This window comes from Motiliproteus sp. MSK22-1 (genome assembly GCF_001968815.1).
Classification (GTDB): Bacteria; Pseudomonadota; Gammaproteobacteria; order Pseudomonadales; family Balneatricaceae; genus Motiliproteus.
This window is the reverse complement of sequence record NZ_MIEQ01000020.1, coordinates 1-115,343: the sequence shown is the minus strand read 5'-3', so window position 1 is coordinate 115,343 and position 115,343 is coordinate 1. Positions and strand designations below refer to the sequence as shown.

The following is a 115,343-nucleotide window of genomic DNA, read 5'->3' as shown; positions in this document are numbered from 1 at the left end:
CTCGGTGCCAACGTTCTCTTTGATGTGTTGAATCTTCGACCAACGTGCACGCTCGGGGACGAAGTAGTCGTATTGTTTTTTGCTCTCCAGCAGCATCGCTATAGCTTTGGGGTCCCGCCCTTCGGCTTCCAGCCGTTTGTGCTTGGTTTTCCGATCAGCCTCAAACTGGTCAGACATGCGCTTGAGGAATAGCATGCCGAAGATATATTCCTTGTACTCGGAAGCGTCCATCTTGCCGCGCAGAATATCGCAGGCTTGGAAGAGTAGAGATTCGAGTTTGTTGAGCGTGAGTTTATGGTCTGACATTCGGTCTGGGCTGCCTAATCATTGGTATCGATATCGGTGTTAGTTTTTTCTTTATCAATTTATGCGCTTAGCAAACTATCAAAAATCGCTGTAGGCGCTAAGCGAACAGGAGTACAAGCTCGACAGGGTGTTTTGTATATGACTCAATTTCTCGGCATTGCCTGAAATACAAGAAAGCTCATATTGAGCACTACGGTTTGCTTGTCGGCTTGCACCATCTGACTTGTTGGTAAAATGATGAAGCTCTCCCTTTCACATACGCTTTTTCCATGGTATCTGGCTGAATCGCTTAACGGGCAGGTATACACTGTTGGGCCGAAACTCTCAAACTGCCAGATCAAGTTCGGCCCATTCTTAGTGATACTGGGCAAATTTACTTCTGTTTATTGTCGATATCTCGATATTGAGTAGAATGGTTAAAAAAATCAATGGAATATGAGAAATGGCTTTGAATCTAGCCAAAACAGTGCGGGACTACCTGCAAAGCAACCAAAACCAGAAGTTTACTGCGCGGGAAATAGCGATTTGGATTTATCAAACTTATCCAGACGAGTGTCAGGATAAGCAACGTCGTAGCGATGCTTTGCAGTCAAAAGATGATCTGATTCAACAGATTGTTCGTGAGATAGCCTCACAACGCCCAAGGCTCCAGCGTAAGCACCCACAGATAAGAACCACGGAGGGGCGACCCAGAAAGTATTACTTCACTGAACAGTCCGAAAGTGAAGAGGTTAATGCTGCTGAAGTTGAGGTATCTGATAGCAAAGCTAGCTCTGAATCAAAGCCTAAAGAGCATGATCTGTACCCGTTGCTTTCAGAATATCTCTGGACAGAGTTTTCACTGTATTCCAAGCGAATTGACGAGAAACGGTCGTCAAATAAGCGAGGCCCCAACGGTAACAAATGGTTGTACCCTGATGTCGTCGCAATGGAAGATCTGAGTTCTGAATGGCATCAGGAGGTTAAAGATTGTGTTGGCCAATATGCCGACAAGCGAACAAAGTTGTGGTCTTTTGAGGTTAAGTTATTAATTAACCGTTCTAATATTCGAGAATGTTTCTTCCAGGCTGTGTCGAATTCTTCATGGGCCAATTATGGTTATCTGGTTGCCTCTGAAATTGAAGGCACTGATACCCTTAAAGAGCTTCGTATGTTGTTTTCCGCCCATGGAATCGGCTTGATTCAACTGGATATTGATAACCCGGCTGACAGCCAAATACTGGTACCGGCGAAAGAGCGATTAGAGATTGACTGGGATACTGCGAATCGCTTAACCGTGGAGAACAAAGACTTTTTGGACTTTGTAAAACTCGTCAGGCAGTTTTATCAGACCGGTGATCCTAGAGCATCCGCTTGGGATCTTGTTGCACCATAGCTGATTAAGATGCTGTCTAGATTCCCATAGAATCAGGAAAATCTGGAATTAGTTAGAATCTCTGATAGAGGGTATGAATTGAGTATAGAGTTACGGGGGTCAACTCTTTTGAAAAACTGCAGCTCCGAATAGTAAGGAGTTAGAGCACTCTGTTTGGAAATCAATGAAAAAGGGAATTTATCGATGGCTGACATCAAAGAGCAAAAGCTACTTTACCATCTTACTGATATTGAGAACCTTCCATCAATTCTGGAGCAAGGACTGCTGTCAAGAAGCAAAGTCAGCGGTTTTGTGGATGTTGCTGATGCGGATATCATCGAATCCAGGAAAAATCTGGCATTAGATCATTACGTACCGTTTCATTTCTTTGGAGGGAGTCCCTTTGATGGGCGAGTCCAGATAGACAATAAAGATAAACGTTTTGCTCTCATTACGGTGAGAAGAACTGTGGCTGAGGCTAATGGTTGGAAGATTATCCCTAGGCATCCTCTGGCTAATGAAACGGCTTCGCGCTTGTACTCTTCGGAATATTTTCTTCGTGTATTAGACATGTAAAAACCTCGTTAAAGTAGATTATCTACTCTTAACTAGGTGTCCGACAAATCGGGGTAAAACCAAGGATAGAGAGAATGTGTTAGAACTCCTTAAGGGCGTAGCGCTTCGTAAGCATGTAAATATCAACGAGAGCTTCTTTGTGAATAAATGAACCACTATCCCAGTTTAAATCCACAAAAGGCCTTAATTTGGCGCATCATACACCGGGATAACTTACCTTGGATTCTGAATAACGGTTTGCACTGTGGAAATAGTGAAACTAGGTCATCCAGCTGGATAAATATCGGAAATGAAGAGCTGATTGATAAACGCTCAAAGCATCCCGTTCCTTTGGTACCAGGTGGGAACTTAAATGACTACATACCGTTCTATTTCACCCCTTTTTCGGTGATGATGAAGAATATCCATAGCGGTCGAGGAGGTGTTCGTCAGTGCAGAAATGAAGAGATTCTTATTCTTGTATCAAGCCTATACCACGTTCAAGATCAGGGCTTACCATTCCTTTTTACAGATAGTCACGCTTATTACGCTTGGTCTAACTATTATAAGAGTTTGGCCGATCTAGGTAAGATCGATTGGCCGCTTTTGCAGAGGCGGGACTTCAAGCGAGATGCAGACGACCCGGCTAAGTTTGAGCGTTATCAGGCAGAGGCCCTTATCCATCAATTTTGTCCAATCTCCGGACTTTTGGGTATGGTCTGCTATACAGAAAGCGTAAAATCAGACATAGAAAAGCAACTTGCTCAACGACAGCTGGCGCTTAAGGTTCATGTGCGTCAGGGATGGTATTTTTAATGATTATATACACTCAAGGTAACCTTCTTGAAGCACAAGCGGATGCGCTAGTGAATACTGTCAACACCGTCGGTGTTATGGGGAAGGGCATCGCATTAATGTTCAAAGAGCGCTTTGCCAAAAACATGAGCGAGTATGCGAAAGCCTGTAAAGCTAAAGAAGTCAGAACGGGCGAGATGTATATCACCGAGACAGGCGAGCTCATGGGGCCTAGGTGGATTGTTAACTTTCCAACAAAACAGCACTGGCGCTCACCTTCGAAGATGGAATGGATCGTTGAGGGCCTTCAAGATTTACGTCATTTTATCCTAGAAAACAAAGTCAGCTCTGTTGCTATCCCCCCTCTTGGAGCGGGGAACGGTGGCCTTCCATGGGATGCAGTCCGTCAAGAGATCGAAAACTCTCTATCGGACCTAGATGATGTAAAAATTCTGATCTACGAACCTACGAGCAAGTACCAAAATGTGGCTAAAAAGCAGGGAGTAAAAACGTTAACTCCTGCTCGCGCTCTGATCGCTGAGCTAATACGTCGGTATTGGGTTTTGGGCATGGAATGCAGTCTCTTGGAAATTCAAAAACTAGCCTGGTTCTTAGATAGGACCATTAATAAGGAGGCTATAAATAACCCTCTTGATCTGAGGTTTGAAGCTCATAAGTATGGACCGTACTCAGATAGATTGAGACACTTGCTGGAGGGCCTTGATGGCAGCTATCTGCATTGCGATAAGCGTATTGCAGATGCAGATCCACTTGAGGTGATTTGGTTTGATGACAGCAAGAAGGAATACTTGCAAACCTATCTTAAAAATAAGGAAGCTAAACCGTACGCTGAAGTCCTTGAGCATACAGCCAAGGTTATCGATGGATTTGAATCACCTTTTGGAATGGAGCTGTTATCAACTGTAGACTGGCTCATTCAAGAAGATGGGTGTGAACCTACGTTGGAGGGGATCAAATCAGGATTGCATAGATGGAAAGGTGGAGAAAGGTCAGCCAACCGAAAGACAGAGCTCTTTGATGAACAGTCGATAGAGATTGCTCTTAAACGCTTACAACCTGCTTAAAGAAATGGCCCAAAAGCACTGAAAAAACAAATGAGTTTTTGTTTTAGTAACACTGGTGGTAACAATAGCTAGTGTCATAATATCTATTCTGTATAAATAACAGGTGGTTGTGCTTTATGTAGTGGTCCCGCCAGCCTTCCGAAACCATTCTCCTACAACGATCAAATACCTCCAGAACAAAATAATCCCAACTTGACCCTCCTTACCCTACAGGTCTATCCTAAACCTGTGTTGGCAAAATCCAACGCCGGAATTGGCGTTCCGTTTTCCAGAGGTGCCCTTAAGACGCATCACAGCGTCTTTTTTATGGGCTCGGCTCGTGTACGACTACGTTTTTTGGCGGGTCGGATGGAGCAGCCTCCGGGCTGGCCGGGTTCCTTTGGACCGGTGACGCCAACTCTGTTCGATCCGCCTCCCCTTAAGATTGGCGTCTTTGGGAGGCGGTTTAATTACCATTCCAAAGGGTTTCACTATGACCGCTCAACATACACTTAAGCCAGCACTCGCATCCCCCCAAGACCCCGAAGAAACCATCAGCCTGGACCTCTACCACGCCCGAAGCATCATTATGGCTTTAGCCGGAAATAGACAGCTAGATGATATGGCTCAAGAAGATATTGCCGGTTGTCTGGATCTGGTCAGAATCAAACTTGAAGAGGCCAATCAACGACTGGAGTTAACGATGGCTAGTCGGATGGGGGTGAAAGATGGCTAGTGCTTTACTTGCTTAGTTTGGTAAGCGAGCTGAGTCTAGAGATTTTTTGTTCCGCGGCTTGTCATTCTGTTGTTACCTGATCCCTATTAAGGCATCGGGCCTGTTCGCATTGCTCAAGAACTAATGTACATAAGTTAGCGTGGTTTGACCTGTTCGCCGAAAGTTAGTTTTGCCGTGTATTAAAGAGATCGAAGTCTGCCTGGTGTTGGGTTATGACTATCAGTGTACATTTGTATTTATGTACATTAATAATGTACATTGTATTTTTGTGTACGTATGGCTGTGAGAATACAGTGGTAAATACCGAAGTTGCTGACTTGATATGAAGAACAGAAATGAAAGTAACTGAGATTGAAAATGCGCTTTTAGCGCAGGCGTTAGAGATCTTCCAGAGAGAAACAGGGTTGCCTCTGAAAGTTATACAGGAACAGGCCGACATTAATGGTTTACACGTAGATGCAATTCTGGAGGCTCCCCAGTTCGGTGGACGGCTGGCTGTTGAGATAAAAAAATGGGCACCGCAAGCCAACTTGGGAGTTTTGGTTAGTCAAGTTAAAAAACTTCCTATCGAAGGGTTGCTGGTTGCGGATTATGTTAATCCAAAAATGGCGGAAAAACTGAAGGACATGGACGTTCAATTTATTGATACGGCCGGAAACGCCTATATTAACCGACCCCCCGTCTATATCCTGATAACAGGGAATAAACTGAAACCGCTTACAAAAAGTCGAGGTTCAAATCGTGCTTTTGATGCAACGGGGCTCAAAGTCGTTTATGGCTTTTTGTGTAATGCCCAGTTAGTCAACGCATCATATAGGGAGATTGCAGAGCAAACGGGTGTAGCTTTAGGTACGGTGGGCTGGGTTGTGAACGGTCTTAAAGCAGCAGGTTTCATAATAGATCGTGTAGGAAAAAAGAATAGACGCATAGTCAGTCGGAGGAAATTACTCGACCGTTGGGTCGAAGCCTATCCAGAAAAACTAAAGCCTAAGCAGTTAATGGGTGTATTTGTTGCCGAAGATCCCTATTGGTGGAAAGGTATTAAAATCGAAGAATGTGGCGCCTATTGGGGAGGAGAAATTGCTGCCTCTCAATACACAGACTACTTGAAGCCTCAAACTGCTACGGTTTACTTACCAGAACGAGCAGGTAATAAGCTGCTTATGATTGCGAAGTTACGAAAAGCTGTAGACTGGACTGATAACGATCCTGGAATCGTAAGCGTATACAGACCGTTTTGGCCCGAAAGATTAAACGATTTTGCTAATGGAATGCCAACCGCCAGTAATGGCGTAGTGAGTCCGATATTGACCTACGCTGAGTTGATGGCCACGGGTGATAGCAGAAACATAGAGACAGCAGGGATGATATATGAACAGCACATTGCTCAACATCTCGGGGAAGATTGATTCTAGTACTATCGCCATTTACGACACTGTCAGTACTATTGCGAATCAATTAGCTATCCCATTTGTAGTAGTGGGCGCATCAGCAAGGGATTTAGTGCTGCACTACGGGTATGGTGCTAGTATTCAGCGAGCTACAGTGGATGTTGATTTTGGTATTCAGGTGCCAGATTGGCAGGCATTCATGCTACTTAAGGAGAAGTTAGTTGATAAAGGATATAAGGAAACCCGAGCACAGCAGCGTCTGATATCACCAGAGAATATGCCTATAGATATCCTACCTTTTGGCCAACTTGAAGACGAAGAGGCTAACATACAGTGGCCACCGGATGGTCACTCCACCATGAATGTTTTGGGTTTTCAAGAAGCTTTCAGTAGTGCAAGAGTTATACGCATCCAAGATGATCCAGAACTCGATATCCCGGTGGCAACGCCAGAAGGAATGGTCATATTAAAGCTGATTGCATGGATGGATCGCCCATCTGATAAGCGAGATAAGGATGCAAAAGATCTGATTTATCTTTTCAATACTTATGAAAAAGTCCCTGAGATTAATAAAGGGCTTTACGAAGATCAGGAGTTAATGGAACAGTATGAGTGGGATATAGACCTTGCGGGAGCCCATCTATTGGGTATTAATGCAAAGAATATCGCCACAGATCAAACTTATAAGGCAATTTATGAGTTATTTATGGATCAACATGAAAGCTTAACAAGGGGGCTGCTAAAAGAGGAAATGTGCGTCCATATCGATAGTGAGTATGAGCGTAATGAAGAATTACTAAACGCATTTGTCGATGGTTTTACCCAATATAAGCCTTCTCAGTAGCAGAAAAATTCAAAATTGGGGACGAAAGTGAAGGATAGCTAGTGTTTTACTTGCTCCAGTTTGTCAGTGGTCCTGGTACGGGTGACAAGCTGGAGGATTTGGGGTGCCTAATTAAAACACCCAGCTTGCTGCTCTTTTGTCTCTGCCTGCTTGAGACAGTTAACAATCTCAACCGATTGCCTGGCGGTTTTGCCATCAATTTTTTCAAGGCTAAAGTCCGATTCAGTTCCATACCATCCCAATGAGCGACCAAATTTTTTTGAATCCTCGTCGCTTAGGGTGGCACTGATTTTATCGATATTCTTAAAACTACTGTCAGGATCATATTGAATCGTCGGACCTCCTGGCGGCAGAGTATTTTCGAGAGGGGCATAAGATGGGCGCTGTTTTAATTCACAACCGACTATGAGAATCGATAAGCAGGTTAAGGTCACTCGTTTTCTCATAGCCTTACCTTAGGCGACAGGCCAAAACCAAATATTATCTTTATATCAAAAAATCTATCAACGAATGGACGATCAAGGTGTAATCCAGCACACACAACCTTCCAACTAAGTCCCACAAAAGGTTCGATAGTACCGATCACCGTCCTCAGGGAGATCCTGATAGTTAAGGGTTTCGGTCAATGTCTTGTAAGGGGATCGCAGTACTTTCAAGAGCTCATCTGCGGCTTCGGTGCGGCCCGTTTCTTCACAGGCCAATAGTACGGCTTCGATATGGTGATTTCTGGGAATAACCACGGGGTTGTTGCTGGCCATTTGCTTTTCTGCACAATCGGAGCCTTCTTCGCAATTATCGATACAGGCTCTCCAGCTTTCATACCAGGACCCCAGCTCCGTCTTCATTTCCTCGGCCAGGATGTTGTCATGGAGAGACTGGGTCAGGCGGGCAAAGGTGTGGGTATAATCGAGCTGTTTATCTTTCATTTTTGCTAAAAGGTCGACGATGAGTTCGTGGCTGTTGGGTACTGAACCGATTAGGCCTAGTTTCTTTGCGAACATGTCAAAATAGGCGGTTTCAAATCGAACGTTGTATTCCTGTAGGAGCGATTGGGCAAGATCGACGGCTGTTTTTTCGTCATTGTCGATAAGCGACACCAGGCACTCTGCCAGGCGGGTAATATTCCATAGAGCGATGCTGGGTTGGTTGCCAAAGGCATAGCGCCCGTGTTCGTCGATAGAACTGTAGACGGTACCGGGATGGTAAGTGCCCATCATTGCGCAGGGACCATAGTCGATTGTGTCGCCACAAATCAGCGTATTATCGGTATTCATGACGCCGTGGATAAATCCCACACGCATCCATTCCACAATCAGCGTAATTTGCCGTGCCATAACGGCCTCAAGAAAGCGCAGAACCTTGTCTTCTGCATCGACGCCGATTTCGGGAAAATGCCGATTAATCGTGTAATCCAGTAGTTTCGTTAGGGACTCTTGCTGCCCCCGGATGGCAAAATACTGGAATGTTCCCACACGGATATGGCTGGCAGCCACACGCGTCACAATGGCGCCAGGCCTGCTTCTATCCCGATACACCGATTCGCCGGTGGCTACAACGGCTAAGCAACGGGACGTTGGCACACCCAGCGCGTGCATCGCTTCGCTCATCAGAAATTCACGGATCGCCGGTCCCAGTGCGCAGCGACCATCTCCTTGTCTGGAGTAACGCGTTGGTCCTGATCCCTTGAGCTGAATATCAAAGCGCTTACCGTCATTGTCTAGCACTTCACCCAAAAGGTGGGCGCGACCATCCCCCAGCTGCGGATTCATATGGCCAAACTGGTGGCCTGAATAGGCCAAGGCAATGGGGTCACAGCCTTCGGGCAGTTCGTTGCCGGAAAAATATGATGCAATCAAATCAGAATGATCTTGCAAAGCCTCATTCAGACCAAGGCTCTCGGCCAGCTCCCTGTTAAACATTAGGAGTTCAGGCTTGGCTACGGGCGTCGGTCGCACACGTTGATAAAATTCATCACCGAGTTGGGCATAGGTATTAGAGAAATTGAGCATAACAGAGAGCACTTGTATCGATTAAACCAAGCACAATAGTAGACTATTCTGCTTGGCAGTAAAGCATGCGACTAGTGGAAAGTTCCTACCACCGCCGGTGTACTGGGTAACAGGCGGTTTAAGTTCTTAATTAAAGTATTTAGCATGCTGCTTTTTTGTCCCCGCTTGCTTGAGATAATTAACAATTTCAATCGATTGCCTGGCGGTTCTGCCATTAAGCTTATCAAGACTAAAATCCGACTCAGTTCCTTTGCTTTCGGGCTGATTATTACCAGTTGGTATTTTTCGGTTCAGGTTTTTAAGTAGACTGGCTCACAGGTGGTCATCTGGTATCTTTCTCCTTCGGTTGGCGACTGTCTTTCCCCCTCCTTCATTCGCTATAATTGGCCCTCTATTTCTACTGTTATTGCTATTTCTATTATTACCACCATCAGGAGTTCAACTGTGACCCAATTTCGCCCGTGTATCGATCTTCATCAAGGGCAAGTCAAGCAAATCGTTGGTGGTAGCCTCAATGATGAAGGAGCTGATACTAATTTTGTCAGCACCTATGATGCCGCTTATTATGCGGATCTTTACCGCCAGCATGATCTCAGGGGGGGGCATGTGATTGCTTTGGGGCCTGGCAACAAGGAGCAGGTGTTGAAAGCACTGGGATCTTGGCCTGATGGGCTGCAGTTTGGTGGCGGAGTTAACGCGGAGAATGCCGCTGAGTTTCTTAATGCGGGGGCGTCTCATCTGATTGTGACCTCTTATTTGTTTGAAAATAATGAGTTTTCCTGGCAGCGCCTGGAAGTTATCAAGGCAGAGGTTGGTATCGATAAGCTAGTGCTGGATCTGAGCTGCCGCCGTACGGAGAAGGGCTGGAACATTGCCACTAATCGTTGGCAGACTATCACTAACACTGTTATTGATGCCGATACGATTAATGAATTGAGTCAACACTGTGCTGAGTTTCTGATTCATGCGGCTGATGTAGAAGGGTTGCAGGGCGGTATTGATGAGGAACTGGTTGAGCTGTTGGGTAAAATCTGTCCAATACCAGTGACCTATGCTGGAGGTGCACGGACTCTTGATGATCTGAAACTGGTTGAGAAGCTCTCAGCAGGCAAGGTTGATCTCACCATCGGCAGTGCGCTGGATATCTTTGGTGGCCAAGGCGTTACGCTGGAAGACTGTATCGAGTGGAATCGACGGAGTTAAGCGCGATACTTGTCTAGCCTTGAGTTAAGAATACAAGCGGGGGGGCAGAGCAAAAGCCAACGCTCGCGTATTGGTTTTCTCTGCCCCATGAGTCCACTGATCACAAGAGCAATGGTTTTCCATATGGCTCAGGATTTTCCCTGTTTCTTTTGCTCTTCAGATATGGCTTTATTCACACCATCGGTATGTTCATGATGGTGAAGTGAGCCGCAGCATTTTGTCCATACCAACGCTTGCGGCTGTTCTGTCGTTAAGCTGAGAGAGCTACCCAGAACCTCGCGTCTTTCAAACTGATCAGAAATAAATTCTTTCCATTTAGGCACAGGCTCAATTGCAATCATCTTATTGGCGATATCACGATAGGTTGCGTTCCTGTCGGGTCCATTGAGCAATGCCAAAATTACCAGTGAAGTCATATGCTTTCCAACACGCAGCAGGGTTTCCGCCTGGTCGTACAAGGCAGGTTTATGGTAGTCCTCGAAGATGTCGGCCAGTATGTCATAAACGGCACCGGTGAAGACTCTTGAGATATCGTGGACCTGGTTGGAGACCTGGCTAAGTTTCAGATTATTGTCGGCGTTGCGTAATCCCGTTGATCGACCTAAGGCTTCTCCAAATTGTTCTGCGACATACGGGAAGAAGCTCTTGGCGTGAAGGTCTCCCTTGGATTCTGCGATTATGGCTTCGCACTGATCTAACTGAGAAAGCATGGTGAAGATGGTGGTTAAATCCCCAAAGGATTCGTGAAGGCCTCCTGTTTGGAGGTGCCAACTGTTCCAGTATCCGGGTTTCAGTGAGTCCAATACAGCATGACCTACTTCGTGGGATACAATATCGAAGGATTGGCAGGTATAAACAAGGTTTGCTCGTTCATTACCGCCAGGGTGAAAGTAATAAAACCGAAGAGATTTTTGCCCTCTGCTGTAATAGGCGTTGGCTTCAATACCAGCCCGTGGATAAACACTGATCGGTTCCGGTCCCCACTGCCAATCGAAATTCTGAGTGACGTTATTTCGATTCAATGCGCGTCGATACATGGTTAGTACTTTACGTACCACAGTGAATGTATGTACGGCGTCAAATTCAATGGGGTTCTGTACCGGGTCAAAGAGAAAGTCGTTATTTGAGTTTCCCTGCACTAATGGCATTCCCTTGATCACTATATCTTTGTCTTGGGGACCGCTGTTGATTTCGGTATTGATGTAAGCGGTGCGCACACCAATGCTTTCTACGCTGGGGTCCTGTTTCCATATCTTTACTTTACTGCCATTCATGGCGTATCTCCTTTTGTTGTGGTGCTTGTGACTTAGTTACAGGCAGCTGAACTATCCTTAAAACAAAAAAGATGGTTATCGTCTGCCAATACTGAAAGTCCAGTACTCAGTTCCTTTAATGTTCCATTTACTGGTCAAAATACAGGCAAAGGATATTCCCGGATAAAAAAACCTGCCAAGAAGCAGTAAGTTAAAAAAGACGGGGGGCTGGCGGAGATCTCTCGATAAATAAACCGTAAAATAAGCTGACACTAACCCACGGATTGTTCTCTGATTGTTTAGCCGTGATAGCGTTCACTTTTGTCCCGATCGGGTTGGCTCTAGACATGCTAAGTACCGTACGATTGCTGGATCTGCCAATTCATTATTCAGCTGCAGCTTAAATTGACGCTGTTAATGACTTTTACTGGGCAGTTTTTGGTTATTGTCATAACACTCCCCAGCGTTGGTCAGCTACACTTTAGCCATATCAGCTCGTCAAATTATTAGGATTTTATCCGGGTGGGAACGATGGAATTAGAGTTCAGTTTCAGAACTAGGAGCAGTGGAGCAGCCCGATCACCGGGTGATGTGGTTAAAGTTTTGTTAATGGGGGATTTTAGTGGACAGAGGTTGGCTGGGACTTCGGTTGCTGAAACCTTAGCTACTGAAACTTCAGAGTCCGATCTAAACCCCGTATTACTCAAAGTGGATGTGGATAACTTTGACCAACGGATGGCCCGTATTGCCCCAAGCCTGCAATTGCAGATAGAGGATTCGGGCGGCAGTATAGTGATTGACTTTGAAGAGTTGGATGATTTTCATCCGGATAACTTATATCGGCGCTTGGATGTGTTTCAGGGGTTACGGCGATTGCGTAAGCGTTTGATGGATCCGCAGACTTTTGCTGAGGCTGCTGCTGAGCTGAGGAAGGATTTGCCGGCGTTTGGAGGAGGAGCTGTACAATCGATCGGTGACAGCTCCCTAAAGCAAGGTGCAACGGATGCTGAAGCAGAAGGGGATATGGTTGAGCGATTACTGGGTAAGCCTTCTGATGGCACGGTAACCTCGTCGCTTGGCGCCTCTGAGGTTAAGCAACAAGATTTTGATACGTTTATCCGTCACCTGGTTTCTCCTCACCTGAGTGCAGGTGTTGATGATCGGCAACAAAGTTATGTGTCTTCCGTCGATGACAGTATTAGCAGTCTGATGCGGAGAATATTGCGAGATCCTGCTTTTCAGGCACTGGAATCTTCCTGGCGTTCACTTTATCGGGTGATCAGTCAACTGGAAACGGGTGAAGAGTTGGTTCTCTACATGTTGGATCTGCCCAAATCAGGATTGCAGCAGGTACTCAGTGCTTCCAGCGGGGAGCTTGAGGATTCTTGTCTGTACAAGTTATTGATGGCTGAAGACGCTGTTTTGGGTGATGCTCCCTGGTCTTTGCTAGCTGGCGACTACAGTTTTGCTGCCACTGAAGTGGATGTCAGCCTGCTAACAGCGATGGGGGCGATTGCATCCTGTGCAGGGGGGCCATTTATGGCGTCAGCCGATCTTGCTTTGATTGGTTGTGAGTCCGCAGCTCAGGCGGCCAGTCCTGAGAGCTGGCAAGTTCAGGATCAGGACTGCGCAAAGCGTTGGAGTGAATTTAGACAGGAACCCTGGGCGGCGTGGGTTGGACTGGCTTTACCGCGTATTCTTATACGACTGCCTTATGGTCGAGACAGTGATGAGATTGACTCCTTTGAGTTTGAAGAAGTGCCTGTTCCTGATAAGGATATGAATGCTTATCTCTGGGGAAGCCCTGCCTATGCCATTACTCAGTTATTAGCCCATTCCCATCAAAGCCGTGGCTGGTCTTTACCCCGAGGGGATCAGTTGCTGGTTGATGATTTGCCTGCTTATACCTACACCGGGGATGATGGTGCCGAGTTGCTGCCCTGTACTGAAGTTAGTTTTAGTGAGCGAGCGACTGCTAAGGTTCAGGCAGCAGGGCTGATGCCATTATTAAGCTTTAGGGGTCGCAATGCGGCTCGTGTGTTTTCGGTGCACTCGTTAGCAGATTCTGACTCTGCTTTAGCTGGCCCCTGGCAGTAGCGGTTGATGTGCGTTTTATCGGGCTTGCTTGGGCTTTTGTCGCAGTGAGCCTTTATTAAAAAAAACAGATGTCTAACGGCAAGCATGACCGTTGTTATTTGAGTGTTTGGCTATTTTAAAGTGTATTCTCTGATCCCGTTTCTACCGGTCTGTTTCACATCGTACATAGCCTGATCTGCCTGATTTAACAGCAGCTCCAATAATCTAGAGGGGGTGGAGTACTGTTCTTTTTCCGCATCACTTTGGAACCGACTGTATGAGATCAGTCCAAAGCTGGCTGTTATTTGTACGCTTTTACCGTCCGGTGATTGAACGACAATATTCTGGATAACCTTCTGTAGCCGACTAACCAGCATCAACGCATCAGATGCAGGTGTCTCATGAAGTAGCACGACAAACTCTTCGCCACCGTAACGGCAGATTAAGTCTCCCTCTCGGCATTCTTTTTTAGCCACCTTAGCCAGGGCGCGAAGAATCTCATCACCCGTGGCATGGCCGTGGGTGTCATTTATTTCTTTGAAAAAATCGATATCGAATAGCATGAGTGACAGAGGGTGATAGTAGCGAATGGCATTAGCGACAGCGCCATTGGCCTGTTCCATAAATGCACGGCGGTTCAGCAGACCGGTAAGAAAATCCTCTCGGGCTAGCTGTTGGAGAAGGGCCTGGCTTTCCGTCAGCTCCTGGGTACGTTCTGCGACCTGTAATTCAAGGCTTGAGGTCAAAGCTCTAAGGGTTATCTGCTGTTCCCAGTCCTTATTAAAGTAAACCGCTAACATGGCTAAAGTGAAAAAGATCAGTCCCCATTGTCCTGTCCGGCCGATCCAATCAATAAGCGCGTGGGACGAGAGCATATCCAGTAGCAGGGATACGAATAAGGCGAGAATGCCAAAGATGACCAATCCATCCTGAATTCCAAAGCTTCTATATCTGGATGCGCTGCTTATCAGCAGGGCCAGAACCAGAGCGATAAACAGAGCGTCGAAATAGGGATAGGCATTGACAAAATTGAAGTCGGTAAATGCCGACAGCAATGCTACACCAGCAGCAAAGGCCGTGGCTATCCAAAAAACAGCATTAAAAACAGCTGGTTGTTTGCGTTGAAACCACTCTCGAAGAATCAGGGCCAGAAAGGCAGGTATCAAAAAATAGCTGAAGACCGCCAGATAACGCCATACTAAAGGATCGTTATAGACGACCTGACTTAACTCGTTTTCGGAAAACATCATCAGTGCTAAATCAAAAGACAATAACCCGGTGGATAAGGCAACATGGCTGTCTTTTTTTATAAGCCCAAGGCTGGTACTGAGTAGACCCGCGATAAAGATGATCAATATAAACACAGCCCCGGTAATGCCTCTGGAATAGACTCTATCAAGTAAATCTGCTTTATTACCGATAAGGACCTCGCCAGAAAGGCCGATAAATGGATAGTCTGAGTAGATGCGAAAATAAAGGCTGGTGGGTGAGGTTGTTATGTTGACGGGGATCAGATGCCATGGCCAGCCCTCGAAGTGGCTGTTTCCATCCTGGTCTATCTCTCCAAAATGATAACTGAGTTGACCACTCTCAAATACCTGGGTAGTCAGGTCAATACTGGAGACAAAAATATAGGGATCGCGCCATTGCCCTTTGTCGACCTTAATACGCAGCCAGAGGATGTTTTCGTTTGTGCGGCCAGGAATATCTGTAGGAGAGGTGAGGTCTTCCCATTCGGCTTCTTCGAACTTCCATCCATCTGAATATTCCAGATCTCCCCAGTGAAGCGACCAGCCATCCGTGATTTCCCGGACGCCACTTTGCACTCTCTCTGACGATTGCGCCGATTCAGCCTGCTCCGTGAAAACGAGCCCCGATACTGTACTGACAACGAAAAATAATAGTATCGCATGGAAGAGGGATAAGTAGGGGGTTGTAGAGATGTGGCATGCAGTAGAAATGTTGGGGGGCGCAGGGATGACTTTACAAGAAGGTATTGTACTCATGCAGATACAACTCTTGGTTGTCGAAAAGTATTAGATTAGCGTTACTGTCATTATTAATTTTTTAGTCATTGTTCAAAAATACTCTCAATAATGGGCTAAATCTACGCTTTGGCTAGTATTATTTTGCCCAGAGACTGTATCCATTCTAGTCGAAATAATCACTTCAATGACTTGCTTGGGGAGTAATTATAAGCGCGAGTGACTGCACTTTCGGTCGTAGAGGGAAGCGCACAGCGGGAAGAGGAAGAAGGAAATAGTGGACAGGGCGCTACGTACTCAGATTAGAATCCGTAGCGCTTTACTTTAGATGGGCTAGCTGACTTTCTTGAGAAAGCAGGTCAGCAGAACAATGCGTACACCGTTAACGCGACCTTCAATATGCTCTGGGTTGGAGGTCAAAGATATACCCTTAACAGTCGTCCCGCGTTTGGCAGTAAAGCCCGCACCCTTAACCACCAGATCTTTTATTAATGTGACCGTATCTCCTGCTGCTAATCTGGCACCGTTACTGTCCAGGGTCGGTGTATCGGAGTCTTCGTCATTGTCGGCAATATTTTCTGCTTCGGCCCAGGCCAGAACCTCAGGTTCCAGATAGAATATATCCAACTGGTCTTGAGCCCAGGATTCGGTGGACAGGCGCTTCAGTAAGCGCCAGGCCATAACCTGAACAGCAGGTTCCTGACTCCACATGCTATCGGTCAGGCAACGCCAGTGATTAGTGTTCATGGTGGCGGGGTTTTCAATTTGTCCGCGGCATGTCTCGCAAACCATTACTGACTTATCTGCACTCTCATCCGCCACTGGAGGCACGGCATAAGCCGTCAGGTTGGCGTCAGAGGAGCAGAGCTCGCATTTTGAGTCGCAGCGCTCCAGTAGCGTTTGTTCAATAGTCATCAGTAATGGACCTAAAATCAGTGATGGCAGATGCTGCCGTGGTATTAAATTAGCCGCAGTATTGTACGTGTTTTTGTTGCTGAAAACGACGGGTGTTTCCCCTGTGAGGAAACAGATTAGTGGCTGTTAAAGCAAGGTGGCTTTCTCCTCTTGTGCTAGTTACTTTTTAATAACGTTTTAAGTCTTTTCTGCGTGTGACAATTAATGTCAAGGGTTATGTATTCAAATATCAGGCTATGTTTTCAAATCTTAATAGCATTAATCAAAAATGGTGTGATGGTCATTAGTTGATATATCTTATTGAAGTTGGAGTGTATTAATATTTATTTTATTTTACGGGTTTGGTTATATATATTTAATACTATTGATGCATAGTATAAGGATACGAATAACTGAGGCTCAGAGAACTTGTTTATCGGTTCCCTTGATTCGTTCGTTGCTGAGGTTGTTCGACTGAAAATTCAACGCTGTTCTTATCCCTGTATTAACAGTTTCGATGCGCTGATAAAGCAAAGGAACTTACTGGCTGTTCTTCAGGATTGTAGGCGCTTCAACCGCAGGACGTTGTTGTCGAAGCGCTATTATTTTTTTTGCTAGGAATTGTTCTACCGATAGGTATTACCGATTTTCTTGAACCTAGGCAGAAATATTCCGTTGAAGGGAGTTCCTTAATGAAAGTAAATATGCCGGTAACGGGTCGTGAAGTCAGTCTCCGGGATGATCAAACTATTATTTCTATGACGGACCTGAAGGGATCTATTACCTACGTCAACAGGGACTTTATTGATATCAGTGGTTTTGATGAGACCGAATTACTTGGTGTGAATCACAATATTGTCCGTCATCCGGATATGCCCCCTCTGGCATTTAAAGATCTTTGGGACACTGCCAAGGAAGGTAAGCCGTGGCGGGGTATTGTTAAAAATCGCTGTAAAAATGGTGATCATTACTGGGTTGAGGCTTTTGTTACCCCGGTTGTCAAAAATGGCGAGACTGTTGGCTATCAGTCTGTACGCAGCAAACCCTCTCAGCAACAGATCGACAGTGCAGAAAAACTCTACCAGAAAGTAAATGCTGAACAATTGCAGACTTTGCCTGTACAAAGAGATTTCCGTTTGCGGGTAAGTACTCAGTTTATACTGCTTCAAACAGTCTGGTTGATTTTATTGGGGTTGATGTTCTGGGGCCATCAAATTGATGGCAGCTTGCTGATCTATGGGGCCTCAGCCGCTACGGTCTGTTTATACCTGCTGGGATTTGTATGGATTGGCAGCCAGGTTATTAAACCGATGAGGGAAATGGCTGCGGCGACCAAGGCTATAGCTAATGGGGATTTGAACACCCGGATTGTGGTTGATAAACCCGGTGCTATGGGGGAGACCCAACTGGGGCTGGATATGATTCGTGCCCGGCTAAGGGCAACTATCGGTCGAATACAGGAAGCGTCGTCGGAAATGGTTGCTGCAACTGACCGGTTGGCAGCTATGAGCGCCAATACTGACGCCAGCATGCAAAAGCAGATGACTGAAACAGAGCTGATCGCTACGGCTATGCAAGAGATGACTGCGACAGTGCAGGAGGTTGCCTGCAGTACCTCTAGTGCAGCTCAAGCTGCTAATCAGGCCTTCAGCGATTCTCAGGAAGGACATGGTATTGTCGAAAGAAATACCCAGAGTATCTCTGGTCTTTCACATAAAATCAGTGATGTTGAAACTGCAATCCAGGCTCTAAACAGCGATTGTACAGATATTGGCACTATCCTTGAGGTTATACGAGGGGTGGCCGAGCAAACAAATCTGCTGGCCTTGAATGCTGCAATTGAGGCCGCTCGTGCGGGTGAACAGGGGCGAGGATTTGCCGTTGTTGCTGATGAAGTTCGTGCACTGGCTTTGCGGGTGCAATCCTCAACCGATGAAATACAAGCCATGATCGAGAAGTTGCAAAAGGGGGCTGATGTTGCTGTGCAGGCTATGGAAAGCAGTCGGGAAAATGCAGAACTATCGGTTCAGGAGGCGCTGGAGGCTGCTTCAGCCCTTGGGCGGATACAGAACTCGGTTGTTGCCATTCAGGATCTGAGTACTCAAATAGCCACTGCCGCTGAACAACAATCATCAGTGTCAGAAGAAATGAGCCGAAACATTGTCGGAATAAGTGACCAGTCAGCGAATACTGCTACAGCCACAAAGGAGGCTGCTGCTGCATGCAAGCACCTTGTAACCACGGCCAGTAGCCTGAATACGCTGACGCGAGACTATGACACCTAAGGAACCTGACTGTCCCGGAGACCACAGAGAACTTATTCACAGGTCTGCTAGTGAAATAGCAGTTATTGGAGCTGATATCTGAGCGAAGTTGTTTAGGGGAATTACCGACAACAGAAGCAGCATATTGGGCTGTGGATTCCCAGTGTATTTGTTTCAGCTTATTTTTTACCTATGTGGTAAAATACCGGCCGTTTTAAATCCGGGCATTATGCTCAGCCCTTCGGCACAGCTACTTACAACGACTCAAATACCTCAATGACCGAAAACGTAAAGCAGGAATCAATCGCCCCTAAACCTAAACGCCGTTCTCGTGCTGCTAATGAAGAACGTATTCTGGCTGCTGCCGAGGATGTGTTTGCTCAGCATGGCTATCAGGGAGCGGCCATCGATGCGATTGCCGAGCGCAGCGGCTTATCCAAGCAGAATATGCTCTATTACTTCCCTTCAAAGGAGGTGCTGTATAAGCGGGTTTTGCAGAACATCTTAGATCTTTGGCTCGATAAAATGGCATTGCTGGAGCAGGAGGGAGATGATCCGAAGGCGATGCTGAGTAACTATATCCGCGGAAAGATTGAGCTTTCCAGAATTCATCCGAACGGATCAAAGGTCTTTGCCAATGAGATTATCAATGGTGCTACTCGGCTGAAGGAATATTTACAATCTCATTTGTTGCCGCAGCTAGAAGCTGATGTTCAGCTGATCAGACAGTGGATTGCTGAGGGTAAGATGGATCCGATTGATCCCTACCATCTGTTCTTTGTGATCTGGTCATCTACTCAGACTTATGCTGACTTTTCGACCCAGATAGAACTGGCATTGGATAAGCCTAAACTGGAAAAACAGGACTATGATGATGCCAGTGATTTTTTGATTCAGCTGGTGCTCAAGGGAACCGGGGTTATCTGATCTTGTGATCAGTTCTGGGTAAAAAAACCTGATAAAAAGGGTCGAAAAAGACTATTTTTGACCGATTATGTTAATGAAAAGGAGCTGAGCCTAAGGTCAGCTCCTTTTTTTATATTTGCCTCAAGATTTCTTTCCCCATGTTGCTCTGTTATCAAAATATGATCTATCAAATAGTAATTTTGATTTATTATATTTTTATTTTGATTGATTAATAGTTTTTTATATTTAATCAAAAATACATATAGACTCTTATTTTTTATTTTTAAAATTTTCTTATAACTTCTACTTTCACTTCAATACTTCCCACTTCTTTGGCCCTGGTTTTTTTCTGATCCGTTTTATTTTTTTAGTGTAACTAAAGGAAATACAAAAGAAAATTCGCTTGTTCGTTGCCCCTTAGTCAGTTCCTGGTTGAGTTGTTTTACTGTGGTGATTGAAAAAAATATTGACCATATGGTAAAAAGATGGCTAGTATGTATTTACCAAACGGTAAAACGCAGTCGGTGATTCTCCTGTCACTGAACTGAAGTTGCCAATAAAAAAAATAACATCGGTGGAGACTTAGGCATGTTGTCCAAAGCACAAGCGCTGGGTTTGAAAGGGATTGAAGGAAAAGAGCTGGAGCACTTACGTGAGCAGGCTTGTGCTCTGCGGGATTTGCACTGGGGTGATCGGGTCACCTATTCCCGAAAGGTCTTCGTTCCCCTGACTAACATGTGTCGCGATACGTGCACCTACTGCACTTTTGTTAAACATCCTGATTCCCCTGACGCCCGTATCATGACCCCTGAGCAAGTCATGGCCGTTGTTCATGAAGGTCAGCAGATGGGCTGCAAAGAGGTTTTATTCAGCCTTGGTGAAAAGCCTGAGCAGCGTTACCAGAAGGCTCGTGATGGGCTGGCGAAGCTGGGCCATGAAACGATGACTGACTATTTAGGTGCCATGTGTGAGCGAGTCATTGACGAAACAGACATGCTTCCTCACGTTAATGCCGGCACGCTTTCAGAGAAGGAAATCGCTGCGTTAAAACCGGTCAGTGCCAGCATGGGAATGATGCTTGAAACCGTCTCCCGACGCTTGTTGGTTAAAGGTCAGGTCCATTATGCCTGTCCTGACAAAGTACCCACCCAGCGGTTAAGGACTCTGGAACGCGCTGGTCGCCAGGATGTGCCATTTACCACCGGTATTCTTATCGGTATTGGCGAAACCTGGGAAGAGCGTATCGATAGCCTGATTGCTATTAATGAAATACATCAGCAGTACGGTCATATTCAGGAAGTCATCGTTCAGAACTTCTGTGCCAAGCCGGGCACGGGCATGGCTGACGCGCCGGAGCCTGACCTTAATGATATGCTGCGCACATTGGCTGTGGCACGCCTTATTCTCGATCCCACTATTAGCCTGCAGGCTCCTCCTAATCTTCAGCAACGTTATAGCGTTTATCTTAACTCTGGGATTAATGACTGGGGGGGGATTTCTCCACTGACTATTGACCACATCAACCCAGAAAGAGCCTGGCCGCAGATTGATGCCTTATCAGCTGCAAGTCGTGCCTGTGGCCACCGTCTGCACGAGCGCCTGGCGGTTTATCCACAGTATCAAAACCTCCCTGATCGTTATTTCACTCCAAAGATTGCAGAACGTGTTGGTCATATTGCCAGGGCTGATGGTCTGGCATCAATGCAGTGCTGCTGAGTCTTCAGAACTGAGCAAGAGGTTCAAAACGATGTTGTTCTCAGCCAGCGTCACTCTAGAAGATGGTTTCCTTCAACGGAACCTGGTTCAACAGTTGAACAGATTACGGGAATTAAAGGAGAACCCTAATGGGTATTCAGCAACCTTTCAGCAGACCTCATTCAGCACCGGTAATGAAAGCTCTGCCCAACGAGAGTATCGGGTCGCTCCCAAGTAATAGATTGGTGAGTCACACTTCTGCCCCGACTGCTGATCAGGCTGGCCCGCAGGTAACTATGGTTTACCAGCAGCTGAGTGCTATTGATCCGCAGGTGAGCACTATTTTAACAGCAGCGCTTGAGGGTCAGGAGGTTTCTGAAGCGGAGGCGGTCATTCTCTTTCAGGCCGAAGGCACAGAGCTTGAGGCTCTGGTTGCAGTTGCTGATCTGCTGAGATCACGAGCAGTCGGGGAAAAAGCGAGCTTCGTTATCACCCGTAACATTAACTTTACCAACGTCTGCTACATGGGCTGTAAGTTCTGTGGCTTTGCCAAGCGCAAGGACGAGTCAGGCGCCGAGTTGCTGTCCATGCAGGAGGTGGCAAAGCGTGCACAACAGGCTTGGGACCGGGGGGCGACTGAAGTCTGTATTCAGGGGGGGTTGCATCCGAATATTGATGGCGACCATTACCGTAATATCCTCAAGGCGATTAAACAGCAAGTACCAGATATGCATATCCATGCCTTTTCGCCATTTGAAATCTGGTTTGGTGCTCATAAAAGCAAAATGTCAGTGGCGGAATTTATTCAGGACCTGATAAATCATGGACTGGGTTCTATGCCCGGTACTGCGGCAGAAATTCTCGACGTGGAAATTCGTAAGCAGCTTACCAAGGATAAGCTCACTACTGAGCAGTGGGTTGAGATAATCACCACCGCGCATCAGCTGGGGCTGCCGACCACCGCGACGATTATGTACGGCCATATTGACGAGCCCAGACATTGGGCCGCTCATATCAGGTTGTTGCGGGATATCCAGAAGCAAACGGGCGGATTTACCGAGTTTGTGCCTTTGGGATTTGTCCATTATGAGTCCCCTCTTTATACCCAGCAACGTGACAACGATATGTCGGTTCGGCCGGGTCCTACAGCACAGGAGAATATCCGTATGCACGCGGTTTCCCGTCTTATGCTGAATGGCTGGATTGATAACATCCAGGCTTCCTGGGTCAAGCTTGGACCTGCTTATGCGCAGCAGATGCTGAGATCCGGTGCCAATGATCTCGGGGGCACCTTGATGAACGAGAGTATTTCCCGTTCTGCCGGTGGCAAAAACGGTCAGGAAATTGTCCCGGAAGATATGGTACGGATGATCCGCAATGCAGGCCGCACACCTTTGAGGCGAGGAACACTGTATCAGCCGCTGGAGACCTTCTCTGAATCAACGACTGCTGGACAAGTGCCTGAAAGGTCTCTGTCTGGAGGTGTTATGAGCCAAAGTGGTTTAGGCGTCCAGTTGATTGCTTCTACCGCGGGAGCTTCGGTATGAGTATTTCATTGAGGGGTAAAGCTCCTAAGATCACGCTCCTGGCCGGAGGTGTTGGCGGTGCCAAAATGGCTGAGGGTCTTCTGCACAGCCGCTATGGTGATAACCTGACCATTATTGGAAATGTGGCGGATGATCAGGATTTTCATGGTCTGTGGGTTTCCCCGGATATTGATACGCTGACCTACACCCTGGCTGATCAGATAGATCGAGAAAAAGGCTGGGGCCTGAAAGATGAAAGCAATCGAACGTTGGATGCTTTGAATCGCTTGGGTGTAGATACCTGGATGTATTTGGGCGACCAGGATTTTGCAACCCATATCTACCGTACTGAGCAGCGTAAACTAGGTGTTCGGCCTACCGATATTACCAGCCATATTGCTCGTCAACTGGGGGTGGAGACGCCAATCCTGTTACCCACTGATGATGTTATCCAGACGCGGGTTCGTACTACTGAAGGTTGGATGGATTTTCAGAGTTATTTTGTTAAGCATCGTTGTGAGCCCCTGATTAAAGATTTCTCCATTGTCGGGATTAAGCTGGCTAAACCTACACCGGAAGCCCTGGTCGCTATTGCCGACGCTGACCTGATCGTTTTTGCTCCCAGTAATCCTATTGTCAGCATTGGTGCCATTCTTGCGGTACCGGGCATCCGTGAAGCGGTAACTAAATCCCAGGCTTATAAACTGGCGGTCTCGCCTCTTATTAACGGTCAGACCGTCAAAGGCCCCGCTGACAAAATGATGACGGCGGCAGGTTATAGCTGTGATTTGTTTGGCATCGCCGATTGTTATGAGGGATTGATCGATGGCTTGCTGGTTGATCAACAAGATCGTTCAGCGGTGCCTGGTTTGGCAGGCCGGGGATTGGATGTGTTGGCGACCGATACCCTGATGCACTCCAGGGCCAATAAAATACGTGTCGCCGAGACATTGATGCATTTATACGAAAGTCGCCAAAGGCAGAATGAAACTGGTCAACAGGAGTTTGAGGTTCACCAGCGAAATTCCAGCCAACCATTGAGTCAGGCTGTTTAGGGGATTTGATGATGAAAACCTGTATTGCTATTCCAATGAAAGATCCGGGTCAATCAAAGCAGCGTTTGGCCAGCGTATTGAACCCCGATCAGCGGCAGACTCTGGCCCTTACATTATTTCGCCAGACACTGCGTTTTCTCAATCAGCATTTCTCTGATTACCAAGTGCTGGTTGTGACGGCTTCTTCCCGAATCGCTGCAATAGCAGAAGGGTACGGTGCAGCGCTATTGATTGAACAGGAAGGTACTGGACTTAATGGTGCCGCTTCTTTGGCTGCTCAGTGGAGCCTGGATCACGGCTTTGATTCTCAGTTGTTGATACCTGCTGATATCCCTGAGTTGAGCAAGGCTGAAGTTGGCCAGTTATTAGAACGATCACCGAAGTCTCCTTCTGTGCTGGTTTGTCCGGCCAGTGATGGCGGCACCAACGCCTTACTGACAACCCCGCCGAATGTTGTGCCATTTCAGTTTGGTCGAGATTCCAGCATTGCACATTTAAAGGCCGCAAAAGAACAGCTGGTTTTTTGTGAGTTATTACAACTGGAAAAACTGACGTTCGATCTGGATACCCCGGATGATTTGCAGCACTGGACTCAGATGCTGGCGAGTACTTTCGGTGGGAAAACGCTGGCAGCAATAACCCTGAGTGGAAGAACCAACCTGCAACAAGGAGCGATCTAATGACTGCGCAACTAAACCAGGCTACTGAGCTTTCAAGGCGGGACAGCCTCCGGGAGCCGGTCCCGCTGTCTGAGAGAACGGGTGTCAGCTACGGTGCGGCCAGTAATGGCGTCAATATACAGGCGGTGCCAGGTCTACCGGATATTAAACCGGGAGATGATCTGGTGGCGTTGATCATGGGAGCGATGGCTGAGTCCGAAATGAGCTTTGATGACGGCGATATTCTGGTTATTGCGCATAAAGTGGTTTCCAAGTCGGAGGGACGGATTGTCCGTCTGGCCGATGTTGAGCCTTCTGATGAGGCGCTGGAGCTGGCCGAGACCGTAACCAAGGATCCCCGCAAAATCGAAACTATTTTGTCGGAATCGAAACGTATCGTTCGGGCGGTAAAGCGGCCGGGTCAGGATGAGGGGATTTTGATCGCCGAGCACCGCCTGGGATTTATTTGTGCCAATGCCGCAGTGGATGAATCAAATGTCGATCTTCCCGGGCATGTCATTTTGCTGCCTGAAAACCCTGATGCGAGTGCGCAGGCTTTATGTAAAAGGCTGGAACAGATGTCTGGCAAACAACTGGGCGTGGTGATTACCGACACCTTTGGCCGCCCATGGCGGATGGGATTGGTCAATGTCGCCATCGGCTTGGCAAATGTACCTGGCAAGGTGGATCTGGCCGGTGAAAACGATGCTTACGGTCGTGAGTTAAAAGTCACCATCCCTGCTCTGGCTGATGAGCTGGCTGCGGCGTCCGGTTTACTGATGAGTAAAGAAGGTAAAAAACCGGCATTAATATTCAAAGGCGTTGAGTGGAGTCCTGCATGTAGCTCGGCCCTTGATCTGATAAGACCCCAACAGGAGGATTTATTTCGATGAAAATTGCCATTCTTGGTGGAACAGGCCCTCAGGGCAAAGGCCTTGCCTTGCGTTTTGCACTCGCGGGTGTGGATGTGGCGCTTGGCTCTCGTGATGCGACCCGAGCTGCAGAAATTGCTGAAACATTGAACCAACAGATAGGTGGAGCAAAGGGCCGTATCAGTGGCTTTGATAATACCGGAGCGGTGAATGCTGCGGACGAACTAGTCATCCTGGCCGTTCCCTATTCTGCCCATAATACGACCTTGGAGGCGATTAAAGGCGCGCTGAGCGGAAAAGTCCTTGTGGATATCGTGGTGCCGCTAAAGGATGGTGACCCGAAAGCGGTCGATATGCCCATTGAAGGATCTGCTACAGAAGCAGCTCAGGTCTTACTGGGTGAAGATATCCCTGTTGTTGGCGCGCTTCATAACGTTTCAGCAACCACGCTGAATAAACTGGATCATGCGATTAATTGTGACATTCTGGTGTGTGGAAACAACCTGGAAGCCAAAAATAAAGTCATTGATCTTATCCAGAGACTGGATATTAAGGCTTATAACGTGGGGCCTGCAGTAAACGCCCGCTGTGTTGAAGCGATCACTCCGATGCTGATTCGTTTGAATATCTCTAAGAAAGTGCCGTTCTCCCATGCGGGGATCAAAATCTGGGCACCTGATCACTGATTGAATACCTGTATTCGCTGTTTAAAACATCACTCAATAAAAAAACTAAGAATGAGAAATAGTCTCAGGAGAATTTGTTATGGAATTCGGTATAACTTTTAAAGGTTTTGTCAGCCCAAAGCGTGCTCGTAATCTGGTTCGTCAGGCCGAAGAGGCGGGCTTCAGTCACTGTTGGTTCTATGATTCCCATGTTTTGTGGCGTGAGTGCTACCCCGCCATTGCAATGTGTATGGAACACACAACAAAAATGAAATTTGGTCCCTGTGTGACCAACCCTAATTCCCGTGACTGGTCGGTGGCAGGCAGTCTGTTTGCCAGTTTGGCTTTACAGAGTGAAGGGCGTTTTGTCGTCGGTTTAGGTCGCGGTGACAGTGCGATGCGAGTGATGGGTAAGAAACCGGCTAATCTGGCACGAGTGGCAGAATTTACTCAGAAAGTTAAAGCAATGGTGCGCGGTGAAGAAGTGACCTACGGTGAAAGCCCTGAACCGGTTAAATTCCCATGGAGCAATGGTTACGAGTTGCCTGTTCATATCGGTGCTTACGGTCCCAAGGCTCTTAAAACAGCGGGTGAGGTGGGGGATGGTGTCATTCTGCAAATTGCTGACCCATCGCTGGTGAAGTGGTTCTCAGAGCAAGCCATTAGTGCAGGTAAAGAAGCAGGTCGTGATATGTCTGATTTCCAGGTGATTGCCTCAGCTCCGGCCTATATGGGAGATATGGAAAAGGGGCGGGAAGCTACTCGCTGGTTCCCGGCAATGGTTGGTAATCATGTTGCAGATATTGTTGAAAAGTATGGTGCCCATAGTGGCCTTGTGCCTGAAAGCCTGACGTCTTATATCGAGCAGCGTAAGGGGTACGATTATTCCAAGCACGGCCAGAGTGACAATCCTTATCTGGACTTTATCAGCGACGATATTATCGACAGTTTCTGTGTACTGGGTGAAATCGATGCCCATATCGCCAAGTTGGTTGAGCTTGAAAAAGCAGGGACCACTCAGTTCAATATTTATCTGGATAGTGGAGATGAAGAACGCATTATTGCTGACTACGGTAACAGCATTATCCCTGCAATGACTAAGTAAAGCAGCGGAGTTTACAGGGGCCGTAGTTGTTGCGGCTCCTATCTCGGCCAGAGTATCTACTGGGTATAAACAGTGGTTTTCCTGATTTGTTTTTATTCGAGCTGAACGGGCATTCCGGGTTTGCCTCTGGGAGGCACAGGAATATGAGCAGGAGAGAGGTATGTTTCAGCAACCCTACGAAGCGCTGTTTGAGAAGTCCGTAACGGTGCCGATACCGACGGAGTATGGGCAGTTTCGTATGACGGTCTTTACTGAATTGGCGAACAGCCGTGAGCATATTCTGTTGGAAATGGGCGAACCTGAACGAGAAAAAGCCCCTCTGGTACGCGTTCATTCGGAATGTGCCACTGGCGACCTGTTCGGCTCAAAACGCTGCGATTGTGGCGAGCAGTTGAATTATGCTCTTAAACGTATTGCCGAAGAAGGTAGTGGTGTTTTGATTTACTTGCGTCAGGAAGGTCGAGGTATTGGTCTGGCTAATAAAATGATGGCCTACCAATTACAAGACCAGGGAATGGATACCGTCGAGGCAAATCTGAGACTGGGTTTTGAAGCAGACCAGCGCAGCTATGACTTAGCTGCCTCGATTCTTGAATCTATAGGGCTGAAACAGTTACGCCTGCTAACCAATAATCCCGAAAAAGTCAGATCATTGACTGAACTGGGGCTGATCATTAAGCAAAGGCTGGCTATAGAGGTAGGCCTGGTTGTTGAAAATCAAACCTATCTGGCAACTAAGAAAAACCGGATGGGGCACCTGTTAGGGCTTGCTCTTCCCTAGGGCTCGCTGATCCGCTGTTTTGATTGGATGGTTTCAGATTTTTTCTTTCTTATTTCTTCTCATTCTCCAGTTTTTATCTGTGTTGATCCTTAAAAGGTTGTTTAAAATTCAGGCGAAATATATTTTGACCATAAGGTAAAATAAGTGCTATTTTTACCATATGGTAAAGTTGGTTGTGAGAGTAGAGGTGATCCTCCAGCTCGCACATTTTCTTAATAAAAGTATTTTTATCAGAACATTTTTTATCAGAACATTTTTTATCAGAGCTTTTTATTTGAGCACGGGAGCGGACGAACAATGACTACTATAAAAATAAACGGACAGCGTTTGTGGGACAGCTTAATGGAGATGGGCGAGATAGGAGGTACCGAGAAGGGTGGCGTCTGTCGTTTGGCACTGACTGATCTGGATAAGCAGGGCCGTGACCTGTTTGTATCCTGGTGTAAAGAAGCAGGCTGTACTGTGCGGGTCGATAAGATGGGTAATATCTTTGCCCGTCGGGCGGGGCGTGATAACAGCCTGCCGCCGGTGGTTATGGGGAGTCATCTGGATACTCAACCGACCGGTGGAAAATTTGATGGAATTTACGGTGTGCTATCTGGTCTTGAAGTGATTCGGGCCTTAAATGATCAGGGAATTGAAACGGAAGCGCCGATTGAAGCTTCAGTCTGGACTAATGAAGAAGGGTCTCGTTTCCCACCGGCGATGGTGGCTTCGGGTGTCTTTGCCGGTGTTTTTGACCTGGAATATGGGCTTAGCCGCGCTGATCTTGATGGCAAGACCATGGGGGAGGAGCTTGAGCGAATTGGTTATGCCGGGGAGGATGAAGTGGGTGGTCGTCCTTTTAAGGCGTTCTTTGAAGCACATATTGAACAGGGACCTATCCTTGAGAACGAAGACACCACCATTGGCGTGGTGACAGATGCTCAGGGACAGCGCTGGTATGAGGTGACGTTGACCGGTCAGGAGTCCCACGCTGGACCAACACCGATGAGCAGCCGTAAAGATGCTTTGCTGGGAGCTGCTCGTATTGTTGACCAGGTCAATCGTATTGGTTTGGACAATGCCCCGTTGGCCTGTGCAACGGTGGGGTTGATGAATGTCTTTCCTAATTCACGCAATGTCATTCCAGGTGAAGTGTTCTTTACGGTGGATTTTCGTCATCCGGATGACAAAGTACTGTCTGCCATGGATCAGCAGTTGCAGGAAATCAGCAAGAATATTGCTGATGAACTGGGTCTGGAAATGAAGTTTGAGCAGATCTGGTACTCTCCACCGGTACCTTTCAATAAGTCCTGCGTTGATTCGGTTCGAGATGCGGCCGAAGCAGCGGGTCTTAGCCATCGGGATATTGTCAGTGGTGCCGGTCACGACGCCTGTTATATCTCCCGTGTTGCACCGACGGCCATGGTCTTTGTGCCCTGTGAAAATGGTATCAGCCACAATGAAGCAGAGAATGCCGACCCTGCTCATCTGGAAGCCGGTTGCAACGTTTTATTGCAAGCTGTTCTGAATCAGGCTGGCTGACTTCTTACTGCTTAGATATCAGGGAAGCCTCTATCGCTTCCCTGAGTTTGTGCTGATTTTATGCTGTAAACGATAACAATAATCGCAAATAACTAAGCAATGGTTCTTCTCAATAGGTTTTTGTTCTGAGGGATATTTTCCTTCAGTGGCCTTTTGCGTCCGAAATTTGCCGGGCTTTCCGAGAGTGAGCAGTGCTTAGGGGAGAAAAGAATGATAATAGGAATCCCAAAGGAAATACTTCAGGGTGAGCGCCGGGTGGCCATGACTCCGGCTAATGTCGATGCCTTAACTCATCGGGGTTGCTCAGTTTTGGTTCAGGCGGGAGCAGGGGAGGAAGCTGATTTCTCTGATGCGTTGTATCGCCAGGCGGGTGCAGAAATCCTCCACGATCGAGATGAGCTTTATGCGCGTTCCGAGATCATCACTCAGGTTAACGTTTACCAGCCACAATCCGATGCGGAGCATTGTCACCTCCGACCTGGTCAGGTGGTCATCGGTATGATGGACCCGCTGGGGAATCCTCAGCAGGCTCGAAAGCTGGCCGAAAAACAGATCACCAGTATTGCGATGGAGCTTATTCCCAGAATCAGTCGTGCCCAAAGCATGGATGTGTTGTCGTCCATGGCCACTATTGCGGGTTATAAATCCGTAATAATGGCTGCCAGCGCTTCAGCCAGAATTTATCCGATGATGATGACTGCCGCCGGTAACCTGGACCCTGCACGGGTGTTTATTATGGGGGCCGGTGTGGCTGGACTTCAGGCCGCAGCGACTGCCAAACGTATGGGAGCCGTGGTTGAAGCCTATGATGTCCGCCCTGCTGCCCGCGAACAAATTCTTTCAGTTGGGGCTAAGCCGGTTGCACTGGATCTGGAAGCTGAAGCAACCGAGGGAAAGGGCGGGTATGCCAAGGCTCAGGGGGAAGACTTTCTTCGTCGCCAGCGTGAGCAAATGGCAGCGGTACTGGCTGCACAGGATATTGTGATTACCACCGCCGCGATTCCCGGTGCCAAATCTCCGATATTGATTACTGCGGAGATGGTCATGAAGATGAAGGCTGGTGCCGTTATTGTCGATCTTGCCTCGGAAAGAGGTGGAAATTGCGAATTGACTGAGCATGGCGAAACCGTTGTTGAGCACGGCGTGACTATTATCGGGCCTGAAAATGTCCCGGCAAGCGTTCCTCATCATGCCAGCCAGATGTACGGCAATAATATTGAGAATCTTCTGCTTCATCTTTTGGATGAGAATGGCCTGCTAAACCTGGATTTCACCGATGAAATTCTAGAGCAAACTGTCATGAGCCATGATGGTGTGGTTTGCCAAACACGAATTAGGGAGTTATTGAATATGGCTCCCTTATCCAAGCCTCTTCAACACGTTGAAGAGGTGGCCTAATGGAAACGCTTATTACAGGTTCAACGGAAATGGAACAATTGGTTCTGCTACTTTCCCTGTTCGCGCTTGCGGTCTTTCTAGGTGTGGAACTCATCACTAAAGTCCCCCCAACTCTGCATACCCCTTTGATGTCAGGTAGCAATGCTATCTCTGGGATTACCATTGTTGGCGCCATCGTAGCGACTGGATCGGGAGGGGAGGCTGGTGTACTGGTTCAGCTGCTGGGGTTTGTGGCTATCGTCTTGGCGACCATTAATGTTATCGGTGGCTTTCTGGTGACTCATCGCATGCTTAGCATGTTCAAACGGAGGGGCTGAGTTATGAATCTGGTAATCGTAGATCTGTCTTACTTACTGGCTGCTTTGTTGTTTGTGGTGGGTATTAAGGGGTTAACCCGCCCCCGGACGGCGGTGCGGGGAAATATGCTGGCGGCGAGCGGAATGTTGATTGCGGTCTTGGTCACGCTGATAGACCGTAATGTAATCAGTTACGAAGTGATCGCCCTGGGGATTGCCGTGGGAACCCTGATTGGTGTACTCATGGCTAAAAAAGTACAGATGACCGCCATGCCCCAAATGGTGGCATTATTGAATGGTTTTGGTGGTGGTGCATCATTGGCGGTGGCCGCTGCCAGCTATCTTGCTGCTACTGCCGGAACGATCGGTGTCACTGAAACAAGCTCTGTTATTAGCCAGACTGCGATGGCAATGGCGATACTTATTGGTGCCGTGACATTGTCGGGCAGTGCTATTGCCTTTGGTAAGCTGCAGGAAATTTTGCCTGGCAAGCCAATGGGTTTCAGTGGCATGAAGTTTCTTAACCTGGGATTGCTGATTGTTGCTCTGGTGGCTGCCTATCATATGATTTCGACTGAACCTGGCCCAGCGGTCGGAGCCTTCGTCATACTGGTTATCATCGCTCTGCTTCTGGGGGTGACATTAGTCATGCCGATTGGTGGTGCTGATATGCCAGTGGTCATCGCGTTGCTGAATTCATATTCCGGTATTGCCGCAGCCGCAGCCGGTTTTATCATGGGGAATACTGTGCTGATTGTTTCCGGTGCTTTGGTGGGGGCGTCCGGCATTATTCTGACTCAAATTATGTGTGTTGCCATGAACCGGTCATTGCTGAATGTGCTGTTTGGCACCATGGCACAAAGTAGCGGGGATCTGATTGATGCTGATGAGGTTTATGCTGGAAAAGTGAAGTCCTCGACCCCTGATGAAGTTGGAATGTTACTTGAGGATGCCAGGCGAGTGGTTATTGTTCCTGGATTTGGGCTGGCTATGGCTCAGGCACAGCACGCAGTGCGAGACCTGGCGGATACTCTGGAGAGTCGTGGTGTTGTCGTGGAGTATGCTATTCATCCGGTAGCTGGTCGTATGCCGGGCCATATGAACGTGCTGCTGGCCGAAGCTGAAGTTGCCTATGAGCAGATGCGAACGATGGAACAGGCTAATCCGACATTTAGTAAAACAGATGTGGTGATTGTTATTGGCGCGAATGATGTGACTAACCCGATGGCACGGGAAGATAAAGGCAGTCCTATTTATGGTATGCCCATTTTGGATGTGGAGCAGGCTAAAACGGTTGTTGTCGTTAAACGAAGCCTTAGCCCTGGCTTTGCGGGGTTACCTAATCCCCTGTTTGCCAGAGACAATACTCTGATGCTGTTTGGTGACGGTAAAAAGGCGATTATGGATCTTACTACAGCAGTTAATGAAGCGGCTTGAAGACTTTTGCTTAGCTGTCCGAAGATATTTAGAATCTGGAATATCAACTGCAAAAAAGCTGTTTTCTGTCGAGGGAATGGATCGTGCTGGATTTACTTGTACGAAATGTGAATTTACCGGATGGTCGTCAAGGGATTGATATTGCGATTGAAAAAGATCGTATTATTGAGATCAGCCCCGGAATATCTGCCCAGGCTATAACAGAGATCGATGGCGCTGGTTATCTTGCATCACCGCCGTTTGTCGATAGTCATTTCCATATGGACTCTGCTCTGAGTCTGGGACAGCCGCGTTTGAATGAGAGCGGGACCTTACTTGAAGGGATCTCTCTATGGGGGGAACTTAAGCCGGATCTGACGACGGAAGCGATCAAGAAACGTGCACTGGAGCTTTGCCGTTGGTCCATCGCGCGCGGAACACTGGCAATTCGTAGTCATGTGGATATCTGCGACGATCGTTTGCTGGCAGTGGATGCGCTATTGGATGTTCGAGAAATAATGAAGCCCTATATCGACTTACAGTTAGTGGCTTTCCCCCAGAATGGCTATCTGCGCTATCAACGTTCGGCAGAAAATTTGCGACGGGCTCTGGACAAAGGTGTTGATGTGGTCGGAGGCATTCCCCATTTTGAGCGTACGATGGCCGAGGGCAGTGAGTCGATTCAATTGCTCTGTGAAATAGCTGCCGATAGAGGCCTGCGTGTTGATATGCACTGCGATGAAAGTGATGATCCGATGTCACGGCATATTGAAATGCTGGCCAGCCAGACCGTGCGCTTGGGGCTGGGGGGGCGGGTATCTGGCTCCCATCTGACTTCGATGCATTCAATGGATAACTATTATGTCAGTAAGCTGCTGCCACTGATGAACGAAGCATCGATTCATGCTATCGCCAACCCTTTGATTAACATTACTTTGCAGGGGCGTAGTGATAGTTACCCTAAGCGTCGTGGTATGACACGGGTACCTGAACTCATGGCGGCTGGTATTAATGTAGCTTTTGGCCATGATTGTGTTATGGACCCTTGGTACAGCCTGGGCACCCATGACATGTTGGACGTGGCTTATATGGGGCTGCATGTTGCGCAGATGACGGGTTTACAGCAGATGCAGCAAGCTTACCAGGCGGTGACTGATAATGGCGCCAAAGCCCTTGGTCTGGAAGGTTACGGGCTGGAGAAAGGATGTTATGCGGATCTGGTAATACTGCAGGCAACGAGTGCGATTGAAGCGCTGCAGTTACGGCCGGAGCGACTTTTTGTTATCCGTCGTGGCAGGGTGATAGCCAAGTCGGTCCCATCTCAATGTCAATTGATGCTTGAGGAAGGTAAGGAAGAGGTTAATTTCTCCAGAGGTCTGTTCTAGTGCCTTGGAGCCTGCACCCTGGAAGTTCAAACTTAGAAGTCCAATCAAAAAAGCTCAAAGATTCCCGTACTCTGAGCTAGATGAACAGGATGATTATCCAGGTGTAGTGGATTACGTTTATTTTTGGTGCAGTTGAGGCCATAGCTGCGGGTATGGTCGATATTACCGCAGTAGCGCAACAGATGACAAAAAGCGCTGAATAATTGTTTTCAATAGTCTGTATATCGGGGCTGGAAAGGAGCCTGTTTTCAGGTTCCTCCAAAGCCTGTCATCATCGGACTGACTTTATCCTCCCGGTAATTGTGAATATACTCTAGTTAGAACGAGGCAAGTCTAGAGAATCAGGTTGGTAGTTATGGCTGAGATTGGTGCGGATAAACGTAAATTCAGTGGCAATCGTGTCATCGCGGAGTGCATCGTAGTGTTGCCGCTTACCAACCCGTTTGCCCACCAGAGCAACATTAAGAAAGGCTATCTGGTCCTGAACATCCGAGGCGGGAGTCTTTATTTGCCGGAGCGGTTTCAGGATAACCGTATCGAGAGGATTTTCCCGGACGGGAAAACAACGGTATTCAAGAAACTGACCCTGTTGCCGCAAGATAAGCCTGAGATAGTTATCACCGATATCAAGGTTAGCTTTGTCAGACTGAGAAAGGAGAAAAGCCGGGAGGGAATCGTATTCCGCTTTGTAGATATATCGGAAGAGCATCTGGATATACTCGATAGTCTGAAACATAAACTACCCGCTATCAGCGCTAATGAAGAATCTTCTGTCCCCTTTAGTGAGGTTATTGCCTTGGATCGAAGTCAAAATTTTGAGATGAAGTTAGAGCTGGAATTGGAGTGATTTTTATCTGCTCGGCAAGATTTATGGGTGTTGATTCCGGTGAGGATATGCCGGCCATATCCCCAAAAACAGTGACTTGGCTTGTGGATAACTTATGAGTAACTGATTGAACGCTGGAGTTTCAGGGGGGGATTCAAGATTGCGTATAAATTGTGCAATCACGGGATGCAACTATTGGCGCTATGTGACTCTGATTTATGATTCCGAGTTATGGCCCTGAATTGTCAGTAAGTGAACTGATCTATAATGTTCTGAAGTTCGCCGCTGCGGCGCATTTCATAGATTTGCACATCAAACTGTTTTTGAAAGTCTGGCTTAAACGCAAATTTTCCATTATCCCTGTCGGTGTATCCCAGAAATCCCTGCTCCAAAGTGATGGTTGCTCCCTCGACTAAATGAGCGTGCTTGTCACCAGGGGCATATTTACCCTGGCTTTCTAACCGTTTCAATTCCATCTGAATAGACAGACGATCATTGATATAGCAGTCTGTCCGGCCAAGTCCCAGAACGTTTAAGCTTTGGCTATTGCTATTGGTCTCAATGACTTTTATTTTCCCATTGTTGACCGCCTGCCAGAATTCTTCCCCTCCCAGATGAAAGCCTGCGTTAATGCCAATAGTGAGGCCATAGTAATCCTTTGGCCAGCGAGAGCGAGGATTCTCAGACAGGACTTTGTCCTGACAGAACACCACCACGCGTTCGTCTAGGATGGGGAGTGAATAGGGCCATATATAGGGTCTTTTCTGAAGATGAAAATAAGGGGGATAGAGAGCAAACCCTGTACCGGATTCGAGCATTCTCAGGCCTCGTTTCCAAGGGACTGCCTGGATTTTTATGGCATAATCCGGCATACGTGAAAATGCTACTTTTAGAATTTGTGCATAGAGCCCTTTAACTTCACCATTCTCTGAATAAGAGTAAGGCGGGTAGCTATTGTCTGCGTAGACAGTAACCGGAATTGGGGCGGCTGATACGGAAGTGCTCAGTAATCCTACGAGTGTAAAAAAGAGGGCTATGACATTAGGTTGTTTGAGCCTCATCTGTTTTCTCCTTGAACCGAGCTGTCAATTCTTAAGGCGCTGACCTTGCACATTCTGGCGCTAAATATTCGGGTGTTGCAGGCGACCTTGAGTGAGTCGGTTATACGTTCTTCCTATCGTGGTCTTCGTTGCTTTGATCCAATCTGATTTGTCTTGATATTCAGTGTAGTACAGCGTTTACGGTAAGTCCTGAGAGAGTCTTCAGGGACGCTGCGAACAGGTCCCTGATGTTGTCAGTTGAGCCCTTGGAGGCCCCTGGGACTGTTTGTAGGTTTCTTCGGCAAGGCATGGTAAACGGAGTCACAATCAGAGTTTAGAGTAACTCAGGTTGTGAGAAAGCGCTGAGCAGGATATGCAAAAGTGATGGCTGTGATTGCCTCTAAAAAGCCTGTTGCCAAGATGGGCCACCCGTCAGCGGGTGGCCTGAAGCAATCTATTACGCCGTTAATGGCTGTAACAGTGTTCTTAAGAGCCCTTAATAGCCTCGCATACCATTTTCAATCGCCCGCCATGCGAGTGAAATCAGCGGCCGCATCAATAGTTCAAGTACCCACTGCAAAAATGCCTGAGTTATGTTTTTACCAGTATTAACCGCCTTTCCGGCATATTTCATGACCAGGCCAACCCAGCGCATGATTTTTTCACCAATAGCTTTTGACAGGTTAACGGCTTTCATTAACATCGATGCGACGATATCAACCACTGTCGAGCCAACAATATAGGTGGCTGCACCGACAACACGTGCCAGCTCCATCAGGCCTTTAAGTGCGTGACCTAAGGCCCACATAGCCATACTGGATCCAGGAATTTTTACATATTCCTCGGCCTTGTCTATCCACTGATCGACACTGATATGCAGTGGTGTAGCGGTGGATGCAGCAGCCAGGGACTTCCAGGTCATGTTAGCTACAGCAGGGGTGTAGCTGGACATGTAGTGAGCATTCAGGGAAAACAAGCTTCCGCCGGTTTTTACCCGCAGACCATCTCTGGCGGTAGGTGCGTGGAGAAAGGGATGGATAGGAATCATGGGTACCACATCTGATGGGTTGTAGACCCTGTGGATATTTTCTTCTCCCAGTTTAGTTACAAGGTACTGAGCCATGTCTTGCATACCGACACGGGGAGCCCCGAAGGTATAAAGTGAAACACCGTGTCCTTCTCCTGCCAGCTTTGAGGCGGCCAGATTGGCTACAGCGCCACCCAGACTATGACCAACACAGTGAATACGGGATGGGTTTTTACCTTTAAGTGCATCATTGATGGCACTATCAACGGATGAGAAAACCTTTTTAAACCCTGCGTGTACTTTGTAGCCGGACGGACCCCGATCCGTTGTGACGTTTAGATTACTTAACCAGTCATAACCCGTTGCGGTTCCTCGTGCGACTACCGCCATTTCTCCTTGCCGCGGTCCTTTTCCCTGTAGAACAAGAGCAAAGCCGGAGGCCTTACTGACAGGACCCATCCCCGATACGCCCTGGGCGATAACTGCACTTCCTATATCGAAGAACTCGTTCAAACCGCTGACACCTCGGCCAGCAATACCTCGTGCAACGTTGTTATCTTCCCTAATTCCGTAAACACCGTCTGCTAACTTAGCAGCAATAAGTGGTTCGAGCGATTTCATTGGTTATAACTCCCTGAACTTAAATTAAAGTTCTACGATCCTGAGTTGCTATGGCAACCGTATCGCAGTTCACTATGTTTTCTGGATATCTCAAGCGTCCTTTAACGGGGATTCAAACGCCATTTTCAAGCGACTACTTATCTTCCACGCAGGTTCCCCAGTAAAGCCCCGCGTCTGAGGGCTCTCGATCCAGGTTGCAAATCACTTTAGTGGGTCGGCCATCCATTTCACTGTTTAACTCATAGCTCCGCTTGGCTGCAAACCAGATCTCTACATCACCGTTCTTAGTGTGGGCGATGATACGCTGGCTGACATGCGGCTCGTGAGGTAAGAACGAGGCGGTAAAGCTGCTTCCCTCTACGACAGGGAATGAGAACCTTCCTTGAGCGTCGGTAACAGTGCGATCGGAACCTGATTCATCGTTCCAGCCCCAGGTCCATTGACGTTCAACCTCTACACCTGCAGCAGGCTCTCCATCCCCGGTGATGGCAGTACCTGCAAAAGGAGAACAAAGCACAAATGTTTTTCCAATAGCCATAGGCACCCCTGACACTAGCATTAACAAAGTAATTAAAAGAATCGGTTGAAGCAGCAAGCGTTTTGTATATGCCATTATAAAATACCTACCTCTGTGTGCAGAGTGTAAGTTAAAAGCTTATAGACAGGCGGAGAAGAAAGAAGGTATGTCCTTGTAATCATTAGGTGTTTCCATTCCAATCAGATTAGATGTGGCGATATAAACCAATAATCATAGATCGGGACATTATTGCCTAACCAAGTTAATCCAGCAACCTTGTTACGGGAAGAAAAAACAATAACCATATTTTATTGTGCCAGAGGCCTGGTTTGGTGGAGTTATTTCCTTTGTTGAGTGAGCAGCTGATTAACGTGGGGTGCTCTACGACTGCGTTGGCAGCTGATAATTAAGTTGAAACTGATAGTAAGAATCAGTGACTTTTTCTGCATTTATATTCAGAATTTTTTTACCAGTACTACCCCTGCTGCGATTAACAGAACGCCGACAATTCGCCAGATATTAATTTCCTGAGTATTAAAGCCCAAGGCCCCAAAATGATCCAACACCAGAGAAGCGCTCATCTGTCCGGCAATGACTAATGCAAGCAGTGTTGTTGCTCCAAGCCTGGGAGCAAAAAAAACCATGCTGGTAACAAAAAAAGCACCCATTAATCCACCGGTCCAGGCCCAATAAGGGGCTTCTTTAAGCTGCATTATTCCAGGCCATGGATGACGAAGACCGGTGTAAACGATTAACAATGCCAGGGTGCCGACAAAAAAGGAGGCGCCGGATGCCCATAGTGCATGGCCACCACTGCGGGCTAATTGGGCATTGACGCCAGCCTGCATCGGCAACATGGCCCCAGCGGTGAGTACGATGATGACGCTAAGCCAGATCATGATTTGCTCCTTTCGTTGCGACACTGATGTAACTCAATGTGAATGGTTGGACTAGTGGCTGGAAGAAAAAAAAGGGGGGGGGGATTTCCCACCCCCCCTAAAAGGACGACGCTTGCGCGACGATTTCCTGATTGATTCTCAACCCCCTCATGAAGTTGAAAACCGTTCAGCAAATACTGATGGCTGCAGGGACGGTTTTACAGCTTGCGCTTTACCGCCGTTGGAGCATTGCGTTCGGCCTGCTTGGAGAGTGCATCAAACATAGGATTAAAAGCAGGACGATGAATATATTTACCAGCGCCTTTCTCTGCCCTTAATTCCCCATTGGCCCAGACAACCTTGCCCTGGCTGAGGGTATGGGATGGGATTCCTTTTACCGTGCGACCTTCGAAGATGTTAAAGTCGATATTCTGGTGGTGGGTTTTGGCTGAAATAGTGCGGGTTCCCTCTGGATCCCAAACCACCAGGTCGGCATCGGCCCCGATACTGACAGAGCCTTTGCGGGGATAGATGTTAAAAATCTTGGCTGCATTGGCGGAAGTCACTTCGACAAATTCATTCATTGTCAGTCGTCCGCTGTTTACTCCCTGATCCCAGAGTACAGCCATTCTATCTTCTACACCTGCCGTGCCGTTGGGGATTTTACTGAAATCATCTTTTCCGGCAGCTTTCTGATCGGCACAAAAACAACAGTGGTCGGTGGCTGTGGTTTGCAGATTACCACTTTGTAGTCCTTGCCATAATGCAGTCTGGTGTTCACTGGAACGGAATGGTGGGCTCATGACATGGGCTGCAGCGAACTCAAAATCTTCATTGCGATAGACGCTGTCATCGACCACCAGGTGGCCGGCCAGACATTCCCCAAACACCCGTTGACCTTCGTTGCGAGCGCGAACAATGGCATCCAGTGATTCTTTGCAGGAAACGTGGACAATATAGATTGGTACATTCATTACTTGAGCGATACGGATCGCACGATTAGCGGCCTCTCCTTCGACAGCAGGGGGTCTGCTCAATGGGTGACCCTCTGGTCCTGTGATCCCTTTTGCCAGCATCTGTTGCTGTAGTTGAAATACCAGTTCGCCGTTTTCGGCGTGTACTGTGGGTACTGCTCCCAATTCCATACAGCGACGGAAGCTGTTTACCAGAATTTCGTCATCCGCCATGATGGCATTTTTATAAGCCATAAAGTGTTTAAAACTATTGACTCCATGATCACGAACCAGAGTGCCCATATCTTCCTCAACGGACTCATCCCACCAGGTGACGGCTACATGAAAGCTATAGTCGGCAGCAGATTTTTCAGCCCAGTCCTTCCATTGGTTGTAGGCTTCCATGAGTGGTTGTTGTGGTGCCGGAATAACAAAATCAATAATACTGGTATTGCCGCCAGCCAAACCGGCTGCGGTGCCCGTATAGAAGTCTTCACTGGCGACCGTCCCCATAAAAGGGAGTTGCATATGGGTATGGGGATCGATACCTCCCGGCATTATATACTGGCCGGTGGCATCCAGGACTTCTGCACCCGTCGGGACCTCAAGGTTTTCACCTATCGCTGCAATCTTGCTGTTCTCACAGTAAACATCTGCGGCGAATGTCCGCTCTGCGGTGACCACGGTACCGCCACGAATCACAATGGACATGGTAGTCTCTCCTTTCTGGGAACTTTTAAATGACTTAGGTTATTAACGATTTAGCTGTTCAAGTAGTTGATTAAATGGTTGATGAGGCAATGACATGCCCTGAAAATCAAAGATCGATTCTCACAATTGAACTAAGAATGAAGTGAGCTCCGATCCGAAGCTCACCGTTGAGTACTAACGCCAGCGATGATTAGCGCTTTATCAGTTACCCAGAGTAACCCCTTCCTGTAAGGTATCTGGTTGTTTGGCGGCAGTAACCCAATACAACAGACCACCGAGGATGGAACCGGTAAACCAGCCATAGTCATAGAACCAGCTCAGTGTGCCAGTGGTCAGTGAAAAAATGGTGAGAATCACAGGAACTACAAAGGCGATCATTCCGGCGCTGTTAATACCGGCGTAAATACCATGGGTTTTATACAGTTCAGGCAGATTCAGAAACTGACGTTTAATGATGAAATAATCGACAATCATGATGCCTGCAATAGGCCCTAGCAGGCTTGAGTAGCCTAGTAGCCAGCCGGTATACATGGCTTCGACACTAACATCTGATTCGATTAAACCCAGTTTTTTAAGTAATTCCCATCCCATCAGCAGAATACCAACAGCACCGGTGAGCAGAACTCCGCGGGTCTGATTGATCTTCTTGGGGGCGATGTTCTGAAAATCATTCGTAGGAGAGACGATGTTGGCCGCTGTATTAGTGGACAGGGTGGCGATAATGATCATCACCATAGCGATCACAACCCAAAATGGACTGTCGATTTTTCCGATCAGTGTTACCGGATCAGAGATTGTTTCACCGACCAGAGTGGTTGAGGCTGCCGTCAGTACTACACCAAGAGCCGCGAAGAAAAACATGGTCAGTGGCAGGCCGATGATTTGCCCGGCAATCTGGTCTTTCTGAGATTTAACGTAGCGGCTGAAGTCTGGAATATTCAGGGACAATGTGGCCCAGAAACCAACCATCGCTGTCAGTCCGCCAAAGAAGTATCCCCAGAATGAAGCCTCTTCCGGACGGTTGGCGGGGGTGGACAAAATTTCAGTCAGTGATATTTGTGGTGTTGCCCACATCATTAAGCCGATGCTCACAGCCAGTAACAGAGGTGCTGACAGGGTTTCCATTATTTTGATGGATTCAGCGCCTTTGATAACGATGTACAGGTTCATCACCAGGAAGACAAAGAAGCCGATGACTTCACCGGTACTGCCCAGACTTTCCCATCCTGGCAGTATATTGGAAAGAAGAATGTGGATCGCAAGGCCGCCAAACATCGTTTGGATTCCGAACCAGCCACAGGCAACTAATGCTCTAATCAGGCAGGGAATATTTGAACCCAGAATACCAAAGGATGAACGTAGCAACACTGGAAAGGGAATGCCGTATTTGGTACCTGCATAGGCATTAAGAGTCAGGGGGACCAGTACCACCATATTGGCAACGAGGATAGTAATTAATGCTTCGCCAACAGAGAGTCCAAAGTAAGCGGTTAAAACACCACCAAGGGTGTAGGTTGGTACACAAATAGCCATACCAACCCAAAGAGCCGCTACGTTCCAGGTGGACCAGGTTCGCTCCTTTACTCTCGTTGGAGCTATATCTTCGTTATAGTGATCGCTATCACTGACATCGGGACCGGTATCAAGCTCGAAGAACTCTCCTACCCTGACAGCAGATGAAGTGCCGGCTTTGCCGCTACCTCCTGCTCTATTGGTACTCCCAGCGCTATTGGTACTCATAGTGCATCCTCGTTTTTTATTATTGACTGTTTTTTTATCAGCGACGGTTTAACCTTCTCTTCAGCGATGTCGCATCGGCTGGTGTTGTGGTCCAGTTTTTATCGCTGGCTTATTTAAGCTTCAACCAACTCGTTATAGCTCTCAGGGCGACGATCCCGGAAGAATTGCCAGCCGTTACGGACGTTTTTTATCTGATCAAGATCAATCTCATGCACCAGTAGCTCATCCTGATCGTAACTGGCCTGAGCTTCGATTTGACCTAACGGATTTGCAATATAACTGGAACCGTAAAATTCGCCCATTTTGTCATCCCAGGGGGCTTCTTTACCAACCCTGTTGATTGCCCCTATAAATACCCCATTGGCTGCTGCGGCAGCGGGTTGTTCCAGCTCCCACAAGTATTTGCTTTTACCGGCAACTGTGGCGGATGGGTTGACGATATACTCAGCTCCATTGAGGGCTAAGGCTCGCCATCCTTCCGGGAAATGGCGGTCATAGCAGATGTAGACTCCGAGCTTGCAGTAGGCGGTGTCAAATACCGGGTAGCCACAGTTGCCGGGTTTAAAATAGAGCTTTTCCCAAAATCCAGGAGCAACATCCGGTATGTGATTTTTACGGTATTTGCCCAGATAGGAACCATCAGCATCGATGACAGCCGCAGTATTGTAATAGACGCCGGGCATTTCTTCCTCATAGATTGGAACGACAATCACCATCTTGTGCTTTTTTGCATAGCCTTGCATCAGCTGTACGGTATGTCCTTCAGGAATACGTTCTGCAGCGGCGTACCATTTACTATCCTGGCTGGGACAAAAATAGGGTTGGGTAAAAACCTCTTGAAAACAGAGTACCTGTACGCCCTGTTCACCCGCTTGATCAATGAGTGGAATGTGGGCTTCCAGCATCTGCGTGCGGATCTGTTCCGGGGTTCCAGATGTCTCTCCTTTGAGCGCCATTTGGATAAGTCCACATTTTAGTTTTCTCATGATCTTGATCCTTCTATCAGTAATTCTCTGTTTCCTGTTTGCAATAGGCATGAAAATCTCTCCAGCCAACGGTTGGAGATGGTCAAACCAGATACAGCTAAGTGAGTTATGCAGTAGGGTGAGGTATTGGTAAGAAACAAGGGAGATTTTAGCGCGCCATAGGCCGCGTTTGAAAGCAATCCAAAAAGTTGACAGGGAAATGACCCTGATCTGAGCAACGTTGCATCCATCTGGTGCCTCCGTCTATGACCCTTTTTTGATGCAGGCTGGTGTTTGCTGCTACATCGGTAACGATCTGGGCGCTATGGTCTTCAGGAATCGATATTACTTATCGAAGCCAGCGTTGACGGGCTGGATGCAGATAAGGGTCAATCTGATTCCATCATTAGAATTCTTATTTTTACCTTTTGGTAAATCCTATGCCTGAAAAAAACAGCTGGCAAGTGATTTTTTCCAAAAGGTAAAAAATAAGTTTGGTGGTTAGGCTCCAGGCTCCGTATTATCGGGCTTCCAGCGAATAAAAAATTTTCTGCCGGCTTCTGCTCGACAAAATAACAGCTGTGAAAGGGATTATTCAGGCCAGTTTGGGGCTTTAAATTTGTGCTTGTAGTTGCTCCAGGTAGCTTTCCAGTACGCGGTTTGGGCGAGCACCTTTTCGGGTTATTGCTGCATAACGAGTTGAGTATTTCAGTTGCTTGGGAAGCAGTGCCCGTAAACTGCCCTGCAGTAGCCAGCGTTCAGCAAAATGGGTGGGCAGATAACCCAGATAGCGGCCGGTAAGAATTAAAAATGCGATTCCTTCCCGGTCTGTTGCTGTGGCTGTTCCGGACATTTGTTGCTGAAATGCTTTAATTTCCGGCGGTTGTGCGTAAGCCGGCAGAACTGCTTCATGAGATTCTATCTCCTGTTGTGTCAGGTCCCGTTCACTCAGCATAAAAAGAGGATGGCTGTTGCTACAGTAAAGGTTTGATTGCTCATCGTAGAGAGGAATGTATTCGAGCCCGGATAATGGTTTCAGCACCGGAACAACAGCGATGTGTAATTGCCCGTCCAGGACTCCTATCTCGAGCTCTCCTGGCGGCGCCATGCGGATATTTATACGTACTTCAGGGCCTTTTTCCTTCAGGGTTTTGATGGCATGGGTAATCTGCATTCGGGGCATCGTGACCAGATTATCGGTAATACCAATATTTAATTCGCCCTTCAGGTGCTCATGGATGCTGTTGACATGGGTACGAAAGTTCTCCAGTGCTGATAGCAGCTGTAAGGTTGCCTGGTATACCTCTTGCCCTGGATCTGTAACTGAAAAACCGCTTCGTCCACGTTGACATAGCCGCAGCGACAGTCGTTGTTCAAGATCAGCAATCGCGATACTGATAGCAGCCCGACTGATATTGAGTTCGACCTCTGCTGCAGTAAAGCCACCACATTCAACAACGGTTTTGAAGATACGCAATAAACGAATATCAGTATCAGCAATACGGCCCGAAATACCGGAGGTCTTTTTTTTGGCTGGGGACTGGACTGCCGAGGGACTGGTCAGTGTTTGCTTTGGAGAGCGATTACTGTTTGGAGAGTCGGGCTTAGGGGGCATTAATCTCTGTCTCCTGACAAGTGGTTCAGGTTATTCAAGTGATTTGGATTTCGGTATAGGAATCATATTAGGTCAATTTAGGTAAGTAATCATTTAACTAAGATTAAATATAAATATATTTTAAAAACCTATCTGAAGGTCCAAACTGAAATCAAGCCGTTATTACACGATGCCTTGGCCACCGAAAAGCAGTGGTGCCTGAGTGAAAAGATACCAACGATAACAACAAGAGGAAGCCCATGTCAGAGTTCAATACTGCAAAGTCTGCCGGTATGTCCCGGGCGGAACTAGAAGCTTACTGGATGCCTTATTCTGCCAATCGCCAGTTTAAGGATGATCCACGTATTATTGTGGACGGCAACGGCAGTTACTTTACTGACGCTGAAGGCCGCAAGGTGTTTGATGGTCTCTCCGGTTTATGGACCTGTGGAGCTGGGCATTGTCGTCCGGAAATAGCAGAGGCTGTTGCCAATCAGCTGAAACAGCTGGATTATGCGCCCGCCTTTCAGTATGCCCATCCAAAGGCTTTTGAGCTGGCAAACCGAATCAAGGAGATGACGCCTGCAGGACTTGATTATGTGTTCTACACCGGATCCGGTTCTGAAAGTGCCGACACTTCCCTGAAAATGGCTCGGGCCTACTGGCGTAAAAAAGGTATGCCTACCAAGACTAAACTGATTGGCCGATCCAAGGGATACCATGGGGTGAATTTCGGCGGCATAAGTGTAGGGGGGATCGGCGCGAACCGGGTGCTTTATGGACAGGGCGTTGATGCTGATCACCTGCCGCACACCTTACTTAAAGAAAATGCCTTCTCTCGCGGCATGCCCGAAAAAGGGGCTGAACTGGCCGATGAAATGCTGGAGTTGATTGCGCTGCATGATGCTTCCAACATAGCCGCCGTTATTGTCGAACCAATGGCGGGGTCAGCGGGTGTTATTCCACCGCCGCAGGGTTATCTGAAGCGGCTCCGGGAAATCTGTGATCAGCATAATATCTTGCTTATTTTTGATGAAGTGATTACCGGTTTCGGTCGTATGGGTTCAAATACCGGGGCGGAAGAGTTTGGTGTTACACCAGACATCATCAACGTGGCTAAGCAATTAACCAACGGTGCTGTTCCTATGGGAGCGGTTATCACCAGCGCCGATATCTATCAGACCTTTATGGATAATGGTGGTCCGGATTATATGATGGAGCTGCCTCACGGTTATACCTACTCTGGTCACCCTGTTGCCTGTGCTGCGGCATTGGCATCTCTGGACGTCCTTCAACAGGATAATCTGGTACCCCGGGTTAAAGAGATGAGTCCTGTTTTTGAAGAGGCTCTTCATAGTCTGAAGGGAACGAAATATATCAGTGACATTCGTAACTATGGTTTGGCCGGTGGGCTGCAGATAGAGGCTTATCCCGGTGAGCCTGCACGACGACCCTATGAAATAGCCATGAAGTGCTGGGAGAAAGGATTCTACGTTCGTTATGGCGGTGACACTATTCAACTGGGTCTACCGTTTATCGTTGAGCGCGAAGAGATCGATAATGTGATTAATGCTATTGGCGAATCGATCAATGAACTGGATTAACGAGTTCGAATAGATAAGAGTGTTGGATTCCGGTCTATTGGTTTTGACCCCTGGCAACTGATGTTTCGGCTAACGATTGATAGCAGTAGCCATGACTGGCACAGGAATCACATACTTTTTTGATACGTACCCTTTTAATACAAGCTGAATTTAAGAATAAACAGCTACTCCGTGAGGTTTACCAAATGACCACAGTTGGACATCTGATCAATGGCGAAATGCGTACTGATGCGCAACGTACTCAGGACGTTTTTAATCCGTCTACCGGAACCGTAAGCAAGCAGGTTGCGTTGGCAGAAAAAGCGACGGTTGAAGAAGCCATTGCTGCCGCACAGGCGGCTTATCCAGAGTGGCGGAATACTCCACCGGCCAAGCGCGCTCGTGTGATGTTTCGCTTTAAAGAACTGCTGGAGCAAAATTCTGACCGTATCATCAGCCTGATAGGTGAAGAGCACGGTAAGATTAGCCATGATGCTGCTGGTGAATTGCAACGGGGTATAGAGAATGTGGAATATGCCTGTTATGCACCTGAGCTGCTGAAAGGTGAGCACAGCAAGAACGTAGGCCCTGCGATTGATTCTTGGAGTGAGATGCAACCCTTGGGAGTTGTCGTGGGAATCACGCCATTTAACTTCCCAGCCATGGTGCCACTGTGGATGTATCCGATGGCAATTGTCTGCGGAAATTGCTTTGTACTGAAGCCGTCCGAGCGTGACCCTTCCTCGACTATGTTGATTGCGGAACTTCTGCACGAAGCGGGTTTACCGGCTGGTGTTCTGAATGTCGTTAATGGCGATAAAGAAGCGGTAGATACTTTATTGACGGATGAGCGTATCAAAGCTGTCAGTTTTGTTGGTTCTACCCCTATTGCGGAGTACATCTATACTACGGCAAATGCTAATGGTAAGCGTTGCCAGGCTCTGGGGGGGGCCAAGAACCATGCGATTGTTATGCCCGATGCCGATATGGACAATGCAGTAAACCAGCTTCTGGGGGCTGCCTTTGGTTCATCCGGTGAGCGTTGTATGGCTTTATCAGTTGCTGTTGCCGTCGGTGATCAGGCTGCGGATACCTTAGTATCAAAAATGAAAGAAGCAATGGGGCCTTTGAAAGTCGGCGCCTACAGCGATAGCAGCAATGATTTTGGTCCAGTGATTACCAAGGCCCACCAAGATAAAGTTGTCGGTTATATTAACAGTGCAGAAGAGCAGGGCGCGACTGTCGTGGTTGATGGGCGTAACCCTCAGGTGGAAGGCCATGAAAACGGCTTCTTTGTGGGCGGTACTCTGATTGATCAGGTCACACCGGAAATGCGCAGCTATAAAGAAGAAATTTTTGGGCCGGTACTGCAAGTGGTTCGGGTTGAATCGATGCAGGAAGCAATGGACCTGATTGATGCCCATGAGTATGGCAACGGTACCTGTATCTTTACCCGTGATGGGGAAGCTGCCCGTTATTTCAGCGATAACATCAATGTGGGAATGGTTGGTATTAACGTACCTCTGCCAGTTCCTGTCTCTTATCATAGCTTTGGTGGCTGGAAGCGTTCGCTATTTGGTGATTTGCATGCCTATGGCCCCGATTCAGTGCGTTTTTATACCAAGCGTAAGACAGTCACTCAGCGCTGGCCTTCTGCCGGGGTTCGTGAAGGTGCGCAGTTTGCGTTCCCTTCCTAATCCTTTACTGAGTAGCGGCAATCTTCGCTGATTTTCCAGAGGGCGTTTCAGGCTGCTGGTTCCATCAAAGACTAACGGGGGAAGTCCCTGTTAGTCTTAATTGTTGCTGCTATTTACTCCGGCTGTTTTTTGTCGCTTTAGTGAAAATGCTTTACTACTCACATAGTTCGTTATCCAAGGTAATGCAGTTTCGGCCATTGTTTTTGCCTTTATAAAGGCAAACGTCTGCTCTGTTGATAATCGATGCCGATGTTTCATCGGGACAGGCAGATACAGCACCGATGGTTGCTGTGATTTTTCCTACTCTATCAAACTCGAAATCGTGAATTGCGCTCATCAGTTTTTCAGCGATTGCTTCGGCATTCCCAAGACTGGTATGAGGACAGAGAATAATAAATTCTTCTCCGCCCCAGCGAGCAACGGTGTCAATTTTACGAGTTACCTCAGTAAGAATTGAGGAGAATTGGCACAGAACTCGATCGCCGATGTTATGACCTTGAATATCATTGATTTTTTTGAAGTAATCAACGTCGAGGATGATTATGGAAAGTTGCGTACCAGTTCTCTTTGAGCGTTCAATTTCAAGATTGAGGGTCTCATTGAAGTGGCGCCGATTGTATAAGCCCGTTAGTGGATCGGTGATGGATAGTTTGTGTACTTCGTTGTAAAGCCTGCGCATTTCTGACCATCTTCTCAGGGAAAAAATAATCAGAGAGAGGGCTATCGTAAAAAACAGCGGGATGATTTCGTCAATTTCCCACTCTTCGTACTGCTCGGCTAAATCAACGATCAGTTCCAGCATATCCATACTGGAAAAAATCAAAAACATACCGACATTGAAGCCAATGATAATCAGCAAGTCGATCTTCACTTGAGAAGACTTTCGCCAGTTTGTTTTTTCCATAGGCTAATACTTAACCTGAACGTAATCGATAATTCGGAATCAGGGACTCAAAAGTGTCGACGACTATCTTCCCCGTGCTTTCAGAAATATGGCGGTAAGCCAGAGACCGCTGAAGATAAGACCGGCTTCCTTGAAGCCTGTAGAGAGAACCTTGGATCTAAAATTACTAAGCTTTAATATAGTCGATTTATAGATTCATCAAGGAGAATATCTGTTTCAGTCTTATATGAATCTGTTTGGGAGTTAGGAGTATTTCTTCTCAGTCTTGTCCTTGATGATTTGTCACTTCATTGTTTTGTTATCACGAGATTGCTATGTCAGAAAATCCCTTTGAGTTAATTAAACAACAAGTTAGGGGCTTTGCCAGTGAGCGAGACTGGGACCAGTTTCATTCCCCTAAAAACCTGGCGATGGCTTTGAACGTGGAAGCGGGGGAGCTGTTAGAACATTTTCAATGGCTGACGCAAGAGGAGTCAGCGGCGCCTGATCAGGCAGCATTAGCCGAAATCGCTGATGAAATAGCCGATGTTCAGGTCTATCTCATTCGTCTGGCGGATAAGTTGAATATTGATATCCCCAAGGCGGTTGCCGTTAAAATGCAGAAAAATGCTGAGAAATACCCAGCAGAGCAAGCCCGAGGCAAATCCCAGAAGTACACCGCTTACCAGAAATAGTTACATATTGCTGGCTAAGGTTTGTATTTGTCGATATGGTGGCCGCCTTGTTTTTACTCTCTGAATTTTCTTCTATGCTGGACCCTTTATGCTAAGTTATCGACACGCCTTCCATGCAGGGAATCATGCAGATGTGATTAAGCATCTGGTGCTGGTTAATACGTTGGAGTACCTGCTACGTAAGGCTGCACCTGTACTCTATATTGATACCCATGCCGGTGCTGGAGGTTATGGTCTGGATAATAGTGAAGCACGAAAGACGGGTGAGGCCATAGAAGGTATCGGTGCCCTGAATTTCAATGTGTTGCCAAAAGCAGTCGATACTTATCGTACCCTTGTTGAACCCTATTTAAAAAGACGCCAATACCCGGGATCTCCGCGGTTGGCGGCCGATCTGTTGCGCTCCGAGGACCGGCTTTGCCTGTTTGAGCTGCACCCTGCTGATCATAAGGTACTGGATCATTCATTCAGCAAGGATCGACGTGTGAGGGTAGCGCAGAGTAATGGTTTTGACAGCCTTAAAGCACTTCTCCCTGCTAAGAATAAACGGGCGCTTGTATTAACGGACCCTTCCTACGAACTTAAAAGTGACTACGACCAGGTAGCTGACAGTATCCTGCAAGGCTACAAACGTATGTCCCATGGTGTGTTTTTAGTTTGGTATCCTGTTGTACAACGACAGTGGGTTAATCGAATGATATCGAGATTGAAAAAGGGGGCTGTGCGGGACCTTTGGCAATTTGAACTGGCTGTCACCGCGGACACTGAGGATTATGGAATGACTGCCAGTGGGCTTTTGGCGATTAATCCTCCCTGGGTGCTTCCAGAACAAATGGGCTCTCTGCTGCCTGCTATTCAGCAGCAACTGGCTCCTGAGACTGGCTTTACCCTGGTTGAGCAGTTAGTTGCTGAATAAGAGTTTTGCGAGTCGGGTGTCTGGCTGAATATGTCTCTTCGTCAGAATATTTCTGAAGGTGCCAAATCGGTGCCTTCTATTTCTGTGCCTTCTGGAAGTGCGGGCAGGCGTTTTAATAGCTCTTGATCTTTACCCTTTTGGATCACTATTTCTACCCGACGGTTGAGAGCTCTGTTCTGAGCAGTGTCGTTAGGGGCCAGTGGTCTTGAGTCAGCAAAGCCGATCACCTGGTACTTGCTCTGATCGATTCGACCGTCAGCAAATAGTTCCTGAGCTACGGAGAGGGCCCGGGCAGAAGAAAGTCCCCAGTTGGATGAAAATTCTGCGGTGGATATTGGAATATTGTCTGAATGGCCTTCTATGGATACGCTGCCCTCCACCGTTAACAGCACATCACGAATTTTGGCGATAATGGGGATAAATTCAAAATTCAGCTCTGCGGCTCCGGACTCGAAAGAACCTTTTTCACGGACTCGGATAATAACTTTGCCTTCCTTGGTTTCCACATCAACGCTGCCCTCACCAATTTCTTTTTGCAGGGCCATTGCCATCATTAACGCATCTTCCCGAGCTTCAGCCTTACTTTGTGCCTGGGAATCCTGCATTTTTTTCATGATTTCCTGGATTTCCCCTGCTTTGGGGTCCAGGTGTTTTTCCTGTCCTTCTTGTCTTCTAACGTCCAGATTTTGCTTGGCCGTTTCGGTTGTGAATTGACGAACTTCGTTAAGTGGGGTTGGTTCTGGTCGACCGGGGCTGAACTCCTGCGCAATAATGCTTGTTCCCTTAGGAATGTCTTTTACCTTTATACGGTTTTGAACACCAAAGGCTTCTCGCATGGAGCCAGCAAGTTGTTTGAACTTCAATACGTCCATTTCTGAAAATGACAAAAGCAATACGAAGAAACACATCAGCAACGACATCAAGTCTGCGAATGTGGCCAGCCAGGGGGGAAGCCCCTGGGGGCATTTACATTTCTGTTCTTCTTCGTCGCTCATCAGAGTATCCGTAAAAAGGCCTTAGCCTTCAGCGGCCTCGCTGGATCCTCGTTTCCCTTCGGGAAGGTAATTCTTCAGCATGGATTCAATCACACGGGGGTTTTGTCCCGCTTGAATAGCCAGCAGTGCATCAATAATCAGGGCTTTGCTGGTTGCTTCTTCATCGCGACGCCGGGTAAGTTTGTCAGCAATCGGTTCAGCAATCATGGTGGCAATCATAGCGCCGTAGAGCGTAGTCAACAGTGCAACTGCCATTGCCGGTCCAATGGATTTTGGGTCATCCATGTTAGCCAGCATCTGTACCAAACCAACCAGTGTGCCGATCATTCCCATGGCCGGGGCAACGGTCCCCAGTGCGCTGAACACTTCAGCACCAAGCTCGTGCCGGGTTTCGGCTTCATTCTTATCTTTGCTTAGCAGGGTTTTAACCACTTCTGGATCATGGCCATCAACCAATAATTGAATGCCGCCCTGCATGAAGTCATTGCTGACCTCTTTTTCTTCAAGGGACAGCAGTCCTCCTTTTCGAGCGGCATCAGCCAATTCCACCGCTTCGGCTATGAGTTCCTCAAGTGACGTAGACTTAAACATGAAAGCTTTGGCTGCGACTTTGCCTGCGCCCAAAAAACCGCTCAAAGTAAATTTCATCAGCACCACCATAGTCGCTCCGCCGACTACGATCAGCAATGAAGGAGGGTTGATGAACATGCCTGCGCTTCCGCCCAGTACAATAGCCGAGATGATGATGCCAAAAGAACCGATAAGGCCCACAAGTGTTGCGATATCCACCAACTTTCCTCACTAGAGCTGCTGCCTGTAGGGCAACTGAAATATATTGGCCTGTTGATAAACGAGCTAAAGAACTGGGGATAATACCAAAAAAACCATGCCATTGGCTGAAGATCTACGATTTATCAGTATTTTCTCATTGATAATCGGGTTAATTATCAGACTCTTCCCGTTGCTAATCATTACAACCGGGTAAAACCCAGCCAGAACAGCCAGTGGCTCCAGATTATCGCTGACGACTGGCACTGTTTTTAGCCAGGACATTGAGTATAGTGTCTGCTGGATTGACCGCCATATCTGCCTAGGGTAGGGTAGTCGCTTCGACAATAAAGCGGTCAACAACAACCGATCAAACCAGAAATTGACTAAATCAGAAACCCATAAAAGAAGTTGTAGCTATGCCCCGCACAAGAAAAGAACCAGATTTTGAGCAGAGTCTGGCTGAGCTTGAATCTCTGGTGACCCGGATGGAACAGGGAGATATGACTTTAGAGCAGTCCCTGGAAGCTTTTGAAAATGGAGTCAAGTTGACAAGGGAATGCCAGCAACGGCTGGAAAAGGCTGAGCAACGAGTGCAGGTTCTGATAGAACAGAATGGTGAGCTGACAGCTAAACCGCTGGAGGCTTTCGATCAGGAATGAGCTTTACCGCTGCCGTCAGTCAATGGCGAGATAGAGTCGATCAGAATCTGGAGCACTACCTTGAGAGTGCTGAGATAGCCAGGCAACTTTTCGATGCAATGTCTTACTCTACATTTAATGGTGGAAAGCGATTGCGTCCGGTATTGGTATACGCGGCTTGTGAAGCTCTGGGTGGAAATCCAGCCGCCGCAGACCCGGTAGCTGCTGCTGTTGAGTGTATTCATGCCTATTCTCTGATTCATGATGATTTACCCGCGATGGATGATGATGACCTGCGTCGCGGGAAGCCAACCTGCCATATCGCGTTTGATGAAGCGACAGCGATATTGGCGGGAGATGCTCTCCAGACACTGGCTTTTGAGATTCTGTCCAGACCTTCGGATTATCTTGATCCAGCTCGGCAGATGGCTATTGTGCAAACGCTTGCTCTGGCCAGTGGGGACAAAGGTATGGTGGCTGGACAGATGATTGATACTGTTGCGGCCGGGTCGCAGCTGAATTTGTCTGCGTTGGAGCGTATGCATGGGCTTAAAACAGGTGCTTTAATCCGTGCCAGTGTTCGTATGGGAGCGCTGGCATCGGGGGGGGCTACCGAAGAACAGCTGCTTGCTTTGGATCGTTATGCCGATGCTATTGGACTGGCGTTTCAGGTTCAGGATGACATTCTTGATGTGGAAGGAGATACCCGGGTTTTAGGCAAGCAACAGGGGGCAGACATCGCTCTGGATAAACCCACCTATCCATCACTGTTGGGTATGGAGGTTGCAAAAGTAAAGGCTGCAGAACTGCATCAGGCGGCCTTATCTGCATTATCGGAATTTGATGACAAAGCTATACTGTTAAGGCAGTTAGCAGACTACGTTGTTGAGCGTGATCACTAAATTTTGCTTCCCATAGCGGCTCTAGTCAGAGATTTCAAAGCACAGGGCTTTGATAGAACAGCTCAGGGCTGTGATATAGATGTCTCGGCTCTGACATAGGTGCTGCAATAGAAGCCCCCAACTGAAACCATTTCCAGTGTTTAATTTCTGATGTTAAAAGAACTGCCTACCCAGCGACCATCGACTCCACTATTGGATCAAACTTCTGTTCCCAATAAACTGCGTCGTCTTGATGCCAGTCAGTTGCCTCAGCTGGCGCAAGAACTGCGCCAGTACCTGCTGTATTCTGTCGGCCAGACCGGTGGCCATTTTGGTGCAGGCTTAGGTATCGTTGAGTTGACTTTGGCCTTGCATTACATCTTTGACACGCCTAATGATCAACTTATTTGGGATGTCGGCCACCAATGCTATCCTCACAAAGTCATCACCGGTCGCCGAGAGGCACTGCTGAGCATTCGTAAGCAGGGTGGTTTAGCGCCTTTTCCGAAAAGGGAAGAAAGCCCTTTTGATGATTTTGGGACCGGCCATTCCAGTACATCGATCAGCGCCGCTCTAGGCATGGCATTAGCGCATAAACTAGATAATAAAAATAACCGGACTGTAGCGGTTATTGGTGATGGGGCGATGACCGGTGGAATGGCTTTTGAAGCGCTGAACCATGCTGCCCATACGGGTGCCAACCTATTGGTTATCCTTAATGATAACGATATGTCGATCTCCCATAATGAAGGTGGATTGGCCACGTACCTGGCCAAAAACCTTAAGGGGCGAACCGGAGCGACAACCACTGCGGCAATGTTTGAAGCGCTAGAGTTCCATTATACCGGTCCGGTTGACGGTCATGATTTTGATCAGCTGTTGCCGGTTCTTAGTCAGTTGAGAAATGCAGAAGGGCCGCAATTTTTGCATCTTTTGACCACCAAAGGGAAAGGCTTCGCCCCCGCTGAAGAAGACCCTATTGGTTACCATGCCATTACTAAATTGCCCGAGCCAGACAGTTCGAATAACCGACTGCGACAGGCCGGTAATCAGCCCGATGAAGTGAATCCCGATAAAAAAACCGTATCTAAGCCCGACGGTATTTCTTACTCCAAGGTATTTGGCCAGTGGCTCTGCGATCAAGCGGAAGCTGATACTAAATTAATAGCTATTACTCCAGCCATGAGTGAAGGCTCAGGGATGGTGACCTTCGCTAAACGTTTTCCAGAGCGCTATTTCGATGTTGCCATTGCTGAGCAGCACGCCATTACTATGGCGGCAGGTTTGGCCTGTCAGGGAGCGAAGCCGGTGGTAGCCATCTATTCTACTTTTTTGCAGCGAGGTTATGATCAGCTGATCCATGATGTCGCTCTGCAAAACCTGGATGTCCTCTTTGCCATTGATCGCGCCGGTTTGGTTGGTGAAGACGGCCCGACTCATCATGGTAGCTTTGATCTCAGTTTTCTTAACTGTATTCCAAACCTGGTGATAATGGCTCCCTCTAATGAAGCTGAAGCCCGAATCATGCTGTCTACCGGTTATCATTATCAGGGACCTGCCTGTGTTAGATATCCCAGAGGTGTCGGGCCTGGTGCTAATCCGTCAAACTCTCTTGAATCGATAGAAATCGGGAAAAGTCGTGTTATCCGTAACGGCCGCACTGTCGCAATACTCTGTTTCGGGGCTCTGCTTTGGGAAGCTCAGCAGGTAGCAAAATCCCTGGATTTTACCTTAGTGGATATGCGCTTTGTGAAGCCGATGGACAAAGCGGCTGTCACTGAACTGGCAAAGAATCATCAACTGTTGGTGACCTTGGAAGAAAACGCCCTGATCGGAGGAGCAGGGTCGCTGGTTAATGGTTATCTGCTGAATCAGGGTATAGCGGTTAAGGTGTTGAATCTTGGCTTGGAAGACAGCTTTATCAGCCACGGAAAAGCAACTGGTCTATTGGCACAACAGGGATTGGATGCGGATGGGATTACGGCCAGGATTTGTAAAAGACTGAATGCTGACTGAAATACGGAGTAGACAGTTGATTTGAGGCCCCCCAACAGTGTCTTAGCGTAATTAGTACTAAATTCGCTATATTGATTCAACCTTGGTCAAATAGATAGAATTTCAGCCAAGTTTAGAAAACCGTTGTCAGATCAAATCGCCAGTACCTTAGCTAAATCAATCATGCCTTAGTTAACTCAACGATGGTCTGACTGAATTAACAACACCCTGGCTGAATTATGGCCCGTTCCGCTGGTACTTACCCTTTGTTGATACTTACTCTTTGTTAGTACTTACTCTTTAAAGTGGTGTTCGGTCATCATATGACCAAGCTTTCCTGCTTTGGTGGCCAGATACTCTTCATTGTGCCTGTTTTTACCCACTTGCAGCGGTTCCCGTTCAACGACCGGTACACCAAATTTTTTCAGGGCATCGACTTTGCGAGGGTTATTTGTCATCAGCCGAACCTGCTTGATGCCCAAATGTTTCAGCATAGTGATACACATGCTGTAATCGCGCATGTCTGCCTCAAAGCCTAACTGCTCGTTAGCTTCGACGGTGTCTGCTCCACCATCTTGTAAATGATAGGCTTTGATTTTATTGAGCAAACCGATGCCTCTGCCTTCTTGGCGGAGATAAAGAAGGGCTCCTCGTCCTTCTTCTGATATTCGTTTCAGTGCTTCCTGAAGTTGAAATCCGCAATCGCAACGCATACTGAACAGTGCGTCCCCAGTCAGACACTCCGAGTGAATTCGAGCGAGTACTGGTTTTTCATCATCAAATTCACCCAGTGTTAAGACAATGTGTTCCTTTCCACTGACTTCGTCTTCGAAGCCGTGCATCCGGAACGTGCCCCAGGGTGTGGGCAATTGGGATGATGCGATGTAGCGGACGGTCACAGATCTACTTCCTTCATTTGGGGAGGCTTATTCTATCAATCAGCTTAGCTATTAGCGACCTTAAAACGGACCTGAAAATGCCTCTTACTAACGGTTAGCACGGTTGATTGATATTCCTCATCTGACCAACTCTTTGCTATACCTATATGTGTACGTGATCAGAGTCTCCCGAGACTCAAATCCATGCCTGCTTACATGGGGCTGTTTAGTTGATCAGGGATGTTTTTGTTTTTAGCTGCTGTTAAGGGATAACACCATGGACCTACTCATCATTGGCTTATCAATCCTGTTGTTGCTGGTAGCGCCAAAACTGTGGGCGAGGTATATTTTTTTCAAACACAGTCATCAACGAAGGGACATCCCTGGTACAGGTGGGCAGTTAGCCCAGCATCTTATGGTTCATTTGCCTCTGGTCAGGGTAAAGCTGAAACAGGCCCATCGTCGAAGTCATTATAACCCATTCACCAAGGTGATCAGTCTTACAGAGCAGACTATGAGGGCTCGTAGTTTGACAGCGGTGGTGCGTGTGGCTTTTGAATTTGGCCATGCCCTGCAGGATCGGAATAACAATTCGTTGCTGAAGTTTCGTGATGGATTGCTGGCTTTAGCACGACTGGGAGAGCAAATAGGTTCCGGTGCTCTGCTTACCGGGTTGATTATGGCTTTTATGGTACCACCGGTAGCCGGTCTGTTACTGTTTGTTGCGTTGGTTAGTCTGTTGACCGGGGCTGCCGTTCATCTGCTGTTATTACCGATTGAGTGGCAAGCAAGCTTTACCTTTGCTTTACCGCTTTTGAGTAATGGCAGCTATATCTCTTCGCAAGACCAGCTGGCGGTTCGCCAGCTGTTACTGGCCTGTGCCTTCAGTCGCCTGGCTTATGCATTGGCTAATTTGCTGGATGCGCGTCACTGGTTATCGGTACTGGAAATAAGAAAAGAATAAATTCCCGTTAATATGTTCCGATCCAGGTTACCCTGTTTCCAGTCTATCGAATGTTCTGGAACATCGTTTCTAGAACATCAGGATAATTAACTGTAAGACTATCCAGGCGTAGATCCCCGCCAGCACGTCGTCCAGCATAATACCGAAGCCACCAGAGACCTGTCTGTCGGCCCATCGTATAGGCCAGGGTTTGGCGATATCAAAAATTCGAAAAAGCACAAAACCCAATGCGACCCAGTGCCAACCCGTCGGTACAGCCATGAGTGTTATCCACAGGCCGACAAACTCATCCCAGACAATACCCCCATGGTCGTGCACCTTCAGGTCTTTGGAGGTCTGGCCGCAGATGTAGATACCGGCCAGGAAGCTGATGACAATGACCGCAAGGTAGGGGAGTAGACTAAGGTCCTGCAAAAAATAATAGGGAAGCAACGCTGCAACTGTCCCCCAGGTGCCGGGGGCAAAGGAGGCTGCACCACTGCCAAAACCAAACGCCAGCAGGTGTATGGGGTTACGCCAGTCAGGTTTTATTTGGACAGGTTTGGTGGCTGAGGACACGGTTGATTTCCTATTGATTAAGATGTTCAGGCTTAGAAATGTTCGTAGCCTTGGGCTGCTACCGGTTTAGTTTTTCCATTTCTTGATTTCAGAATGATGCCTTGTTGCTTTGTGAGCTGGCCAATACAGGTCAGTTTTACAGGATGTCCTTCAAGGGCCTGTTGAAAACTCTCCATTTGAATCTCAGGAATACAGAAACAGAGTTCAAAATCTTCGCCTCCCGTGAGTGCCCAGCGCTGAACTTGCTGTTGATCGTAGTTTTCGGCGAGTGCGTTGGAAATGGGCAGGAGGTCTTCCTCTATAGTCGCACCAACCTTACTTTGTTCAAGAATATGCCCCAGATCTGCCAGTAAACCATCGGAAATATCGATAGCAGCACTGGCAAAAGTTCTGATTGCCAGTCCGGTGGATATACGTGGCTCCGGGTGTTGAAAGCGTTGGATCAAATAATCCCGCTGGTTGTTCTTTTTGTCGAGCCTGTGCTCGGCAGTCTTATCGGATCCTGTTTTGAGCTGATCCAATCCAGCTGCTGAGTCGCCTAGCGTACCACTGACAAAGACGTAGTCATTGATTTTTGCAGTGTTTCTTTGCAGGGCTTGTCCTTTGGGTACCCAGCCATGAACTTGCATGCTGATGGTCAGGTGACCACGGGTGGTGTCACCACCGACAAGCGTCACATTGAAAGTTGTCATTTTTTGAGAAAGAGCACGACTGAAGCCTTCAAGCCAGTCTTCACTCGCCCTGGGGATAGTGAGCGCCAGGGTAATCCAGGCCGGCTCTGCTCCCATAGCTGCCAAATCACTGAGACAGGCCCCAAACACACGACTGGCGATATGTTCCGCCGGCGTTCCTGGCAAAAAATGGACACCTTCCACCAACGTGTCGATGGATACCGCAAGTTGGTATCCATCAGGCACTTCAAGGAGGGCGCAATCATCGCCGATGCCGAGTGCCACCCCATTGGGTTGTTGTTCCAATGAGGTGAAATAACGCTCTATCAGAGAAAACTCCGAAATTGACATCGCTTGCGGCTACGGTCTTGCTGCGTTTACTTCGGCAGAACGCAATGATTTTGCCAGTTTATCCAGAACACCATTGACATACTTGTGACTGTCCGTTGCACCAAAAGTCTTAGCCAGGTTGACCGATTCGTTGATTGCCACCCGGTAGGGAACAGAAAGGCGACTGGCCAGTTCAAAAGTCCCAATACGCAGGACGTTGAGCTCGATTGGATCGAGCTCATCCAGGGTGCGATCAAGGCAGGGGGTGATTTTCTGATCCAGTTCTGCAACCTGAGCAGGAATGCCATGCAGTAGTTCACTGAACAGGGCAATATCGACCTGACTCAAATCTCGCTCGGCACGAAACTCTGCTTCTATTTCGTTCAGGGTTGAGCCAGCCATATGCCACTGGTAAAGGGCCTGCAGGGCAAAGTTACGTGCTTCACGTCGCATCTGGGTTTTTGAAGGTTTTTTAGCCTTCTTCGATTGCTCAGAGCGCTTGGGATCTTTTGGAGTCGGGGTGTTTTGAGAGTCAGTCACCCGCCTATACCTCTAGCTGGCGCATGACACTAACCATCTCAAGCGCAGTCAGTGCCGCTTCTGAGCCCTTGTTACCAGCTTTGGTGCCTGAGCGTTCGATAGCCTGTTCGATGGAATTTACCGTGAGAATACCGTTAGCCACTGGAATGCCGTACTCCAATGAAACCTGGCCGACACCCTTGGAGCTTTCTGCGCTGACATATTCAAAGTGCGGAGTGCCGCCACGAATAACAGCGCCCAGGGCGATAATCGCGTCGTCCTTTTTCTGTTCTGCCAGCTTCTTTACTGCCAGAGGAATTTCAAACGCACCGGGAACCCGAACGATGCGGATATTCTCTTCACCAATACCATGGCGTTTCAAGGTATCAACAGCACCTTCTACCAGGCTTTCTACTACAAAGCTGTTGAAACGACCAACAACGATCGCATAGCGGCCATCATTTTCGGTGAAAGTGCCTTCAATTGTCTGAATTGTCATTGAAAGAGTCCTATATAGTTAAGTAATCAGGCTTCGCAGGGAATGAATTCGACGATCTCCAGATCGAAGCCGGACAAAGCGTTAAATTTGGTTGGAGCGCTAAGCAGACGCATTTTTCCGATGCCAAGATCACGTAGAATCTGAGAACCGGTACCGATGGTCAGATAAGTACCTGCCCCATCAGTATTGATGTTTTTAAGTGGACGTTGATTGAGATAGGCATCCAGGCAGGCGCTCAGGTCCTCTGGGTCGTTGTCGCCCAGCAGTACTACAACTCCTTTACCCTCTTCGGCTACCCGTTGCAGTGAAGAACGCAAGGTCCATTTAGGATCATTCTCGTTGTGCACTCCGATAACATCTCTTAGCGGGTCTGCCATATGTACACGGACAAGTGTCGGATCGTTTTCGGTAAACTCACCCATGGCCAGGGCCAAGTGGGTCGCCCCCTGGGTTGTGTCTTTGTAGCAGGTGACTTCAAAAACACCATATTCGGTAGGCAATTGATATTGGCCGGACCGTTCTACCGTGTGCTCGTTCAGGGTTCGATAATGGATGAGATCGGCAATGGTCCCGATCTTAAGGTTATGCTTTTCGGCAAAGACCTCCAGGTCAGGGCGGCGAGCCATGGTCCCGTCATCATTCATTATCTCGACAATTGCAGCAGCCGGTGTACAACCAGCCAGTCGAGCCAGATCACATCCAGCCTCTGTATGGCCTGCACGGATCAACACTCCTCCGGGCTGAGCCATCAATGGAAAAATATGGCCGGGTTGGACGATATCTTCAGGCTTGGCATTTGCGGCTACTGCGGTGCGAACCGTATGAGCCCTGTCCGCAGCCGATATTCCTGTTGTTACACCCTCTGCTGCTTCAATAGAGACAGTGAAATGAGTAGAAAACTGTGCGCCATTATCCTGAACCATCAACGGCAGGTTCAGGTGTTTGCAATGTTCCTGAGTTAGGGTAAGGCAGATCAACCCCCGCGCGTGAGTTGCCATGAAGTTAATATCTTCACTGCGAACTTTTTCAGCTGCGATGATCAGATCACCTTCATTTTCGCGATCTTCGTCATCCATCAGGATGACCATCTTGCCTTGGCGAATGTCTTCAATGATTTCTGTAGTTGTATTGAGCGCCATGGGTCTACCTGTTCTCGTGTTTGTTAAAAAGCGTTCATTAAATGAGTCGGAAACCGATATCTAAAACTATCGACGGCCGATAAAACCATGCTGTGCCAGGAACGTTTCCGTCAGGTTTCCGGCCTTCGATGAGTTGGAGTCATCTGAGCTGCTATGACGGTCATCTGAATGCTCCCCTTGTTGAGAGGGTTGTAGCAATCTCTCCAGGTAGCGAGCAATCAGATCTACTTCCAAATTTACATTTTGGCCGACACTGTAATACTTAATCAGGGTTTCTTCTAGCGTATGGGGGACGATATTCAGCTCAAACAAGGCTCCCTCCACTGCATTTACAGTCAAACTGACACCATCGACACAGATTGAACCCTTAGGTGCAATATAACGGGCCAGGTTTTGTGGTGCTTTAATTCGGAAACGAATCGATCGGCCGTCATCCTGCTTATCTGCTATGGTGCCGAATCCGTCTACATGGCCGCTGACTATGTGTCCACCCAATCGACTGGTTGGAGTCAGTGCTTTTTCTAAGTTTACCCGATCTCCGGTGCGGAACTGTTCAAATTTGGTATGAGCTAATGTTTCCCGTGAAACATCCGCCCAAAATCCATCACCGGGCAGTTCCACCGCAGTCAGGCAGACGCCATTGACAGCAATACTGTCTCCCAGTTTCACATCGGCCAGATCCAGGCTTCCTGTTTTTATTCGCAGGCGCAGATCTCCACCTTGCATGCGGGCGTCGGCGACAGTTCCCAGAGCTTCAATTATACCGGTAAACATCTTAGCACTCCTTTCGTTGTGAACTGTTGCTTTCCGCCACTGGGCGCTCAGGCTGGGGGGAATCTGGTGTCGGGGAGGAGGCGGGTTGATAGCAGATACGGATATCCTCACCAAGTGTTTTCAGATCGACCTGCTGAAGGGCTATCTGCTGAGACATCTGTTCTATGCCTGGCAGGTGAAACAGAGGACGCGCCTGGCTGCCAAGTAATTTAGGTGCGATATAGATAATCCATTCATCGACTAAACCGGCCTGAGTAAAAGCACCTGAAAGTTTGGCTCCGGCCTCAATCAACAGTTCATTGCATTCCCGTTGTTCTGCCAGCCATTTTAATACGGTGATAGGGGCTAACTCCGCAAGTTGAACCAATGTGACATTGCTTTGGTTAAGTTGCTGGACCTTACTCTCGTCTGCGTGGCGATAAAAAATAACGGCTTTGCCAGGGGGCTGAAGAATTTTTGCTGCTGGTGAAATCTGTAAACTGGAGTCCATAATGACGCGTAACGGCTGTCTGTTGCAGAGTTCTGCCGCGTTGGCCAGCGGCAGTTGCTCAGGACGGATGGTCATTGCCGGATTATCCTGAACGACAGTTCCTATTCCTGTCAGTATTGCAGAGCTGCTGGCACGTAACAGCTGAACATCGCCTCTGGCTGTTGAGCCGGTGATCCACTGGGATTCTCCAGAGGCCATTGCCGTTCGGCCGTCCAAACTCATGGCCTGCTTAATCCTTACAAAGGGCAGTCCCGTTGACATACGCTTGATAAATCCCGGATTAAGAGCCCTGGCATCGGATTCGAGCAGGCCCCAGGAGGTATCCACTCCGGCCTGCTGAAGTAGCCTATGACCACGACCGGCAACTAAGGGGTTGGGGTCTTCCATTGCCGCAACGACCCTGTTAATACCTGCTGCAATTAAGCCTTCAGCGCAGGGTGGGGTACGACCCTGGTGACTACAGGGCTCCAGGGTTACGTAGGCAGTAGCGCCCCGAGCTTTTCCCGCCGCCGCTTTCAGGGCATTCACTTCCGCGTGACCCTCACCGGTTTTCAGGTGGAAGCCTTCACCGATGATTTCACCGTTTTTTACCAGTACGCAGCCAACTCTGGGGTTGGGATGAGTGGTGTAGAGGCCCTCTTTAGCCAACTCTATGGCACGAGCCATATAATCATTATCTTCGCGGCTGAATTGGCTCATCTTAGTTCTCGGTGCTCTTGTTTTCAGTGCTTTTGTTTACAGTAGCTTTATTCCCTGCACTTTTATTGTCAGTAGTTTTATTATCAGAACTTTTATTATCAGTACTCCGGCTAGCAGAAACCTTGGCTATTGAGGCAGGGCTGTTTGAAGACTGTTTTTGGGATGACAACCTATCGATCTCTTCCTTAAACTCATTCAGATCCTGAAAACTTCTGTATACAGAGGCAAATCTGACATAGGCGACTTCGTCAAGGCGACGCAACTCTGTCATTACCGCTTCACCCACGTCCATAGACTTTACTTCCCGTTCACCGGTGGCTCGCAGGCTGTATTTGATTCTATTAATGGCGGATTCAATTTCTTCGGTACTGACAGGGCGTTTTTCCAAAGAGCGTAATATACCCGCGCGCATTTTCTGTTCATCGAAGGGCTGACGGCTGCCATCTTGCTTGACGACACGCGGCATTAATAGCTCGGCAACTTCGTAGGTGGTATATCGTTCTTTACAGGACAGGCACTCACGGCGGCGGCGAACCTGTTCACCTTCGGCGACTAAGCGCGAATCTATTACCTTGGTTTCATTGGCTTTGCAAAAAGGGCATAGCATGTCATCAGGCCTGTGTTTAAGAGCGAAGCAGTTTCCATTTTTTCTCAGATCTAACCTGCAGATCTGAGCTCTGGTTTGAAAGCTGCATTTTGTATTTTTTAATGATTCAGGGTTGTTTTTGTTACGCTTATTACTCGTTAAGCAAAAGCAACAAAGCCCCGTCCAGTAAAGGACAGGGCTTTGAGCATCATTTTAGCGCCACTTGTTACTGTTTATACTTTGTTTCCTGAGTTTATTTGTAAACAGGGAAACGGGCACAGAGTTCCAGTACCTGCTGCTTAACACGCTCAATTGTCGCTTCGTTTTCGATATCATCCAGTACATCACAAATCCAGCCGGTCAGCTCAATTACTTCTGACTCTCCGAAACCACGACGTGTGATAGCAGGTGATCCTATACGCAGTCCGCTTGTTACAAATGGAGAGCGAGGGTCGTTCGGTACGGAATTTTTGTTGACGGTAATGTTTGCTCTTCCCAGAGCGGCATCCGCGTCTTTACCAGTAATGTTTTTAGAGATCAGATCCACCAGAAACAGGTGGTCATCGGTGCCATCAGAAACGATGTCGATACCACGCTCCTTCATTACGCGTACCATCGCCTGAGCATTGATAACAACTTGTTTCTGATAGGCTTTATATTCGTCTGACATCGCTTCTTTAAAGCAGACTGCTTTGGCCGCGATTACATGCATCAGAGGGCCTCCCTGGCTTTCAGGGAAAACAGCAAAGTTCAGTTTTTTCTCCAGCTCTTCATTCGCTTTGGCCAGAATCAAACCACCACGAGGACCACCCAGTGTTTTATGGGTGGTGGTTGTGGTGACGTCGGCGATAGCGACAGGAGAAGGGTACTCGCCAGCTGCAACCAGACCGGCAACGTGAGCCATATCCACAAACAGATAGGCACCAACTGCATCAGCAATGTCACGGAACCGCTGCCAGTCGACAATTCGAGAATAGGCCGAGAATCCAGCTACAATCATGCGAGGCTTATGCTCATGGGCAAGGCGCTCTACTTCGTCGTAATCGATCTCTCCGGTCTCAGCATTCAAGCCATACTGAACGGCATTGTAGATACGACCGGAAAAGCTTACTGCTGAACCGTGAGTCAGGTGTCCGCCATGAGCCAGGCTCATTCCCAGTATGGTATCACCAGGCTTACACAGGGCCATATAGACAGCCGCGTTGGCCTGAGAGCCAGAGTGAGGTTGAACATTGGCAAAATCGGCGCCAAACAGTTCCTTGGCCCGGTCAATAGCCAGTTGCTCAATTACATCAACATGCTCACAGCCGCCATAGTAACGCTTATTGGGGTAGCCTTCCGCATATTTATTGGTCAGACATGAGCCCTGTGCGGCCATAGAGCGCTGGCTTGCGTAGTTCTCTGAAGCAATTAGCTCAATGTGTTCTTCCTGACGTTTTTGTTCAGCTTCAATAGCGGAAAACAGTTCCGGATCGAACTCGGCGATTGATAACTCTTTGTTCAACATTATTCGCTATCCCCTGGAGATATAGAAATTTGGCCAGCACCCAAAAATAAGGTCGGCGATTATAGCCTATTTCCGGTCTCGAGATCACATGAAAGTAGATCATAATTCAATCAAATTTAATTCAACTTGTATTCCGTGGAAATAAACCCATAGTTCCCATGGCTTTGCGGATATGACTCTCCGGACTAATCCTGAAAACCGGATAGGGTGCAGTGGTTGCAAGTTGAGACCCAAATGTTGATCGGTCAGTTTTTTCCGCGCAGTGTTGTGATCAGCTGCCGGATCTGTCTTAGACCGCCATTGTCGTAGGCGTCAAGCAGCGCCGAACCAACGATTGCCACATCCGCCAATCCTTGTAACATGGTTATTTGGTGTCGTTCCCTGATGCCAAAACCGACCGCCAGTGGAACAGTGCTTTTTTCTGCTACCAGACCAAGGTAGTCGCGCAAACTGACCGTTGTAGTTGGTATTTGTTTTGAATCTTCTTTCTGGCTGTCGGTTTTTCCTGTTACACCCCTACGACTCACACAATAAAGCATCCCTGTTGCCGCTTCACAATGTTGAACTAGCCGTGACTCAGGGGTATCCGGAGTAATTAACCAGATCGGATCAATTCCGGCCAATTCACAGTCCTTACGATATTGTTCAGCCTGTTCCAGCGGCAGGTCCGGAATAATGAGTCCAGATACCCCTGTCGCAGCCTCCTTAACCAGCTTTGACAGACCGTAACGATAAAGGGGGTTAAGGTAACTCATCAATAAAATACGACTGTTAGGAAAGCGCTGCTTGAACGATTCGATTGCTTTGAGGCAATGGTCAAGCTGCGGCCTGTGGTTGATGGCTTTATGGCAAGCGTTAAGTATGGATGGGCCATCTGCGATAGGGTCAGAGAATGGAAACTGGATCTCCAGTAGCTCGACACCTGATTCCAGCAAGGTTTCCATTAACCTGATGCTGTCTTCAATCGATGGGTAGCCGTAGACCACGTGGGTCATAAGCAAAATGGGCTTCAGTTTTCGTTCCTGTTGGATGAACTGTTGTAATTGACTTGTCTCTGGAGTCCTGTCGTTGCTCACTGTACTGTTCTCCCGGTTTCATTCTTGTTCATTTTGAGCATGGTTAATTCTGCTTTAATCGCTGATTTTTCTTTGGCTGGTAGTGGGATTGTTGCTCAGGTTTTCAGGCTCTGATCAAGGTAACGGGAAAGAAACCGGTCAAATTCAGGGTCGCCAACGGCACTGGCAACATTAAAGATATCCTTGTCTCCTCGTCCTGAGATATTGATAACCACATTCTGTTCTTTGGGACGTTGGGGTATTTCCGAAATAGCCCCTGCTACAGCATGTGCTGACTCCAGAGCAGGAATAATTCCTTCATGGCGCAGCAGTAGTTGAAAGGCCTCGATTACCTTATCGTCTTTTGCAGCAATCATGCGCAGTCGATTTTTTTCTGCCAGGTCAGCAATGATCGGAGATACGCCCACATAGTCGAGCCCTGCTGCGATTGAATGGGTTTCCTGCAGTTGCCCCTGTTCATCTTGCAAGAAAATGGATGCAAAACCCTGCGCGATACCCGGGCTGCCCAACATCGCTGGGCTGTCAGTCTCGGCGCGGTTGTTTGACAGGCGTACCGCATGGTCACCTGGTTTTGTTCCGCGACCACCGGCTTCAACGCCGATAAGTTCTACCGCTACGTCAGACTGAAATGGGAGCATAATTCCACAGGCATTACTGCCACCTCCGACACTGGCATAAACGGCATCGGGCAGAGCATTGAACAACTGTTGGCTTTGTTCTTTTGTCTCTCGACCAATTACTGATTGAAACTTGGCAACCATTTCGGGGTAAGGGGCGCAGCCACAACTGGTTCCGATCAGATAGTGACTGCTGGGGTGGCTATCAGTCCAATCCCTTAGCGCTTCATCCAGGGCGTCTCGTAATGTCTGGCCTCCAGAGGTGACAGGTACAACTTCAGCGCCTAATTGTTTCATCCAGAATACATTGGGATATTGCCGCTCAATATCTTTGGCACCCATGTATACGGTGCATTCTAAACCCAGCCGGGCGGCAATTAACGCGGAGGCTATGCCATGTTGGCCTGCTCCCGTTTCGGCAATGATTCGTTTTTTCCCCATTCTTTTGACGAGCAGTCCTTGCCCAATCACATTGTTCATTTTATGTGCGCCACTGTGATTGAGATCTTCTCGTTTGAGGTAAATCTGAGCTCCTCCCAGTAGCTTTGAAAGGTTGCGACAGGGGGTCAGTGGTGTTGGCCGACCTGAAAACTGTTGCATCTCCTGTTGTAACTCTAACTGAAAGCTACTGTCAGCCTGTGCCTGTCGATATTCTTTCAGTAACTGTTGCTGGCTGGTGTAAAGAATCTCTGGAATATAGCTGCCGCCATATCGACCGTAATATCCGTTGTTATTCATTCTGTAACCTAATCATCAATATCTATTATATTAACCAAACCGTTTAGTAAATATAATGATGTTGCTGCAATCAGTCAACAGTTGCTTTCTTAAATAGGAAAGCAGCGCATCGTTCTTCAGCGGCCCTTCAATGAAGTAGTGTCAAAGTAGTAATGACTTCGAGCCGATGTATAATTGGAGCCGGCCTAAAAGCCTTGGAATCGACAGAGAAATACGGTTTGACTAAAAATCATGGAATTTAAAGAAAACGTGACAGAGGGCGACATGGCTGGAGAAGCAGTGGTCAAAGATAAAATCGGCCGTGGACGACCTTCGAAGAAACAGCAGATCCTTGATGCGGCGCTGACTCTTTTTGCAGAAAGAGGCTATCAGGGGTCGTCAGTTGATCTTGTTGTTCAGCGGGCGGGTGTTTCAAAGCCTACGGTCTATAACAATTTCCCTACCAAACTCTCACTCTGGCAGGCCTGTTTGGAGCAGTTGTTGGATGGAGCTGAGGCGCGAAGGGATGCGCTGGCCAAAACAGTTAATGGTGATGCGCTTGATCGTATTCTGGCCGTGTTTTCCGAACTGGGCAGTGATCCCGAGCTGAAGGCGATTTACAGTATTATGCTGGGTGAACAATACAAGATGGACGCTGCCATTCGTGAGTTGTTTGCTGAGTATGAAAATAAATTGAAACACTGGTGTTCAGAGCAGTTGCGAAAAGATGGTCAGGAGGTTTCGGTGACACAGCTTTTTGCGCTTATGGCTTTTTGTCGGGAAGGTTTGTTGTTGCCAGCGTTAACTCATCGACCAGTCGCTCCTGTCGATGAACTTAAAAAAGTGATTGAGTGTTTGTAACGCGATTAGTATGGAAGGAAGATTTGGTACCGGTAGTCGTGTCGAGTTGATGGTTATTGAATTGTATGCACGGAAAATGATCGAAAATTGTACTGCACATAGATAACCGGTTCAGATAGAATTCCTGTCATTACCCATTACCCATTACCCATTACCTAAAACAGGTCATTTCTGCATGGCACAGTTTGTTTTCTCCATGAATCGGGTCGGTAAGGTCGTTCCCCCGAAGCGTGAAATTCTTAAAGATATCTCACTTTCTTTTTTCCCCGGCGCAAAAATCGGGGTGTTGGGACTGAATGGTTCCGGTAAATCGACATTGCTGAAAATCATGGCAGGCGTTGATAAGGACTATAACGGTGAAGCTCGTCCGCAACCCGATATCAACATTGGGTACCTCCCTCAGGAACCTGAGCTGGATGATAGCAAGACAGTCCGGGAAGTTGTTGAGGAGGCGGTTTCTGAGGCTAAGGATGCATTGGCTGAACTGGACAAGGTTTATGCCGCTTACGCTGAACCGGAAGCTGATTTTGATAAATTGGCTGCCGAACAAGCCCGATTGGAGAATATTATCCAGTCCGTGGATGCTCATAACCTGGAGCGTCAGCTTGAAGTGGCTGCCGATGCACTGCGGCTGCCACCCTGGGAGGATAAAATCGAGCATCTGTCTGGTGGTGAGCGTCGTCGTGTGGCGCTATGTCGTTTGTTGTTGGCCAAACCAGATATGCTGTTGCTGGATGAACCAACGAACCATTTGGATGCTGAATCTGTGGGTTGGTTAGAGCGTTTTCTTCATGACTACAGTGGCACGGTTGTGGCTATCACGCACGATCGTTATTTTCTTGATAATGCAGCAGGGTGGATTCTTGAGCTGGATCGGGGTCATGGTATTCCTTATGAAGGGAATTACTCTAGTTGGTTGGAACAGAAAGAAAAGCGGCTGGAAATAGAAGCGAAACAGGAGGCTGCGCATCGCAAATCGGTTCAAGCTGAATTGGATTGGGTTCGTCAAGGTGCTAAAGGTCGTCAAGCCAAATCCAAGGCTCGCCTCAAGCAGTTTGATGAGCTTAATTCCCGAGATTTCCAAACCCGGAATGAAACTCAGGAGATATATATTCCACCAGGACCACGTCTGGGTGACAACGTTGTTTCTTTGGAAAATGTATCCAAATCCTACGGTGATAAGTTGTTGGTGGATGATCTTAGTTTCACGATTCCGCCCGGAGCCATTGTGGGTGTGATCGGCGGGAATGGTGCAGGTAAGTCTACTCTCTTTAAAATGATTGCTGGTAAAGAACAGCCAGATTCCGGAACTGTCAAAGTGGGCGAAACGGTGCAGTTGGCTTATGTTGACCAGATGCGTACTTTGGATGGAACTAAGACTGTCTGGGAAGAAATATCAGATAATCAGGATTTTATTACGGTAGGCAATTACAAAGTTTCCTCTCGTGCCTATGCGGGCCGCTTTAATTTTAAAGGCGGAGATCAGCAAAAATTTGTCAAAGATTTATCCGGTGGTGAGCGAAATCGTCTGCATTTAGCCAAACTGCTAAAAGAAGGCGGTAACGTTCTGCTTTTGGATGAGCCGACCAACGATCTCGATGTTGAAACCTTGCGAGCCCTGGAAGAAGCGTTGCTGGCATTCCCCGGCTGTGCTGTGGTTATTTCTCACGATCGCTGGTTCCTTGATCGTATTGCTACTCATATTCTTGCTTATGAAGGGGAGAGTAAGGCTTTATTCTTTGAAGGTAACTACACGGAATACGAAGAGGATCTGAAAAAGCGCCTGGGTGACTCAGGTGCTCAACCCACTCGTGTTCATTATAAAAAGTTGGCGGACTAGTCGGGCTTTTGTTCGTTAGTTGCAATCCTTAGTCGAGTTTCAGCAGAAACGGGGAGGGTCTGAAAAGGCTCTCCCCGTTTTGTTTTCTGCGCTGATAGATTGCCGTTAGACTGATACTGCCTGTGTTTACAAGATTGTTATTGTCACTCAATATCTGGTAAATGTCGGACAAACGATCATCATTAATGAGTAGGGCGTTCTATAGTAACAAGGGGGCTGTAGTAACAAGGGGACTGTAGTAACAGCCTATCGTAAAAACAGCCTGACACTGTTGAAGAACCTTAAACTGCTTTCTACCAGTCCATGAACGGGCGGTGATATACAGCGACACATGCGAAGAACGATCATATGACAAGCAAAAAAAAGCAGTTGTTACTGTTAGTAATTCCAATTTTGTTACTGGCTTTCTATCAGTCGCAAAAGACCGGAGATGTGGTGATGCAGCTGCAGGCCGAAGGTTTTGTTGTTGATCATAGAATCGATTCTGTACCGCCGCTGCTTATTGACCAGAATAACCGTCAGCTGGCGCTGGTTTACAGTGATCGTTTTGTCAAGATTCGTTTTGATCAGGTTATCGCTGTTGAAGAGCGACAGCTGGTGCAGGGGGATGGTGAGGAGTCCCTGGCATTAAGGCTGAAGCTGAAGAATCACGTCTTGCCGTCAATCACTATCAAGGCCAATCGGGTGTCTGATGCGGTTGTGTGGCGTCGACAGTTGCAGGGCTGGCTGTTCCAGTAATTAACAACTGTTGCCCAGTGAGTTCAACGCTGCTTTTTAAAGATTGACTGTTTTTTCAATTTCCAGACAACAGCTGGTTCTATCATCAGCATAATACCTTCCTGTCCATCGCGGTCTATACTAACTCTTACCCTTTGCCATTCGTCTGAAGTTGAACAGGGAGGTTTGTCGGTATTCTTCGGGTCAATGGTGTTGATATGGCAGGAGGGAGACCGGATGGATGAGCTTTTTGCTGAAGAAGCTGAGGTTACAGCTGCAGAACCCTGTGAACCTTGGAGAATTCTGGTCGTCGATGACGAAGTTGAGACCCATAAAGTTACTGAGCTGGTTTTACATAATATTCGCTTTGATGATCGTCCACTACAGTTTGAGCGAGCTTATACCGGAAAGGATGCACTTGATAAGTTGAAGCAGTTTCCCGACACCGCGTTAATTCTACTGGATGTGGTGATGGAGACTGATGATGCCGGGTTACGGGTGGTCAAAGCGATACGTGACGAGCTTAAAAACAGCTTGGTGCGTATTGTGCTTAGAACGGGGCAGCCGGGAATGGCTCCTCAACGAGATGTGATTTTCAGTTACGATATCAATGACTACAAGCCTAAGTCTGAGCTGACCAGCACAGGGCTTTGTACCGCTGTCGTTGCCAGTCTTCGAAACTACCGGGATCTGCGTCAAACCAATGCATGTTTTCTTGGCTTGATGAAAACCATGGATGCTGCCAATGAGCTTCATGATATTCATGGCAGAGAGCAATTTATTGAACTCTCTCTCAAGGCCTTGCATTCCCGGTTGCCTTTGACCATGAATGCTTCTGGTGCCATCAATGGTTACTCGGTGGTAGCGGATGGAGATGGTATTCGGGCCTGCAGGCATGACGGCAAATTCGTTACCTTCGATTCAGTGACTCAACAATGGCTTTATGACTGTCTTCATGGCGGGAAGTCCTGTTATGAAGGGCATCGCTTTGCCATGCGGTTAAAAAGTGCCCAGGGAGGAGAACCCTTTTTACTGTATTTTGACAATTATCCTTTGCTCAGTGACTGGGAAATTCGTCTGCTGGATGTAACCGCTGGAAAATTCTGTCTGACCTATGAAAACACTTACTTGTTGGAGCACCTGGAGGGGCTGAATAAATCATTAGAGGAAAAAGTTCAGCGACGGACAGAGGAGCTACAACAAGCTACGATGGCGGCTGAGGCTGCCAATCGAGCAAAGAGCCTTTTTTTAGCCAATATGTCTCACGAGATTCGAACACCCATGAACGCCATTCTGGGTTATTCGCAGTTGCTTCAGCATGATCAACGACTGCACTCTGACCAGATTCAAACGCTGGCGGGAATACATACGGCTGGTGAGCACTTATTAGATGTGATCAATGATGTTTTGGATCTTTCCAAAATCGAAGCCGGAGCAATGGAACTGGATCCGGTTACATTTGATCTGGCGGCGATGATTCGGGATGTATCGATGCTGTTTGATCATCGCTGTAGCCAGAAAAGTCTGTATTGGAAAATTCAGAACAGCTGTGAGAGCTACTTACCGGTTCTGGGTGATCAGGCAAAATTGAGACAGGTATTGATTAATCTGTTGGGCAATGCTGTGAAATACACAGACCGAGGGTCCATTACCTTAAAGCTGGCCAGCCCGTCTCAGGATAGCTACCACTTTGAGGTTATTGATACCGGGCAAGGCATCTCCAAGGATGATCAGGAGTTATTATTCGGCTCATTTTATCAGGGTCGAAATAGTACTAACAGAGGAGGTACCGGATTGGGATTATCCATAGCGGCAAAACAGCTGAAGCTAATGGGTAGTGAATTAAATCTGGAATCTGTTGAAGGCGAAGGGAGCCGTTTTTTCTTTACCCTAAACCTGCCCGAAACCTCTGGGGAGGTGCTTGTCCCAAAAACAGATTCTCGGCCAGTACAGCAATTACATAAGGGTTGTGCAGTCAGGGTTCTGGTTGTTGATGACGTCAAAACCAATCGAGATGTACTCAAGCGAATGTTGATAGGGGTTGGTGCTCAGGTTGAGGAAGCTTCAAATGGCCAAAAGGCGTTGGAGTGTATTGCTGCTGGTGACATTGATATCGTCTTTATGGATATTCGTATGCCGGTTATGCGGGGGGATGAAGCGATTACTATTATTCGTAATCAGCAGAACACCGCTACGTTGCCCTGTGTCGCTATTTCTGCCTTTAGCATGGCCCATGAAGTAAGTCATTATATTGAGCTGGGGTTTGATCGTTATATCTCTAAACCCTTTCGATTTGATGAAATCTACCAGTCTCTTGAGGACTTTCTTGGTGTTCAGTTTGATCATCAGGAGAGTCTGCCGCAGGACGTTGCTGCTCCATCGGTTGATGTTTCACAGATATCAATCACCGGAAGTTTGTACATAAAACTATGGGAAGCAGCTCAGTTTAATCGTATCTCTGAGCTAAAGAACCTGTTGCTTGAGCTTAAGGAATCCGGAAAAGACGGTAAGTTGTTGGCCCAGGAGTTTGGTCAGATGCTGGCAAGGTACGATACAGAGTCTCTGCTGGAAACCCTCAAGGAGATCAAGCATGGCCAATGAACCCATAAACCTTGAGGGGTGTAAAGTTCTGATCGTTGATGACATGCCGACTAATCTTGATATTCTGAATCAGATTCTGGAAGAAGAAGGTTATGTGGTTTCCTTTGCCACGAACGGTGAGCAGGCTATAAAACTGGCTACTCTTGATCAGCCTGATCTGATTTTACTGGACGTGATGATGCCGGATATGGATGGTTTCGAAACCTGTCGACGACTGAAATCTCTTGGGCCGACTCGGGGCATCCCGGTAATCTTCGTCACCGGTAAAACAGATACCCGAGATGTTGTAGAGGGGTTTCATATCGGCGCCGTTGACTACATTACCAAACCGGTGCGTCAAGAAGAGGTTTGTGCGCGTACCAGAGCCCACTTGCAAACCCAGGCATTGTTCAGAATTCGAGATGAACTGATCGAAAAACTGCGACAGCACAATGAACAAAACAGGCAGGTGCTGGATTCTCAGCAAGAGCAGCTGATTAACAATACCCGTTTGGCGTCTTTGGGGGAGTTGGTTGGAGAATTTGCCCATGAAGTAGGTACCCCGGTGGGTATTTGCCTGACCGCTCTGACTAACTTAATTCAAGAAGGCCAGGTGTTGCAGCAAAAGGTTGAGGAAGGGGGGTTAACACGACAGGACTTTGCAAATTACATTAATGTTTCCCGAGAAAGTAGCACCTTAGCTGTCTCGAATATTGAGCGGGCCGCAAAATTGATTCAAAGCTACCGCCGTGTGGTTGTGGATCAATGTCGAGAGGAAGTCAGCAATTTTAATCTCAAGGAGTATATTGAGAGTGTTTTGTTAACTCTGAGTCCTAAGCTTAAACAGACAGGGCATCAGATAGAGGTAGACTGTTCGGAAACCCTGGTGATAGACAGTTACCCTGGAGCCTTTGCCGGTATTATTACTAACCTTGTCAACAATTCTTTGATTCATGGTTTTGAAGAGGGGCGTAAAGGTAATATAAAGTTTGTTGTACAGTGCCAGGGAAGTGAGTTGGTCATTGATTACAGCGATGATGGAAAAGGAATCGCCAAGGAGAATCTGGATAAGATCTTTGATAAGTACTACACCAGCAACCGTCAAGGAGGAGGCAGTGGTTTAGGGTTGCATGTTATCCAGACGCTTGTCAGAGACACGCTGGGAGGGAGTATTGGGTGCAAAAGCTCAGAGGGTAAAGGGGCTTGCTTTGCAATCAGAGTGCCCTTGAGTGCACCCGGCTTCTAACCCCTACCCATAATGCGCTGTTTCTGGCGTCCCCAGTCGCGATCTTTTTCTGTGGCTCGCTTATCATGATCTTTCTTGCCTTTGGCCAGTGCTATTTCGCACTTAACCCGACTGCCTTTCCAATAAAGAGAGAGAGCAACGCAGGTATGGCCCTTCTGCTCTGTGGAGGAGAACAGTCTGGAAAGTTCCCGCTTATTTAACAGCAGTTTTCGGGCGCGGGTTGGTTCTGCAACCACATGGCTGGAAGCCGTTTGCAAGGGCGTAATATGGCAGCCAACCAACCAGGCTTCCTGATCTTTAAGGAGAATATAGGAATCCACCAGCTGAACTTTATTTGCACGAATGCTTTTGACTTCCCAGCCGGACAGGACTAAGCCCGCTTCAAACTTATCTTCGATATGATAGTCAAAGCGTGCGCGTTTATTTCGGACGATGGAGCCGCCACTATTGGAGGATTGTTTATTTTTTGCCATGGTCGGCGATTATATAGAGCCTCCCGTTTGAATGCGAGTACCAAGAGTGCAACTATGGTTACCATTTCTGCGCGATTACAACCTGTTAACCAGCTGCGGTAATGCCATTGAGTAGTGCTGTTGATTTGTTGTGAGCTTTACTGGTGGTTGATACCTATTAGCGGGAGTTAATCGCTAAATTTGTGCTTCTGATAAGAATTAACGGTAAGGTCGTTCATTTGACCTTGGTCTAGAAACTACTCAACCTGGCTTGTTTCGAAGAGGTATTGTTTTACAATGCCGCCCTTGGTTGAACGCGGTAGGCAGTGTTAAATGCAGGATAAAGTATCCATTCATGGTTCCTGGAGCAGTCGCTGGGCTTTTATTCTGGCAGCACTGGGCTCCACTGTGGGTCTCGGTAATATATGGAAGTTTCCATATATTGTAGGGGAGAACGGTGGTGGCGCCTTTATCCTTGTTTATCTGGCGTGTGTGGCGATCATTGGTGTTCCGTTAATGATGGCGGAGGTGATGATTGGGCGTCGTGGGCGTCAAAGTTCTTTTTATTCGGTGCGGGATCTGGCATCCGAATCGTCGGTATCAACTTACTGGGCGTGGGTAGGCCTGGCAGGTGCGGTAGCTGGTTTTTTAATCTTCACTTTTTACAGCGTCGTTTCCGGTTGGTTGCTGGCCTACGTCTTTCATGCAGCTAATGGAAATTTTATCGGTGCCGGCAGCGATCAACTCAAAGCAATGTTTGAAGCATTGCTTGCTGATCCTAAAGCCTTGATTATCTGGCACAGCGTCTTTGTAATATTGGTAATGGGGGTGTTGATCAGGGGGGTTAGTCGCGGGCTTGAGCAGGCTATCCGTATTTTAATGCCATCATTGTTCGTGCTTTTGTTACTACTGCTGATGTATGCCTTAACTTCAGGCTCATTTGGTCAAGGCCTTGATTTTCTGTTTGACGCCGATTTCTCAAAGTTGAGTTGGAATTCTGTTTTGGTTGCCTTGGGGCATGCCTTTTTTACCCTGAGTCTGGGAATGGGAACAATGATTGTTTACGGTTCCTATATGTCGAAAAAAGAGTCTATTACGACTTCAATACTAACCGTTGTTATATTGGATACGGTGGTGGCTCTGGTTGCCGGAATGGTGATATTTCCAATCGTTTTTGCCAATGAACTGGACCCCGGTAGCGGGCCCGGCCTGATGTTTGTAACCCTGCCGATCGTTTTTGGGAACATGCTGGGCGGTCAGGTTTTTGGTTTTCTATTCTTCATGATGGTATCTATCGCGGCTTGGAGTTCGGCCATTTCTTTGGTGGAGCCCGGGGTTACCTGGCTGATGGAACGTTATAAACTGTCCCGAGTTCAAGCATGTGTTTTTTTGGGAATCAGTGCCTGGACGATAGGGGTGGGGGCATTGTTATCATTTAATGTTGGCAAAGACTGGCGATTTAAAGGACTGAATATTTTCCAGCTACTGGACTTTATGACAGCCAATATTTTGCTGCCACTGTGCGGGCTTCTTATTACTCTTTTTGCTGGTTGGTGGGTGAAGCGGTCAATCAGCAGTGAAGAGCTTGGGATATCAAAAGGACATGGTTTTGTCCTATGGCTCTTTACGATTCGTTTTTTGGCACCTGTGGCGATATCGATTATTTTCATCGCCAATTTGAATGGCAAGATCTAGTGTAGTGCTAAGTCAGTGTTTTATTTTAGAACCGGCTTCAGCATAGGAGGCTAAAAAGGTATGACGCAAGTTGATCGTAGCGCATTGGTACTGCATACGGATGAGCAAATGTATGATCTGGTGAATGATGTGCTCAGCTATCCGGATTTTCTGCCTTGGTGCAGCGGCTCGAGTGTTATTAGTCAATCCAGTGATGAGATGGTGGCCAGGGTGGATGTGGCCAAGGCTGGACTTAAATACAGCTTTACAACTTGTAATCGCTTAGAATCACCGAGCAAAATTTATTTGGAACTGGTTGAAGGTCCGTTTAGTGCGTTGACGGGGTGTTGGACTTTTACTCGCCTCAGTGAGGAAGCCTGTAAGGTTTCATTAAAACTGGATTTTGATTTCTCAGGCAAGTTGACCAGTCTTGCTATGGGCAAAGTGTTTAGTCAGATTGCAGTGGCTATGGTAGAAGCCTTCTGTAGCCAGGCTGATAAAAAATATGGTTAGGAGGCTGTTAGGGCTCATATGATCAACGTAGAAGTTGCTTACGCACTGCCAGAAGAGCAGAAGATTATCCCGGTAAAGGTTGAGCTGGGTTCCACTGCCTATGATGCGGTCATCCGGTCCCGCATTGTCGAAGTGTTTCCACAGATTAATCCTGATGAAGATCCGATGGGAATCTTTGGCAAGAGCATTCGTGATCCTAAGACAGAGGTGCTAAAGGAGGGGGCGCGAGTGGAAATCTACCGCCCGCTGACGATTGATCCAAAGGTTGCCCGTGCCAACAGAGCAGCAAAGCTGAAAGAGAAGCAGTCTAAGGCAGACAGCTCCTCCTCAGAGTGATCATTAGCGATCAGGTATGGCTTTCACTTTGTTCGACTCAGTGTAGATGGTTATTCGTCTTTGGCTGCACCAGGACGAAAATCTCCACTCAAATTGCTGAGTTTTCCGTCGGTAAAGAACAGCGACATTCGTTCCTGGGCTCGTTCATCGCCCCCTTTTTTCAGGGTTAATATATAGTCCCAGCGATTATTCTGGAATGTGTCCTGAATAAGCGGTGTACCCATCACAAAACGCACCTGATCTTTTGTCATTCCTGGTCTGAGCTGATCAACCATTTCCTGAGTGACAATGTTGCCCTGCTGTATATCGATCTTATGGACGCCAGGGAAAAAAGTGCACCCTGATAGGGTCAACAGAAGAACTGCATAAATAATAATTCTTTGCATTTGTAAATTGCTTCCACTCTCGATCCGAATTGCGGATAATACAGGATTATTGAGCTCTTTCTAAGGGGCTCTTTCTAAAGGGCTCTTTTTAAAGATGCTCTTTCCTATAGAGCTAGGGCTGTAACTATGTCATCAGAAAATACTGAACTGAGAAAAGCGGGTCTTAAAGTCACTCTGCCGCGAGTGAAAATTTACCAGATTCTGGAAAAAGCCGGTGAAGGCGATCACTGGAGTGCAGAAGACATCTATAAAATTCTGATGGAATCCGGGGAAGATGTTGGGCTGGCAACTGTTTATAGAGTATTGACGCAATTTGAGGCGGCAGGCCTTGTTATTAGGCATCACTTTGAAGGTGGCCACTCAGTATTTGAATTGGCGGATGACCAGAAGCACGACCATATTGTTTGTGTGAAATGCGGTAAGGTAAAAGAGTTTGCCGATACAGAGTTGAATTTACGACTGGAATCTATTGCAAAAGATATGGGATTTACTATTTCTGATCGTACACTCTATCTCTATGGGGTGTGTAATGAGGACTGTGAAGAAGCATAGTGCGCTGACAGCTTTACTCTGGTTTGAAATACATAAAAAGGCCGGAAAAACCGGCTTTTTTATCATCTGATGACTTGCCTGGAGTTTCTGTTGAAAATGTCTTTACGAGTGAGAGAGCATCTTTTTTGGCTAAGCAACTAGCCGGTTATTCTAAAGCAAGCATTTCTTCTGCATGATCCAAAGAACGCTGGGTTATATCGATACCCCCAAGCATCCGAGCTATTTCTTTCACACGTTCTGATGGGCTAAGCATAAGAATTCGACTATGGCTGCTGTCATCTTTCAGTTGATCCTGATTAATGTGTTTGCTGACGTACAAATGATTATGCCCTCTTGAGGCGACTTGAGGTTGGTGGGTAACACATAGAATCTGACTATGTTCTCCGAGTTCCCGTAATAGCCTTCCGACTACTTCAGCTATTGCACCTCCAATACCAACATCAACCTCATCAAAGGCTAGCACAGGGGTTGCCGATACGCGGGCCGTTACCACTTGAATGGCCAAACTGATGCGAGAGAGCTCTCCGCCGGAGGCAACTTTGTGAAGAGGCTTTGGTGGTTGTCCTGGGTTTGTGCTAATCAGAAACTCAACATCCTCCATCCCATTGGAGCAAGGTGGTTTTTCTGTTATGCCAACAAGGAAGCGGCTGGCTGGCATACCCAATAGCTGTAGCTGTTCATTGATCTTTGAATTCAAGCTTTCTGCCGTTCGCTGGCGATCGGTACTGAGTTGTGCTGCCTTTTCCATGTACAGGTCTCGAGCTTCGTCAGCATGAGCTTGTAGTTCTTCTATCGCATCATCAGACATCGTCATGGCGGCAAGCTTGTCGCTCAGGGTTTGGTGCAGTTCATAGAGTTGTTCTGGTGAGATCTGATGCTTGCGGGCAATTTGGTAAAATTCACTGAGCCGTTCCTCTACCTGATTCAGTCGCTGAGGATTGATTTCGAGCTGTGAAAGGTAGGCTTCAAGTTCCGAAGAGGCTTCTTCTATCTGAATAAGAGCGGAGTTGAGCATTTCCCTGGAGTTTTCCAGTTGGACCGAGTCAGCATTTAACTGTGCCAGCTGTTGTAAACTCTGGTTCAGCAGATCGCTGCAGTTGCTGTCTTCTCCTTCAGTGGTGAGATGGCGAATATGGTTGGCACCCTGCATCAGATCCCCGGCGTTGGATAGTTGTTTCTGCTCTGCTTCAAGGCTGGCGAGTTCATCTTGTTGAGGGGATAACAAATCTAGTTCCTGGACCTGATAAGTCAGCAACTGCTGTTGGGCGTTTTGCTCTTCTGATTGCTGTTGAATTCTCTCCAGCTGAAGCGAGAGTTTTTTCCATTTTTTGAACAGTGAGGAGACCTCACCGGTTTGTTCTGATAAGTGACCAACGGCATCAAGCAACAGAGAGTGAGACTCTTTTTTTAGCAGGCGTTGATGCTCGTGCTGGCCATGTATGTCTATCAGTCGCTCGCCTAGGTTTCGTAAGCTTTGCAGTGGTACGGGGTGTCCGTTGATATAGGCGCGGGAGCGGCCGTTGCGGCTGACTACGCGACGCAACAGGCAGTCATCGTTGTTGGCCAGATCCTGCTCTTTCAGCCAGCTTTTGGCACTTGGAATTGCAGTGATGTCAAAACATGCACTGATATCGGCTCTTTCAGTGCCGTTCCTGACCATGTCTGAATCGGCGCGATCCCCGAGAGTTAACCCGAGAGCATCCAGCATTATTGATTTGCCCGCGCCTGTTTCTCCGCTGATAACGGTCATCCCCCGGTCCAATTCAAGGTCAAGATGATCAATCAGCGTAAAATTTCGAATGCTCAGTTGGGTTAGCATGGTCTCGCTCTCGGTATTGATTGATATGTTTATTTATACAGTAGTTTTGCGAATCTCGCCAGCCCTTTGAAAGTGACTTTTTTATCCCAGATTGCAGGTCTTGAAAACAAGTATGAATAGCCGTTGATTGTCAGTACCTAGCCTGATTTTGGAGTTCACTTGATGTCTGATTGCGTTAATTTTGATCAGTTGAAGATTAAGGGTTGAATCGTAATCGGCAACCCCCATATAGGGGACTTAGAAGCGTATTGAACTTGTTGCTTAGTGGATCTGGAGGTTTGCGTGTCGGAAAAAGAAGTGGCTCAGGAAGCACAGGCTGAAGAAGTTAAAGAGTCTGCGGTTATCGAAGAAGTTGAAGGTTTGGAGGCCGACTCTGTACCAGGAGCAGAGGTCCAGGAAGCTTCTGCGGAATTGCTTCAGAGTGAGCTTGAGAAAGCACAGGCTGAGTTGGTTGACGCCAAAAATCAGGTGTTGCGTGCTCATGCAGAAGCGCAGAATGTTCGCCGTCGTGCTGAGCAGGATGTGGAAAAGGCACATAAATATGCTCTGGAGAAGTTCACCAACGAGTTGTTACCGGTGGTTGATAGTCTGGAGCGGGCGATTGAATCTGCTCAGTCCGAAGAAGCTGGGATTGGCGCTATTCGCGATGGGGTTGAACTGACCCTGAATATGTTTGTGGCAGCGCTTAAAAAATTCAATGTTGAATCCGTTAATCCGGAAGGTGAGCCATTTGATCCTCAGCTACATCAGGCCATGTCGATGGTGGAAAATGCTGAAGTTGAGCCCAATACGGTTTTGCATGTAATGCAAAAGGGTTATCAGTTGAATGGTCGATTGGTTCGTCCGGCAATGGTGATGGTTTCAAAGGCTGCTCCTCAAGCTGCACCAAAAATCGACGATCAGGCTTGAATCTGGAAAAAACAGACCAATATAGTTTAAAAAGTTTACGAATATAACGGTTGCGGTTGAATTTCTCCCGAACCTAGAACGATCTGGAGTTGAAAATGGGTAAAGTGATTGGTATCGACCTGGGGACCACTAATTCATGTGTGGCAATTCTCGACGGTGATAAAACCAAAGTTATCGAGAATGCCGAGGGTGATCGTACAACGCCTTCTATTATTGCGTACACAGATGATAGTGAAATTTTGGTAGGCCAGTCTGCTAAGCGTCAGGCGGTGACCAACCCGAATAACACGCTGTTTGCTATTAAGCGTTTGATTGGCCGACGCTTTAAAGATGATGTCGTCCAGAAAGACATCAAAATGGTGCCTTATAAGATTATTGAAGCCGACAACGGCGATGCTTGGGTTAATGTCAAGGATCAGAAGCTGGCTCCACCGCAAGTTTCTGCTGAAATTCTCAAAAAGATGAAGAAGACTGCTGAGGATTATCTTGGTGAAAGCGTTACTGAAGCGGTAATCACCGTTCCTGCGTACTTTAATGATTCTCAGCGTCAAGCGACTAAAGATGCAGGAAAAATCGCTGGCCTGGAAGTTAAGCGAATCATTAACGAGCCTACTGCTGCCGCTCTGGCTTATGGAATGGACAAGAAAACAGGTGATCGTACGGTTGCTGTTTTCGATCTGGGTGGTGGTACTTTTGATATTTCCATCATCGAAATTGCAGAAGTTGATGGTGAGCACCAGTTTGAAGTGCTTTCTACCAATGGTGACACCTTCCTGGGTGGTGAAGACTTTGACCTGCGTTTGATTGAGTATTTGGCCGCAGAGTTTAAGAAAGAAAGTGGTATTGATCTTCATAATGACCCACTGGCTTTACAGCGTCTTAAAGAAGCTGCAGAAAAAGCTAAGGTTGAGCTTTCTTCCAGTCAGCAGACTGATGTGAATCTGCCATATATCACCGCTGATGCTAGTGGACCTAAGCATTTGAATGTGAAAGTGACTCGAGCCAAACTGGAGTCCCTTGTTGAAGAGCTGGTTGCCCGGACCCTTATTCCTTGCGCTCAAGCACTGAAAGATGCAGACCTGTCCAACTCTGAAATCGAAGATGTGATTCTGGTGGGTGGTCAGACTCGTATGCCTTTGGTTCAGGAGAAGGTTAAAGAGTTCTTCGGTAAAGAAGCTCGTAAAGACGTTAACCCTGATGAAGCGGTAGCCATGGGTGCGGCGATTCAAGGTGCTGTACTGTCTGGAGAGGTGAAAGACGTATTGCTGCTTGATGTTACTCCGTTGACACTTGGTATTGAAACCATGGGTGGCGTTGCTACATCTTTGATTGATAAGAATACGACTATTCCGACCAAGAAATCGCAGATTTTCTCTACAGCAGATGACAATCAAAGCGCGGTTACGATTCACGTAGTTCAGGGTGAACGTAAGCAAGCTGCCCAGAATAAGTCCTTGGGACGTTTTGATCTGGCTGATATTCCTCCTGCACCTCGTGGAATGCCTCAGATTGAGGTCAGCTTTGATCTGGATGCTAACGGTATTCTCAATGTGTCAGCAAAGGATAAGGCGACAGGAAAAGAACAGTCTATCGTAATCAAGGCCTCTTCCGGATTGTCTGATGAAGATATCGAAAAGATGGTTGCTGATGCAGAAGCCCATTCTGCTGAAGATGCCAAGTTTGAGGAAATGATCCAGGTTCGCAATACTGCCGATGGCCTGGTCCATTCAGCTAAGAAGACTCTGGAAGAAGCTGGAGATAAGGTTGAAGCTGGTGAGAAGGAAGCGATTGAAACCGCAATCTCTGAGCTGGAAGAAGTATTGAAGGGTGAAGACAAGGAAGCGATTGAAGCTAAAACAACTGCCCTTACTGAAGCCGTCTCTCCTGTTGCTCAGAAAATGTATGCTGAGCAAGCAGCCCAGGCTCAAGCAGGTGCAGGTGAAGATGCCGGTGCTGAAGCTCAATCAGCTGACGATGCGGTCGACGCTGAGTTTGAAGAGGTAAAAGACGACAAAAAGTAATCGCTTTGTCGATTACTTCAGGTGTTGTTCGATACTCAATCTGAGGTCGGGCAACATCAACGTCTAAGCCGGCAACGTGGGATTATTCCTGCGTTGCCGTTTTTGCATCCAAGTCTACCCGGCCATCTGTGCTGGCCAACTGTTTGACTGAGACAATCTGCCATGTCCAAGAGAGATTATTACGAAGTTCTTGGCGTCTCCAAAGACGCATCTGATCGGGATATTAAAAAGGCTTATCGCCGGATGGCGATGAAGCACCATCCCGACCGTAACCCCGATGACAAAGGTGCGGAAGAAAGCTTTAAAGAGGCTAACGAGGCCTACGAAGTACTCTCTGACGCTCAGAAAAAGGCTGCCTATGATCAGTATGGTCATGCGGGTGTTGATCCTAATGGTGGTGCTGGAGGGTTTGGAGGTACAGGCGGGTTCGGCGATGTATTCGGAGATGTCTTTGGTGATATTTTTGGCGGCGGAGGCGGTAGTCGTCGTAGTCATGTGCAGCGGGGGGCGGACCTTCGATACACCATTGAGCTGGACCTTGAGGAGGCTGTAAAAGGGGTTGAGAAAAAAATCCGCATACCAACTCTGGTAGGTTGTAAAACCTGCAGCGGTAGTGGAGCTAAAGCAGGCTCAACGCCACAGCAGTGCGGTACCTGTGGGGGGATTGGTCAGGTACGAATGCAGCAAGGTTTCTTTTCTGTGCAGCAGACATGTCCTGCTTGTCATGGGGAAGGTAAGATCATCAAGGATCCCTGCCATGACTGCCATGGCCGTGGGCGCGTAGAAGAAAGCAAAACCTTATCGGTTAAAATTCCTGCCGGTGTTGATACCGGTGATCGAATTCGTCTTGCTGGTGAAGGTGAGGCAGGTGTGCATGGTGGGCCGTCCGGCGATCTGTTTGTTCAGGTGTCTGTTCGAGATCATGCCATTTTTGAGCGAGATGGCCGTAATCTTTACTGTGAGGTTCCGATTAGTTTTGTTGACGCCGCCCTGGGTGGGGAATTAGAGGTGCCGACCTTAGATGGCAGAGTTAAGCTTAAGGTTCCTGCTGAAACTCAAAGTGGCAAGATGTTCCGATTGCGGGCGAAAGGTGTCACTCCTGTGCGAGGCGGCTCTCCTGGGGATCTGATGTGTCGTATTCTCGTTGAGACACCTGTCAATCTAAGCAGTAAGCAGAAAGGGCTGCTGCGGGAATTTCAGGCCAGTCTTGATGAAAAGTATGAAAAACATTCACCTAAGAAAACCTCCTTCTTTGATGGCGTGAAGAAGTTCTTTGAGGACATGTAGTCTGGGAACTGACTAGAAAAGTACGATAAAGTGACCAGGAAAGTACTATAAATTGACCAGGAAAGTACTATGACGCGTATTGCTATTACTGGCGCTGCCGGCCGGATGGGTAAAAATTTGCTGCAGGCGGTGATGGAGGCTGAAGGGGTTGAACTGACGGCGGCAATCATTAATCCGAACAGCAGCTTGCTGGGGGCTGATATCGGTGAGCTGGTTGGCGCCGGTAAGATTGGAGTCAAAGCGGTCGGAGCCTTGACAGAAGTGCTGGATGCATTCGATGTGCTTATCGACTTCACGTCAATTGAGCTGACCCTTGAGAATCTGGAAATCTGTCGTCGGAACGGTAAAAAAATCGTTATTGGAACCACTGGCTTTAACGAGCAGCAAAAGGCAGAGATTGCTAAGGCCGGTGAAACCATTGGCGTTGTGTTTGCGCCAAACATGAGTGTTGGCGTTAATCTTTGTTTTAAACTTCTGGCGCTAGCTGCCGAAGTAATGGGGGATGAGTACGATATCGAAGTGATCGAAGCTCATCATCGGCATAAAGTGGATTCTCCTTCAGGGACGGCCTTGCGGTTAGGTGAAGTGATTGCCGAAACTCTGGGGCGGGATCTAAGTGAGTGTGCGGTTTATGGTCGTGAAGGCCAGATCGGTCCCCGTAGTGATAAAGAGATTGGTTTCGAAACTATCCGTGCGGGCGACATTGTTGGAGAGCACACCGTGTTGTTTGCGACTGAAGGTGAGCGGGTTGAGATTACTCACAAAGCCAGTAGTCGGATGACTTTCGCAAAAGGTGCGGCTCGGGCCGCTACCTGGTTAATGCAAGCGGATAAGGGCTTGTATGATATGCAGGACGTTCTCGGACTGAAATAGTTCTTGATGTTGTCAGGCAATGTATGGGCCTGATGCCGGTGAATTTTGACTTTTTTTGATAGTTATCCGGTATTTGAGTGGACAGCGCTTAGATCTGCATTTATAAACAGTTGTGTTATAAAAAATAAGTGTCTGGTTTCGTGTGTGGGTGTTTGCGCATCAAAACAATGGTTTGCCGGTGTGGTGCCGAACAAATCAGAACATGTTGTGATTCGGATTGGTTATACTATGCCGAATTTTGTTTTTTCAAGGAGATATAGAATGAAGAAAATGCTCATTACGTCAGCGGTTGTAGCAATGTTTAGTCTACCTGTAGCTGCTCTTGCTCATGATACTGGTAAGCAGAATCATGACGTCTACTGGCATGATTCCAACGGAGTATTTGTTAAAGATAGTAATGGGGACTGTGTCAGGGGTAAGGACTGGTTCGCAGGATCCCGGGTTGAAGGTTGTGACGATATACCTGCTCCAATGGTAACTCCGTCTGATAGTGATGGTGATGGTGTTGTTGATGTTAACGATAAGTGCCCGAACACTCCTGCAGGTGTACTGGTTGACCGTGATGGTTGCCCATTAGACAGTGACAATGACGGTGTACCTAACTATAAGGACAAGTGCTTGAGAACACCTCCTGGTGCTACAGTTGATGTGAATGGCTGTGAGATCAAGGCTCAGGTACTGATGGAAGTTAATCTGAATGTTTACTTTGCACTTGATTCTGCCGTAGTAACCAGAGCGTACGATGGTGAAATTGCACGTGTTGCTGACTTTATGAAAAAAGCACCGGGTTCTCTGGCTTACATCGAAGGTCATACTGACAGCACTGGTAAAGAAGCATATAACCAGCAGTTGTCTCTGCGTCGTGCGCAAGCCGTTGCTAATGACCTGGTTAACAAATATGGTATCGCTAAAAACCGTGTTAAAGCAGAAGGTTATGGTGAAACTCGCCCTGTTGCATCCAACAAAACCAAAGAAGGTCGTCGCGAAAACCGTCGCGTAGTTGCTGTTGTAAAAGGTATGGTTGAGAAGTAAATATCTGAACCTGGGAGGCTTTAAGATAGCCGGTATTTAGCCAGCTTTGATTTAGAGTACTCTTGATGTAATAAAAACCCGCTGTGCCTTCTGGTTCAGCGGGTTTTTTCTATCAGTTAAATGCATTGAGCTGGTATGTGTGGATGTTATCTTATTCAGAGGTAATTGTTTAATTGTTCCTTGATTTTGACTATTTGTTTTGAGATGGCCGACCATCTAGATTTATGGCTCATTTTTTAGTAGTATGCAGCGAATTTGGCCACGTCAAAGTGGTCGGTTGGAATAATTGATAAAAAGCGGGATGCAATGATTGATTTGCATCCCGCTTTTTGTAGATAAAGTCTTGAATTTACTGTTTTTTCTGTTTGGTAGTGAAAATTCCAGTAGTTGAAATTCGAATTCATCGAAGTTTTTTGTGGGAGAGGCGACATTGACTAGACCAGCCATTCTGGCCTTGGCTGACGGTAGCATTTTCAGGGGCATAGCCATTGGTGCTGAGGGACAGACTAGTGGCGAGGTGGTATTTAATACCTCGATGACCGGCTACCAGGAGATCCTGACCGATCCTTCCTATGCACGGCAAATCGTAACTCTGACTTATCCACATATCGGCAATACCGGTATCAACTCCGAAGATGAAGAGTCTGCCAATATCTGGGCTGCTGGATTGGTTATTCGCGATTTACCACTGGTCGCCAGTAGCTGGCGCAGTGAGCAGTCCCTGTCAGACTACCTTAAGGCACGAAATATTATTGGCATTGCTGATATTGATACCCGTCGTCTGACCCGGATTCTACGGGAGAAAGGCGCACAAAATGGCTGCATTATCACTGGCGATGCGGTCGTTGAAGACGAGTCGGCAGCGGTAGAGCTAGCCAACGCTTTCCCTGGCTTGAAAGGGATGGATCTGGCGAAGGAAGTGACTGTTGACAGCCCCTATGAGTGGACTGAATCCACCTGGGATCTGGTCGACGGTTACGGTGTAGCTGCAGAGGAATCGCCGTTCCACGTTGTTGCTTATGACTTTGGTGTTAAACGCAATATTCTTCGGATGCTGGTCGAGCGTGGCTGTAAGCTGACGGTGGTTCCGGCCCAGACTCCGGCAAAAGACGTTTTGGCGTTGAATCCTGATGGTGTGTTCTTGTCTAACGGCCCTGGTGATCCAGAGCCTTGCGACTATGCTATTGCCGCGATCAAAGAAATTCTGGATGCTGACCTGCCCATTTTTGGTATCTGCCTGGGACATCAACTGTTGTCTCTTGCCAGCGGTGCTAAAACCATCAAGATGAAGTTTGGTCATCATGGCGCCAATCATCCTGTTCAGCAGCTGGATTCCGGTGTTGTGATGATTACCAGCCAGAACCACGGTTTTGCCGTTGATGAAGAATCCCTTCCTGACAATCTGAGTGCTACGCACAAGTCGTTATTTGATGGCTCGTTACAAGGTATCGAGCGAACGGATAAGTCGGCCTTTAGCTTCCAGGGACACCCTGAAGCAAGTCCTGGCCCTCACGATGTGGCACCACTGTTTGATCGTTTTATCGATTCAATGCAGGCCCGTCGTTAACTAAGGGGTGGGTGTGCGCATCGGCGCACTCCCAGCAGGTAATGAGTAACTGTTTTGCTGAACAGCTTTTATATTGAACAAACAATACCGGTTCTGATAAATGCCAAAACGTACTGACTTAAAAAGCATTCTAATCCTGGGCGCAGGTCCGATCATTATCGGTCAGGCCTGTGAGTTTGACTACTCTGGCGCCCAAGCCTGTAAGGCTCTGCGTGAAGAGGGCTATCGCGTTATTCTGGTGAACTCCAACCCAGCCACCATTATGACTGATCCAGCGATGGCGGATGCGACCTATATCGAGCCGATTCATTGGAAGACTGTTGCCAAGATCATTGAGAAGGAACGCCCTGATGCATTGTTGCCGACAATGGGCGGTCAAACAGCATTGAACTGTGCGCTGGATCTTGCCCGTGAAGGGGTTCTTGATCAGTTTGATGTTGAAATGATCGGTGCTACCCAGGATGCCATTGATAAAGCAGAAGACCGCGATCGATTTGATAAGGCGATGAAGTCTATCGGCCTGGAGTGTCCACGTGCAGCAATCGCTCACAGTCTGGAAGAAGCAATGCAGGTCCAGGGGCAATTGGGCTTTCCCTGTATTATTCGTCCATCCTTTACTATGGGGGGGACCGGCGGAGGTATTGCCTACAACAAAGAAGAGTTTGTTGAAATCTGTGAACGAGGATTGGATTTATCTCCCACCAGTGAGCTGTTGATCGATGAGTCTCTGATTGGTTGGAAAGAATATGAGATGGAGGTCGTTCGTGATAAGAACGATAACTGCATCATTGTCTGCGCGATTGAGAATTTTGACGCGATGGGTGTGCATACGGGAGACTCAATCACCGTTGCTCCGGCACAAACCCTGACGGACAAAGAATACCAGATCATGCGGAATGCATCTCTGGCGGTGTTGCGTGAAATTGGTGTTGAAACCGGCGGCTCAAATGTGCAATTTGGCATGGATCCAAAAACCGGGCGCCTGGTTGTTATCGAGATGAATCCAAGGGTATCCCGTTCATCTGCTCTGGCTTCTAAAGCCACCGGCTTCCCTATTGCTAAAGTTGCTGCCAAGCTGGCGGTGGGATACACCCTGGACGAATTGCAGAACGATATCACAGGCGGTCGCACTCCTGCTTCTTTTGAGCCTGCCATTGATTACGTGGTGACTAAAATTCCACGTTTTGCATTTGAGAAATTCCCCCAGGCCAATGACCGGCTAACCACTCAGATGAAATCTGTGGGTGAAGTGATGGCTATTGGCCGTACTTTGCAGGAATCCATGCAGAAGGCACTTCGAGGGTTGGAAGTTGGTGTTGAAGGATTTGATCCTATTGTTGATTTGGAATCAAAAGATGCCCGTGACACTCTGGTGCGTGAATTAAAGAATCCCGGTTCAGATCGTATCTGGTATATCGGTGATGCGTTGCGCTTTGGTCTTTCCGTTGACGAAATTTATCAGCTCAGCGGTGTTGATCACTGGTTCCTGGTTCAATTGGAAGACCTGATTAAAGAAGAGCAAGCGGTTTCCAAGCTGGCTTTGAGTGAATTAAGCAAAGATCTGGTCTATCGCTTAAAACGCAAAGGCTTTTCAGATGGGCGACTGGCCAAGCTGTTAGGCGTGACTGAAAAAGAATTCCGTAAGCGTCGGCATGGCATGGGCTTGCGACCTGTGTATAAGCGTGTTGACACCTGTTCAGCAGAATTTGCGACCGATACTGCTTATATGTACTCCACTTATGAAGAAGAGTGCGAGGCTAATCCCAGTGATCGAGACAAGATCATGGTTCTCGGTGGTGGTCCAAACCGTATTGGCCAGGGCATTGAGTTTGACTACTGCTGTGTTCATGCTGCACTGGCGATGCGTGAAGATGGCTACGAAACCATTATGGTTAACTGTAATCCGGAAACGGTTTCAACCGACTACGATACTTCTGATCGTCTATATTTTGAGCCGGTAACGCTGGAAGATGTTCTGGAAATCGTGAATGTTGAGCAGCCGAAAGGTGTGATAGTGCAGTATGGTGGGCAAACTCCGCTGAAGCTGGCCGTTGCGCTAGAAGCTGCAGGTGTACCGATTATCGGCACCAGCCCAGAAGCGATTGACCGTGCTGAAGATCGTGAGCGTTTCCAGCAAATGATCCAGCGGCTGAATCTGAAACAGCCTGAGAACGCCACCGTACGAAGCCTGGAAGAAGCGATCGTTAAAGCGGAACAGATCGGGTATCCGATGGTTGTCCGCCCCTCATATGTGCTGGGTGGACGGGCCATGGAGATCGTTTACAACGACGAAGAGTTGCGTCGTTATATGAACGAAGCTGTGCAGGTCTCTAATGATGCACCCGTTTTGTTAGACCGTTTTTTATCTGCGGCGATCGAAGTGGATATTGATGCGGTCTGCGATGGGGAGAAAGTCGTTATTGGCGCGATTATGCAGCATATCGAGCAGTGTGGCGTACATTCCGGTGATTCGGCTTGTTCTCTTCCGCCATATAATCTGGCAGATGATGTTCAGGACAGAATGCGTGAAATAGTGTCGATGATGGCGCTGGAGCTTGGTGTTGTCGGCCTGATGAATACTCAGCTGGCCTATCAGGATGGCGAGATCTATGTTATTGAAGTCAACCCTCGTGCTTCTCGGACGGTACCTTTTGTTTCCAAGTGCATCGGTGCATCTCTGGCAAAAATAGCAGCGCGAGTCATGGCTGGTACCAGTCTGGAAGAGCAAGGCTTCACTCGGGAGATTATTCCACCATACTACTGTGTTAAAGAGGCTGTATTCCCGTTTAATAAGTTCCAGGGTGTTGATCCGATTCTCGGTCCAGAGATGAAATCTACCGGGGAAGTGATGGGCGTGGGTACCAGTTTCGGAGAAGCGTTTTCCAAAGCACATATCGGAACAAATGAAATATTGCCGGAGCCGGGTAAGGCTTTTGTGAGTGTTCGTGATGTAGACAAGCCAGGGGCCTTGGCTGTCGCCAAGTCCTTGGTTGAGCTAGGCTTTGAACTGGTTGCCACAGCAGGAACCCATCAATTATTGGCCGACAATGGTATTGGTGCGGAACTTGTTAATAAGGTGACCGAAGGTCGGCCAAATATCGTCGATATGATAAAGAACGACGAAATCGTATATGTGGTAAACACCACTGAAGGTCGTAGTGCTATTCGGGACTCAGCCGAAATTCGCCGCTCTGCGTTGCAACATAAAATACCGTATACCACGACCCTGGCGGGTGCTGAAGCGGAAGTTGAAGCGTTACAATTTGGTGAAGAGAAGGACGTCCGTAGCCTACAGGAATTACATGCAGGTATTAGTGTATGAATAAAGTACCAATGACGATTCATGGTGAGCAGAAGCTCCGTGAAGAACTCAACCAACTTAAAACTGTCGAGCGTCCACGGATTATTCAGGCGATTGCCGAGGCTCGTGAACACGGTGATCTAAAAGAAAATGCCGAATACCATGCGGCTCGTGAGCAGCAGGGGTTTACCGAGGGACGGATAAAGGAAATTGAAAGCAAGCTTTCAGGTTCTCAGGTGATTGATGTCACCAAGATTCCTCAAACTGGAAAAGTTATTTTTGGCACGACAGTGGATATCATTAATCTGGATACTGATGATACAGTTTGTTACCAGATTGTTGGAGATGATGAAGCTGATCTAAAGCACAAGAAAATCTCAGTCAACTCGCCAATTGCCAGAGCGCTTATCGGCAAAGAAGAGGGTGATGTCGTAGTGGTCAAAACCCCTAATGGTGGGGTTGAGTATGAAATTGACCAGGTACGCCATATTTAGGTTGATTTTTAGTTTGCGGGCTTTAATGGCTCGCCTTGAATAGTAAAGCCCCGTTCGATTGAACGGGGTTTTTTTTTTGACAGAATATTTTCCGAAAGAGACTGGGTTATCGGATGACTGCAGTGCGGAGTGGTAAACAAAAAAGCCCCGAAGAATCTCCGAGGCATTTTGAATAAATGCCCTAAAGGGTAACGTCCAAAGATTGTCTGATCAATCAGTGAGTTTCCTGGGCTTCTGCTTCCTGCTGCTGCATTTGCTCGGCAAACAGAGCTTCAAAGTTGACGGGGGCCAACATGAGGGGAGGGAAACTACCTTTGTTTGCCAGGTTATCCACGGCCTCTCTAGCGTAAGGGAACAGAATCGTGGGGCAGAAAGCACCTAGCGTATGCTGCAGCCCTGGGCCCTCTATGTTCTGAATCTGAAATAGGCCGGCTTGCTGGATTTCTATCAAGAAAGCTGTTTCACCTTCACTTTTAGCCGTTACCGTCAGTGTCAGTACAACTTCGTACAGGTCTTCGTTAATTTTTTTTGTGCGAGTGTTCAGATCGAGGCCGACTTCTGGTGCCCATTGCTTAGTGAAAAGCGCTGGTGAGCCCGGAGCTTCGAAAGATGCATCTTTCAGGTATAAACGTTGTACAGAAAAATGAGGCTGAGCCTGGTCGTTTTCTGTTTGTGGAGTTGCTTCTTGTTCAGCCATCGCTTAGTTTCCTTTGTTCCTGATAACCAATAAAACCGGGTTGTTTATTTTAAGAATCATCGTTTTTGAATCAGCTGACTTTGAATCTTTAGCCTTCAAGTAATGGGTCTAATTCGCCGCTACGTTCTAGTGCGTGAAGTTCGTCACAGCCACCGATACTGACATCATCAATAAAAATCTGTGGTACGGTGCGACCACCACCTCTTTGCTGCATTTCCCCGCGCTTGGCAGGTTCAAGGTCAACTCTTATTTCATTGAAGCTGACGTGTTTTTTTTCTAGCAGGGCTTTGGCGCGAACGCAGTATGGGCAATACTGAGTACCGTAAAAATCAATTGTGGCCATGATAATTTATTTCTTAGTCAGAGGTAGATTCTGAGACTTCCACTCAGTAATACCGCCTTGCAGTTTTACCACATTGGTGAACTCAGCGTCCTTGAGTTTCTTGGCAGCTCCGGATGATGTTTGACCCAGGTTGCAAACCACAATAACGGGCTTATCGCGAAATTTCTGTATTTCGCTTATGCGTTTATCTAATTCAGCATAGGGAATGTTAACTGATGAAACGATATGGCCGGTTTTAAATTCTTTCTTCGGCCGAATATCCAGCAGAACAGCCTCATCTTTGTTGATCATCTGAGTCGCAATGTGGGTAGAAACGGATTTTCCACCTTTGCGGGATTCATTGTACAACAGCATGGCCAAGGTCGCTGCAAATGCCAATACCAACTCCCAGTGGTTGGTTGCAAACTCGATATATTGCTCCATTACAGAATTCCGAATGTCTCTTTGCTGATTAAGTGGGCGGGCAACAGTGCCAAGGAGGCAGCCGACTGCGAAATCTGCATTCAGAGTAAGCCTCCCCAATAATAGATGCGAGAGTATACCCTTTCATGAAGATAGAAACTACGGGGCGCAGCGGCAAGTCAAAGGAGGGAAAGGTCAGGGGCATATATCTTTTTAAGGAGACTGTTATGAATTGAAGCTTTGGTTGGAAAAACAGCTACTGAATCTTGTCTGAATTAGCACAGGCCTGTTTTAAATCAACAATATTTACGAATAACCATATCTCGAAATAGATAATCAAAATTAGATAGTGATTGATTATTATCAGATATAAAGTAAACTTAAACGAAACATGAACATCTATAAGAAAAAATGACATGCAAGAAAAGGAATTGAAACTTCTCTTTAATGCAGGTTGCTTCAAACTATGCCGCGCAGTGCCGATATCAATGGCGAAAGGCTGGAACCTGAAATTTGTCACCCAGGACGATCGGGAAGAAGCTCTGACCTTGCAGCGCAATAATAGCGAGAGAGAATTCAAGAGCCTTGATGGTGCGGTTTCTGTTGCTCGTAAAGTCGGTTTTGACTGGGTACGGGTCGAAATCGGAAATCTTCAGTGGGAAGAGCAAATCTGAGGCAGGTTGGTTATGATTTTCCAACACCTGCGTATGTTTATTATTTCTGCCAGCTGCTTTTTGTTTGCCTGGCCGACCTTGGCGAACCCTGCCAGTCAGGCTGTTCCGGGCATTCAGCCAACGACGCCGGACTCTATCGCTCCTCTGCGCCAACCCGCTGTTTCAACTCAAGTCCCCTCTGTTAACACGACAACCATTGTTAACCCGTCTGTTGGTGTCTCAATATTTGTCGAAAAGGCTGCGGAAAAAATAATCACTGCTGGGCGAATTGATCCAATATTAGTATCAAACCTTGAACACAGTGCTGATGGCCTATTTATCCTTGGTTGGTTGTATGAATTTGGAGCTTACGGGTTTGATGTCAACGCTGAACTTGCGTATCAGTATTACCAGAAAGCTGCTGAGAGGGGGCAGATGGATGCCGCTCATTATTGTTGGCAGCGTTGTCTGAATCTGACTCCTGCCTGGTTATCGGCGATGAGGGCTGTGGCTGGTGGTAATGGTGCGGATACCGTCAGAGCGAACCCTCAGGGACTTTATTTATACTCCAAGTGGCTGCTCAGACAAGGGGGCGAAGCTCTTTCACTGGCGGATAAAAAGTTACTGGATGCGGCTAAGCTTCGACAGCCCCAAGCCATTAATGAACTCTATATTCAGCATTTTCTCCAATGGTCCAAGGCGAAAAGAAGCTTTCCTGAAGCGTTAAAAAAACTGAATCGTTGTGCGGATGAAGGGGTTGTTGCCTGCTACCTGTTATTAGGGTCGCTGTATCAACGGCATGGGTATGCACAAGAGGCGCTTCTTAACTATTTACTATTACAGCAGTTGGATTACGGGCTGTTTAGGAACTACTTGTCGGCCTCGAAATTAGCTGAGCTGGAGATGAGGCTGCCCAAGGGAAGTTTACCTGTTGTGCAGTCCAGAGTAGCTACACGACTGGCTACCCACCCAAAAACCGGTTTTGATGCGATAGACCGGTTTAGGGTCTGTTCTCCCAACGCAACCTATGCCTGTATCCGAAAAATAGTGAAGAGAGATCCCGCCTGTATGCTGAGTTACTTTGCTGATAGTTATTTTATGGGCTTACGTGAAACTAGCGCTTACCAAAACTGCATGAACAAATATGCGGCAGACTAGAGGGGCCGGGTGCTGCTAATCAGCTCTGTTGAGGGGCTGGCAGAGCTTAATATTCTGAGTGCTGGGGTTGTTTGGTGGCATGCTGTCAGTGAAACTGGTAGTCCAGACAGAGGACAAGTAAAATAGCGCTTTCTTTGATCGACTCTTGCTAATCCATCAGGACCTACCGCTACGATGTCTCAAGTTAATACACCTACTGCTCTAATTATTCTCGATGGTTGGGGATTCAACGAAAGTGCTAAGGATAATGCCATTGCTGCTGCCCATACACCTGTTTGGGATAAGTTATGGGATAAGTCCCCCCACTCAATGATCGCAACATCTGGTATGGCTGTCGGGCTACCAGAAGGCCAGATGGGTAATTCTGAAGTGGGCCATATGAATATGGGAGCGGGACGTACCGTTTATCAAAATTTCACGCGTATCTCCAAAGCGATTGAGGAAGGTGACTTTTTTTCCAACCCGGTGCTGGTAGAAAACCTTGATCGGGCAATCAGTCAGGGCAAAGCTGTCCATCTTTTTGGTCTGTTATCTCCTGGGGGAGTACACAGTCATGAGGAACATATTCAGGCCCTGTGCGAGATGGCCGCTAAGCGTGGGGCCAAGTCAATCTGCGTTCACGCCATTCTGGATGGTCGGGATATGCCTCCTCGCAGCGCTTTACCTTCTATTGAAGCAATGGAGGCAAAACTTGATAGGCTGGGAACCGGAGTTATAGCAACAATTACCGGACGTTACTTTGCGATGGATCGTGATAACCGCTGGGATCGAGTGCAGCAGGCCTATGATGCGATGACACGGGGAAAAGGAAAGTTTTCCAGTCTATCAGCTTCTGACGCGCTTGCAGACGCCTATCAACGTAATGAGAATGACGAGTTTGTGCAAGCGACTGTTATTACAGATGCTGATGGTCATCCGAAGGGGGTTATCAATGACGGAGATGTTGTCATCTGTGCTAACTTTCGTCCAGATCGGGCTCGTGAAATTACCCGCGCTTTTGTTGATTCCAACTTTAACGGGTTTGAGCGTGAGCGTGAACTGCAGTTGGCTGGTTATGTCATGATGACCGAATATTCTGCAGATATCGACACGGCCTGTGCTTATCCACCTGAAACCATCAGTAATGGTCTGGGCGAGTATATGTCGTCTCTTGGGAAGACTCAGTTGCGCATTGCTGAAACTGAGAAATATGCTCATGTGACCTTTTTCTTCAACGGTGGTCGGGAAGAGCAGTATCCAGGTGAAGATCGTATCTTGGTACCTTCGCCGGATGTTGCGACCTACGACCTTAAACCGGAAATGAGCGCGCCAGAGCTGACTGATAAGTTGGTTGCGGCAATAGCTTCCAACAAGTATGAGCTGATTGTTTGTAATTATGCCAACCCGGATATGGTTGGCCATACCGGCAAGTTTGATGCTGCCGTGAAAGCAGTAGAAGCGGTCGATCAGTGCCTGGGGCGTGTACAAGAAGCTTTGCAGGCCGTGGGTGGGCAGATGCTAATTACTGCTGATCACGGCAACGTTGAGTTAATGAGTGACCCCTCTACCGGACAAGCCCATACTGCACATACTCTATGGCCGGTTGGTTTGATTTACTCTGGACCTCGTGAACTGGCACTCAAGGATGGTAGCCTGGCAGACTTGGCGCCGACCTTATTGCAGTTGATGCAGCTTGAAAAGCCGGCAGAGATGAGCGGCCATTCGCTTATCCGCTAAACAATTGGATGGTGGCAGCTGTTGTGTTAGTTAACAACAGTATTGGCAGATAAGTATACAAATCGGATAGTCCTGGTTTATAGTCAGGGCCTATCCGGCTTTTTATTCGAGAGATTGAGCTTATCTCGTTGAACAATTTCATTTTATCCTTTCCTCTTTGCTATCTTATTTTCTTCCTTACATTTGTCGGGCTGCCGTCAGTTAGTCTGGGGGCTGATTCAGCCGTGACTGAAAAGAAAGTCCGTCAGTTGCAGAAGAATATTCGAAAGCTTGAAACTCAATTAAAAGAATTCAAAGGAGAGAGTAAAAGCCTGCAAACTGCGCTCAGAGGGTCAGAAAAGAAAGCAGGAAAATTGAGTCAGGCGATTCGAGTCAATCAGCAGCAGATCAGTGAAGGCCAGAAGCAACTGAAAGCACTGGCTGAGGAGCAGAATCGTTTAAAGGAGGCACAAGTCGAACAGGCAGAAATCCTTCGAAAACAGTTGTTAGCGGCTTACCGAATGGGTCGCCAGGATCAGATCAAATTATTGTTGAATCAAAAGAACCCCGAACGTCTTTCTCGAATTTTACGCTACTATGAGTACTTGAACCGATCAAAAATTGAATCTATTGCGCTATATCAACAGACATTGGCTTCTCTTACTGATGTGGAGAGGGAGATTGCAGCACGGCAGCAGCAATTGGAGCAGCGTCAGTCACAATTGAAACGTAATTCTGAACAACTGGAGGCCAGTCGACGTCAAAGGAAGAAAGCCCTTGGACAATTAAAGCGTCAGATCAGCGGAGGTGACAAGCGTTTACAGCGTATGAAGTCTGATCGGCAACGGTTGCAGCAAGTGCTGAAGCAATTACAGCAGACTTTGAAGAAAATTGATTTGAGCTGGGAGAGCAAAGAGTTTTCTCAATTCAAGGGTAAGTTGAAGTGGCCGACAAAAGGACGAGTGGTTCGCAGTTACGGAAGTAGAACGGACCAAGGGATAAAAAACGAAGGTATTCTTATCAGTGCTCCGATGGGGCGACAGGTGACAGCGGTACATCATGGACGGGTTGTCTTTGCTGATTGGCTGAGGGGGTTCGGATTGCTGATAATCGTAGATCATGGAAATGGGTACATGAGCCTTTATGGTCACAATGAAAGTTTGCTCAAGGAAGTTGGAGACTGGGTTTCTACGAGTGAAAAAATTGCAACAGTTGGCGATAGCGGTGGTCTATCCAGCACAGGCCTGTATTTTGCTATTCGCTATAAAGGGCAGCCCTATAATCCAAAACCCTGGCTTCGACGGAGTCAGGGGTAAGTTAAGGAAATGTTACAGATGATGGGTCACATAAAGTTTATTGCACCAGTGTTGCTGAGTCTGAGCGTTGCCTGGTCAGGGACTGCTTACACAGCGGAGCCAACAAAAGCAGAGCAGAGTGAGTCAGCAGTTCAGGTTCCTTCGCCACCAAAAGTTCAGCCGTTACCCTTAGAGGAATTGAGGACTTTTACCGAGATTTTTGATCGGGTAAAAACTGCTTATGTCGAGCCGGTGGATGATTCGGAATTACTGGAGAACGCTATTAAAGGGATGTTGTCAGGACTTGATCCTCATTCTAATTATCTTGATCCCAGAGCATTTAAAGACTTACGGGTTAGCACCAGCGGTGAGTTTGGAGGGTTGGGAATTGAAGTCGGAATGGAGGATGGTTTCGTCCGGGTCGTGGCACCAATAGATGATACGCCCGCCCAAAGGGCTGGCATTCAAGCTGGAGATGTCATCATTAAGCTGGACACTCATTCTGTCCAGGGTATGGACTTGAATGACGCGGTAAATCTAATGCGCGGAAAAATAGGCACTGACATAGTGCTTACTGTTGTTCGCGAAGGGGAAAGCCAGCCACTGGAGATAACGGTTACTCGTGCCATTATTAAGGTTACCAGCGTTAAGAAACGCCTTATAGATGAGCAATATGGGTATCTTCGGGTATCTCAGTTCCAAGTAGATTCAGGTAAAGATCTTACTGATGCGATTAATGCGTTAAAAGACAAAACTGAATTGAAGGGCTTTATTCTGGATTTGCGTAATAACCCTGGTGGAGTCCTTCAGGCTGCGGTCGAAATCAGTGATGCATTTCTTGATGATGGTCTGATAGTTTACACCAAGGGGCGTCTCAAGCAGGCTGAACTGCGCTATTCTGCAACAGCGAACGATCCCAGTGATGGCCTACCGGTAGTTGTACTGATCAACGGAGGCTCTGCTTCGGCATCGGAAATCGTTGCGGGGGCATTGCAAGATCAGAAAAGGGCTGTGGTCATGGGGACCCGCAGTTTTGGTAAAGGCTCTGTCCAAACGGTTTTGCCTTTGACTAACGAACGTGCATTGAAACTGACGACTGCCCGTTACTTCACACCGTCTGGCCGATCTATTCAAGCGGAGGGGATTATTCCAGATATCATTGTAGAGCCTTCAAAAGTAACTAAGGTTGCTGTCAGGCAGACGGTTAAGGAAGCTGACCTTCAGGGGCACCTTAGCAATGGCAGCCAAAAAGCAGCTGAAGAAGCCAAGGTAAGCAATGAAGCTGAAAGCAAATTACTGGCAACCGATTATCAACTCAATGAGGCGCTGAATCTGCTTAAGGGTATTTCAATCTATCAGCGAGGGGAATTACCCCGTACCTGATAGCTGTTTACCATTGTTGTTGTGACCCCTGTACTGGTGAAAAGAGGACAAGGCTTAACTGTTTTTCCAAATATTTGGCATTGTCACAGCGCATAATTCATGGAGGTAGAGAAGATTAACGACCGCTCGATATATGTGTTTGTGGCAACTGTATTTTTGATACTTTGGCAGTTCCTGTACTCAGCGGAAGCTGCCGAAGTAGACGCGGTATCCCAGCCTGCACTAGTTGTTTTGATTGATGATGTAGGTGATAACCTGATTAAGGGACGTGCTGCGGTTGAACTCCCTGGGCCTGTTACCTACGCTGTCCTGCCTCACAGTCCTCACGGTGGGGCTCTTGCTCGATTGGCCGTTCAGGGGGGGAAAGAGGTCATGTTGCACGCTCCCATGGAAAATACGCATGATCGCCCTCTTGGGCCAGGAGCATTGACTCGAAAGTTGACTCGAGCTGAGTTTGTTAGGGTTCTTCAGGATGATCTGGATACCGTTCCGGGGGTGCTTGGGCTTAACAACCATATGGGCAGTCTGTTGACCCGTCTTCGACCCCAGATGGAGTGGGTTATGGAAGTGGCTAAAGAGCGACAGTTATTTTTTGTCGATAGTCGAACCACGCCTGAATCTGTGGCTTGGCGAGTGGCGCGAGAGCAGGGCATACCTTATTTACGGCGTGATATATTTCTAGATCACGAAGCGACCACGGCATTTGTTGACCAGCAATTTCAGAAAGCTATTGCCATTGCACGAAAAGAGGGAGCTGCAGTTGCAATCGGACATCCCTATCCGGTAACCGTAGCATATTTGAAGACAGCTTTGCCAAAACTTGATGAAATGGGAATTAGATTGGTTACAGCCTCCGCGTTGATAGAAGAAAAAGCCGTTGAGCGCCAATTGCAAGAGTACTATGAGCGACAGAAACAGCGAGCTATGCAGTTTAGCTCGGTATCTCCTTGTGAGCCTTCGGAGTCTTGTTCACCGCTGAACTAATGCTCTGCTCTGCATTAGTTCAGTAGCGTTAAAGCGTCTATTCAGATCTATGGTTTTCAAGCTGGTAATTATATTGCTATAGAACCTGTTCGGGTAACCAGGTAGCCAGCTGTGGATAAAGTACTATCAAAACAATCATCAGAAACATTGCGATCACAAACGGTATAACACCTTTGACTACGTCCTTGATTGGCCCCCCTGTTCGTACTCCCTGAACAACGTACAGGTTAAGGCCAATTGGAGGGGTTATTAGAGCGGTTTCCAACAAGACCATTAGCAAGATACCGAACCACACCGGATCAAATCCCATTTGAATTAGAATAGGAGCGATAATCGGTACCGTAGTTATCATCATTGACAGGGTTTCCATAAAGCAGCCTAAAAGTAGATAGAAAATGACAACTGCAACCAGCGTCTGCATCGGTGACCAGCCTAGTTCGGCAATAAAGTTGTTGAGCTGATCCGTCAAGCCGATGCCTGAAAGTACAAAGTTTAGAAAATAGGCTGCCATTATGATTAACATCACCATAGCGGTGGTCTTCATGGTGCCTTCAATCGCTTCACGTAAAACTTCCAAGGTCAGCCTGTTATAAATTTGAGCAATAATTAGTGCACAAACAACACCTAATGCCGCAGCTTCTGTTGGAGTTGCAAGGCCTCCGTAAATTGATCCGACAACAACAACGAATATGACAAAAGGAGCAACCAGAGCTTTAAGGCTCTGCCATTTTTCCGACCAAGAGTACAGTTGTCGGCGTCCTTTATATGCAGGATTGATCAAGCAGAGAGCTATAATTATGGCCATGAATAGTCCGGCAAGTACCAGGCCTGGGATAATGCCCGCCAAATAGAGTTTTGGTACTGAGGTGTCGGTAAGTACTCCGTATATAATCATATTGATGGAAGGTGGTATCAGGATCCCCAAGGTTCCACCTGCGGCAATTGTTCCGAGGAATAGGGACTCGTTGTATTGTTGTTTTTCCACTTGAGGCAGGGCAACTGTTCCTATGGTTGCCGCTGTTGCGACACTGGAGCCGGAAGTTGCGGCAAATAAAGAACATGCACCAATATTTGAGTGCATCAGCCCTCCTGGAAGCCAGCCAACCCATTTGGCCAGCGCTTCATACATACGATCAGCGACTCCCGATCGAAGCATGATCTCACCAAGTAGAACAAACAGTGGAATAGCGACCAATAAGAAGTCTGTGGTGGAAGACCAGGTTATTTCTCCAACTGCTTTATACAGAGGGAGAAAAGAATACATCCCATCTAAAGTGACAGCTAGAATTCCAAGAGCCGCAGCAATTGGGAGACTGAGCGCTAGTAGAAACAGTAGCAGGCTAAGGGTGACAATAAGCATTTTAAATTAACTCCGGTTGTTGATAAGTTCGCGAATGTCGTCAGAGACTTCTTCATCGATGTCTTCTTCAACAGTTCTGACGCCGCAAATCTTATTGATGGTGCTGAGGTCTCCCCGGATTAGCGCGATACAGCCTCTTAGCAGTAGTAATGACAGAATCAAAAGAAAAACAATAAAGCCAAATAACCATAACCCCTGGGGGATTATCAGTGGTGTTTGTAAAGGTGTATTCGCAGTGGAGCTGTAGGTATAAGTATCGCTAACCACAGTGGCAGCATAGGTGGTAATCAACCCGACAAATGCTCCCAATGCAGCCAGTGAAAGTATGTCTAGCAAGGCACAGAGGCGAGGTGGTAATGAGTGATAAAGCGCATCAATACGAATATTGGCTCGATGCATCAGGGTAAAAGACATTGCCCAGGTCACGGATACTCCCAGCGCGTAACCTGATAATTCATCTGCACCTCCAATTGATATGTTAAGGATCTTTCGCAGAAAGACCTCTGCTGCAATCAGTAAAGCGGAAGCCAACACCATGCTTCCCCCAGCCCACGCCATCCAGCGACTGTATTTTTCGGCTAATTCTATTAATTTATCCACCGCTATCTCCTAGGTTAAAACCGGACTGGCTGAGAGCTGTAGTTATTGGAAAAGTGATTGAGAAACACTAAAGGGATTCATTTTTAAAGAGCGTCTAATTATCAACAGAGTCTGCTAAGGGAGAGCGGTGCTAGCCGCAGCTAAGCGTCTAACACCACTGCACAGGATCAATAGATGCGTTTGTTTACGGTCTTGCCGACGGTATTATTCCAATCGGTAATGCAGCTGGTTCCACAACGCTCGCCCCAACTAGGTAATACAACGTCTTCTAGAATCTGAGCCAAAGCGTCTTTGTCTTGCTGGGAGACGGAGACCAACGTCATGTTTGCTGATTGACCTGAGGAACAAGGGCCTGTTCCTGTATTGCAGTTTATGCCTTCAATAGTTTCTTTCGCTGCTGCATCCCAAATTCGTTCTTCCAGGCCATTAATTTCCTGGCTGATAAACTGGCGTACTTCAGGGTTGAGCTTATTCCAGGCCTTTAAACTGACACCATGCATAACATGGCTCCAGCCGACCGGAAGAGCATATAGGTGAGTTGATACCTCATGCCATTTGGCTGAATAACCAGACATAGAGCCAGTAATGGCGCAATCCACGACTCCTTTTTGTAAGCCCTGGACAACTTCACCAAAGGACATGGTAACGCCAGTGCCGCCTAATGCTCCAACAAACTCTGCCAGTGTTCGATTAGCCGTTCTGACTTTCTTGCCGTATAGGTCTTTAAGTCCTTTTAACGGTGTGTTGCAGAACAGAACCTGGGCTGAATAGGGCCATATTCCCAGTAGTTTGACGCCATACCTTTCTTCGTACAATTTGGAGAGATTAGGTTTATAAGCGTTGGATACTCGGTGAGCTGTTTCGATATCAGGACTTAATCCTGCCAGGTCAATAGCTTCATTCATCGAACTGTCGGCAGCTAGGTAACCTACAACGGTAGAACCAAAATCCAAGACACCCCGTTTCATCAGTCGAACAACCTCGCTGCCTTTCAAGCCCATTTCGTTAAAGCCCTTGATGTCGGCTTTAATCGCACCGTTGCTTTTTTTACTGACTTCTTCGGTCCAAAATGGCTTTTCGAAATTTTTGTACTGGGGAAGCATGCTCCAAGTCCCCACTACCGATATTTTGGTTTCTGGAAGTTCTTCAGCATAACTTGAGAAGCAAGGAATGGTCAGCAAAGCTGTTGCCGCAATTGCTTTGAGAGTTTGCGAGTAATTCATGGGGGTCAGCCTCTTTTATTATTGTAGAACGAATATGTTGTGGTTGCGTTTGATTAGAAAATTGAGAGCTCTGCGTTCAGCCGATCAGTGATCAGCATTTTTCCGGGGGCGTGGGTTATGCATAGAGGGGGTTTAGCATTGCGAACTGCCACTTGGGGAGTGACTCCACAAGGCCAGAAAACTGGAATTTCGTCACTGTGTACAGTAACCGGATCGCCATAGTCTGGTTGACTGAGATCAGAAATTCCTATCAGTTCTGGGTTACCGAGGTGTACCGGGGCACCATGAGCTTTTGGAAAACGTGTGGTTACCTGTACCGCTCTAATGGCTTGAGCAGCTAAAAATGGTCTCATGGTAACGACTAGGTTGCCATGGAATCGGCCGCCACCCTGTGTGGGTATATTAGACTCAAACATTGATACATTTCGCGCATTCTCAATGTTTCGTATCGAGAGTCCTGATTGGATCAAAGCCTCTTCAAAGGAAAATGAGCAGCCCAGAACAAAAGCCACCATCTCATCCGTCCATAACGCAGAAATATTAGATACGGTGTCTACCAGTTCTCCATGACGATAAACTTGGTATCGAGGAATATCCGAGCGTATATCGATATCAGAGCCGAGTTCGGGAAGGAAAGGTGATCCTGGTTTGGATAGCCCAATAAGGGGGCATGAAGTGGGATTAGCTACACAAAACTGAAGAAATTCATCAGCCCAGCTCTGAGGAAGTACGACTAGATTCCCTTGAACCATTCCTGGCGCCAGACCACTAGTGTTCTGAGTAAACGTACCCTCACGGATCTGTCTTCGTAGTGAATTAGCATTTCGTCGCTGTTCCTTTATCAAATGGTTATCAGCCATAATATTTTTTGGAACAGTGGTCTTTGAACTGTTTGTTAACAGCATGGGGGCTACTCCTGCCTACTATGCATCCTGTCAAGTGAATATGCGATGCGTGTTTAACAGGTTACTCCAATGCTGAATTAAGTCTAATTATCAATTTTTGCTTATAGTGATAAATTATTTTTATAGGGAAAGTCTAAGTACGAGAGTGAATCTTGGGCAGAGGATAGATTATTCCGACTGACTTGCATCGACTGCGAGCTGCGCAGCACGCTCTGCCAGCGGGTTATAGGGAGCGGTTGAATAAGAAGCGGTGAACTTTAAGTTTTTGGGTGTCCAGCCTGTTTTTACTTCTGTCAGCTCTCCTGATTTCAGATGCTCTGAAACGATTGCTCTGGGTATCGAACAGATGCCTATCCCGTCAAGGGTTAGTCTGAGACAGGCGGCGAGGGAGCTGGAGGAAAAAAAACGTGCCGGCGGGCCCTCCACCGATCGCAACATGGTATTGATTTCTGCATAAGGGCGTGTGTTGCGTGCATAAGTAATGATCGGCCACTGAGTCAGCTCGTGCAGACTAATGACTCGCCCCGGGATGTTCAGCGCTGAGCTGGCGACCCAGACAAGCGGGAATTCTCCTAATTCTTTATTGGCTATGGATGGCTCTGACATCGGCCCCATAAATAAGCCTAAATCGATGGAACGCGCCAGCAGCTCTTTTCGTAAGTTGACGGTGACATCTACCGTTAATTCTATGTCCAGATTAGGTAATTGAGTGTGTAATTGGTTAAGAAACTGAGGTAGCCAGCTATGAACGATTGTCTCAGATACCCCCAGTCGTAATAGTCCCGACAGTGAGGTTGCTTCATCAGCTTTTTTTCGCATCTGTTCAGACATGAAGATAATCTTTTCTGCATAAGGTAAGAGTTCCTGACCTTTAGCTGTGAGAGATATATTGCCTGACCCCCGTTCAAACAGTTTGACTCCCAGCTCCTCCTCAAGAGCGGCAATGCGTGATGAAATTGCAGGCTGTGTAGTAAACTGACGTTCAGCCGCTCGACGGAAGCTTCCTAATGTTGCGACCCATAAAAAAGTTTCCAATCGCTTATAGTTCATGGTCAACCTCTGTCGTTGGGTGAATGTTATTCTAAATGACCGCTTGCCGTTCTTGACATTTTAGGGTCTCGAAATTTGTGGGCTATCGTTAAAGACTGACTTAATCCATCTGGCTGTAGCAATAATCATGATGGATTAGGGGATATTCAGGGCATTAGTCTATGGGTAACTGGATGAATAAGTAAAACAATATTCAGTCTGTTTATCTGGGAAATGAAGGGGAGCAGTACGGGAAGAGCTTCCCGTACTTGTTGGTATGGTAGTGATCTGTATTGCACTGATCAGGTACGAAACAGACATTGACTCAGCAATGGCCACTGATCCTCCCAATCAGCGGTGGGGTGGCGAACAAAGTCACTACGGACAAACTGTCGAATTCGTCCCTCAGCAGACGCCAGTAATAGGTTGGCAGTTGCGGCAGCTGATGCTTGAGTACGCAACCCTTCTCGAATTTCCGCTTCCCGCAAAATAGTTTTTAATTGGGTTTCCAGGCGGTCAAAGAGCTGACTGACTCTAACGCGCAGTCGTTCTGTTTCCCCTGCCAGAGCATCCCCCGCCAAAATTCGTCCCATACCGGGATTTTTCTCGACGAATGCTAGCAGTAAAACCAGTATTTGTTCACATTGCTTAGCGCTGTCGTTACCGCTTTGAGTGATCAGTTTTACTCGTGTAAAAAGCGTATCTTCGATAAAACCGATCAGACCTTCGAACATTTTTGCTTTACTTGGGAAGTGCCGATAAAGAGCTGCTTCTGATACGCCAACCTCTTTAGCCAGTGCTGCCGTTGTAATTCGGTTTCCAGGACTGGCTTGGAGCATGTAAGCCAGTGCCTGCAGAATTTGCTCTCTGCGCGAGAGCTTTTGAGTATCAATGGATTGATTCATAGCTTACAAATTCTGGTTGGTGATCAGGGTGCCAACACCTTCGTCAGTGAATATTTCCAGTAAGGTGGCGTGAGAAACCCGACCGTCAATAATATGGGCGCTGGTGACACCGCTATTGACCGCGCTCAGCGCGCAACCGATCTTTGGTAGCATACCGCCGTGAATAGTTCCATCTTCAATGAGCTCATCAACTTGTTCAGTGCTTAGACCTGTCAGGACCTCGCCTTTTTTATCCAGCAACCCCGCGATATTGGTTAGCAGAATCAGTTTTTCTGCCTTCAATACTTCTGAAATTTTACCAGCCACAAGGTCAGCATTGATATTGTAAGAACTGCCATCCTTACCAACGCCAATGGGAGCAATCACAGGAATGAAATGGCTGTTGGCTAACATTTCCAGTACTTCAGTATTGACGCTTTCAACCTCTCCAACATGGCCAATATCAATGATTTCCGAGGACTGCATTTCAGGAGATTTATGCATGACCTTGAGTTTACTGGCTGTAATCAGTTTGCCATCTTTACCAGTCAAACCAATGGCTTTGCCCCCATTGCTGTTTATCAAGCCAACAATATCCTTGTTGACCAGACCACCCAATACCATTTCGACGACATCCATGGTTGCGCTATCGGTTACACGCATACCATTGACGAAGCGGGATTCGATATTTAACCGACTCAGCAAGTCACCTATCTGTGGCCCGCCTCCATGAATAACAATGGGGTTTATGCCTACTGTTTTCATCAGCACGATATCACGGGCAAAGCTATTCTTCAGATTCTCGTCGGTCATGGCGTTGCCACCATATTTGATAACCAGTGTTTTACCGGAGAAGCGCTGAATATAAGGGAGTGCTTCTGAGAGTACCTTTGCCACATTCATGGCTGAATCACGGTTCAGGGGCATAGAAAAACCTTAAGTCCTTAATGTTAACGATGATACCTTGCTAACGATAATGTAATACTGTGGTTGCGTCCGCGACAGTTAAGTTTATTAAGTGGTCGGTATAGTCAGGTCCTTATCCACTTCTTGAAGTCGTAACTGAAACTGATCACGGATTCGGTCCAGTGCTTCCTGGGTTTCTGCCTCAAAGCGCAGAACCAGCACCGGCGTTGTATTGGAGGCTCTTATCAATCCCCAGCCGTCAGGATAGTCTACTCGGATACCGTCAATTGTAGAGGCGTTTCCACCCGGGTATTCACCTTTTTGAAGTTGCTCGACAATTTTAAACTTCGATTCATCGGTTACGGTGATATTGATTTCGGGAGTACTGATATCTTCCGGGAAGGAATCAAAAATCTGGTCTGCGTTGCGTTCTTCTGCAGCCAGGATTTCCAGTAAGCGAGCGGCACTGTATAGGCCGTCATCAAAGCCGTACCAGCGCTCTTTGAAGAATATGTGCCCGCTCATTTCACCAGCGAGTAGCGCCCCGGTTTCTTTCATTCGGGCTTTGATCAGTGAGTGCCCGGTTTTCCACATGCAGGGTTTACCGCCTGCTTTTTGTAATAGTGGTTGCAGCAAGCGGGTACATTTAACATCGTAGATTATTTCCGCCCCCGGGTTACGTTTGATTACATCAAGAGCAAAAAGCATTAATAAACGATCGGGATACACCATTTTGCCGCTGGAGGTTACAACTCCAACTCGATCACCGTCACCATCAAAAGCAAGACCAAGATCGGCGCCTTCGGCTTTTACTGTTTTTATCAGATCTACCAGGTTTTCTGGTTTACCGGGATCTGGATGATGGTTTGGAAAGGTTCCGTCAATTTCACAGAATAGTTCTGTAACGTCACAGCCCAAAGTCTTTAACATCTGAGGGGCAAGGTTACCTGCAACTCCGTTCCCGCAGTCCACCACGACTTTCATTGGTCGGTCCAGCTTAATATCTGAGCTAATCCGATTAAGGTAATCGCTGGATACACTGACCTTCTGAAGACTACCATTACCTTTGCTATAGTCCTGATTTTTTATCCGTGTCAGCAGCGCCTGAATATCATCCCCATACAGGGTCTTGCCGTTGATTACGATCTTGAACCCATTGTAATCGGCTGGATTATGACTTCCGGTAACCATTACCCCGGTGTTGCTGTCCAGGATGGCAATACCGTAATAAAGCACAGGCGTTGGTACCATGCCAATATCCAGAACTTCACGGCCACTATCCCGAAGTCCCTGAATTAAGGCGTCGCTCATCTCAGGGCTTGAAACACGGCCGTCAGCTCCTACAACAACCGTTGTATCACCTTCTGCCGCCGCAGCTGATCCTATTGCTCGTCCAATGTGGTAGACAACGGCTGGTGTAAGACTGTCTCCAACAACTCCGCGAATATCGTAAGCACGGAATATTGACTCTGGTAGTGTACTGGGTAATCCAGTATCCAGGATGTTTGTGTCGCTAATACCTGTATTCATGGTTTCCATAATGGTTCTCTACTCCTTTTCCCTGTTGGAGGGAGTTGTAGGTTGACCGCGCTTAATGAGTTTGCCTGAAACTTTTCTGATCAGCGGGTTTTGCCTGTTTTCTTGCTGCCATTCGCTCTTTTCGATTGCCGGGTCGACAGCAAGTGCAAATAAAATTAAAAAATATCTATCAATGTCTTCCTGAGTGGCCAAAGCCTCCTTCGCCTCGGTCACTATCAGAGAATTCTTCGACTATTTCAAAATCTGCCTGTACCACCGGGACCAATACCATCTGAGCAATCCGTTCTCCCGGAGCGACCTTGAAGACTTGATGCCCTCTATTCCAGCAAGACACCATGAGCTGTCCCTGGTAATCGGAATCGATTAGCCCGACCAGGTTGCCAAGCACAATCCCGTGCTTGTGACCCAGGCCCGAACGGGGTAATAGCATTGCACACAGGCTTGGATCTGCTATATGCACAGAAAGACCTGTGGGGATGAGTTCTGTCTGCCCCGGTTCCAGGACGAGATCCTGGTCCAGGCAGGCACGCAGATCCATCCCAGCTGACCCAGGGGTTGCATAAGATGGCAGCGGAAACTCACTACCGATGCGCTCATCCAGTATTTTTACTTGTAACGTCTTAGCTGTGCTCATCGTTCTGAATTCTCATATGCTTCAGCAATCAGTGCGATCAATCGCCTTGCTAGCTGTGATTTTGATGTTTGCGGAATGGTGAGTTCACTGTTAGCTGTCACAACGGTGACCGCATTATCATCGCTGTTAAACCCGATACCTTCCTGGGCTACATCATTAGCGACAATCATATCGAGGTTTTTGCGCTTCAGCTTTCCTCGCGCATAGATGACAACCTGCTCTGTTTCAGCGGCAAAACCGACAGTAAACGGCCGTTGGTCGTGGGATGATACCGTCGCTACGATATCGGGATTCCTGACCAGCGTTATTCCCATTTCTTCGCTATTTTTTTTGATTTTCTGTTCGGCAAAGTCGGCAGGTCGATAGTCGGCGACAGCGGCTGCGGCAATGAATATATTGCAACTATCCAGGGCTGCTAAGCTGGCGGAAAGCATCTCTTGTGCGCTGGTCACTGATATTAGCTTACAGCGTTCTGGAGGGCTCAGGCTGACAGGGCCACTTATCAGGCTTACACTTGCTCCGGCCTCTATCGCTGCTTCTGCCAGGGCATAACCCATTTTGCCGGAGCTGTGGTTACTGATATATCGAACAGGATCTATCGCTTCTCGAGTAGGACCTGCTGTAATGACCAGATGACGCCCACTTAGTTCTTCTGTTTTAAAGTATTTTGCACAGTGTTCAGCCAGCTCTGAAGGTTCAAGCATCCTTCCGGGACCAGTATCGCCACAGGCTTGGTCTCCGATACCAGGTCCTAATATTTTCATCCCCAGCTGTTCCAGTCGATTGCTGTTCTCCTGAGTACGTAGATCCCGCCACATGGACTGGTTCATTGCGGGGGCTAGCGCTATTGAAGTATCTGTAGCTAAACAGAGTGTTGTCAGCAAATCGTTGCCCATACCATTTGACAGTCTTGCCATGAAATCGGCACTTGCGGGAGCAACCATGATGAGGTCTGCCCAGCGTGCCAATTCTATGTGGCCCATGCCTGCTTCTGCTTCTGGGTCTAGCAGGTGCTGGTGTACTGGATTTCCTGAAAGAGCCTGCATGGTCAGTGGTGTAATAAATTCCGCTGCGGCCGGTGTCAGAACTACACGAACATCTGCTCCGGCTGTTTTCAGCAGTCGAGTGAGTTCGGCACTTTTATAGGCAGCTATGCCGCCAGTGATACCAAGTAGGATACGTTTGTTGTTTAGTCGGTGCATTTTAAGTTGCGCACATTTTTTGTATGGCTCAGGAATCTATCGATTGCATCCGAGACTGGGCGTTGCTGGAACTGGCCCTAGTGTTCCCGGAGAGCGAGTTACTCGTTATTTTACGAGGGTTCTCGTTAGAGATAACGTGAAATATAGTCGAGGCAGTTTTCCGCAATCGATTAGTACTATTTCCGATAGGCTCCTAGGCTTGAAGGTGAGTGAAAGCTCACCAATATACCATCAGACTGAGAGCTATGCGTAGCTTATTTGCTAATAAGTTCTTTAACTAAGTTGGTATTTGTTGCTTAATACTGGCGTTGTTTATATTCCACTTAATGCCAGACTCAAGGAGTGAGCGTATGGCTATATCAGATTGGCCGAAGGCCGAACGGCCTAGGGAAAAGTTATTGGAACGTGGAGCTCAGGCTCTTTCAGATGCTGAGCTTCTGGCTATCTTTTTAAGGTCAGGTATTGCGGGAAAATCGGCTGTCGATTTGTCCAGAGATCTACTGATTGAGTTTGGTGGTGTACGCTCTTTACTCAAAGCATCTGAAACCTCATTCTGTCAGGCCCGAGGGTTAGGGCGGGCTAAGTATGCGCAGTTACAGGCAGTGTTGGAAATGGCGAGACGTCATCTTGCTGAGAAAGTCCGGCAAACCAGTGCCCTGAGTTCACCGGAAGATACCCGCCAGCTTATTTCAAGCCACTTGAGAGATCGCCAACGGGAAGTCTTTGCTGTGCTGTTCCTTGATAACCAACATCGATTGCTGGCATTTGAAGAATTGTTTGAAGGCACGATTGATTGCGCGGGTGTTTATCCTCGAGAGGTGGTTCGCAGAGTTCTTGCCCACAATGCAGCAGCGACTATCTTTGCCCATAATCATCCTTCAGGCATCGCTGAACCGAGCCTGGCAGACCGTCAGATCACCAATCGACTGATAGACGCACTCTCTTTAATTGATGTGAGAGTACTGGATCACTTGGTTGTTGGAGAGGGAGAGCCGGTTTCTTTTGCAGAGCGAGGGTGGATTTGAGAGTAGCCATACAGCTGCGGATTTAGAGGGTGGGAGAGGATTGTTACAATCCTTCTGCGCAAAAGATATACAAAACATTGCGGCCGATTAAGGTTTTCTGTATATTGTGCCGCTCGCTTATCCGTGGTACGGGATTTTGTCTTCAATGGGTGAAGGCGCTCCGCCTGAATGTCTGGTATCTGCAGTAGAGTTGAAGTTAACTCAAGCTCAATCATTCATAATATATAATGGATAGCGTATAGGGTTATTAATATGGCTAAAGTATGCATGGTTACAGGCAAGCGTCCTGTAACAGGGAACAATGTTTCCCACGCTCAGAACAAAACTCGTCGTCGTTTCTTGCCTAATCTTCACTGGCATCGTTTCTGGGTTGAAAGTGAGAACCGTTTCGTTCGTTTGCGCGTTACTTCAAAAGGTATGCGTATTATCGATAAGAAAGGTATTGACGCAGTTCTGGCCGAAGTTCGTGCCAATGGCATCAAGGTATAAGGAGCAGAACAATGCGCGATAAGATTAAAATGGTTTCCAGTGCCGGCACTGGCCACTTCTATACTACTGACAAGAACAAGCGTACGAAGCCTGAAAAACTGGAAATGAAGAAATTCGATCCAGTGGTTCGTAAGCATGTTATGTACAAAGAATCCAAGATTAAATAATCTTGAGTTTCGTTAAAAAAACCCGGCTTGCCGGGTTTTTTTATGTCTGAGGAACTGGGAATGCCTGAGTTACCTGAAGTTGAAACTACTCGAAGAGGTATAGAACCTCATATTCTTGGTGCGCAAGTGCTGTCTGTCGTCGTGAGGCAGCCGAAGCTTCGTTGGCCTGTTCCTGAAGAACTCGGTCAGGTTTTATTGGGGCTTGAAGTTCTTGCGGTAGAGCGGCGCGCAAAGTATCTGCTAGTCAGGACAGAACTTGGCACCTTGCTGTTACATTTGGGGATGTCAGGCAGCCTTCGTTTGGTTGAGGCTGGTGAATTACCGGGTAAGCATGATCATTTGGATCTGGGGTTTGATAACGGAAAAATATTACGATTCTGTGACCCTAGACGGTTCGGCGCTGTTTTATGGACTGATGGGGGTGTTGATCAGCATCCGTTATTAATAAATCTTGGACCTGAGCCTCTTCAGCCCGAATTTGATGATGATCGTCTTTTTTCTCTTTCTCGCGGCAAAAAGCAACCCGTAAAGACGTTTGTTATGGATAACAAGGTCGTGGTTGGTGTAGGGAATATCTATGCCAATGAAGCTCTTTTTGAGGCGGGCATTGATCCTCGTAGAGAGGCAGGCAAAATATCAAAACGTCGCTATCTGCTCCTGACCAGTATTATCAAGAAGGTGCTCGCTCGGGCGATTCAACAAGGAGGCACAACTCTTAAAGACTTTGTTGGGGGAGATGGTAAACCTGGGTATTTTCAACAAGAGTTGCAGGTCTATGGAAGAGGGGGAGAAAGCTGCAAAATTTGCCAATCTATCCTTAAAGAAGTACGGATAGGGCAAAGAAATACGGTTTTTTGTCCAAAGTGTCAGCGTTAACTGATTTTCTCCTGGCTTTAATCAAGTGCTGATTACTATTGGTTTTGAACATCTTGCGTTCCAATAATTATGTATACGCAGCTATCAGCTAGGTTAAATATGGCAGGAGCTAAAGTGGCAGGGATAAATTTGGAGGAACTAAGATTGAGCAACTTAACGTCTGATGCCGATATCTGGCCTTGTGTGCTGGCCGTGGCAGGATCAGACAGCGGCGCAGGGGCAGGGATTCAGGCTGATATGAAAACTTGTTCAGCGCTTCAAGTCTATGCTGCTACAGCGATAACGGCGGTAACTGCCCAGAATACTCTCAGTGTTAAATCAGTGGTACCGATTTCTGCCGCTATGGTTCGTGATCAGATTTCGATGATTCTTGATGATTTTCCAGTAAGAGCTATCAAAGTAGGAATGTTATGTAACGCGGATATCGTTGGAGCTGTGGCTGAAGTTCTGGCATCTCATCGCCAGCTGCCTGTTGTATTGGACCCCGTTATTGTCTCAAGTACTGGTAAAGCATTGCTGGATCAACAAGGGCTGGATCGTCTTATTCACGAGCTTATTCCAAAGGTAACGTTGTTAACGCCCAATATTCAGGAGGCTGCAGTTCTGCTTGGCTGGACTGAGCAGCAAGTTCTAGCGGAGTCTTCCCTTGCTATAAAGTCTCTTCAGTTGCTTGGTGCTCAATCAATACTGTTAAAAGGGGGGCATCGAGAAGGTCCCGAATGCCAGGATCTGCTATGGTCGAACGGAAATTTGCTGCCCTATTCAGCTCCTCGTATAAATACCCATAATAATCACGGCACCGGATGCACCCTGTCTTCTGCTATAGCAGCTTATATGGCTAAGGGGTACTCCTTAAATGAATCTGTTGCTAAAGGAAAAGGCTACATTACGTCCGCATTAAAGGCTGCCGATAGCCTGGGATATGGGATGGGGGCGGGTCCTCTGCAGCATTTTTTCTGAGGCAGGAAATAAATCCAAATCCCTTATTGACGGTGGCGCTAAGGTCTGTAGAATACGCCGCTCTTGTGCTGATGCATAAGCGCTCGGAAAGAAGTTAATGTGTTGTTTTAAAATATCTTTTCTGGGGGTCTGGCAAAAATTAAAATTTGAAGACAGTTAATAAAGTTTTCAAAAAAACGATTGACAGTCAGGCAGCAGGCTCTATAATACGCGCCTCGGTTGACGAGACAGGCTCTGAAGAAGAGTCAATTAAATTAAGTCAGCCAACGCTCTTTAACAAATCGATCAAGTAATTCGTGTGGGCACTTATGGCTTTGTTTGCAGAAGATCTTATTCGTAAGATCAGCAAGCATTGAAGTAAGTGACTCGTGAATTCATATGACTTACGTACATACGTTTAGTTAAGTTTTTACAGTATTTACTTTGAGCAAGATTGGTTCTTTTTCGAAAGAACAACTTTTGAACTGAAGAGTTTGATCATGGCTCAGATTGAACGCTGGCGGCAGGCT

106 protein-coding genes and 1 pseudogene (1 of these 107 running past the window's edge) are annotated in these 115,343 nt (G+C 47.4%); 61 read left to right on the top strand and 46 right to left on the bottom strand.

Going from position 1 to position 115,343, the window contains the following annotated elements; all coding sequences use genetic code 11:
• On the bottom strand, positions 1–306 hold the 5' end (the start) of the coding sequence (locus tag BGP75_RS02530) for a class I SAM-dependent DNA methyltransferase (protein WP_076714740.1). It extends 2,295 nt beyond the left edge of the window; 306 of the gene's 2,601 nt are visible here — the first part of the coding sequence; the start codon lies at positions 304–306; its stop codon lies beyond the left edge, outside the window.
• Positions 307–748: 442 nt separating this feature from the next.
• On the opposite strand from BGP75_RS02530, the gene BGP75_RS02525 reads away from it, so the two are divergent.
• The 7 genes from BGP75_RS02525 to BGP75_RS02495 all read left to right on the top strand — a co-directional run bounded on the left by BGP75_RS02525 (position 749) and on the right by BGP75_RS02495 (position 7,045).
• Positions 749–1,681: a COG2958 family protein gene (locus tag BGP75_RS02525; protein WP_076714738.1), complete on the top strand. Its 933-nt coding sequence runs from the start codon at positions 749–751 to the stop codon at positions 1,679–1,681.
• 183 nt (positions 1,682–1,864) lie between these two features.
• Positions 1,865–2,236, top strand: a complete 372-nt coding sequence (locus BGP75_RS02520; RefSeq protein WP_076714736.1) for a DarT ssDNA thymidine ADP-ribosyltransferase family protein — start codon at positions 1,865–1,867, stop codon at positions 2,234–2,236.
• 147 nt (positions 2,237–2,383) lie between these two features.
• Positions 2,384–3,031, top strand: a complete 648-nt coding sequence (locus BGP75_RS02515) for a DUF4433 domain-containing protein (protein ID WP_076714734.1) — start codon at positions 2,384–2,386, stop codon at positions 3,029–3,031.
• On the top strand, positions 3,019–4,095 hold the full coding sequence (locus BGP75_RS02510) for a macro domain-containing protein (protein WP_233152825.1): 1,077 nt from the start codon (positions 3,019–3,021) through the stop codon (positions 4,093–4,095). Before BGP75_RS02515 ends, BGP75_RS02510 begins: the two co-directional genes overlap by 13 nt.
• A gap of 472 nt (positions 4,096–4,567) precedes the next feature.
• A complete protein-coding gene (locus BGP75_RS02505; protein ID WP_076714730.1) occupies positions 4,568–4,810 on the top strand; it encodes a hypothetical protein in 243 nt (80 codons plus the stop codon).
• A gap of 335 nt (positions 4,811–5,145) precedes the next feature.
• Complete coding sequence (locus BGP75_RS02500; protein WP_076714728.1) at positions 5,146–6,219, top strand: type IV toxin-antitoxin system AbiEi family antitoxin; 1,074 nt, start codon at positions 5,146–5,148, stop codon at positions 6,217–6,219.
• A complete protein-coding gene (locus tag BGP75_RS02495) occupies positions 6,182–7,045 on the top strand; it encodes a nucleotidyl transferase AbiEii/AbiGii toxin family protein (protein WP_076714726.1) in 864 nt (287 codons plus the stop codon). The genes BGP75_RS02500 and BGP75_RS02495 overlap by 38 nt, the downstream gene beginning before the upstream one ends.
• 107 nt (positions 7,046–7,152) lie before the next feature.
• Here BGP75_RS02495 and BGP75_RS02490 read toward each other — a convergent pair whose 3' ends face one another.
• Positions 7,153–7,491: a hypothetical protein gene (locus tag BGP75_RS02490; protein WP_076714724.1), complete on the bottom strand. Its 339-nt coding sequence runs from the start codon at positions 7,489–7,491 to the stop codon at positions 7,153–7,155.
• A gap of 105 nt (positions 7,492–7,596) precedes the next feature.
• Positions 7,597–9,054, bottom strand: coding sequence for a YdiU family protein (locus BGP75_RS02485; RefSeq protein ID WP_076714815.1), 1,458 nt, complete (start codon positions 9,052–9,054; stop codon positions 7,597–7,599).
• Positions 9,055–9,498: 444 nt separating this feature from the next.
• On the opposite strand from BGP75_RS02485, the gene hisA reads away from it, so the two are divergent.
• On the top strand, positions 9,499–10,257 hold the full coding sequence (gene hisA / locus BGP75_RS02480) for a phosphoribosylformimino-5-aminoimidazole carboxamide ribotide isomerase (RefSeq protein ID WP_076714722.1): 759 nt from the start codon (positions 9,499–9,501) through the stop codon (positions 10,255–10,257).
• Between the two features lie 128 nt (positions 10,258–10,385).
• On the opposite strand, the gene BGP75_RS02475 is transcribed toward hisA, so the two are convergent.
• Entirely contained in the window at positions 10,386–11,531 is a 1,146-nt protein-coding gene (locus BGP75_RS02475; protein ID WP_076714720.1) for a hypothetical protein, read from the bottom strand.
• Between the two features lie 510 nt (positions 11,532–12,041).
• Between BGP75_RS02475 and BGP75_RS02470 the strand changes: the two genes are divergently transcribed.
• On the top strand, positions 12,042–13,607 hold the full coding sequence (locus BGP75_RS02470) for a type VI secretion system contractile sheath domain-containing protein (RefSeq protein ID WP_076714718.1): 1,566 nt from the start codon (positions 12,042–12,044) through the stop codon (positions 13,605–13,607).
• Positions 13,608–13,717: 110 nt separating this feature from the next.
• Here BGP75_RS02470 and BGP75_RS02465 read toward each other — a convergent pair whose 3' ends face one another.
• Both BGP75_RS02465 and BGP75_RS02460 read right to left on the bottom strand, forming a co-directional pair.
• Positions 13,718–15,592, bottom strand: coding sequence for a GGDEF domain-containing protein (locus tag BGP75_RS02465; protein WP_083704587.1), 1,875 nt, complete (start codon positions 15,590–15,592; stop codon positions 13,718–13,720).
• A 312-nt stretch (positions 15,593–15,904) separates the two neighbouring features.
• Entirely contained in the window at positions 15,905–16,486 is a 582-nt protein-coding gene (locus BGP75_RS02460; RefSeq protein WP_076714714.1) for a PhnA domain-containing protein, read from the bottom strand.
• Positions 16,487–17,157: 671 nt separating this feature from the next.
• On the opposite strand from BGP75_RS02460, the gene BGP75_RS02455 reads away from it, so the two are divergent.
• From BGP75_RS02455 to BGP75_RS02380, 16 genes are all read left to right on the top strand, one after another.
• A complete protein-coding gene (locus tag BGP75_RS02455) occupies positions 17,158–18,750 on the top strand; it encodes a PAS domain-containing methyl-accepting chemotaxis protein (RefSeq protein ID WP_076714712.1) in 1,593 nt (530 codons plus the stop codon).
• Between the two features lie 255 nt (positions 18,751–19,005).
• Positions 19,006–19,656: a TetR/AcrR family transcriptional regulator gene (locus BGP75_RS02450; RefSeq protein ID WP_076714709.1), complete on the top strand. Its 651-nt coding sequence runs from the start codon at positions 19,006–19,008 to the stop codon at positions 19,654–19,656.
• A gap of 567 nt (positions 19,657–20,223) precedes the next feature.
• On the top strand, positions 20,224–21,351 hold the full coding sequence (gene cofG / locus BGP75_RS02445) for a 7,8-didemethyl-8-hydroxy-5-deazariboflavin synthase CofG (RefSeq protein WP_076714707.1): 1,128 nt from the start codon (positions 20,224–20,226) through the stop codon (positions 21,349–21,351).
• A 128-nt stretch (positions 21,352–21,479) separates the two neighbouring features.
• Entirely contained in the window at positions 21,480–22,877 is a 1,398-nt protein-coding gene (gene cofH, locus BGP75_RS02440) for a 5-amino-6-(D-ribitylamino)uracil--L-tyrosine 4-hydroxyphenyl transferase CofH (protein WP_233152824.1), read from the top strand.
• Positions 22,874–23,911: a 2-phospho-L-lactate transferase gene (gene cofD / locus BGP75_RS02435; RefSeq protein ID WP_076714705.1), complete on the top strand. Its 1,038-nt coding sequence runs from the start codon at positions 22,874–22,876 to the stop codon at positions 23,909–23,911. Before cofH ends, cofD begins: the two co-directional genes overlap by 4 nt.
• A gap of 8 nt (positions 23,912–23,919) precedes the next feature.
• Positions 23,920–24,591 (top strand): 2-phospho-L-lactate guanylyltransferase, encoded by a 672-nt coding sequence (gene cofC, locus BGP75_RS02430; RefSeq protein WP_076714703.1) that lies wholly within the window; start codon positions 23,920–23,922, stop codon positions 24,589–24,591.
• Positions 24,591–25,463 (top strand): coenzyme F420-0:L-glutamate ligase, encoded by an 873-nt coding sequence (gene cofE, locus BGP75_RS02425; RefSeq protein WP_083704586.1) that lies wholly within the window; start codon positions 24,591–24,593, stop codon positions 25,461–25,463. Before cofC ends, cofE begins: the two co-directional genes overlap by 1 nt.
• Positions 25,460–26,128 (top strand): NADPH-dependent F420 reductase, encoded by a 669-nt coding sequence (npdG, locus tag BGP75_RS02420; RefSeq protein WP_076714701.1) that lies wholly within the window; start codon positions 25,460–25,462, stop codon positions 26,126–26,128. Before cofE ends, npdG begins: the two co-directional genes overlap by 4 nt.
• 79 nt (positions 26,129–26,207) lie before the next feature.
• Positions 26,208–27,212 carry a TIGR03842 family LLM class F420-dependent oxidoreductase gene (locus tag BGP75_RS02415; protein ID WP_076714699.1) on the top strand — a complete coding sequence of 335 codons (1,005 nt, stop codon included), beginning with the start codon at positions 26,208–26,210 and terminating at the stop codon, positions 27,210–27,212.
• A gap of 160 nt (positions 27,213–27,372) precedes the next feature.
• Entirely contained in the window at positions 27,373–27,993 is a 621-nt protein-coding gene (gene ribA / locus BGP75_RS02410; protein ID WP_076714696.1) for a GTP cyclohydrolase II, read from the top strand.
• Between the two features lie 297 nt (positions 27,994–28,290).
• Positions 28,291–29,520 carry a Zn-dependent hydrolase gene (locus BGP75_RS02405; RefSeq protein ID WP_076714694.1) on the top strand — a complete coding sequence of 410 codons (1,230 nt, stop codon included), beginning with the start codon at positions 28,291–28,293 and terminating at the stop codon, positions 29,518–29,520.
• A gap of 210 nt (positions 29,521–29,730) precedes the next feature.
• Positions 29,731–30,918, top strand: coding sequence for a Re/Si-specific NAD(P)(+) transhydrogenase subunit alpha (locus tag BGP75_RS02400; protein ID WP_076714692.1), 1,188 nt, complete (start codon positions 29,731–29,733; stop codon positions 30,916–30,918).
• A gap of 29 nt (positions 30,919–30,947) precedes the next feature.
• A complete protein-coding gene (locus BGP75_RS02395) occupies positions 30,948–31,235 on the top strand; it encodes an NAD(P) transhydrogenase subunit alpha (RefSeq protein ID WP_076714809.1) in 288 nt (95 codons plus the stop codon).
• Positions 31,236–31,238: 3 nt separating this feature from the next.
• A complete protein-coding gene (locus BGP75_RS02390) occupies positions 31,239–32,651 on the top strand; it encodes an NAD(P)(+) transhydrogenase (Re/Si-specific) subunit beta (RefSeq protein WP_076714690.1) in 1,413 nt (470 codons plus the stop codon).
• An 83-nt stretch (positions 32,652–32,734) separates the two neighbouring features.
• Positions 32,735–34,015 carry an amidohydrolase family protein gene (locus tag BGP75_RS02385; RefSeq protein ID WP_076714688.1) on the top strand — a complete coding sequence of 427 codons (1,281 nt, stop codon included), beginning with the start codon at positions 32,735–32,737 and terminating at the stop codon, positions 34,013–34,015.
• Between the two features lie 355 nt (positions 34,016–34,370).
• Positions 34,371–34,862 (top strand): hypothetical protein, encoded by a 492-nt coding sequence (locus tag BGP75_RS02380; RefSeq protein ID WP_076714686.1) that lies wholly within the window; start codon positions 34,371–34,373, stop codon positions 34,860–34,862.
• Between the two features lie 224 nt (positions 34,863–35,086).
• Here the strand turns inward: BGP75_RS02380 and BGP75_RS02375 are convergent, their stop codons facing one another.
• The 8 genes from BGP75_RS02375 to BGP75_RS02340 all read right to left on the bottom strand — a co-directional run bounded on the left by BGP75_RS02375 (position 35,087) and on the right by BGP75_RS02340 (position 44,908).
• A complete protein-coding gene (locus BGP75_RS02375) occupies positions 35,087–35,902 on the bottom strand; it encodes an ABC transporter substrate-binding protein (RefSeq protein WP_076714684.1) in 816 nt (271 codons plus the stop codon).
• 475 nt (positions 35,903–36,377) lie between these two features.
• Positions 36,378–37,529, bottom strand: coding sequence for a lipase family protein (locus tag BGP75_RS02370; RefSeq protein WP_076714682.1), 1,152 nt, complete (start codon positions 37,527–37,529; stop codon positions 36,378–36,380).
• Positions 37,530–37,662: 133 nt separating this feature from the next.
• Positions 37,663–38,142: a DUF6795 domain-containing protein gene (locus tag BGP75_RS02365; RefSeq protein ID WP_143820960.1), complete on the bottom strand. Its 480-nt coding sequence runs from the start codon at positions 38,140–38,142 to the stop codon at positions 37,663–37,665.
• Between the two features lie 359 nt (positions 38,143–38,501).
• A complete protein-coding gene (locus BGP75_RS02360; protein WP_076714680.1) occupies positions 38,502–38,945 on the bottom strand; it encodes a DMT family transporter in 444 nt (147 codons plus the stop codon).
• Between the two features lie 197 nt (positions 38,946–39,142).
• Positions 39,143–40,588: a dihydropyrimidinase gene (gene hydA, locus BGP75_RS02355; protein WP_076714678.1), complete on the bottom strand. Its 1,446-nt coding sequence runs from the start codon at positions 40,586–40,588 to the stop codon at positions 39,143–39,145.
• 201 nt (positions 40,589–40,789) lie between these two features.
• Entirely contained in the window at positions 40,790–42,328 is a 1,539-nt protein-coding gene (locus tag BGP75_RS02350; protein ID WP_076714676.1) for an NCS1 family nucleobase:cation symporter-1, read from the bottom strand.
• A 113-nt stretch (positions 42,329–42,441) separates the two neighbouring features.
• A complete protein-coding gene (locus BGP75_RS02345; protein ID WP_076714673.1) occupies positions 42,442–43,314 on the bottom strand; it encodes a nitrilase-related carbon-nitrogen hydrolase in 873 nt (290 codons plus the stop codon).
• Positions 43,315–43,906: 592 nt separating this feature from the next.
• Positions 43,907–44,908 carry a LysR family transcriptional regulator gene (locus tag BGP75_RS02340; RefSeq protein ID WP_083704584.1) on the bottom strand — a complete coding sequence of 334 codons (1,002 nt, stop codon included), beginning with the start codon at positions 44,906–44,908 and terminating at the stop codon, positions 43,907–43,909.
• Between the two features lie 239 nt (positions 44,909–45,147).
• Here BGP75_RS02340 and BGP75_RS02335 point away from each other — a divergent pair, with 239 nt between their 5' ends.
• Positions 45,148–46,491 carry an aspartate aminotransferase family protein gene (locus BGP75_RS02335; RefSeq protein ID WP_076714671.1) on the top strand — a complete coding sequence of 448 codons (1,344 nt, stop codon included), beginning with the start codon at positions 45,148–45,150 and terminating at the stop codon, positions 46,489–46,491.
• 185 nt (positions 46,492–46,676) lie between these two features.
• On the top strand, positions 46,677–48,167 hold the full coding sequence (locus BGP75_RS02330; protein ID WP_076714803.1) for a CoA-acylating methylmalonate-semialdehyde dehydrogenase: 1,491 nt from the start codon (positions 46,677–46,679) through the stop codon (positions 48,165–48,167).
• 154 nt (positions 48,168–48,321) lie between these two features.
• Here the strand turns inward: BGP75_RS02330 and BGP75_RS02325 are convergent, their stop codons facing one another.
• Positions 48,322–49,071, bottom strand: coding sequence for a GGDEF domain-containing protein (locus tag BGP75_RS02325; RefSeq protein ID WP_076714669.1), 750 nt, complete (start codon positions 49,069–49,071; stop codon positions 48,322–48,324).
• A 314-nt stretch (positions 49,072–49,385) separates the two neighbouring features.
• On the opposite strand from BGP75_RS02325, the gene BGP75_RS02320 reads away from it, so the two are divergent.
• Positions 49,386–49,745 (top strand): nucleotide pyrophosphohydrolase, encoded by a 360-nt coding sequence (locus BGP75_RS02320; RefSeq protein WP_076714667.1) that lies wholly within the window; start codon positions 49,386–49,388, stop codon positions 49,743–49,745.
• An 88-nt stretch (positions 49,746–49,833) separates the two neighbouring features.
• Complete coding sequence (locus tag BGP75_RS02315) at positions 49,834–50,661, top strand: 23S rRNA (adenine(2030)-N(6))-methyltransferase RlmJ (RefSeq protein ID WP_076714665.1); 828 nt, start codon at positions 49,834–49,836, stop codon at positions 50,659–50,661.
• A 41-nt stretch (positions 50,662–50,702) separates the two neighbouring features.
• On the opposite strand, the gene BGP75_RS02310 is transcribed toward BGP75_RS02315, so the two are convergent.
• Positions 50,703–51,656 (bottom strand): flagellar motor protein MotB, encoded by a 954-nt coding sequence (locus tag BGP75_RS02310; RefSeq protein WP_076714662.1) that lies wholly within the window; start codon positions 51,654–51,656, stop codon positions 50,703–50,705.
• Between the two features lie 21 nt (positions 51,657–51,677).
• Positions 51,678–52,445 (bottom strand): flagellar motor protein PomA, encoded by a 768-nt coding sequence (gene pomA, locus BGP75_RS02305; RefSeq protein WP_076714660.1) that lies wholly within the window; start codon positions 52,443–52,445, stop codon positions 51,678–51,680.
• A gap of 398 nt (positions 52,446–52,843) precedes the next feature.
• Between pomA and BGP75_RS02295 the strand changes: the two genes are divergently transcribed.
• The 3 genes from BGP75_RS02295 to dxs all read left to right on the top strand — a co-directional run bounded on the left by BGP75_RS02295 (position 52,844) and on the right by dxs (position 55,962).
• A complete protein-coding gene (locus tag BGP75_RS02295) occupies positions 52,844–53,086 on the top strand; it encodes an exodeoxyribonuclease VII small subunit (RefSeq protein ID WP_076714656.1) in 243 nt (80 codons plus the stop codon).
• Positions 53,083–53,967 carry a (2E,6E)-farnesyl diphosphate synthase gene (gene ispA, locus BGP75_RS02290; RefSeq protein ID WP_076714654.1) on the top strand — a complete coding sequence of 295 codons (885 nt, stop codon included), beginning with the start codon at positions 53,083–53,085 and terminating at the stop codon, positions 53,965–53,967. Before BGP75_RS02295 ends, ispA begins: the two co-directional genes overlap by 4 nt.
• A gap of 150 nt (positions 53,968–54,117) precedes the next feature.
• The gene (gene dxs, locus BGP75_RS02285; protein ID WP_076714651.1) at positions 54,118–55,962 is read left to right on the top strand and encodes a 1-deoxy-D-xylulose-5-phosphate synthase; all 1,845 of its coding nucleotides are present in this window, start codon (positions 54,118–54,120) and stop codon (positions 55,960–55,962) included.
• 272 nt (positions 55,963–56,234) lie between these two features.
• Here the strand turns inward: dxs and ribA (BGP75_RS02280) are convergent, their stop codons facing one another.
• Entirely contained in the window at positions 56,235–56,840 is a 606-nt protein-coding gene (gene ribA / locus BGP75_RS02280) for a GTP cyclohydrolase II (RefSeq protein ID WP_076714649.1), read from the bottom strand.
• Between the two features lie 256 nt (positions 56,841–57,096).
• Between ribA (BGP75_RS02280) and BGP75_RS02275 the strand changes: the two genes are divergently transcribed.
• Entirely contained in the window at positions 57,097–57,783 is a 687-nt protein-coding gene (locus BGP75_RS02275) for a zinc metallopeptidase (protein WP_076714647.1), read from the top strand.
• A gap of 69 nt (positions 57,784–57,852) precedes the next feature.
• On the opposite strand, the gene BGP75_RS02270 is transcribed toward BGP75_RS02275, so the two are convergent.
• The 11 genes and pseudogenes from BGP75_RS02270 to trpB all read right to left on the bottom strand — a co-directional run bounded on the left by BGP75_RS02270 (position 57,853) and on the right by trpB (position 67,986).
• Entirely contained in the window at positions 57,853–58,341 is a 489-nt protein-coding gene (locus tag BGP75_RS02270) for a phosphatidylglycerophosphatase A (RefSeq protein ID WP_233152823.1), read from the bottom strand.
• Positions 58,342–58,373: 32 nt separating this feature from the next.
• Complete coding sequence (thiL, locus tag BGP75_RS02265; protein ID WP_076714645.1) at positions 58,374–59,363, bottom strand: thiamine-phosphate kinase; 990 nt, start codon at positions 59,361–59,363, stop codon at positions 58,374–58,376.
• Between the two features lie 9 nt (positions 59,364–59,372).
• Positions 59,373–59,795, bottom strand: coding sequence for a transcription antitermination factor NusB (gene nusB, locus BGP75_RS02260; protein WP_083704588.1), 423 nt, complete (start codon positions 59,793–59,795; stop codon positions 59,373–59,375).
• 91 nt (positions 59,796–59,886) lie between these two features.
• Complete coding sequence (ribE, locus tag BGP75_RS02255) at positions 59,887–60,360, bottom strand: 6,7-dimethyl-8-ribityllumazine synthase (protein ID WP_076714641.1); 474 nt, start codon at positions 60,358–60,360, stop codon at positions 59,887–59,889.
• A gap of 26 nt (positions 60,361–60,386) precedes the next feature.
• Positions 60,387–61,499: a bifunctional 3,4-dihydroxy-2-butanone-4-phosphate synthase/GTP cyclohydrolase II gene (ribBA, locus tag BGP75_RS02250; RefSeq protein WP_076714639.1), complete on the bottom strand. Its 1,113-nt coding sequence runs from the start codon at positions 61,497–61,499 to the stop codon at positions 60,387–60,389.
• A gap of 66 nt (positions 61,500–61,565) precedes the next feature.
• Positions 61,566–62,273 carry a riboflavin synthase gene (locus BGP75_RS02245; RefSeq protein WP_076714636.1) on the bottom strand — a complete coding sequence of 236 codons (708 nt, stop codon included), beginning with the start codon at positions 62,271–62,273 and terminating at the stop codon, positions 61,566–61,568.
• 1 nt (position 62,274) lies between these two features.
• Positions 62,275–63,462, bottom strand: a complete 1,188-nt coding sequence (gene ribD / locus BGP75_RS02240; protein WP_076714635.1) for a bifunctional diaminohydroxyphosphoribosylaminopyrimidine deaminase/5-amino-6-(5-phosphoribosylamino)uracil reductase RibD — start codon at positions 63,460–63,462, stop codon at positions 62,275–62,277.
• Positions 63,463–63,619: 157 nt separating this feature from the next.
• A pseudogene (gene nrdR / locus BGP75_RS02235) lies at positions 63,620–64,069 on the bottom strand (transcriptional regulator NrdR); the annotation flags it as partial.
• A gap of 232 nt (positions 64,070–64,301) precedes the next feature.
• Positions 64,302–65,555, bottom strand: a complete 1,254-nt coding sequence (gene glyA, locus BGP75_RS02230; RefSeq protein WP_076714633.1) for a serine hydroxymethyltransferase — start codon at positions 65,553–65,555, stop codon at positions 64,302–64,304.
• Positions 65,556–65,800: 245 nt separating this feature from the next.
• Positions 65,801–66,631 carry a tryptophan synthase subunit alpha gene (gene trpA, locus BGP75_RS02225; RefSeq protein WP_233152822.1) on the bottom strand — a complete coding sequence of 277 codons (831 nt, stop codon included), beginning with the start codon at positions 66,629–66,631 and terminating at the stop codon, positions 65,801–65,803.
• A 95-nt stretch (positions 66,632–66,726) separates the two neighbouring features.
• A complete protein-coding gene (gene trpB, locus BGP75_RS02220; RefSeq protein ID WP_076714629.1) occupies positions 66,727–67,986 on the bottom strand; it encodes a tryptophan synthase subunit beta in 1,260 nt (419 codons plus the stop codon).
• A gap of 231 nt (positions 67,987–68,217) precedes the next feature.
• Here trpB and BGP75_RS02215 point away from each other — a divergent pair, with 231 nt between their 5' ends.
• From BGP75_RS02215 to BGP75_RS02195, 5 genes are all read left to right on the top strand, one after another.
• On the top strand, positions 68,218–68,826 hold the full coding sequence (locus tag BGP75_RS02215) for a TetR/AcrR family transcriptional regulator (RefSeq protein ID WP_083704582.1): 609 nt from the start codon (positions 68,218–68,220) through the stop codon (positions 68,824–68,826).
• 175 nt (positions 68,827–69,001) lie between these two features.
• Positions 69,002–70,666, top strand: a complete 1,665-nt coding sequence (gene ettA, locus BGP75_RS02210; protein ID WP_076714627.1) for an energy-dependent translational throttle protein EttA — start codon at positions 69,002–69,004, stop codon at positions 70,664–70,666.
• A 348-nt stretch (positions 70,667–71,014) separates the two neighbouring features.
• Positions 71,015–71,404: a hypothetical protein gene (locus BGP75_RS02205; protein WP_076714625.1), complete on the top strand. Its 390-nt coding sequence runs from the start codon at positions 71,015–71,017 to the stop codon at positions 71,402–71,404.
• Positions 71,405–71,620: 216 nt separating this feature from the next.
• Entirely contained in the window at positions 71,621–73,984 is a 2,364-nt protein-coding gene (locus BGP75_RS02200) for a response regulator (protein ID WP_076714623.1), read from the top strand.
• Positions 73,974–75,209, top strand: coding sequence for a sensor histidine kinase (locus BGP75_RS02195; RefSeq protein WP_076714621.1), 1,236 nt, complete (start codon positions 73,974–73,976; stop codon positions 75,207–75,209). The genes BGP75_RS02200 and BGP75_RS02195 overlap by 11 nt, the downstream gene beginning before the upstream one ends.
• On the opposite strand, the gene smpB is transcribed toward BGP75_RS02195, so the two are convergent.
• Positions 75,206–75,682: an SsrA-binding protein SmpB gene (smpB, locus tag BGP75_RS02190; protein ID WP_076714619.1), complete on the bottom strand. Its 477-nt coding sequence runs from the start codon at positions 75,680–75,682 to the stop codon at positions 75,206–75,208. The two genes, BGP75_RS02195 and smpB, sit on opposite strands and share 4 nt — an antisense overlap.
• A gap of 312 nt (positions 75,683–75,994) precedes the next feature.
• Between smpB and BGP75_RS02185 the strand changes: the two genes are divergently transcribed.
• Genes BGP75_RS02185 through BGP75_RS02175 form a run of 3 tightly spaced genes read left to right on the top strand, consistent with a single transcriptional unit; the run spans position 75,995 to position 78,184 of the window.
• Positions 75,995–77,356: a sodium-dependent transporter gene (locus BGP75_RS02185; protein ID WP_076714617.1), complete on the top strand. Its 1,362-nt coding sequence runs from the start codon at positions 75,995–75,997 to the stop codon at positions 77,354–77,356.
• Positions 77,357–77,416: 60 nt separating this feature from the next.
• On the top strand, positions 77,417–77,848 hold the full coding sequence (locus tag BGP75_RS02180; protein WP_076714615.1) for a type II toxin-antitoxin system RatA family toxin: 432 nt from the start codon (positions 77,417–77,419) through the stop codon (positions 77,846–77,848).
• 18 nt (positions 77,849–77,866) lie between these two features.
• The gene (locus BGP75_RS02175; RefSeq protein WP_198939255.1) at positions 77,867–78,184 is read left to right on the top strand and encodes an RnfH family protein; all 318 of its coding nucleotides are present in this window, start codon (positions 77,867–77,869) and stop codon (positions 78,182–78,184) included.
• Between the two features lie 50 nt (positions 78,185–78,234).
• On the opposite strand, the gene BGP75_RS02170 is transcribed toward BGP75_RS02175, so the two are convergent.
• On the bottom strand, positions 78,235–78,570 hold the full coding sequence (locus BGP75_RS02170) for an outer membrane protein assembly factor BamE (protein ID WP_076714613.1): 336 nt from the start codon (positions 78,568–78,570) through the stop codon (positions 78,235–78,237).
• 126 nt (positions 78,571–78,696) lie between these two features.
• Between BGP75_RS02170 and fur the strand changes: the two genes are divergently transcribed.
• Entirely contained in the window at positions 78,697–79,122 is a 426-nt protein-coding gene (fur, locus tag BGP75_RS02165) for a ferric iron uptake transcriptional regulator (RefSeq protein ID WP_076714612.1), read from the top strand.
• Between the two features lie 145 nt (positions 79,123–79,267).
• On the opposite strand, the gene recN is transcribed toward fur, so the two are convergent.
• Positions 79,268–80,941 (bottom strand): DNA repair protein RecN, encoded by a 1,674-nt coding sequence (gene recN / locus BGP75_RS02160; protein ID WP_076714609.1) that lies wholly within the window; start codon positions 80,939–80,941, stop codon positions 79,268–79,270.
• Between the two features lie 282 nt (positions 80,942–81,223).
• Here recN and grpE point away from each other — a divergent pair, with 282 nt between their 5' ends.
• From grpE to greA, 8 genes are all read left to right on the top strand, one after another.
• The gene (grpE, locus tag BGP75_RS02155; RefSeq protein ID WP_076714607.1) at positions 81,224–81,850 is read left to right on the top strand and encodes a nucleotide exchange factor GrpE; all 627 of its coding nucleotides are present in this window, start codon (positions 81,224–81,226) and stop codon (positions 81,848–81,850) included.
• Between the two features lie 95 nt (positions 81,851–81,945).
• The gene (gene dnaK / locus BGP75_RS02150; RefSeq protein ID WP_076714605.1) at positions 81,946–83,871 is read left to right on the top strand and encodes a molecular chaperone DnaK; all 1,926 of its coding nucleotides are present in this window, start codon (positions 81,946–81,948) and stop codon (positions 83,869–83,871) included.
• A 162-nt stretch (positions 83,872–84,033) separates the two neighbouring features.
• Positions 84,034–85,158 (top strand): molecular chaperone DnaJ, encoded by a 1,125-nt coding sequence (gene dnaJ / locus BGP75_RS02145; protein WP_076714603.1) that lies wholly within the window; start codon positions 84,034–84,036, stop codon positions 85,156–85,158.
• Between the two features lie 69 nt (positions 85,159–85,227).
• The gene (gene dapB, locus BGP75_RS02140) at positions 85,228–86,031 is read left to right on the top strand and encodes a 4-hydroxy-tetrahydrodipicolinate reductase (RefSeq protein ID WP_076714601.1); all 804 of its coding nucleotides are present in this window, start codon (positions 85,228–85,230) and stop codon (positions 86,029–86,031) included.
• A gap of 261 nt (positions 86,032–86,292) precedes the next feature.
• Positions 86,293–87,063: an OmpA family protein gene (locus BGP75_RS27625; RefSeq protein WP_076714599.1), complete on the top strand. Its 771-nt coding sequence runs from the start codon at positions 86,293–86,295 to the stop codon at positions 87,061–87,063.
• A 430-nt stretch (positions 87,064–87,493) separates the two neighbouring features.
• Entirely contained in the window at positions 87,494–88,630 is a 1,137-nt protein-coding gene (gene carA / locus BGP75_RS02130) for a glutamine-hydrolyzing carbamoyl-phosphate synthase small subunit (RefSeq protein ID WP_076714794.1), read from the top strand.
• A 100-nt stretch (positions 88,631–88,730) separates the two neighbouring features.
• Positions 88,731–91,952 (top strand): carbamoyl-phosphate synthase large subunit, encoded by a 3,222-nt coding sequence (gene carB / locus BGP75_RS02125; RefSeq protein ID WP_076714597.1) that lies wholly within the window; start codon positions 88,731–88,733, stop codon positions 91,950–91,952.
• The gene (gene greA / locus BGP75_RS02120) at positions 91,949–92,425 is read left to right on the top strand and encodes a transcription elongation factor GreA (protein ID WP_076714595.1); all 477 of its coding nucleotides are present in this window, start codon (positions 91,949–91,951) and stop codon (positions 92,423–92,425) included. The genes carB and greA overlap by 4 nt, the downstream gene beginning before the upstream one ends.
• A gap of 214 nt (positions 92,426–92,639) precedes the next feature.
• Here greA and secB read toward each other — a convergent pair whose 3' ends face one another.
• The 3 genes from secB to BGP75_RS02105 form a co-directional block, all read right to left on the bottom strand.
• Positions 92,640–93,122, bottom strand: coding sequence for a protein-export chaperone SecB (gene secB, locus BGP75_RS02115; RefSeq protein WP_076714593.1), 483 nt, complete (start codon positions 93,120–93,122; stop codon positions 92,640–92,642).
• A gap of 88 nt (positions 93,123–93,210) precedes the next feature.
• On the bottom strand, positions 93,211–93,465 hold the full coding sequence (gene grxC, locus BGP75_RS02110) for a glutaredoxin 3 (protein WP_076714591.1): 255 nt from the start codon (positions 93,463–93,465) through the stop codon (positions 93,211–93,213).
• Positions 93,466–93,471: 6 nt separating this feature from the next.
• Positions 93,472–93,888 (bottom strand): rhodanese-like domain-containing protein, encoded by a 417-nt coding sequence (locus tag BGP75_RS02105; RefSeq protein WP_076714588.1) that lies wholly within the window; start codon positions 93,886–93,888, stop codon positions 93,472–93,474.
• A 395-nt stretch (positions 93,889–94,283) separates the two neighbouring features.
• On the opposite strand from BGP75_RS02105, the gene BGP75_RS02100 reads away from it, so the two are divergent.
• The 6 genes from BGP75_RS02100 (at position 94,284) to BGP75_RS02075 (ending at position 101,035) form a co-directional block, all read left to right on the top strand.
• Positions 94,284–94,541 carry a hypothetical protein gene (locus BGP75_RS02100; RefSeq protein ID WP_076714586.1) on the top strand — a complete coding sequence of 86 codons (258 nt, stop codon included), beginning with the start codon at positions 94,284–94,286 and terminating at the stop codon, positions 94,539–94,541.
• A 12-nt stretch (positions 94,542–94,553) separates the two neighbouring features.
• Positions 94,554–95,678 carry an SEL1-like repeat protein gene (locus BGP75_RS02095; protein WP_076714584.1) on the top strand — a complete coding sequence of 375 codons (1,125 nt, stop codon included), beginning with the start codon at positions 94,554–94,556 and terminating at the stop codon, positions 95,676–95,678.
• Positions 95,679–95,852: 174 nt separating this feature from the next.
• A complete protein-coding gene (gene gpmI / locus BGP75_RS02090) occupies positions 95,853–97,394 on the top strand; it encodes a 2,3-bisphosphoglycerate-independent phosphoglycerate mutase (RefSeq protein ID WP_076714582.1) in 1,542 nt (513 codons plus the stop codon).
• Between the two features lie 224 nt (positions 97,395–97,618).
• Positions 97,619–98,689 (top strand): murein hydrolase activator EnvC, encoded by a 1,071-nt coding sequence (locus tag BGP75_RS02085; RefSeq protein ID WP_083704579.1) that lies wholly within the window; start codon positions 97,619–97,621, stop codon positions 98,687–98,689.
• Between the two features lie 18 nt (positions 98,690–98,707).
• Positions 98,708–100,051, top strand: a complete 1,344-nt coding sequence (locus BGP75_RS02080; protein WP_233152821.1) for a S41 family peptidase — start codon at positions 98,708–98,710, stop codon at positions 100,049–100,051.
• Between the two features lie 99 nt (positions 100,052–100,150).
• Positions 100,151–101,035 carry a divergent polysaccharide deacetylase family protein gene (locus BGP75_RS02075; RefSeq protein WP_076714580.1) on the top strand — a complete coding sequence of 295 codons (885 nt, stop codon included), beginning with the start codon at positions 100,151–100,153 and terminating at the stop codon, positions 101,033–101,035.
• 76 nt (positions 101,036–101,111) lie between these two features.
• On the opposite strand, the gene BGP75_RS02070 is transcribed toward BGP75_RS02075, so the two are convergent.
• The 11 genes from BGP75_RS02070 to coaBC form a co-directional block, all read right to left on the bottom strand.
• Positions 101,112–102,395, bottom strand: coding sequence for a TRAP transporter large permease (locus BGP75_RS02070; protein ID WP_076714578.1), 1,284 nt, complete (start codon positions 102,393–102,395; stop codon positions 101,112–101,114).
• A 6-nt stretch (positions 102,396–102,401) separates the two neighbouring features.
• Positions 102,402–102,995 carry a TRAP transporter small permease subunit gene (locus BGP75_RS02065; protein ID WP_083704578.1) on the bottom strand — a complete coding sequence of 198 codons (594 nt, stop codon included), beginning with the start codon at positions 102,993–102,995 and terminating at the stop codon, positions 102,402–102,404.
• A gap of 167 nt (positions 102,996–103,162) precedes the next feature.
• Positions 103,163–104,218: a TRAP transporter substrate-binding protein gene (locus BGP75_RS02060; protein WP_076714574.1), complete on the bottom strand. Its 1,056-nt coding sequence runs from the start codon at positions 104,216–104,218 to the stop codon at positions 103,163–103,165.
• A gap of 53 nt (positions 104,219–104,271) precedes the next feature.
• Positions 104,272–105,123, bottom strand: a complete 852-nt coding sequence (locus BGP75_RS02055; RefSeq protein WP_233152820.1) for a putative hydro-lyase — start codon at positions 105,121–105,123, stop codon at positions 104,272–104,274.
• A 168-nt stretch (positions 105,124–105,291) separates the two neighbouring features.
• Complete coding sequence (locus tag BGP75_RS02050; protein ID WP_076714572.1) at positions 105,292–106,173, bottom strand: LysR family transcriptional regulator; 882 nt, start codon at positions 106,171–106,173, stop codon at positions 105,292–105,294.
• A 281-nt stretch (positions 106,174–106,454) separates the two neighbouring features.
• Positions 106,455–107,057, bottom strand: a complete 603-nt coding sequence (gene slmA / locus BGP75_RS02045) for a nucleoid occlusion factor SlmA (RefSeq protein WP_076714570.1) — start codon at positions 107,055–107,057, stop codon at positions 106,455–106,457.
• A 3-nt stretch (positions 107,058–107,060) separates the two neighbouring features.
• Positions 107,061–107,963, bottom strand: coding sequence for an acetylglutamate kinase (gene argB, locus BGP75_RS02040; RefSeq protein WP_076714568.1), 903 nt, complete (start codon positions 107,961–107,963; stop codon positions 107,061–107,063).
• Positions 107,964–108,050: 87 nt separating this feature from the next.
• Entirely contained in the window at positions 108,051–109,481 is a 1,431-nt protein-coding gene (locus BGP75_RS02035) for a phosphomannomutase/phosphoglucomutase (protein ID WP_083704577.1), read from the bottom strand.
• Positions 109,482–109,490: 9 nt separating this feature from the next.
• Positions 109,491–109,673 carry a hypothetical protein gene (locus tag BGP75_RS27330; protein ID WP_076714566.1) on the bottom strand — a complete coding sequence of 61 codons (183 nt, stop codon included), beginning with the start codon at positions 109,671–109,673 and terminating at the stop codon, positions 109,491–109,493.
• Positions 109,651–110,115: a dUTP diphosphatase gene (gene dut, locus BGP75_RS02025; RefSeq protein ID WP_076714564.1), complete on the bottom strand. Its 465-nt coding sequence runs from the start codon at positions 110,113–110,115 to the stop codon at positions 109,651–109,653. Before dut ends, BGP75_RS27330 begins: the two co-directional genes overlap by 23 nt.
• The gene (gene coaBC / locus BGP75_RS02020; RefSeq protein ID WP_076714562.1) at positions 110,112–111,317 is read right to left on the bottom strand and encodes a bifunctional phosphopantothenoylcysteine decarboxylase/phosphopantothenate--cysteine ligase CoaBC; all 1,206 of its coding nucleotides are present in this window, start codon (positions 111,315–111,317) and stop codon (positions 110,112–110,114) included. The genes dut and coaBC overlap by 4 nt, the downstream gene beginning before the upstream one ends.
• A gap of 350 nt (positions 111,318–111,667) precedes the next feature.
• Between coaBC and radC the strand changes: the two genes are divergently transcribed.
• From radC to thiD, 5 genes are all read left to right on the top strand, one after another.
• Positions 111,668–112,342, top strand: a complete 675-nt coding sequence (gene radC, locus BGP75_RS02015) for a DNA repair protein RadC (protein ID WP_076714560.1) — start codon at positions 111,668–111,670, stop codon at positions 112,340–112,342.
• Between the two features lie 252 nt (positions 112,343–112,594).
• The gene (gene rpmB / locus BGP75_RS02010; RefSeq protein WP_076714559.1) at positions 112,595–112,831 is read left to right on the top strand and encodes a 50S ribosomal protein L28; all 237 of its coding nucleotides are present in this window, start codon (positions 112,595–112,597) and stop codon (positions 112,829–112,831) included.
• 11 nt (positions 112,832–112,842) lie between these two features.
• The gene (rpmG, locus tag BGP75_RS02005) at positions 112,843–112,998 is read left to right on the top strand and encodes a 50S ribosomal protein L33 (protein WP_076714557.1); all 156 of its coding nucleotides are present in this window, start codon (positions 112,843–112,845) and stop codon (positions 112,996–112,998) included.
• 60 nt (positions 112,999–113,058) lie between these two features.
• Entirely contained in the window at positions 113,059–113,874 is an 816-nt protein-coding gene (mutM, locus tag BGP75_RS02000) for a bifunctional DNA-formamidopyrimidine glycosylase/DNA-(apurinic or apyrimidinic site) lyase (RefSeq protein ID WP_076714784.1), read from the top strand.
• Positions 113,875–114,018: 144 nt separating this feature from the next.
• On the top strand, positions 114,019–114,834 hold the full coding sequence (thiD, locus tag BGP75_RS01995) for a bifunctional hydroxymethylpyrimidine kinase/phosphomethylpyrimidine kinase (RefSeq protein WP_198939254.1): 816 nt from the start codon (positions 114,019–114,021) through the stop codon (positions 114,832–114,834).
• The last annotated feature ends 509 nt before the right edge of the window (positions 114,835–115,343 follow it).

What these genes read in the sequence shown, in the direction of transcription:
- BGP75_RS02525 (WP_076714738.1), top strand. Translation starts at nt 749, where the DNA reads ATGGCTTTGAATCTAGCCAAAACAGTGCGGGACTACCTGCAAAGCAAC.
- BGP75_RS02520 (WP_076714736.1), top strand. Translation starts at nt 1,865, where the DNA reads ATGGCTGACATCAAAGAGCAAAAGCTACTTTACCATCTTACTGATATT.
- BGP75_RS02515 (WP_076714734.1), top strand. Translation starts at nt 2,384, where the DNA reads ATGAACCACTATCCCAGTTTAAATCCACAAAAGGCCTTAATTTGGCGC.
- BGP75_RS02510 (WP_233152825.1), top strand. Translation starts at nt 3,019, where the DNA reads ATGGTATTTTTAATGATTATATACACTCAAGGTAACCTTCTTGAAGCA.
- BGP75_RS02505 (WP_076714730.1), top strand. Translation starts at nt 4,568, where the DNA reads ATGACCGCTCAACATACACTTAAGCCAGCACTCGCATCCCCCCAAGAC.
- BGP75_RS02500 (WP_076714728.1), top strand. Translation starts at nt 5,146, where the DNA reads ATGAAAGTAACTGAGATTGAAAATGCGCTTTTAGCGCAGGCGTTAGAG.
- BGP75_RS02495 (WP_076714726.1), top strand. Translation starts at nt 6,182, where the DNA reads ATGAACAGCACATTGCTCAACATCTCGGGGAAGATTGATTCTAGTACT.
- BGP75_RS02490 (WP_076714724.1), bottom strand. Translation starts at nt 7,491, where the DNA reads ATGAGAAAACGAGTGACCTTAACCTGCTTATCGATTCTCATAGTCGGT.
- BGP75_RS02485 (WP_076714815.1), bottom strand. Translation starts at nt 9,054, where the DNA reads ATGCTCAATTTCTCTAATACCTATGCCCAACTCGGTGATGAATTTTAT.
- BGP75_RS02475 (WP_076714720.1), bottom strand. Translation starts at nt 11,531, where the DNA reads ATGAATGGCAGTAAAGTAAAGATATGGAAACAGGACCCCAGCGTAGAA.
- BGP75_RS02470 (WP_076714718.1), top strand. Translation starts at nt 12,042, where the DNA reads ATGGAATTAGAGTTCAGTTTCAGAACTAGGAGCAGTGGAGCAGCCCGA.
- BGP75_RS02465 (WP_083704587.1), bottom strand. Translation starts at nt 15,592, where the DNA reads ATGAGTACAATACCTTCTTGTAAAGTCATCCCTGCGCCCCCCAACATT.
- BGP75_RS02460 (WP_076714714.1), bottom strand. Translation starts at nt 16,486, where the DNA reads ATGACTATTGAACAAACGCTACTGGAGCGCTGCGACTCAAAATGCGAG.
- BGP75_RS02455 (WP_076714712.1), top strand. Translation starts at nt 17,158, where the DNA reads ATGAAAGTAAATATGCCGGTAACGGGTCGTGAAGTCAGTCTCCGGGAT.
- BGP75_RS02450 (WP_076714709.1), top strand. Translation starts at nt 19,006, where the DNA reads ATGACCGAAAACGTAAAGCAGGAATCAATCGCCCCTAAACCTAAACGC.
- cofG (WP_076714707.1), top strand. Translation starts at nt 20,224, where the DNA reads ATGTTGTCCAAAGCACAAGCGCTGGGTTTGAAAGGGATTGAAGGAAAA.
- cofH (WP_233152824.1), top strand. Translation starts at nt 21,480, where the DNA reads ATGGGTATTCAGCAACCTTTCAGCAGACCTCATTCAGCACCGGTAATG.
- cofD (WP_076714705.1), top strand. Translation starts at nt 22,874, where the DNA reads ATGAGTATTTCATTGAGGGGTAAAGCTCCTAAGATCACGCTCCTGGCC.
- cofC (WP_076714703.1), top strand. Translation starts at nt 23,920, where the DNA reads ATGATGAAAACCTGTATTGCTATTCCAATGAAAGATCCGGGTCAATCA.
- cofE (WP_083704586.1), top strand. Translation starts at nt 24,591, where the DNA reads ATGACTGCGCAACTAAACCAGGCTACTGAGCTTTCAAGGCGGGACAGC.
- npdG (WP_076714701.1), top strand. Translation starts at nt 25,460, where the DNA reads ATGAAAATTGCCATTCTTGGTGGAACAGGCCCTCAGGGCAAAGGCCTT.
- BGP75_RS02415 (WP_076714699.1), top strand. Translation starts at nt 26,208, where the DNA reads ATGGAATTCGGTATAACTTTTAAAGGTTTTGTCAGCCCAAAGCGTGCT.
- ribA (WP_076714696.1), top strand. Translation starts at nt 27,373, where the DNA reads ATGTTTCAGCAACCCTACGAAGCGCTGTTTGAGAAGTCCGTAACGGTG.
- BGP75_RS02405 (WP_076714694.1), top strand. Translation starts at nt 28,291, where the DNA reads ATGACTACTATAAAAATAAACGGACAGCGTTTGTGGGACAGCTTAATG.
- BGP75_RS02400 (WP_076714692.1), top strand. Translation starts at nt 29,731, where the DNA reads ATGATAATAGGAATCCCAAAGGAAATACTTCAGGGTGAGCGCCGGGTG.
- BGP75_RS02395 (WP_076714809.1), top strand. Translation starts at nt 30,948, where the DNA reads ATGGAACAATTGGTTCTGCTACTTTCCCTGTTCGCGCTTGCGGTCTTT.
- BGP75_RS02390 (WP_076714690.1), top strand. Translation starts at nt 31,239, where the DNA reads ATGAATCTGGTAATCGTAGATCTGTCTTACTTACTGGCTGCTTTGTTG.
- BGP75_RS02380 (WP_076714686.1), top strand. Translation starts at nt 34,371, where the DNA reads ATGGCTGAGATTGGTGCGGATAAACGTAAATTCAGTGGCAATCGTGTC.
- BGP75_RS02375 (WP_076714684.1), bottom strand. Translation starts at nt 35,902, where the DNA reads ATGAGGCTCAAACAACCTAATGTCATAGCCCTCTTTTTTACACTCGTA.
- BGP75_RS02370 (WP_076714682.1), bottom strand. Translation starts at nt 37,529, where the DNA reads ATGAAATCGCTCGAACCACTTATTGCTGCTAAGTTAGCAGACGGTGTT.
- BGP75_RS02365 (WP_143820960.1), bottom strand. Translation starts at nt 38,142, where the DNA reads ATGGCATATACAAAACGCTTGCTGCTTCAACCGATTCTTTTAATTACT.
- BGP75_RS02360 (WP_076714680.1), bottom strand. Translation starts at nt 38,945, where the DNA reads ATGATCTGGCTTAGCGTCATCATCGTACTCACCGCTGGGGCCATGTTG.
- hydA (WP_076714678.1), bottom strand. Translation starts at nt 40,588, where the DNA reads ATGTCCATTGTGATTCGTGGCGGTACCGTGGTCACCGCAGAGCGGACA.
- BGP75_RS02350 (WP_076714676.1), bottom strand. Translation starts at nt 42,328, where the DNA reads ATGAGTACCAATAGCGCTGGGAGTACCAATAGAGCAGGAGGTAGCGGC.
- BGP75_RS02345 (WP_076714673.1), bottom strand. Translation starts at nt 43,314, where the DNA reads ATGAGAAAACTAAAATGTGGACTTATCCAAATGGCGCTCAAAGGAGAG.
- BGP75_RS02340 (WP_083704584.1), bottom strand. Translation starts at nt 44,908, where the DNA reads ATGCCCCCTAAGCCCGACTCTCCAAACAGTAATCGCTCTCCAAAGCAA.
- BGP75_RS02335 (WP_076714671.1), top strand. Translation starts at nt 45,148, where the DNA reads ATGTCAGAGTTCAATACTGCAAAGTCTGCCGGTATGTCCCGGGCGGAA.
- BGP75_RS02330 (WP_076714803.1), top strand. Translation starts at nt 46,677, where the DNA reads ATGACCACAGTTGGACATCTGATCAATGGCGAAATGCGTACTGATGCG.
- BGP75_RS02325 (WP_076714669.1), bottom strand. Translation starts at nt 49,071, where the DNA reads ATGGAAAAAACAAACTGGCGAAAGTCTTCTCAAGTGAAGATCGACTTG.
- BGP75_RS02320 (WP_076714667.1), top strand. Translation starts at nt 49,386, where the DNA reads ATGTCAGAAAATCCCTTTGAGTTAATTAAACAACAAGTTAGGGGCTTT.
- BGP75_RS02315 (WP_076714665.1), top strand. Translation starts at nt 49,834, where the DNA reads ATGCTAAGTTATCGACACGCCTTCCATGCAGGGAATCATGCAGATGTG.
- BGP75_RS02310 (WP_076714662.1), bottom strand. Translation starts at nt 51,656, where the DNA reads ATGAGCGACGAAGAAGAACAGAAATGTAAATGCCCCCAGGGGCTTCCC.
- BGP75_RS02295 (WP_076714656.1), top strand. Translation starts at nt 52,844, where the DNA reads ATGCCCCGCACAAGAAAAGAACCAGATTTTGAGCAGAGTCTGGCTGAG.
- ispA (WP_076714654.1), top strand. Translation starts at nt 53,083, where the DNA reads ATGAGCTTTACCGCTGCCGTCAGTCAATGGCGAGATAGAGTCGATCAG.
- dxs (WP_076714651.1), top strand. Translation starts at nt 54,118, where the DNA reads ATGTTAAAAGAACTGCCTACCCAGCGACCATCGACTCCACTATTGGAT.
- BGP75_RS02275 (WP_076714647.1), top strand. Translation starts at nt 57,097, where the DNA reads ATGGACCTACTCATCATTGGCTTATCAATCCTGTTGTTGCTGGTAGCG.
- thiL (WP_076714645.1), bottom strand. Translation starts at nt 59,363, where the DNA reads ATGTCAATTTCGGAGTTTTCTCTGATAGAGCGTTATTTCACCTCATTG.
- nusB (WP_083704588.1), bottom strand. Translation starts at nt 59,795, where the DNA reads ATGCGACGTGAAGCACGTAACTTTGCCCTGCAGGCCCTTTACCAGTGG.
- ribE (WP_076714641.1), bottom strand. Translation starts at nt 60,360, where the DNA reads ATGACAATTCAGACAATTGAAGGCACTTTCACCGAAAATGATGGCCGC.
- ribBA (WP_076714639.1), bottom strand. Translation starts at nt 61,499, where the DNA reads ATGGCGCTCAATACAACTACAGAAATCATTGAAGACATTCGCCAAGGC.
- BGP75_RS02245 (WP_076714636.1), bottom strand. Translation starts at nt 62,273, where the DNA reads ATGTTTACCGGTATAATTGAAGCTCTGGGAACTGTCGCCGACGCCCGC.
- ribD (WP_076714635.1), bottom strand. Translation starts at nt 63,462, where the DNA reads ATGAGCCAATTCAGCCGCGAAGATAATGATTATATGGCTCGTGCCATA.
- glyA (WP_076714633.1), bottom strand. Translation starts at nt 65,555, where the DNA reads ATGTTGAACAAAGAGTTATCAATCGCCGAGTTCGATCCGGAACTGTTT.
- trpB (WP_076714629.1), bottom strand. Translation starts at nt 67,986, where the DNA reads ATGAATAACAACGGATATTACGGTCGATATGGCGGCAGCTATATTCCA.
- BGP75_RS02215 (WP_083704582.1), top strand. Translation starts at nt 68,218, where the DNA reads ATGGAATTTAAAGAAAACGTGACAGAGGGCGACATGGCTGGAGAAGCA.
- ettA (WP_076714627.1), top strand. Translation starts at nt 69,002, where the DNA reads ATGGCACAGTTTGTTTTCTCCATGAATCGGGTCGGTAAGGTCGTTCCC.
- BGP75_RS02205 (WP_076714625.1), top strand. Translation starts at nt 71,015, where the DNA reads ATGACAAGCAAAAAAAAGCAGTTGTTACTGTTAGTAATTCCAATTTTG.
- BGP75_RS02200 (WP_076714623.1), top strand. Translation starts at nt 71,621, where the DNA reads ATGGATGAGCTTTTTGCTGAAGAAGCTGAGGTTACAGCTGCAGAACCC.
- BGP75_RS02195 (WP_076714621.1), top strand. Translation starts at nt 73,974, where the DNA reads ATGGCCAATGAACCCATAAACCTTGAGGGGTGTAAAGTTCTGATCGTT.
- smpB (WP_076714619.1), bottom strand. Translation starts at nt 75,682, where the DNA reads ATGGCAAAAAATAAACAATCCTCCAATAGTGGCGGCTCCATCGTCCGA.
- BGP75_RS02185 (WP_076714617.1), top strand. Translation starts at nt 75,995, where the DNA reads ATGCAGGATAAAGTATCCATTCATGGTTCCTGGAGCAGTCGCTGGGCT.
- BGP75_RS02180 (WP_076714615.1), top strand. Translation starts at nt 77,417, where the DNA reads ATGACGCAAGTTGATCGTAGCGCATTGGTACTGCATACGGATGAGCAA.
- BGP75_RS02175 (WP_198939255.1), top strand. Translation starts at nt 77,867, where the DNA reads ATGATCAACGTAGAAGTTGCTTACGCACTGCCAGAAGAGCAGAAGATT.
- BGP75_RS02170 (WP_076714613.1), bottom strand. Translation starts at nt 78,570, where the DNA reads ATGCAAAGAATTATTATTTATGCAGTTCTTCTGTTGACCCTATCAGGG.
- fur (WP_076714612.1), top strand. Translation starts at nt 78,697, where the DNA reads ATGTCATCAGAAAATACTGAACTGAGAAAAGCGGGTCTTAAAGTCACT.
- recN (WP_076714609.1), bottom strand. Translation starts at nt 80,941, where the DNA reads ATGCTAACCCAACTGAGCATTCGAAATTTTACGCTGATTGATCATCTT.
- dnaK (WP_076714605.1), top strand. Translation starts at nt 81,946, where the DNA reads ATGGGTAAAGTGATTGGTATCGACCTGGGGACCACTAATTCATGTGTG.
- dnaJ (WP_076714603.1), top strand. Translation starts at nt 84,034, where the DNA reads ATGTCCAAGAGAGATTATTACGAAGTTCTTGGCGTCTCCAAAGACGCA.
- dapB (WP_076714601.1), top strand. Translation starts at nt 85,228, where the DNA reads ATGACGCGTATTGCTATTACTGGCGCTGCCGGCCGGATGGGTAAAAAT.
- BGP75_RS27625 (WP_076714599.1), top strand. Translation starts at nt 86,293, where the DNA reads ATGAAGAAAATGCTCATTACGTCAGCGGTTGTAGCAATGTTTAGTCTA.
- carB (WP_076714597.1), top strand. Translation starts at nt 88,731, where the DNA reads ATGCCAAAACGTACTGACTTAAAAAGCATTCTAATCCTGGGCGCAGGT.
- greA (WP_076714595.1), top strand. Translation starts at nt 91,949, where the DNA reads ATGAATAAAGTACCAATGACGATTCATGGTGAGCAGAAGCTCCGTGAA.
- secB (WP_076714593.1), bottom strand. Translation starts at nt 93,122, where the DNA reads ATGGCTGAACAAGAAGCAACTCCACAAACAGAAAACGACCAGGCTCAG.
- grxC (WP_076714591.1), bottom strand. Translation starts at nt 93,465, where the DNA reads ATGGCCACAATTGATTTTTACGGTACTCAGTATTGCCCATACTGCGTT.
- BGP75_RS02105 (WP_076714588.1), bottom strand. Translation starts at nt 93,888, where the DNA reads ATGGAGCAATATATCGAGTTTGCAACCAACCACTGGGAGTTGGTATTG.
- BGP75_RS02100 (WP_076714586.1), top strand. Translation starts at nt 94,284, where the DNA reads ATGCAAGAAAAGGAATTGAAACTTCTCTTTAATGCAGGTTGCTTCAAA.
- BGP75_RS02095 (WP_076714584.1), top strand. Translation starts at nt 94,554, where the DNA reads ATGATTTTCCAACACCTGCGTATGTTTATTATTTCTGCCAGCTGCTTT.
- gpmI (WP_076714582.1), top strand. Translation starts at nt 95,853, where the DNA reads ATGTCTCAAGTTAATACACCTACTGCTCTAATTATTCTCGATGGTTGG.
- BGP75_RS02080 (WP_233152821.1), top strand. Translation starts at nt 98,708, where the DNA reads ATGATGGGTCACATAAAGTTTATTGCACCAGTGTTGCTGAGTCTGAGC.
- BGP75_RS02075 (WP_076714580.1), top strand. Translation starts at nt 100,151, where the DNA reads ATGGAGGTAGAGAAGATTAACGACCGCTCGATATATGTGTTTGTGGCA.
- BGP75_RS02070 (WP_076714578.1), bottom strand. Translation starts at nt 102,395, where the DNA reads ATGCTTATTGTCACCCTTAGCCTGCTACTGTTTCTACTAGCGCTCAGT.
- BGP75_RS02060 (WP_076714574.1), bottom strand. Translation starts at nt 104,218, where the DNA reads ATGAATTACTCGCAAACTCTCAAAGCAATTGCGGCAACAGCTTTGCTG.
- BGP75_RS02055 (WP_233152820.1), bottom strand. Translation starts at nt 105,123, where the DNA reads ATGCTGTTAACAAACAGTTCAAAGACCACTGTTCCAAAAAATATTATG.
- BGP75_RS02050 (WP_076714572.1), bottom strand. Translation starts at nt 106,173, where the DNA reads ATGAACTATAAGCGATTGGAAACTTTTTTATGGGTCGCAACATTAGGA.
- slmA (WP_076714570.1), bottom strand. Translation starts at nt 107,057, where the DNA reads ATGAATCAATCCATTGATACTCAAAAGCTCTCGCGCAGAGAGCAAATT.
- argB (WP_076714568.1), bottom strand. Translation starts at nt 107,963, where the DNA reads ATGCCCCTGAACCGTGATTCAGCCATGAATGTGGCAAAGGTACTCTCA.
- BGP75_RS02035 (WP_083704577.1), bottom strand. Translation starts at nt 109,481, where the DNA reads ATGGAAACCATGAATACAGGTATTAGCGACACAAACATCCTGGATACT.
- dut (WP_076714564.1), bottom strand. Translation starts at nt 110,115, where the DNA reads ATGAGCACAGCTAAGACGTTACAAGTAAAAATACTGGATGAGCGCATC.
- coaBC (WP_076714562.1), bottom strand. Translation starts at nt 111,317, where the DNA reads ATGCACCGACTAAACAACAAACGTATCCTACTTGGTATCACTGGCGGC.
- radC (WP_076714560.1), top strand. Translation starts at nt 111,668, where the DNA reads ATGGCTATATCAGATTGGCCGAAGGCCGAACGGCCTAGGGAAAAGTTA.
- rpmB (WP_076714559.1), top strand. Translation starts at nt 112,595, where the DNA reads ATGGCTAAAGTATGCATGGTTACAGGCAAGCGTCCTGTAACAGGGAAC.
- rpmG (WP_076714557.1), top strand. Translation starts at nt 112,843, where the DNA reads ATGCGCGATAAGATTAAAATGGTTTCCAGTGCCGGCACTGGCCACTTC.
- mutM (WP_076714784.1), top strand. Translation starts at nt 113,059, where the DNA reads ATGCCTGAGTTACCTGAAGTTGAAACTACTCGAAGAGGTATAGAACCT.